Raw genomic sequence first — 113,482 nt, forward strand, 5'->3', positions numbered from 1 at the left:
ATGACCACACCGGCTCGATCTTCGACGAACTGCTGGGCTGGACCGAGGCGGACTACGTGGTTGACGCGGGCTACCGGGCGGCGTCGGCCGCCGGCGTCGACATCGCCGTGCTCGGCAATCACGAGTTCGACCGGGGGGCGGCCCAGCTCAGGCTCGGCATCGAGCGCGACGCCGCCTTCCCGGTGCTCTCGGCCAACGTGGCGGACTCGGCCCACCTCGCGCGCGACCGCGACTATGTGCCTGCCGCCATCATCGAGGCCAACCGCCTGCGCGTCGGCGTGATCGGACTCACCACCAATATCGACATCCGCACCGGCACCAAGGCCGATCCGACCATGCGGGTGGCAAGCCCGGTCGAGGCGGCGACGAACCTCTACAGGGCGGTGGAGGCCGTGTCCGACGTGGTCGTGGTGCTCTCCCATTGCGGCTACGGCAAGGGCATGCACAAGTCGGGCAAGGCCGGCTCCCTGCGCGAGATCGGCGAGGGCGACTTCGCCATCGCCGAGGCGATCGGCCCGCTGGCCACCAAGCCGGTGGTGCTGGTCGGCGGCCACTCGCACACCGAGCTCAACACGGACGGCATCGACCCCAACAACATGGTCTCCGGCGTGCTGCTCACCCAGGCCAAGGCGAATGGCGCCTTCCTCGGCGAGATCGCCATGTCGATCGCCGCCGGCGAGGGGCGCGACAAGTGGTTCTCCAACGTGTCGCTGCACCCGGTGAAGAAGCGCGACGACACGGTGGCGGAAGGGGCGGACGGTTACGCCGCGCTTGAGCACGAGGGCGACTATGACGCGGGGTTCGAGGCCGAGGTGATGGCGCCGATGATCGCGGCCCTCGACGACAAGCTCGCCGAGGTGATCGGCGCGGTTGCCGCCGATGCGCCGGTCTCGACCAAGGAGACCCAGGCGACCCGCTACACGGGCGAGACCGCACTGGCCAACTTCATGAACGACACGCTGGTGCACCAGTCGGCGACCTTCCCCGGCGGGGCGGTCGACTTCGCCCTGTTCAACGCGACCGGGCTGGCGACGGGCATCGCCCCGGGCGAGCCGTTGAGCTTCCGCGCCTGGTTCGACGTCATGCCCTATGCGGACCAGGTCGAGATCGCGACCATGACGGGGGCCGAGATCCGCGACATGCTGATCTCCAACGCCAAGCGCCTGCTACGCCCGGACGAGGTGGCGGCGACGGATCTCTCCACCTTCGTCTCGCGCGGGCTGCTGCATTTCTCCTCCGGCATCCGCTACAAGGTGGAGCTGGGCGCAACGGCGGCCGACGCCCGCGCGGTCGACATCACGCTCGCCGGCAAGCCGGTGGAGGAGGTGCTCGACAAGCCCTTCCGCTTCGCCTTCAACACCTATGTGATGCTCGGCGCCTTCTCGGAGGCCTGGAACGGCAAGCCGATCGGCGGCGGCGTCGCCGGCGGGATCGCGACACCGGACCTGCGCAGGCTGCCCTTCGAGAACACCGGCCTTGTCTACCGCAACGAGCTCATCGCCGCGATCCGCGAGTTGGGCACGGTCACACGGGCAAGCGGCGCCGATCTCGACGGCCGGCTGGTGGTCGTCGGCTGACGGCACGGGCCTGACCGGACGCGCGAAAACCCCGCCGGGATCTCCGGCGGGGCACGTCTAGGAAAAAAATCCTTGACACCGTAACGGTGGTCGGGTAGGGTTCAGGCATGGTCACACAGTTGCGGCCTGGCGATGGCGGCGGACCGAGAGGTTCGGCCGCCATTTGTGTTTCTGGCGGGGGGGGGTGTTGCTCCAACCTACCCTTTGCGTCTTCCCGGACGGCGCGAAAGCGCCGAGCCGGGACCGGGGAGGCAGGGTGTTCGCCTCTTTTGCCTGAGCGCCGCCGCACCGCCCTCGGCTCTCCGATCCCGGCTTTTCGGCCGGGATGACGAGGGGATGGGTTTGCGGTGTTCCCGCCGCCGCTCTGGCAGCCAATAGGCCCCGGATCTCGCAATACTCGTCCGGGGTGACGCGCGGAGGGGATGTGAGGTCACGCCTCTTTCTCAGGCTGTCATCCCGGCCGCAGGCGAAGCCGGAGAGCCGGGACCCATTGGCACCCTCAGCAGGTGTTTTGTTGCTTCGGCCACTCCTCGCGTCTTCCCGGACGGCGCGAAAGCGCCGAGCCGGGACCGGAGAGGCAGGGTGTTCGCCTCTTTTGTCTGAGCGCTGCCGCACCGCCCTCGGCTCTCCGATCCCGGCTCTTCGGCCGGGATGACGAGGGGAGGGACCTGCGTGCGGGAGGATGCGGCGACACCAGGGGGTGACCCGAACCGTATGGGGTTACTGGGTCCAGGTCTTCGGCTTCGCCGAAACCGGGACGACACGCAGGGAGTGGCGCGCGTCGGCGTGTTCCCGCTACCGCTCTGGCAGCCAACAGGCCCCGGATCTCGCAATGCTCGTCCGGGGTGACGCGCGGAGGGGATGCCAAGTGGTGCTTCTTTCTCGGGCCGTCTCCCGATCCTTGCCGAACATGATCCTGACATCAAACAGGGAGGAGCCGATGGCCGGTTCAAAGGCGCCAACGGACGGTGCCGCGCAATCCCCGGAACAGGCCGAAGGCAGGGGCATGCCGGCTGCGGCTGAGACCCTGCCGGCCAATCCCGAGGCGCCGAGCGCCAAAACCAAAAAGCCACATCCGGCGGACGCAGCCGCTCCCGACCGCAAGGCGCCGGTGCATCTGGGCGCGGAGGCCTGGGCGGAGGCGCGGCAGCTCTACGAGAGCGGCGCGCTGGATGTAGACGGGGTGGTGAAGCGGTTCTGCGTCGCCAAGAGCACGGTGCTGCGGCACATCCAGGCCGAGGGCTGGGTGCGCTCGGGTGACGTGCGCGGGCTGATCGCCGCCGGCGACACGCAGGGCCTTGCCTGCCTGGTGGGGCGGCTGGCGGAGGCGTTCGAGCGGCAGGTGGAGGCGATCGAGCTGGAAATCGGCCGCGCCCGCGCCTTGAAGCTCGACCGGGCGGAGGCCTCGCAACTGGCCGAGCGCAACGCCCGCACGCTGGGCAGTCTCGCCCGAACGCTCGACGTCCTGATCGAGCTGCGTGGCGGGGTGAGGGAACTGGACCCGGCGGGGAGGGACGAGGATGCACTCAGGCACGAGCTTGCGCAGCGCCTTGACCGCCTGTGCGGCGAAGGGGCGGTTGCCGGATTTTCTGGCGCGGCTGACGGCGGCGGAGCTGCGCTTCCTGCGCCATGACTGGCCCATCTGGGCGCATGAGCACCAGCTGCCGCCGCGGGGCGACTGGCGGGTGTGGCTGCTGCTCGGCGGGCGCGGCGCCGGCAAGACCCGCGCCGGGGCCGAATGGCTGCGCGCGGCGGTGAACGCGGCAGCGCGTCAAGGGCGGGGCGGCGAGCTGCGCATCGCGCTGGTCGGCGAAACGCAGATGGATGCGCGCGAGGTGATGGTGGAGGGCGTCTCCGGCCTGCTGTCCGTGCACCCGGCATCGGAGCGGCCGCAATGGCTGCCCTCGCGCCGGCGGCTGGAATGGCCGTGCGGGGCGGTGGCGCAGGTGTTTTCCTCCGAGGATCCGGACGCGCTGCGCGGGCCGCAATTCGAGATGGCCTGGTGCGACGAGCTGGCCAAGTGGCGGCATGTGCAGGAGACCTGGGACATGCTACAATTCGGCCTGCGGCTCGGCACCCATCCGCGCCAGCTGGTGACCACGACGCCGCGCCCGATCCCGCTCCTGAAGCGGCTGATCGAGGACGAGGGCACGGTGGTGACCCGCGCGGCGAGCGAGGCCAACGCGGCGCATCTGGCGAAGGGCTTCATCACCGCGATCCGCGCCCGCTATCGCGGCACCCGGCTGGCGCGGCAGGAACTGGACGGCGAGATCGTCGGCGAGCGCGAAGGCGCGATGTGGAGCCGCGACGCGCTGGAGCGCTGCCGCACCGACCGGCGTCCGGAGGAGCTTGCCCGCATCGTCGTCGCGGTCGATCCGCCGGCGGGCTCGTCCCGCCGCTCGGACGCCTGCGGCATCGTTGCCGCCGGCATCGACGCGGCGGGCATCGTCCATGTGCTGGCGGATGCGAGCGTGCGGGCGGCAAAGCCGGCGCGCTGGGCCCGAGCGGCGGTGGAGCTGTGGCGGACGCTCGGGGCCGACTGCCTGGTCGCCGAGGTGAACCAGGGCGGCGAGATGGTGGGCGCGGTGATCAACGGCGTCGATCCCGGCGTGCCTGTCGCCGAGGTGCGGGCGCGGCGGGGCAAGTGGCTGCGCGCCGAGCCGGTCGCCATGCTCTACGAGCAGGGCCGGGTGCGGCATGTCGGCGCCTTTCCCGAACTCGAAGACGAGATGGCGGAATTCACCCCCGACGGGCTGTCGGCCGGCCACTCGCCCGACCGGCTCGACGCGCTGGTCTATGCGCTGCACGAGCTGGCGTTGAAGCCGCTCGCCAGCCCGCGCCTGCGCAGCCTGTAAGACCCGCCGCACCGCGTTGAATCACGATGCGAGGCATCTCGATCGATCTGTTTGAATCGATGTCTCAGGCAGCGGAATCACTTTCTCAAGTCGATCGGAAAAAGGATGCGCGATCATGGGGTTGCGAGGCCTGCTTGATTCTGTTCTTCGACCCGCGACCGAGGCCAAGGCCTCGCGCGCCGGGCCCTTGCTGGCGCTTTCGGGCGGCGGGCGGGCGGTATGGACGCCGCGCGATTATGCGGCGCTCGCCCGCGAGGGATATGCGCGAAACCCGGTGGTGCACCGGGCCGTGCGCATGGTGGCGGAGGCGGCGGCCAGCGTGCCGCTGGTGCTCTATGAGGGCGCGCGCGAGCTCGACACGCATCCGCTGCTGGACCTGCTGGCGCGGCCCTCGCCGGGCCAGTCGGGGCAGGGGCTGCTGGAGGAGATCCACGGCTACCTGCAGGTCGCCGGCAATGCCTATCTGGAGCGGGTCGACATCGATGGCAACCCGCGCGAACTCCATGCGCTGCGGCCCGACCGGGTGCGCGTGGTGCCGGGGCGCGACGGCTGGCCGGAGGCGTTCGACTATACGGTCGCCGGGCGCACGGTGCGCTTTCCCGCCGACCCGCGCGACGGGCATCCGTCGGTGCTGCATCTGAAGGTGTTCCACCCGCTCAACGACCACTATGGCTTTGCCCCGCTGGAGGCGGCGCAGGTGAGCCTCGACTTGCACAACGCGGCCGGGGCCTGGAACAAGGCGCTGCTCGACAATGCGGCGCGCCCCTCCGGCGCGCTGGTCTATGGCGGGGCGGATGCGGCGAACCTGACCGACGAGCAGTTCGACCGGCTGAAGGGTGAGCTGGAGGCCGGCTACCAGGGGCCGGCCAATGCCGGGCGGCCCTTGCTGCTGGAAGGCGGGCTCGACTGGAAGCCGATGGGCTTCACCCCGCGCGACATGGATTTCATCGAGGCGAAGAACCAGGCGGCACGCGAGATCGCGCTCGCCTTCGGCGTGCCGCCGATGCTGCTGGCGATCCCCGGCGACAACACCTTCGCCAACTACCAGGAGGCCAACCGCGCCTTCTGGCGCCAGACCGTGCTGCCGCTGGCCGCGCGTGTCGGCGAGGCGCTGGCGCGGTGGCTGTCCCCCCGCGAGGGGGCTGACCTGCGGCTGGTGCCCGATGCCGATGCCATCGAGGCGCTGTCGGCGGAGCGCGCCGCCCTGTGGGAGCGGGTCGAGCGGGCCTCGTTCCTGACGCGAGCCGAGAAGCGGCAGGCGGTCGGCTACGGCGCGGAAGAGGGCGGCTCCGTGGCTTCGGGGGCGGGCGAGGGCGCATGATGGAGCCGGCGCTGCGCGAGGTGGCGGCTCGCGGGGACCTTGCCCATCTGGTGCTGCTGCTGTGGGCGGGCTCCTCGTCGAGCCTGCTGGTTTGGAGCTTGCGCGAGATGGTGCGCTCCAACCGCCGCTTCGACGATTTCGTCGAGGCCATCGCCCGGCTCAACCGGATGATCGGCGACGAGTAGGGGGGCTTACTGCCTCTCTGTTCGTCATCCTTGGCACTTTCCTCTCCTCGCGTCTTCCCGGACGAGGCCGAAGGCCGAAGATCCGGGATCGGGGAGGCACGGCGTCCGGGGGGCGTTCCGGAGCGCTCCTCATACGCCCTCGGCTCTCCGGTCCCGGGTCGCGCTTCGCTTGCCCGGGATGACGATGGCAGGGGCGGAGCGGGGGAGCGTGGGGCGGGCGCCGTTCGGTTCTCAACCCCTGCCGAGGGTGCCAATGGGTCCCGGCTCTGCGCTGACGCGCGGCCGGGATGACGGTCTGAGAAAGTGGCGCGACCTCGCATCCCCTCCGCGCGTCACCCCGGGCAAGCGAAGCGCGACCCGGGGCCTATTGGTTGCCAGAGCGGTAGAGGCGGCACCCGGCCATTCGCAGTTCGAATTCACCAAAGGGAGATCCAGATCATGACGCACCGTGTTGGGGCGGGCGCGGTCGCGCGCGTGCCCGGTTTCCAGACATCAGGTTCTCAGATGTCCGCATCGGAGGCGATCCGCTGCGCGCCGCATGTGAAGCGGGCGCACCGGGCCGTGTTCGCCCGCTTCGTGCTGGTGCTGCGTGCCGCCGTCGAAAGAAGCGCGGTGAGCGCCGGGGCCCGCGCATGAGCCGGGCGCAGACCGAAAGCCCGGTGAAGCGGGACGGCGCCGCACTGGCGATGCGGGCGCTGGCGGCAGGGCGCTTCGGCCGCGACGGCGGCGGGGCGGAGCCGAAGGGCGGTCGGGCTCTCGTCCGGCCGACGCGGATCTCCGGCTATGCCAGCGTCTTCGGCGCGCCGGACGATGCGCTCGACATGGTGATGCGCGGCGCGTTCCGCCGCAGCCTCGCCGAACGCGGGGCGCAGGGCATCCGCTTCCTGTGGCAGCACGATCCGGCACGGCCCATCGGCGTGTGGGAGAGCGCCAGGGAAGACGCCCACGGGCTCTATCTCAGCGGCCGGCTGGTGACCGACACGCGCACTGGCCGCGATGCCGCCGCGCTGGTTGCGGCCGGTGCGCTGGACGGGCTCTCCATCGGCTTTCGCACCCGCTCCGCCCGCCGCGATCCGCAGAGTGGGCTGCGGCGGATCTTCGACATCGACCTGTGGGAGGTGTCGCTCGTGACCTTCCCGCTGCACCCGATGGCCCGGCTCGATGCCGGGTCCAACCCCACGGGACGCGCGCAAGGCGCGCTCGACTCGTGAGGCGGCCGCAGGGCCGTCCGACCGGCGCGGGCAGCGCCGGGCCTCTCAACCAGGGCAATGGAGTTTCGCAGATCATGACCAGCAGCAATCCCCGTCCTGCCGAGCAGCCGGCGCTGACGCGCCACGCCCCCGAAACCAAGGCGGTGACCGGACGCGGCGCCGCGCCTGCCGCCGGCGCCGGACTGGAGCGCGAGCTCGACGAGATGCGCGCCGCCTTCACCGCGTTTCGCGAGGTGAACGACGAGCGCCTGTCGGAGATCGAGCAGCGCGGCAGCACCGACGTGCTGACCGGCGACAAGCTCGCCCGCATCGAGGCGGAGATCGACCGACAGCAGCAGCGCCTCGACGCGCTGGCTCTGAAGGCGGCCCGTCCCCCGCGCGAGGGCGAAGCGACCGGCACCCGGACCCGCGAGAGCGCGGCGGCCGGCGAGCACCGGGCGGGCTTCCTCGCCTATATGCGCAAGGGCCAGGAGGAGGGCTTGCGCTCCCTCGAGCAGAAGGCGCTGTCGACCGGCTCCGATCCGGACGGCGGCTATCTGGTGCCGGAGGAGACCGAGGCCGGCATCCTGCGCCGGATGACGTCGGTCTCGCCGATCCGCGCCATCGCCGGCTCGCGCCAGGTCTCGTCGAGCGTCTTCAAGAAGCCGTTCTCGATCTCCGGCCCGCAGTCGGGCTGGGTGGCGGAGACGGCGGCGCGGCCCGAGACCGGCTCGCCGACGCTGGCCGAACTCGCCTTCCCGACGATGGAGCTCTACGCCATGCCGGCGGCGACGGCCTCGCTGCTCGACGATGCGGCGGTCGATATCGACGCCTGGATCGCCGAGGAGGTGGAACAGGCCTTCGCCGAGCAGGAGGGCGCGGCTTTTGTGGCCGGCAACGGCGTCAACCGGCCGCGCGGCTTCCTCGACTATCCGCAGGTGGCAGAAAACGCCTGGAGCTGGGGCAATGTCGGCACGCTGTCGACCGGCGTCGATGCGGCCTTTCCGGCGAGCGAGCCGGGCGACGTGCTGATCGACCTCGTCTATGCGCTGAAGGCCGGCTACCGCCAGAACGCCCGCTTCGTGATGAACCGGCGCACGCAGGGCGTGCTGCGCAAGATGAAGGACGGCGACGGCAACTACCTGTGGCAGCCGCCGGCGAGCCTCGGAGCTCCGGCAACGCTGATGAGCTTCCCCGTCACCGAGGCCGAGGACATGCCGGACATCGCCGCGGGCGCGCCGGCCATCGCCTTCGGCGACTTCCGCCGGGGCTATCTGGTGGTCGACCGGGCCGGGGTGCGCATCCTGCGCGATCCCTATTCGGCCAAGCCCTACGTGCTGTTCTACACGACCAAGCGCGTGGGCGGCGGCATGCAGGACTTCGACGCGATCAAGCTGCTGGTCTTCGCCGCGTAACGGCGGCGGGGAACGCGCCGGGCGGGGACAGCTTCCCGCCCGGCGATGCGGAACGGACAGCGGATGGGGATGCGATGACCGCGATCGTGACGACGCCGCCGGCGCTGGAGCCGGTGACGCTGGAGGAGGCGCGCGCCCAGCTGCGCGTGACAACCAGCGAGGAAGACGCGCTGCTCGGCCGGCTGATCGCCGCCGCGCGCGGGCAGATCGAGCTGGCAACGCGCCGGGCGCTGATCACGCAGGGCTGGCGGCTCTATCTGGACGCCTGGCCGCCCGGCCGGGTGGTGCGGCTGCCGGTCGCCCCGGTCGCCTTGGTGGAGGCGGTCACCGTCTATGACGGAGACGGGCTGCCGGTGGCGCTGGATCCCGGCGACTACCGCCTGGAGGCGGCAACCAGCCCGCCGCGGCTGAAGGTCAAGACGAGCGCACCGGCCGGGCTCAAAGGCTTCAACGGCATCGAGATCGACTTCACCGCCGGATACGGGGCGGATACGAGCGCGGTGCCGGGGCCGCTGCGCCAGGCGGTGCTGCTGCTGGTCGCGCACTGGTTCGAGCATCGCGAGCCGGGACTGGATCCGGCTGCGCTCGGGCTGCCGCCGGCGGTCGCAAGCCTTGCCGGCAGCTACCGGATGCTGCGGCTGTGAGGGCGGCGGCAGGAGCGGGCCCGCTCGACCGCGCGATGCGGCTGGAGCGGCCCGAGCGGATCGAGGCGGGGGACGGCGAGGCCGAGACGATCTTCACCGATACCGGCCTCGTCTTCGTGGCACTGGCGCCGGCGAGCCTTGCCGAACGGCAGGCGGGCGGGCGGCACGACGGCATCGCCACCCATGTGGCGCGGCTGCGGACCGGCACGGGTATCGCCGGCGGCTGGCGGCTGAGCGAGGGCGCGCGGCGCTTCCGCGTGCTCGCCGTCGACGACACGGCGCGGCGGAGCGGGTTTGTCGCCTGCCTCATCGAGGAGGAGGGGCGATGAGCGCGCAAGTCGCCTTGCGTGCGGCGCTGGTGAAGGCCTTGCGCGCCGATGCGCAGCTGACCGCGCTGACGGGCGGCGAGCGGGTGCATGACGGGGCACCGCGTGGGAGCGCGCACCCCTTCATCGAGCTCGGCGCCCTCGTCTCGCGGCCGCTGCTTTCGAGCGCGGAGGAGGGCGAGGAGCACGAGGCGGAGATCCTGGTGCATTCGCGAAAAGACGCGCGCGGCGAGGTTGCCGCGCTGATGGCGGCGGCCCGCGAGGCGGTGCTGAGCGGGGCGGGCGGATTTCTCGACGGGCATGTGCTGGTCAATGCCGGGACGCTGGACGAGCGCAGCGAGCGGCTGGCCGACGGGCGCAGCTGGCGCGGCCGGTTGCGGTTGCGGCTGGTGAGCGAGCCGGCGGAATAGGTCGATACAGGAACGGAGGCGGAGATGGCCGCACAGGCAGGCAGGAACCTTTTGCTGAAATGCGATGCGACCGGAAGCGGGAGCTTCGTCACCATGGCCGGGCTGAAGGCGCGGCGCATCGCGCTCAATGCCGGCAGCGTGGACGTCACCGACGCGGACAGTTTCGGACGCTGGCGCGAGCTGCTGTCGGGCGCCGGCACCCGCTCGGCCAGCATCTCGGGCGGCGGCATCTTCCGCGACAAGACGGCGGACGAGACCGTGCGGGCGATGTTCTTCGACGGGACCATCCGCTTCTGGCAGGTGGTGGTGCCGGATTTCGGCACGATCAGCGGGCCGTTCCAGGTGAGCGCGCTCGACTATGCCGGCACCCATGACGGCGAGGTGACCTACGAGCTGGCGCTGGAATCGGCCGGCGAAATCAGCTTCACGGCGGCCTGACCATGGCAGGTGACAAGGGACTGGCGGCGAACCGCCACCGCGGCGAGGTGGCGGCACGGCTCGGCGGGCGGAACCGCCGGCTGGTGCTGACGCTGGGCGCGCTGGCGGAGCTGGAGGCGGTCTATGGGGCGCAGGACATGGCGACGCTGGCCGAGCGCTTCGCCGAGGCGCGGCTGTCGGCGCGCGACGTGATCCGCATCCTCGGGGCGGGCCTGCGCGGTGCCGGCGAGGACATCACCGACGAGGAGGTCGCCCGGCTCGACCACGCGGACGGCGTCGCCGGGCTGGCGCTGCTGTCGGCGGAGCTGCTGCGCGCGACCTTTGCCGGCAGCGCGGACGGGCCGCAGGGCGAGACGCCGCCGGACCCTTGAGCGCCGCGTCCGCCGGGCCGCAGGCGGGCGCGGAGGAAGCGCGGCCCTTTCCCTGGAACGAGGCGATGGGCCTGTGCATGGGCCGGCTCGGCTGGCCGCCGGACAGCTTCTGGCGGGCAACGCCGCGCGAGCTTGCGGCGGTGCTGGCCGGCCTTGGTGGCGGCAGGGCGCGCGATTTGCGCCCGCTGGCGCGCGCCGGACTGGAGGCCTTGATGCGGCGCTTCCCCGATGCGGCGGCGGGCGGCGACACGGTACGGCAGGAGGGCGGCGATGAGCGCTGAGGGACTGGAACTGGACGAGGCGGAGCGGCTGCGCGCCGCCATGGAGGATGTGCGCAGCGCCTCGCGCGATGCGGCCGGAGTGCTGTCGCGCGGGCTGCGCCAGGCGCTGGTCGACGGCCGCTCGCTGGAACAGGTGCTGCGGTCGGCGGCGCTGTCGCTGTCGAACCGGGCCTTGAGCGCGGCGCTCGCCCCGTTGGAGCAGGGGATCTCAAGCGGGATCTCGGGGCTTGCCGGGCAGCTGTTCTCGGGGCTGGCGTCCGGGTTTTCCGGCGGCGGCATTCTGCCCTTCGCCAAGGGCGGCGTCGTTGCCGCGCCCGGCTATTTCCCGCTGCCGGGAGGCGGCGCGGGCGCGCTGGGGCTGATGGGCGAGGCGGGCGCGGAGGCGGTTCTGCCGCTGTCGCGCGATGCGAGCGGCCGGCTGGGCGTTGCCGCGGGCGCAGCAGGCGGCGGACAGGCCATGCCGCAGATCGTCTTCAATGTGGAGGCGAGGGATGCGGAGAGCTTCGCGCGCTCGGAAGCGCAGATCGCAACAATGGTTGCCCGCGCCGTCGGACGGGGACGGCGCGGGCTTTGACGTCGGGCCTGAAGAGGAGGGGCTCAGGCACCGGCGTTTCAGGTGGCGGCGAGCATCGCCGCGATTTCGTCCTTCAGGTGAAGGCGCTGCTTCTTGAGGTTTTCCAGGGCCTCGTCAGAGGCCGGGGCCACATCGGTTTCGACCCGGTGAATCTCCCGGTTGACGTCGTGGTAGCTGTCGGCAAGCCGCGCGAAATGGCCGTTGGAAACCTTCAGCTCGTGCAAGGCAGCAACCTTGTCCGGGAATTCCTCGTGCAACTCGTGGGGAACATGACTCATGTCCGGTAGACCTCCTGTGACGCGAAGAGACTGCCCCGCCGCGGCGGGCCGAACCTTGAGCAAGATCAAACTCGGGGCATTTCTTTCAAAAATTCGCAACAGGGGGGCGGAGCGATGACGCCCGGCTTCATCGAGGAACGCTTTCCGCTCGGCGTCGCCTTCGGCGCCAGCGGCGGGCCGCAATGGCGCACGGACGTGGTGACGCTGGCCTCCGGCGCCGAGATGCGCAACGCGCGCTGGGCCGGGTCGAGACGGCGCTACGATGCCGGTAGCGGCGTGCGCTCGCTCGCCGACCTGCAGGAAGTGGCCGGCTTCTTCGAGCGGATGCGCGGGCGGCTGATCGGCTTCCGCTTCCGCGATCCCTTCGACAACCTGTCGGCGGCGACCGGCAATACGGTCGGCCCGCTTGATTGCCGGCTCGGCACGGGCGACGGGGCGCGGGTAGAGTTTCCGCTCGCCAAGAGCTACGGCGCCGGCGAGGGCGCGGCGCTGCGGCGGATCGAAAAGCCGGTGGCCGGCTCCGTACGGGTCGCCGTCGGCGGCTCTGAGCTCGCCGAGGGGACGGGCTTCACCTGCGATCCGGCGACCGGGCTGGTGACGCTCAGCGAGGCGCCAGCGCCGGGCGCGGCGGTGACGGCGGGCTTTCGCTTCGACGTGCCGGTGCGCTTCGACACTGACCGGCTGGAGCTGAGCCTGACCCATTTCGAGGCCGGGCGCGTGCCGACGATCCCGCTCGTGGAGATAACGCCGGACGGGGGAGAGGCGCCATGAGGACGGTTCCGCCGGAACTCGCGGCGCGCGCGGGCGCACAGGCGACGACGCTTGCCACCTGCTGGCGGCTGACACGGGCCGACGGCACCGTGCTGGGCTTCACCGACCACGACCGGGTGCTCACCTTCGAGGGGACGCAGTTCCGCCCCGAACTCGGCTTCGAGGCGAGCGCCACGGACATGGCACCTGATTTTGCCACCGGCACCAGCGAGGCGGCCGGCATCCTCGCCTCCGACCGGATCGCCGAAGCGGATCTTGCCGCCGGATTGTGGGATGGCGGGCGCGTCGAGATCTTCCTGGTCGACTGGCAGGCGCCGGAGCACCGGATGCTGCTGCGCCGCGCCGTCATCGGCGAGGTGACGCGGGCGGGCAATGCCTTTCGCGCCGAGCTGCGCGGGCTGGCGCATCTGCTCGACATCCCGCAGGGGCGGGTGTTCTCGCATCTGTGCGATGCGGACCTCGGCGACGGACGCTGCCGTCTGGATCTGGTTGCCGGCGGTTTCCGGCTGGAGGGCACGGTGGCGGCGGGCTCGACCGCCGGGCGCATCAAGGTGGACGGCATTGCCGGGCCGCCGCGCGACTGGTTTGCCGGAGGGCGGTTGGAAGCCGGCGGGCTCGTCGGCGAGGTGGTCTCCGATCGGGTGGAGGAGGGGCTGCGCATCGTCGAGCTGATGACGCCGCTCGTCCGGCAAGTGGCCGAGGGCGCGCCCGTGCGGCTGACCGCCGGCTGCGACAAGCGCTTCGCCAGCTGCCGCGAGAAATTCTCCAACGCGCTCAACTTCCAGGGCTTTCCGCACATGCCGGGCTCCGAACGGGTGCTGGCCTATCCGAGCCGCGGCGCGGCGGAGAACGACGGCGGCGCGCTGGTGCGCTGACACTTTCACGAAGCCTGCGACACTACGGGAGGCACGTCATGGTGCTGCGAAGCGACATCCTTTGCGAGGCGCGGCGCTGGATCGGCACGCCCTATCGCCATCAGGGCAGCTGTCGGGGCGCGGGCTGCGATTGCCTGGGCCTGGTGCGCGGGGTGTGGCGGGCGATCCACGGCACGGAGCCGGAGGCGCCGCCCCCCTACAGCCGCGACTGGGCCGAGGCGGATGTGCGCGAGACGCTGCTCGCCGCCGCGCGCCGCCACATGGAAGAGCTCAGCCTCGCCGAGGCGCAGCCGGGCGACGTGCTGCTGTTCCGCTGGCGCGACGGGGCGCCGGTGAAGCATGCGGGCTTCCTCTCGACGGACCTCACCGGCACGGCGCCTGCGATGATCCACGCCTATGAGGGGTTGTCGGTCTCCGAAAGTCCGCTGGTGCCGGCCTGGCGGCGGCGGATCGCCGCCGTCTTCGCCTTTCCGGGAGCACGCTGATGGCAACGCTCGTTCTGGCGGCCGCCGGCCAGGCGCTGGGCGCGGCCTTTCTCGGCAGTACCGGCGCGATCCTCGGCCAGGCGGCCGGCGCGCTGGCGGGCCATGCGCTCGACCAGCGGCTGTTCGGTCAGACGCGGACCATCGAGGGGCGGCGGCTGTCGGATCTTTCCGTCCAGTCCTCGGCGGAAGGTGCGCCGCTGCCGCTGGTCTATGGCCGGGTGCGGCTGGCCGGACAGGTGATCTGGGCGACCCGCTTCGAGGAGGAGGTGCGCGAGGAAACCACCGGCGGCAAGGGCGGCGGCAGCAGCACGCGGGTGCGCAGCTACCGCTATCACGCAAGCTTCGCCGTGGCGCTGTGCCAGGGGCCGATCTCCCACGTTGGGGCGATCTGGGCGGACGGCAAGCCGATGGAGCTGACCGGCGCGACCTGGCGGCTCTACAAGGGCGAGGCGGACCAGCCGCCGGACCCGCTGATCGCGGCGCTGCAGGAGGCGACGCCCGCCTATCGCGGCACCGCCTATGCGGTGTTCGAGCGGCTGCCGCTGGAGGAGTTCGGCGACCGGCTGCCGCAGCTGACCTTCGAGGTGGTGCGCGCTGTCGAGCCGCTGGAAGAGATGGTGCGGGCGGTGACGATCATCCCCGGCGCGGGCGAATTCGTCTACGAGCCGGCGGAAGTGACCTGGACGGTGCGTCCGGGTGTCTCCGAACGCGCCAACCGCCACGTCTCTCACGCGCCGAGCAACTGGACCGCCTCCATCGACGAATTGCAGGCGCTGTGCCCGAACCTGGAGCAGGTGGCGCTGGTGACGGCATGGTTCGGCGACGACCTGCGCGCCGGTCACTGCACGATCCGCCCCAAGGTGGAAACGCGCGGCCGTCAGACGCGCGGCGCCACATGGCGGGTCGCCGGCCTCTCCGGCGCGGTCGCCGAGGAGGTGAGCCGGCACGAGGGGCTGCCTGCCTATGGCGGCACGCCGTCGGATGCGAGCGTGGTGCGGGCGATCCGCGACCTGAAGGCGCGCGGGCTGAAGGTGGCGCTCTACCCCTTCCTGCTGATGGACGTGCCGCCCGGCAATGCTCTCCCCGATCCTTACGGCGGGGGCGAACAGGCGCCGCATCCCTGGCGCGGGCGCATCACCGGCGCGCTGGCGCCCGGCCTTGCCGGCTCGCCGGACGGCACGGCGGCGGCGGGCGCCGAGATCGCGGCCTTTGCCGGGACGGCGCATGCGGGGCAGTTTGCGCCGTCAGGCGACGGTGTGTCGTATCTCGGCCCCAGCGAGTGGAGCTACCGCCGCTTCGTGCTGCATCACGCCGCGCTCGCCAAGGCGGCCGGCGGGGTCGATGCCTTCCTGATCGGCTCGGAAATGCGCGGCCTGACGCGGCTTTGCGACGCGCCCGGCAGCTTCCCCTTCGTCGAGGTGCTGCGCCAGCTGGCCGGCGAGGTGCGCGCGCTGCTGCCCGAAGCTGCGATCACCTATGCGGCGGACTGGAGCGAATATGGCGGCTACCAGCGCGGGAGTGGCGAGCTGCGCTTTCCGCTCGATCCGCTGTGGGCCGATCCGCAGATCGATGCGGTGGGCATCGATGCCTATTTTCCGCTCGCCGACCAGCGCGAGGACGGCGACCCGGACGGCACTGTCGACCCCTACGACATCGCCGCGCTGGCGGGCGCGGTGGCGGGCGGCGAGGATTACGACTGGTACTATGCGAGCGAGGCGGACCGGCGCGCAGGCCTCCGCTCTCCGATCAGCGACGGGGCGCATGGCAAGCCGTGGGTGTACCGCGCCAAGGACCTGAAGGGCTGGTGGTTGAACCCGCATGTGGAGCGGGTCGGCGGCGTGGAGATCGGGGGGGCGACGGCCTGGGTGCCGCAGTCCAAGCCGATCTGGCTGACGGAGCTGGGCGTGCCGGCGATCAGCCGCGGCGCCAACCAGCCGAATGTCTTCTTCGACGCGAAATCCTCCGAATCCGCCTGGCCGCGCTTTTCCGACGGCGGGCGCGACGACCTGATCCAGCGCCGGGCGCTGGAGGCGGTGATCGGCCGCTGGTCGGGATGGCATCCGCAGCTCGGCGCCGGCGACAACCCGGTCTCGCCGCTATATGGCGGGCCGATGGTCGATCCGGCGCGCATCCACCTGTGGGCCTGGGACGCGCGGCCCTTTCCCGCCTTCCCGACGGCAACGGACCTGTGGGCCGACGGCAGCAACTGGCGCGCCGGCCACTGGCTGAACGGCCGGCTGGGCGGGCTGTCGCTGGCCGGGCTGGTGCGGGCGATCGCCGCCGATTTCGGCCTGCCGGACGATCTGATCCGGCTCGGAGGCCTCTCCGGGACGCTGGATGGGATCGCGCTGGCAGGACCCGTGGCGCCGCGCGACGTTCTGGCGCCGCTGATCGAGGCGCATGGCGCGGTCGCCGTCGATCGGGGCGAGGCGCTGGCGCTGCTGCCGGCCTGGTCGCCGGCCATCACTGAGCTGGACGCGGGCGGGATCCTGGCCGGCGATGCCGACCGTCCGGCGCTGTCGCTGCGGCGGAGCGAGACGGCGGACCTGCCGGCGGAGGTGCGGCTCGCTGCGCGCGATGCGACCCGCGAGCACCGGCGCTTCGTCGTGTCCTCGCGCCGGATCGAGGGACATGGCGCGCGGGTGGAGGAACTGGATCTCGGCGCGGCGCTCGACCCGGCGCTGGCGGCGGGACTTGCCGACCGGCTGCTGATGCGGCGCTGGAACGAGCGGGAGGAAGCGCAGCTGGCGCTGCCGCCGGGGCGGCTGGAACCGGAGGCCGGCGACGTGGTGCGCCTTGCGGCCGATCCGCTGCTGGGGCGCGAGGAGGCGCTCGACATCCGCATCGACGGTGTGGAGGAGGCGGAGGGACGCCGGCTGACCGGCAGGGTGGTGCGCCGCCCGCCGCCGAGCGCGGCCCGCGCCATCGGCGGCGAGGCGCGTCCGCGCAGCATCACCGCGACGGCCGGCGGGGTGGAGGCGGTGATCCTCGACCTGCCGCCGCTGCCCGGCGACAGCGCGGCGCAGGCTCCGCGTCTGGCCGTGTTCAGCGCGCCCTGGCCGGGAGCGGTCGACGTCTATCGCTGGCGCGACGGCCTGTCGCCGGTGCGCCATGCACGGGCCGAGAGCCCGGCGCTGATCGGCACGCTGGTGACCGAGTTGCCGCCGGGGCCGGTGGCGATCTGGGACCGGGGCAGCCGGCCCGTGGTGGAGATTTCCGGCGGCACCCTGTCCTCGGCGAGCGAGGAGGCGGTGCTGTCGGGGGCAAATGCGCTGGCGGTGCTGGGTGGGGCCGGCGGGCTGGAGGTGCTGCAATTCGCCGGCGCCGAACTGGTCGGCCCGCGCCGCTACCGCCTGTCGATGCTGCTGCGCGGCCAGCAGGGCACGGAAGAGGCGGCGCGCGCGCCGACGCCGGCCGGCAGCCGGGTGGTGCTGATCGACGACGCGCTGCTGCCGCTGCCGCTGACCCTCGACGAGATCGGCATCGGCTTTTCCTATGCGGTGCTGCCGGCCGGACACGCACTCGACAGTCTCGCCCGCGTCGATCTTGCCCATACAGCGATGGCGCGCGGGCTGATGCCCTTCGCGCCGGTGCATGGGCGCGCGAAACGGCTCGCCGGGGGCGAGGTGCAATTCACCTGGATCCGCCGCACGCGCATCGGCGGCGACGGCTGGCGCGAGGGCGAGGTGCCGCTCGGTGAGGAGCGCGAGGAGTATCTCGCCGAACTGCTGGACGAAGGAGGTATCGCCCGCTGGTCGGCGAGCGTGGCGAGCCCTGAGGCGATGCTGACGGCAGCTCAGGAAACGGCTGCCTTCGGCGGGCCGCAGGCGCAGTTCCGCTTAAGGGTGCGGCAGGTCTCGGCGAGCGTTGGCCCGGGGCTCGCGGGCCTCTTCGAGCTCCATCCCTGATTATCATCCACGCAAGGAAGAGACCCATGAAGGTAAGCGAAAGGGGCCTGGCGTTCGTCGCCAGGCACGAGGGCTTCGTCGCGAGTGCGTACCGCGATCCGGTCGGCGTGCTGACCATCGGCTACGGCTTCACCATGGGCAGCCGCCTCTTCGCGGAAAGCTGGCGCAAGGCGCATGGCCGCGCGCTCGCCCCCGGCGACCGGATCTCGCGCGCCGAGGCGGACCGGTTGCTGCGCCGACTGATCGACGAGGAATACGGGCGCGAGGTGACGAAGGCGCTGGGCGAGCTGCCGCAGCACCGGCACGACGCGGCCTGCTCGGTCGCCTTCAATCTCGGCCCGCGCGCGCTGCAGTGGCGCTGGGCGACCGCGCTCAAGGCCGGCGACGTCGAAGGCGCGGCCGATATCCTTGGTGCCAACTACAACACCGCCGGCGGGCGCAAGCTTGCCGGGCTGGTGCGGCGGCGCCAGGAAGAGGCGCGGCTGCTGCTGACCGGCGATTACGGAGACGGCGTCGCGGCCGCAGTGCCGCCCGGCAAGTTGCCCGAGGTGCCTGGCGGTCTGCTGGCACGCCTTGCGGACCTGATGCGGGCGCTGTTCGCCCTGCTGCGCCGGCGCTGATCCCTTTCATCCGACACCTTGCGAGAAGGAGACCGCGATGCGCGGCTGGAGAACCCTTGCCCTCAATCTTGCGACCGGCCTTGCGGTGGTCGCCGCCGAGATGGCCGGCTTTCTCGCTGGCGTCGACTGGGCGGCCGCACTCGGCCCGCGCGAGGCGCTGTGGCTGGTGGTTGCGGTCAACCTCGCCAATATCGCGCTGCGCCACCTGACGCGCGGACCGGCCGGCTGGTGCGGCCGGGAGGGCAAGTGCGACGAGCCGGACGTGGAGGGACGGCGATGAGCGGGCTGCTCGCCTTTCTCGCCGGCCCGCTGTTGAGTGCGCTGGTCTCCCTGATGGAGCGGCGCCTGTCGGCGAAGGAGCGGCAGGGGGACCTTGCCGCGGAACTGGCGGCGCAGGAGATCCGCGCCGAAATCGAGGCCCGGGCCGAGGCCCGCAAGGTGCTGATCGCCGAGCAGGGAACCCTGCTGTCGGCCGGGCGGATCGGCCGGCTGGTCTTCGTGCTGCCGCTCGGGCTGTGGTGGACGGCGGTGATTGTCGATTCGATCTTCGGTTTTTCTTGGAATGTCGCAGCGCTGCCGCCGCCGCTGGACGAATGGGCCGGCGGCATCGTGCTGTCGCTGTTCCTGGTCGACGGCGCGAAAGGCATCGCGCGCAACCTGCGGGCAAGCCGGAAGGCGGGCTGAGCGGCGTTTCCCGTGCAGTACCTGCACCTTGCGTTCATGTGCTATTCAGGCGGTACACGGTATGGATCGCGCATGGTCAGGCAGCTACACATTCGCAAGACGTCCCGACGCGCCGCATTGGTGCTGGCGACGGTGCTTGCGCTCCTCGCTCCGGCGCTGGCGCAGGCTCAATGCCTGAGCCAGTCCCAGGCCCGTCAGGCCGTGCAGGCAGGCGAAGCGCGCCCGCTCGGCAGCATCGCCGGCCGTGCCGGCGGCGAGATCGTGCGCGCCGAACTGTGCATGCAGGGCGGGCAGCTCGTCTACATCCTGTCGGTGCTCGACGGGGGACGGGTGAAGGAGCGCGTCATCGATGCCCGCTCGGGACAGGTGCTGCGCTGAAGACGGCGCTGCGACACGACACGTAAGGAACAGGCCCGACCATGAGACTGCTCGTTGTTGAAGACGACAAGGACCTCAACCGCCAGCTCTCCGAGGCGCTGGGCGAAGCGGGCTATGTGGTCGACACCGCCTTCGACGGCGAGGAAGGCCACTTCCTCGGCGACACGGAACCCTATGACGCGGTGGTGCTGGATCTCGGCCTGCCGGTGCTCGACGGGCTGTCGGTGCTGGAGCGCTGGCGCCGCGACGGGCGCCTCATGCCGGTGCTGATCCTCACCGCCCGCGATCGCTGGTCGGACAAGGTGGCCGGCATCGACGCGGGCGCCGACGACTATGTCGCCAAACCTTTCCACATGGAGGAAGTGGTGGCGCGGCTGCGGGCGCTGCTGCGCCGGGCGGCGGGCCATGCCAGCAACGAGATCAGCGTCGGTCCCTTCCGCCTCGACATCCGCGCCGGCAAGGTGACCAAGGACGGGGCGACGATCAAGCTGACTTCGCACGAGTTCCGTCTGATCTCCTACCTGATGCATCACAAGGGGCGCGTGGTCTCGCGTACCGAGCTGATCGAGCACCTCTACGACCAGGATTTCGACCGGGATTCCAACACGATCGAGGTGTTCGTCGGGCGGCTGCGCAAGAAGCTGGACAGCGACCTGATCGAGACCGTGCGCGGTCTCGGCTACAGGATCGGCGAGCCGGATGCCTGAGAGCGGGCAAGGCACCGAGGACGATGCCGGGCAGGAGGCCGGCGAGACGGCAGCGGCAACGGTCGCCCGTCCTGCACGCCAGCGCTCCATCGCCACACGGCTCATCCTGGTGGCGTCCCTGTGGTCGCTGGTCGCGCTGCTGGTAACCGGCACCGTGCTGGTCGCACTGTACCGGGAGGCGAGCGAGCGCGAGTTCGACGCCCGCCTAGACGTCTATCTCAAGGCGATCATCGGCGAGATGGCCGCCGGCACTCCCAGCGAACCGGCCGAGCCGGGCAATCTCGGCGACCCGCGCTTCGATCTGCCGGCCTCCGGCTGGTACTGGCTGGTGATGAACGCGGACAGCGGCGAGGTGCTGTTTTCGTCCATGTCGCTGCTCGGCGACCGCTTGCCGCTGGACGAGCCGCAGCCGGGCGTCATCCTGCGCTCGGTGATCTCCGGCCCGCAAGGGGCGGAGCTGCGCGTGCTGCAGCAGACCATCATCTTCGGCGAGGCGGCGGCCTACCGGATTGCGGTTGCCGGCGAGACGGCGGAGCTGCGCGAACGCGAATACGATTTCGCGGGCCAGGTGGCGCTGACGCTGCTGGTGCTGGGCCTTGGCCTCATCGGCGCGATCTTCCTGCAGGTGCGTGTCGGCCTGCGTCCGCTGGTGGCGCTCAGCGCCTCGCTGGCGGCGGTGCGACGGGGCGATGCCCAGACGGTGGACGAGAACCTGCCGCCGGAACTGAAGCCGGTGGCGGTGGAGCTCAACGCGCTGGTGCGGTCCAACCGCGAGGTGGTGGAGCGCGCGCGTACCCATGTCGGCAATCTCGCCCATGCGCTGAAGACGCCGCTCAGCGTCATCCTCAACGAGGTGCGCGGCCAGGACGCTCCCTTCGCCCCGAAGGTGGCGGAACAGGCGGAGGTGATGCGCTCGCAGGTGCATCACTATCTCGAGCGCGCACGCATGGCGGCGCAGCGACGGGTGATCGGCGTCTCCTGCGACGTGGAACCGGCCCTCTCGCGCCTGATCCGGGCAATGACGCGCATCCATCGCGACCGCGGCATCGAGATCTCCCTCGACATGAAGACGCGCCTGCGCTTTCGCGGCGAGGAGCAGGACCTGGAGGAGATGACCGGCAACCTCATCGACAACGCCTGCAAGTGGGCCGCCTCGCGCGTGCGCGTCAGCGTGGCGGCGGTGGGCGCAGGCGAGGGGGGCGAGCGGATCGTCATCACAATTGTGGACGACGGGCCGGGGCTGGGCGAGAGCGAAATGGCCGAGGCGCTGAAGCGCGGCCGGCGCCTCGACGAGACGGTTCCCGGTACGGGCCTCGGCCTGTCCATCGTCGTCGATCTGGCGGGGCTGTATGGCGGCGACCTGGCGCTGGCGCGCGATCGCGGGCCGGGCGGCGGCGGACTGGCGGCGCGCCTGACGCTGCCGGCGATCTGAGGACGCGCGAAGGCGGTGGAAGCCCCTTGCACCGACGCAGTTCGGCCACAAATGCGTGTAACGTCTGGCGCTTGAATTCGGGCCGACCCTTCCTCCCGGTTGGCGAACCCAGCCCGGACGTTTAGGCTTATGGCGGTGCTTGTGCGCCGCCGCTTCGACTCCTGTGCCTTGCACGGGAACCGGACCCAGAGGGATGACACGAGGGCAAGAGCGGATGAACGCCTTGAAACTCGCCATTGCTGTGACCCTGGCCGCCGTGGCTGGCGCCTGCAACACCGGCGGCAGCGTCGGTGCGGGGCCCGTCGTCGTCGGCGGCAGCCTGTTCGGCAGCGCTTTCAGCGCGCCGACCGTCCAGCAATCGGAAGCCGATGTCGTCCTTGCAGACCTGCTGCGCTCGGAAGCCGGACAGGGCCTGGAAAGCTCCGACCGCAGGGCCGCGGCGACCGCGCTGCGCGGCGCGCTGGGCACCAACCGCACCGGCGAGACCGTGCAGTGGCAGAACCGCAGCTCGGGCACCAGCGGCCGGGTCGTGACCGGTCCGAGCTACCAGGTGAACAACATCCTGTGCCGCGACTACACCCATGTGGTGACGGTGGAAGGCGTCGAGCGCTCCATGCGCGGTGCGGCGTGCCGCAGCGGCGATGGCGGCTGGCTGCCGATCACCTGACCGGGGTTTCGGGCAGAACGGCTGAAACCGCCCGCAAACGCTGGGTTTTTCGCCGTTTCCCGGGCGATCCGCAAAGCCGGGTATGGACCATCGCCAAGATTCAATTAATCATTTTCTGAAAACATCCGCCAACGATCCCAGAACTCGTTCGAGCGCGGACTGATGCCTAACCGGCACCTTTTGACGGAAAAGATCCGATCCTATCTGCAGGCCCTGTCGCCCCGCGCAGTGCAGACCCTTTTGCGTGGCCTAGAAGGAGCGCGTGCGCGCGGATCCGACGACCCTCATCTCGACCTGATTCTCGACGCCTGCCTGAGCGCGGTGCGTCCCGAGACCGGCATCGTGCTCAATGCCGAACCGCGCGAGAACTGGCTGCAGCGCCTGTTCTTCGCACCGGTGGAGGACATGCTGGTGACCGAGATGCTGCCGAGCAAGGAGCGCGGCCGGATCACCCGCTCGAGCCTGCCGCAGATCTGGACCTGGATCGCCCGCGACATCGCGCCCGACCGGGTGAGCGTGGCGCTCGAAATCAGCCGCCGCCTGGAGACCGAGCCCGACGAGGTGATCGAGCAGGCCGTCTCGCTTCGCCGCAACGTGCTGGCACCGATGGAAAAGGCGCTGGCCGAGGCGCATGCGGACGACCGCTTGCACCAGAAGATCAGCATGCTGGTGGGGGGCGAGCGGGCGCTGCGCGACGTGGAGGACCTCGTCGCCGCCTTCCGGGAAGGGGCCTGGCTGGAAGCCCTGCGCGAAAGCCTTCCCCAGCGGCTGACGGAATGGGACTTCAAGCCGGGCAGCCCGTCGCTGACCCGCATCAAGGCCGTGACCGACCGGCACAACGAGGAGCGTGCGCTGATCGCCGCCATCGTGCTGAGCCGGGTGGAGGCCCCCGAATCGATGCTGTCGCTGGCAGCGGCGCTCTCCGGCTCGATGTCGATCCGCAAGATCGCCGAGAGCAGCTATTCGGTCTTCGCGGAAATGGCCCTGTCGGAAGTCGAGCGCTATGCCGGCATCGCCTGCGGCGACTGCACCAATCTCAAGCTGTCCGGCGCCATCGACGCCTATACCCGCATCGTCAAGGTGCTGGACCGCCAGTTCGACCTGATGGAAAAGCCGGCCTGGCACAAGCGGGTGGCCGAGACGCGGCGCGTCATGTCGGCGCTGGTCGCCCGGGAACTGGAAGTGGCGACAGGCAGCATCCGCCGGCTGCTGGTGGTGCCGAAAGCTGCGCCCGGCACGGAGCCGGAGGTCGACGTGGTGCTGCTGGAAGAGGCGCATCGTGGCATCATGCTGGTCAACAAGATGCGCGATGCAGCGGAAAACCTGGCGGTCAACGAGATCACCGCCCGCACCCGCCACGCGCTGGACCAGTCGCTCGACATCAAGACACGCTCGCTGCTGGCCGCGCTCGCTGCCTCGCGCGAGGAGGATCGCCCGGCGCATCTGTTGGCCGTCGACATCGCCATCGACCTGTGCGAGGCGTTTTACGGCAAGGATTATGCCGATCAGCTGCGGCGCAGCCGCAAGGCGGCGCTGACGCCCAAGCCCAAGCAGGAAGCCCGGCAGGCCGCGTCCTGACGAAATTACCGAGGCCGGCGCGGATCTGACCTTTTCGTGAAGGGGAAAGGGGCGGCGCGACCGCCTGTCACAGGCCGCTAATACTTGCGGAAACGCGCAAGGCGCGGTCTATATCCCCCTCATGACGCTCTGGATCGCCTTCTCTCTGCTCACCGTGCTGGCGGCGCTGGCCGTGCTTGTACCGCTCGCCCGCGCCGGACGCGGTGTCGCGACGGCTGCCGCCCTGCATGACGCCGAGGTCTACAAGTCGCAGCTTGCCGAGGTGGAGCGCGATCTCGACCGCGGCTTGATCTCGCAGGAAGCGGCGCAGGCCGCGCGCACCGAAATCGCCCGCCGGCTGATCGCGGCCGACCGGGAAGCGCAGCGCGGCGGCGGGACGGAGCCTGCAGCCACGGACGGAAGGGCGGGGGGCGCCGCGCGCCTGCGCATGGTGCAGGTCGCCGCGTTGCTTCTCGTGCCGCTCGCAGCCGTGGCCGCCTATATCGCCTTCGGCTCGCCCGACATTCCCGATCAGCCGCTGTCCGCCCGCATCGAGGCTCCGGCCCAAGGCCGCTCGTTGCCCGACCTGGTGGCGCGCGTCGAGCGGCATCTGGCCGACAATCCCGAGGACGGTCGGGGCTGGGACGTGCTGGCGCCGGTCTACATGCGCATGGGCCGGCCGCAGGACGCGGCCTCCGCCTATGCAAGGGCCATCCGTCTGCTGGGATCCGACGTGCGGCGCGAGACCGACCGTGGCGAGGCATTGGTCGTCGCCAACAACGGTATCGTCAGCGCAGATGCGCGCGCGGCCTTCGAACGGGCCGTCACAATGGACGCGCAGGCGGTCAAGCCGCGCTTCTTCCTGGCGCTGGCGATGACCCAGGAAAACCGCAAGGACGAGGCGATCGCCGCCTGGCAGTCGCTGCTGGCCGATGCCGAGGGCGGCGAGGCCTGGGCCGAGGCTGTGCGCATGGAACTGGCCAAGCTCGGCGTCGAGGCGCCCGCCGTGGCTGGTCCTTCCCGCGAACAGATCGAGGCGGCCGGGAGCCTGAGCAACGACGAACGCCAGCAGATGATCCGGTCGATGGTCGACGGGCTGGACTCGCGTCTTGCCGCAGACGGCGGCAGCGCCGAGGAATGGATGCAGCTGATGCGCGCGCTGAACGTACTGGGCGACCGCGAGCGTTTGCGCCAGGTCATAGCGCGCGCCGGCGAGGCGCTGAAGGATGATCCGGCGGCACTCGCGGGCATCCGGCAACTGGCCCGCGAACTGGGCGAGGGCTCGTGAGCCACCGGGAACAGACGAGCTACGGAAACGGACGACGCAAGATGACCCGCAAGCAAAGACGCATGACGATGATCGCAGCCGCCGGCGGCGTGCTCGCCGTCGCGATCGGGCTGATCCTGGTGGCGCTGAACGACCAGATCGTCTTCTTCCAGAGCCCCAGCGACATCGTCGGAAAGCAGCTGCCGGACGGCCAGCGCATCCGCCTCGGCGGTCTCGTCGAGGAGGGCAGCGTCGAGCGCGGCGCCAATGCCGAAGTGCGTTTTGCCGTGACCGACACGGTGGAAAGCGTCAAGGTCGTCTATGTCGGCCTGCTGCCGGACCTGTTTCGCGAGGGGCAGGGCGTGGTCACCGAAGGCGTGATGAAGGGCGATGGCTGGTTCCACGCCGACAACGTGCTGGCCAAGCACGACGAGAACTACATGCCCAAGGAAGTCGCCGAAGCCCTCAAGGGCAAGGGCGTCTGGAAGGGCGAGGAATAGCCGGGAAGACCCCGGCCGCGCGCGGGCCATCCGGCTTGCCGATTTGAGGGAGACGATCCGGTATGATCATCGAGATCGGCCATTTCGCACTGATCCTGGCCTTCATCCTGTCGGTGCTGCAGAGCGTCGTGCCGGTCTGGGGCGCGGTCAAGGGCGACCGCCGGCTGATGGCGGTGGCACCGCCCGTCGCCGGCATGCAGTTCCTGCTCGTCGGCATCGCCTTCGCGGCCCTGATGCAGGCCTACATGGTCTCGGACTTCTCGGTGCTGAACGTCGTCGAGAATTCCCATTCGGCCAAGCCGGACCTCTACAAGATCACCGGCGTGTGGGGCAATCACGAGGGCTCGCTGCTCCTGTGGGTGCTCATCCTGGTACTGTTCGGCGCGCTGGTCGCTGCCTTCGGCCGCAACATCCCCGTTGAGCTCAAGGCCGCGACGCTGGGCGTGCAGGGCTGGGTGACGGCCGCCTTCCTGCTGTTCATGCTGTCGACCTCGAACCCGTTCGTGCGCGTGTCTCCGGCGCCGATGGAGGGAGCCGACCTCAACCCGATCCTGCAGGATGTCGGCCTCGCGGTTCATCCGCCGCTTCTGTATGTCGGCTATGTCGGCTTCTCCATCGTCTTCTCCTTCGCCATCGCCGCGCTGATCCTCGGCCGTGTCGATGCGGCCTGGGCGCGCTGGGTGCGGCCGTGGACGCTGCTTGCCTGGATGTTCCTGACGCTCGGCATCGCCATGGGCTCCTATTGGGCCTATTACGAGCTCGGTTGGGGCGGCTACTGGTTCTGGGATCCGGTCGAGAACGCCTCCTTCATGCCCTGGCTCGCCGGTACGGCGCTGCTGCACTCCGCCATCGTCATGGAAAAGCGTGGGGCGCTGAAGGTCTGGACGGTGCTGCTCGCCATCCTGACCTTCTCGCTGTCGCTGCTGGGCACGTTCCTGGTGCGCTCCGGCGTGCTGACCAGCGTGCATGCCTTCGCCACCGATCCGGCGCGCGGCATGTTCATCCTCGCCATCCTTGTGCTGTTCATCGGCGGTTCGCTGGCGCTCTACGCCTGGCGCGCGCCGATGCTCAAGCAGGGCGGCCTGTTCGCTCCGGTCAGCCGGGAAGGCGCCTTGGTGCTGAACAACCTGCTGTTGACGGTGGCGACCGCCTCCGTGCTGGTCGGCACGCTCTATCCGCTGGTGCTGGAAGTGCTGACGCAGGAGAAGATCTCCGTCGGTCCGCCCTTCTTCAACCTGACCTTCGGGCCGCTGATGATCCCGCTGCTGATGGCGATCCCCTTCGGTCCCTTCCTGGCCTGGAAGCGCGGTGACCTTGCCGCCGTCGGCCAGCGGCTCTACGCGGTCGCCGGCCTTGCCCTGGTCGCGATCCTGGTCAGCGCCTGGTGGCACGGCACGCAGCAGATCCTGGCCGCGCTCGGCGTCGGCCTTGCCGTGTGGGTGATCTGCGGCGCGGCGGCCGAGATCCTGTCGCGCGCCCGGTTCCGCGATGTCGGCCTGTCGACCGGCCTTGCCCGCCTTGCCGGTCTGCCCGGATCGGCCTGGGGCACGGCCTTCGGCCATGCCGGCATCGGTCTGACACTGCTCGGCATCGTCGCCGTCTCCGCCTTCCAGCAAGAGAAGGTGCTGACCATCCGGCCGGGCGAGAGCGTGGAGATCGCCGACTACACGCTGAAATTCGCCGGGCTGGCCCGTCGCACCGGTCCCAACTATGTCGACGATGTCGGCCATTTCGATATCTACCGGGCAGGGCAGCAGGTCGCCGTGGCCGATCCGGCCAAGCGGCTCTACACCGCGCGGCAGATGCCGACCACCGAGGCGGGTATCGTCACCTTCGGCCTGTCGCAGGTCTATGTCTCCATCGGCGAGGTGCATGCCGATGGCGGCGCCGACATCCGTCTCTACCACAAGCCGCTGGTGACCCTGATCTGGATCGGCTGCCTGGTGATGAGCTTCGGCGCCGTGCTGTCGCTGTTCGACCGCAGGCTGCGGGTCGGCGCGCCGAAGCCGGCCCGCCGCAAGATGGCGGCCGCTGGGCAGGGGGGCGATTGATGCGTCTCCTGCGACAGCTGCTCCTGGCTCTGGCGATGCTGGTTGCCGCACTGCCGGCAGCCCATGCGGTCGCCCCGGACGAGGTGCTGGAAGATCCGGTGCTGGAAAGCCGTGCCCGCGAACTTTCCGCCGAGCTGCGCTGCATGGTCTGCCAGAACCAGTCCATCGACGACAGCGACGCACCGCTGGCCAAGGACTTGCGCATCCTGGTGCGCGAGCGGCTGGTGGCCGGCGACACGAACGAGCAGGTCGTCGACTTCCTCGTCGCGCGCTATGGCGAGTTCGTGCTGCTGAAGCCGCGCCTGTCGGTGCAGACCATTGTGCTGTGGGGGCTGGCGCCGCTTGCGCTGCTCATCGGCATCGTGGTGCTGTATCGCGGTGCCCGGAGGCGGCGCGGGGCAGCACCGGTCGCCGCCAGCGGCGCGACCCGGCTGAGCGAGGACGAACAGGCCGAGCTCGACCGGATCCTGACCCGCGACAAGGAGGCGTGATCGGCTCCCGGTTTCGTGTTCTCCTGTCCGCTGGCGCAAGCCTTGCTCGCTTCCTACGTTGCTGCGGGACGACAGACACGACCGAAAAACGGAGAGCCCGATGCCCGCACAGCCTGTCCGCCTGACCTTCGAGGGCCATAACGGCGCCGAGCTTGCCGCCCGGCTGGACCTGCCCGACGGACCGGCGCGCGCCTATGCGCTGTTCGCGCATTGCTTCACCTGTTCCAAGGACGGGGCTGCCGGCCGGCGTATCGCCGAGGCGCTGACCCGCGAGGGCATCGCTGTCCTGCGGTTCGATTTTACCGGGCTCGGCGGTTCGGGCGGCGACTTCTCCTCCACCAACTTCTCGTCGAACGTGGCCGACCTCCTGAAAGCGGCGGCGTTCCTGCGCGAGGCGCACGAGGCGCCGAAACTGCTGATCGGCCATTCGCTCGGCGGCGCCGCTATGCTGGCGGCCGCGCATGAAATCCCCGAGGCCGTGGCGGTCGCGACCATCGCAGCGCCCGCCGATGCCGAACACGTGCTGCACAATTTCCACGCCGACCTGGAGCGTATCCGCTCGCAAGGGCGCGCCGAGGTCGAACTGGCCGGCCGGCGGTTCACCATCGAGAAGCAGTTCCTCGACGACATCGCCGAGCAGAATGTGCACGAGCGGGTCTCCCACCTGCACAAGGCGTTGCTGGTGCTGCACGCGCCGCTCGACGACACGGTCGGCATCGACAACGCCACGCGCATCTTCGTGGCGGCGAAGCACCCCAAGAGCTTCGTCTCGCTGGACAGCGCCGACCATCTGCTGAACGACCCGGCGGATGCGGCCTATGCGGCCGGCGTCATCGCCGCCTGGGCGCTGCGCTATATCGGCAAGGCAGCCGAGACCGCGTCGGCTCCGGAGCCGGACGAGACTGACGGCGTCAGGGTGAGCGAGACCGGCAACGGCAAGTTCCAGGTGAGCGTGGAGAGCGGACGGCATCGCCTCATTGCGGATGAGCCGGAAGCGGTCGGCGGCCTCGACAGCGGTCCCTCTCCCTATGATTTCCTGTCGGCGGCGCTCGGCGCCTGCACGGTGATGACGCTGCGCATGTATGCAGAGCGCAAGGGGCTGGCGGTCGAGCGCATCTCCGCCACGGTGACCCACGGCAAGGTTCATGCGGCGGACTGCCTGGACTGCACGGAAGAACTGCGCACGAGGGAAGGGCGCATCGACCGGTTCGAGCGGCGGATTGCCATCGAGGGCGATCTGGACGCGGAAACCCGCGCGCGGCTTCTGGAAATCGCCGACCGGTGCCCGGTGCATCGCACCCTGGAGGCCGGCGCGGCCATTGTCACCCGCGAGGTCTGAGCGGGGACGCGGCATCTTATCCCGCAACATTACGAAAGCTTAATCCCGCCGACAGGCGGCTGTAAGGCGACGTGTTCCATATCAGTCAGGACAGCCGGTGACCGCTTCCCCGCGAATGGCCCGCCGGCTCGAGATTTCCTGATTATCCGGACAGGTGTCCGGGTCCTGACGTGGAGAGCAAGACATGTCGAACAAGTACATCCCCTCGGCCCTTCGTCGCCTGCCGCGCGGCCGCACCAGCCTGGCTGCCGGTGCGCTGGCGCTTGGCCTTGCTGGCGCGATGAGCCTGCAGACGGTGGTGCCGGGCCAGTTCGCCTTCGCCGATCCGGTGCGGGTCGAGAGCGCCGCGCCGCAGAACTTCGCGAGCGTCGTCTCCGCAGTGAAGCCGGCGGTGGTCAGCGTGCGTGTGCGCACCGACGAGACGCCGAAGATGATGTCGAACCGCCAAGGCGTTCCGGGCTTCGAGGACCTGCCGCAGGATCACCCGCTGCAGCGCTTCTTCCGCCGGTTCGGCGGTGAGCAGTTCGGCGGCGACCAGCGCCGCGAGCGGCAGCCGCGCCGTCATGGCATGAGCCAGGGCTCCGGCTTCTTCATCACCGGCGATGGCTACCTGGTCACCAACGAGCACGTCGTGTCGAACGGCAGCGAGTTCACCGTCATCATGGATGATGGCCAGGAATACGAGGCGAAGCTGATCGGCGCCGACAAGCGCACCGACCTCGCCCTGCTCAAGGTCGACGGCGAGGGCCGCGAGTTCACCTATGTGGAATTCGCGCCCGAGGCGCCGCAGGTCGGCGAGTGGGTCGTGGCCGTGGGCAATCCGTTCGGCCTCGGCGGCTCGGTGACCGCCGGCATCGTCTCGGCGCGCGGCCGCGACATCGGCGCAGGCCCCTATGACGACTTCATCCAGATCGACGCGCCCGTGAACCGCGGCAATTCCGGCGGCCCGGCCTTCAACGTCAAGGGGCAGGTGATCGGCGTCAATGCCGCGATCTTCTCTCCCTCGGGCGGCAATGTCGGCATCGCCTTCGCCATTCCCGCCTCCACCGCGACGGCTATCGTCAAGGACCTGAGGGACGATGGTACGGTGGTCCGCGGTTGGCTGGGTGTGCAGATCCAGCCGGTGTCCAAGGACATCGCCGAAAGCGTCGGCCTGAAGGACGCCAAGGGCGCAATCGTGGCCGATGCCCAGGGCGACAGCCCCGCCCGCAAGGCCGGCATCCGCTCGGGCGACACGATCCTCAGCGTCGACGGCCAGACGATCGACGGTCCGCGCGATCTTGCCCGGATGATCGCTGCCTATCCGCCGGAGACCGAGGTGACCCTCGATGTGTGGCGCGATGGCCGCGAGGAGGAAGTGAAGGTCATTCTCGGCCGGCTGCAGGACGACGGACCGGTGACGGCCGCGGTCGAGCCGACCGGCAAGGACACGGCCTTCGTCGACAGCCTCGGCGTGGAGCTGGCTGCGGCCAGCGTGGTCGGCGCCGGCGAGCGCGGCGTGGTCATCACGGAAGTGCCGAGCGACAGTGCGGCGGCCGAGAAGGGCCTGCAGCGCGGCGATGTCATCCTCGAGGTGGCCGGCCAGGCCGTGAACAACCCCGGCGAGGTCGCCAATGCGGTGCAGGGCGCCAGCGAGAACGGCCGCAAGTCGGTTCTGCTGCGGGTCGAGCGCAACGATGCCTCGCGCTTCGTCGCGGTGCCGGTCGAGCAGAACAAGGGCTGATCGCCAACATCCACCGATCCCGCGCCGGCCAAGGCCGGCGCGGGGCGATGATTGCGACGGCGCCCCGCAACGAGCGCCTGTTGCAAGCCGAACCGGATGGGGCCATCCGACGACAAGCCCCCGGACGGGAGGTCTGTCATCCGGAAGGTCACCGGCATGCGTGGGGCAGGTTCGCAACCGCCACGAGGCGCATGCCAAGGGGCCGGAGCCCCGGACCGTCCTGCGGTCCGGGGTTTTTTCGTCGCGTTCGACGGGAGCTCTTGCCGATGCTAAACCCAGCAAACAGAACCAGCCTGATACCCGAGACCGGAGACACGGAAGAGGTCATGCGGATCCTGATTGTCGAGGACGACAAGGAAGCGGCGAGCTATCTGGCCAAGGCCTTTCGCGAAGCCGGCCATGTGGTCGACCATGCGGCCGATGGCGAGGAAGGCTACGACCTGGCGACCAGCGCACCGTATGACGTGCTTGTGGTCGACAGGATGCTGCCCCGGCGCGACGGCCTGTCGCTGATCTCCGGACTGCGCTCGCAGGGCTTTCACACGCCGGTGCTGGTGCTCTCCGCGCTCGGCCAGGTCGACGACCGGGTAACGGGCCTGCGTGCCGGCGGCGACGATTATCTGCCCAAGCCCTACGCCTTTTCCGAGCTTCTGGCTCGGGTGGAGGCGCTCGGCCGGCGGCCGCGCCAGCAGGAAGTCGAGACCAGCTACACTGTCGGCGACCTGACGCTCGACCGGCTCAGCCACACGGTGACGCGCTCGGGACAGGAGATTCCCCTGCAGCCGCGCGAATTCCGCCTGCTGGAATACCTGATGCAGCATGCCGGCCAGGTGGTGACCCGCACCATGCTGCTGGAGCATGTGTGGGAGTATCATTTCGACCCGCAGACCAACGTGATCGACGTCCATATCTCGCGGCTGCGCGCCAAGATCGACAAGGACTTCGACCGGCCCCTGCTGCATACGGTGCGCGGCGCCGGCTATACGATCCGCGACGCCGGCCGCGCATGAGCGACACGACCGCGACCGTCCGGCTGTTTCGAACGACAGCGATCAAGCTCGCGCTGATCTATCTGGCGGCGCTGACGCTCGCTTCCGGCGCGGTGCTGGTCTACCTGTCGCAGAACACCGCCACGGTGCTGCGCGAGCAGGTGGTGGACACGGTCGATGCGGAGATTTCGGGTCTTGCCGACCAGTATCGCATCGGCGGCATCCGGGCGCTCGTCGCCACCGTAGATGCACGTTCGCGCCGGCCCGGCGCCAGCCTCTATCTCGTCACCGACTTTGCCGCGAACCAGCTGGTAGGCAATATCGAGCAGCTCGACGACCGGGTGCTGGCCGGCGAGAGCGGCGAGCTGCAGCGCGTGATCTACACGCCCATCGGCGGTGGCCCCCGCCGCGAGGCGCTGGCCCGCGTGTTCCAGCTTTCCGGCGGTTTTCGCCTGCTGGTCGGCCGCGACCTGCAGGAGCAGCAGTATTTCCGCTCGCTCCTGGCCGAGGCCATGCGCTTCTGGCTGTTCGTGCTGGCCGCGCTCGGGCTCATCACCTGGGTGTTCGTCAGCCGCCGGGTGCTCAAGCGCATCGATGCGATGACCGCGACGAGCCGGCGGATCATGTCGGGCGATCTCAGCGAGCGATTGCCGGTCGAGGGAAGCGGCGACGAGTTCGACCGCCTGGCGATCGGTCTCAACGCGATGCTGACCCGCATCGAGGCCCTGATGCAGGGCCTCAAGGACGTCTCCGACAACATTGCGCATGACCTGAAGACGCCGCTGACGCGCATGCGCAACCGGCTGGAGGAGGCGCTGCGCAGCGATCTGTCCGGCGACAGCAAGGCGCGGGAGGTGCTGGAGACCACCATCGAGGACTGCGACGTGCTGATCCGCACGTTCAACGCCCTCTTGCGGATCGCAAGGGTCGAGGCGGGTTCTTCCGACGCGAGTTTCGACGAGATCGACGTCTCGGAACTGGTGCGCGAGGTGGCCGAACTCTATGCCCCGGTCGCCGAGGACGAGGGCGGCGGTATGGAACTGCGCGTGACCGATGGACTGCGGGTGTCGGGAAATCGCGAGCTGCTGGTCCAGGCGCTGATAAACCTTGTCGAAAACGCACTGAAATACGCTCGGCAGGAAGAGGGCGAGGGCGCTAGGGTGGAACTGGAAGCGCGCGCCGAGAGCGGCGAGGTGCTGCTGGGCGTGCGCGATCACGGACCGGGCATCGCCGATGCCGACAAGGAGCGGGTGCTGCACCGGTTCGTGCGGCTGGAAGCCAGCCGCAGCGCGCCGGGCTCCGGTCTCGGCCTCAGCCTGGTTTCGGCGGTGGCGCGGCTGCATCATGGACGGCTGGAGCTTGCCGATGCGCAGCCCGGCCTGATGGCGCGGTTGCGGCTGCCGGAGGCCGGCAATGCGGACGCTGCCGCGACGGCCGGCGGAGATTGAATCATACAGCCTCTTGCAAGAGGCGGATCGGGAGGTCGGATTGAACGAGAGTGTCGCAGCGAAGGGCGCCGCAAACCATGGTGGCCGACATGGAGACGACAAGGGGGCAGGCCCTAGCGAAGCGTCCCTGATGGCCGGGATCTCGCTCCTTCCGGCCCCCGAAAGCGAGCCTGCGGCCGAGGCGTTGTTGCAGGACCTTGCCGATGTCGTCGGCGGACTGGATGCGGATGCCGAGCAACGCGACCGCGTCGGCGCCTTCCTTTCGGGCGCACTGACGAATGCACCCTATCTGCGCGACCTTGCCCTTGCCGACCATGACCGCCTTTCGGCCCTGCTTCAGGAGAGCCCGCAGGCGCGCGTCGACCGGCTTGTTGCCGAGGCGCGGGAACTGACCGGTGAGGAAGAGGGCGCGGTGATGGCCGGCCTGCGCCGGCTCAAGCAGGACCTCGCGCTGACGCTGGCGCTTGCCGACATTGCCGGCGCGCTGGATCTCGATGCGGTGACCGGCGGGCTCAGCCGGTTCGCGGATGCGGCCCTGACGGCGGCGATCCGCTTTTGCCTGCGCGACCTTGCCCGGCGCGGCAAGTTCGAAATCCGCGACGAGGCAGCCCCGGAGAAGGGCTGCGGCTTCGTCGTCCTCGCCATGGGCAAGTATGGCGCGCTGGAGCTGAACTACTCCTCCGACATCGACCTCATCGTGATGTACGAGCCGGAGCTGGCGCCGGTGACGGGCGGGGCGGAGGCGCCGGTCGAGTTCGTGCGCATGACCAAGCGGCTCGTCAAGATGATGGGCGACCGCACGGCGGACGGCTACGTCTTCCGGACCGACCTGCGGCTGCGTCCCGATCCCGGCGCAACGCCCCTTGCCATGTCGATCCCGGCCGCGCTGGTCTATTACGAGAGCCTCGGTCAGAACTGGGAGCGCGCGGCATTGATCAAGGCGCGCGCCTGTGCGGGCGACGTGGCGTGCGGGGAGAGCTTTCTCAAGGAGATCGCCCCCTTCATCTGGCGCAAGTATCTCGACTATGCGGCGATTGCCGATGTGCACTCGATCAAGCGCCAGATCCATGTCCACAAGGGCCATGGCCGGATCGCGGTGGCGGGCCACAACGTCAAGCTCGGACGCGGCGGCATCCGCGAGGTGGAGTTCTTCGCGCAGACCCAGCAGCTGATCGCCGGCGGGCGCATCACCGAGCTGCGGGGGCGGAGGACCCTCGACACGCTGGCAACGCTCGCCGAGCTCGACTGGATCGCGGCAGACGCGCGCGACGAGCTGACCGAGGCCTACCGTTTCCTGCGGGCCGTGGAGCACCGCATCCAGATGGTCAACGACGAGCAGACGCATATCCTGCCGGCGGAACCCGAGGCACGGGCGCGCGTCTCCCGGTTGATGGGCTTTGCCGAACTGGAGCCCTTCGAGGAAGAGCTGCGCACGCGGCTGAAACGGGTGCAGAAGCACTATTCGGCCCTGTTCGAGAACGAGCCGGAACTGGCCTCCGACCTCGGCAATCTGGTCTTCACCGGCGACGACGACGACCCGGAGACGCTGGAGACCCTGACACGGCTCGGCTACAAGCGGCCGAAAGAGGCTGGCAAGATCATCCGTGCCTGGCATTTCGGCCGGTATCCGGCGGTGCGCTCCTCAAAGGCGCGAGAGCGGCTGACCGAGCTGCACCCGGTGCTGATCTCGGCGCTGGCCAGCACCGACAATGCCGATCAGGCCCTGATCGCCTTCGACGGCTTCCTGTCGAAGCTTCCCGCCGGCGTGCAGTTGTTCTCGCTGCTGCGCTCCAATCCGCAGCTTCTGAAGCTCCTGGCGACCGTGATGGGGGCAGCTCCCCGGATGGGCGAGGTGGTGTCCAAGCGGGTGCATGTGCTCGATGCGGTGATGGACCCGGCCTTCTTCGGTGCCATGCCGACATCCGCCGAGTTCCGCGCCGGCCTTGCCCGCACGCTCGACCTTGCCCGCTTCTACGAGGATGCGCTCGACAGGGCGCGCATCTTTGCGCAGGAGCAGCAGTTTCTGATCGGCCTGCGGCTGCTTTCCGACACGCTGAACGCCCATCAGGTGGGAGAGGCGCTGGCGCGTCTGGCCGAGACCGTTGTCGCCGGTCTGATGCCTTTCGTGATCGACCAGGTGGCTGAGAGCCATGGCCGGCTGCCCGGTGCCGAATGGGCTGTGGTCGCCATGGGCAAGCTCGGCGGGCGCGAGATGACTGCGGCCTCCGATCTCGACCTGATCCTGCTTTACGACCACCCGGAAGACGAGGCGGAGACCGATGGCAAGCGGCCGCTCGCGGCCAGCCAGTATTTCATCCGCCTGACCCAGCGGCTGGTCGCGGCTCTGTCCGCGCCAACAGCGGAGGGGCGCCTCTACGAGGTGGACTTTCGCCTGCGCCCGTCGGGCAATGCCGGGCCGCTGGCAACACGCCTTGCCGCATTCGAGGCCTATCAGGCCAAGGAGGCCTGGACCTGGGAGCATATGGCGCTGACCCGGGCGCGGGTGATCGCCCGGTCCTCCGACGCCTTTGCCGAGCGCATCGATGCCAATATCCGCGAGACGCTGGCGCGGCCTCGCGAGGCGGACAAGATCGCTACCGAAGTCGCCTCGATGCGCGGCCGGATCGAGGCGGAAAAGGGGACCTCGGATATCTGGGACCTGAAACAGGTCGCGGGCGGTATGGTCGATGTCGAGTTCGTCGCCCAGTACCTGCAGCTCGTCAACGCGCAGGCGCATCCCGAAATCCTGTCGCAGACGACCGAGACCGTGCTGGAAAGGGCGCGCGACGCCGGTTTGCTGTCCGCCGGAGACGCCGAGGTCTTGTTGCCCGCGATACGCCTGTACCACGCGCTGACGCAGGTGCAGCGTCTTACGCTGGAGGGGACCTTCAAGGCCGAGGCCGTGCCGAAGGGCGTGCGCGAGCTGCTTGTTCATGCCGGCGAGGCGCCGGACTTTTCTCATCTCGAGGCGATGCTCGCCGACCGGCAGAAGCAGGTGCGCGAGACGTTCGAGAAGCTGGTGGGCAAGGTCACCGCCAAGGCCGAGTGAGCGGCGCAGCGGCCGACAAGACGGGGCGACGCGCCTGGGCGCGTCGCCTCTGCCGGGCAGTGGGCAGGGTCTATCGCGACTTCAACAGCTCAAGCGCATAGGCGTCTAGCTGTTCCGATACCGTGCCCCAGCCGTCGTGGAAGCCCATGTCCTCGTGGGTCTTGCGGGCGTCGGTCGAGCGGTGCCGGGCGATTGCGGTGTAGGTCGTGCCGCCATTGCCATCATCCTCCAGCAGCAGGATGGCCGTCATGAACGGATCCGGGGCGGGCTTCCAGTCCTCGGTGTAGGCATCGGTGAAAACCAGCTTCTCCTCCGGGACCACCTCGAGGAACACGCCCTCGTTCGCCATCTCGTTGCCTTCCACCTCGAAGGTGGTGTTGAAGCGGCCGCCGACCCGCAGGTCGATCTCGCAGGCAGTGACCTTGTGGGGCCGTGGCACGAAGAAGTGCTTGATGTGCTCGGGTGTCGTCCAGCATTCCCACAGGATCGAACGCGGCGCCTTGAGCGTGCGCTTCAGGATGAGATCGGTTTCCGGATCAAGTTTCATCGTTTCTCTCTTTCACGATCTTGGCGACATAGGCGTCGAACTGGTCCATGCGGGACGTCCAGAGCGACTGCTGTTCCACCAGCCAATGAGTGACGGGCGCTATCCCGTCCGCCGCAAGCCGGCAGTATCTCACGCGTCCCTTCTTCGTCGTCTCGATCAGCCCGGCCGCTTCCAGCCTGGACAGGTGACCCATGAACGAAGGGAGGGCCATGGCGTGAGCCGAGGCCAGTTCACTCACCGATGCAGGACCTCGTGCGAGGCGGGAGACCACCGCCCTGCGGGTTTCGTCGCCAAGAGCGGCGAACTTGAGGTTCAGGTCCGGATCATGCTTAGCCATTCGCCTAACTATCCATTCGTCGTGAAGAGGTCAATTGAAATTTAGGTCATTGCCTAAGTTTCAAAAAGGTGCGAGCTCGGCGGCGTGATGTCGCAGGGGGGCAGCCGCGCAAAAGAGAAAGGGCCCGCTATGCGGACCCTTCGTGTCGGATGGGAGTGGATAGAGCGGGAGAGGAAGGGGAGTGCCTCCGCCTCGTCACGCTGCCTTGATGGCCGGGCGCGCTTCCACCGGCAGGGTGACGGTCACCGTGGTTCCCTTGCCGACGCTGGAACGAATTTCCATCGTGCCGCCATGCATCTTCACCAGCGACTGGGCAATGGCGAGGCCCAAGCCCGATCCCTTGTGCGTCTTGGTGAACTGGTTCTCCACCTGGACGAAGGGCTTGGCCAAGCGGGCGATGTCGCTTTCCCGAATGCCGATGCCGGTGTCGGAGATGGCGATGACCACGGCGTCGGCGGCATCCATCCGGCCATGGGTCGCGGCCAGCGTCACCGAACCGTTGTCGGGCGTGAACTTGACCGCATTGGCGAGCAGGTTGAGCAGCACCTGCTTGACCGCGCGCCGGTCGGCGGAGAGCGTCAGGCCTTCCTCGGTCTCGCTGGTGACGGTGATGGCCTTTTCGGCGGCGGCGGCGGAGATGATGCGCGTGACGTCGGTGACGATCGCGCCGAGGTTGACCGCCTCGCGCTTCAGCTCCATGCGTCCGGCTTCGATCTTCGACATGTCGAGAATGTCGTTGATGACGTTCAGCAGGTAGCGGCCGCTGTCGTGGATGTCCGTGCAGTATTCGCGGTACTTGTCGGAGCCGAGCGGGCCGAACATGCCCTGGTCCATGATCTCCGAGAAGCCGATGATCGCGTTGAGCGGCGTGCGCAGCTCGTGGGAGATGTTGGCCAGGAACTCGGACTTGGCCTGGTTGGCCTCTTCCGCCTTGGTCTTCTCTTCCGAGTACTTCTCGGCGAGTTCCACCAGCTGCTGGGCCTGCACTTCCAGCTTCTGGCGCGACTGGCGCAGGTCGGCGACCGTGGCCATCAGCCGGCGCTCGCTCTCCATCAGCTTTTCCTCGTGGCGCTTCAGCGCCGTGATGTCCGTGCCGACGGAGACGAAGCCGCCATCCTTGGTCCGGCGCTCGGAAATCTGCAACCAGCGGCCGTCGGCCAACTGCGCCTCATAGGAGGAGGAGGGGTCGGACGCGTCGCTGCCGATGGTCGGGCTCGCCGACACAACGGTCTGGCGGGCTGCGGCCATCACCTGTGCATAGGGCGTGCCGGCCTTGATCGCGGAATTCGGCAGGTTGTGCAGCGTCTGGTAGTTCGAGTTGCACATCACCAGGCGGTTCTCGGTGTCCCACAGTACGAAGGCTTCCGAGATCGTTTCGATGGCATCGCGCAGGCGCAGGTCCGCGGTGCGGCTCTGCTCGGCAAGCTGCTTCTGCTCGGTGACGTCGATGCAGATGCCGATCAGGTGCGGCTCGGCGATGCCCGGCTCGCTCTGGACTTCGGCGCGGGCGCGCAGCCACACCCAGTCGCCATTGGCATGGCGCATGCGGAACATGCGGTCGACGGTGGTCTCGCCGGTCTCGAGCAGCGACTCCGCCAGCTCGTAGAGATCGATGTCGTCCGGATGGGCGAGGGCGGAAATCTCCGCAAAGCCGAGAATGTCGTCGCGCGGCTGCAGGCCCAGCATCTCGTAGAGCGAGGCGGACCAGAAGATGCGGCCGCGGGAAAGATCCCAGTCGAACAGGCCGCAGCGGCCGCGATTGAGCGCCAGGTCGATCCGTGCACGGGTGGCGGCATAGATCTGGTCGGCCTGCTCGGCGCGGGTTGCCTGGGCGAAGAAGGCGTAGATGAGGACCAGAAGAACCGACGCGGTGCCGACGAACAGCGTGACGTTGGCCGAAACACTGGCCCGCCAATCGGCGAAGATCATGTCCTTCGACTGGATGAGGGCGACCATGCCGAGGCGGCCATCGAGGTGATGGACAGTGGCGTAGGATTCATCCGGCTCTCCAGCGGAGACGGTCAGAACGCCGGCACGGGCCCCGAAGACGGTCAGCGGCTGTCCGGCGCCGAGCAGGTCGGCGAGCGGGCGCCCCTCGAGATCGGAGCGGATCGGCGCGGTGGCCATGATCACGCCGTCCGGGTCGGCGACGAGGATGCGGCGGCCGTCGCCGGTGGCGCGCGGCGGGAGGCTGTCGGCGAGGGCGGCCTGAAGAGCCGTGCTGAAACCTTGCTGCGGCAGTGCTGCCTCGGCGGTCGACAGGCGCGCGGCCAGCGTGGTTGCGATCATCGTCAGGTCGTCGCGGGCCCGCAGATCGGTTTCCTCATGCTCATAGGAGAGCGTGAGGGCGCGATAGGTGGCAAGGGTCGCGATGAAGACGACGCAAAGGATGGGAATGGCGCGACGGAAGAACGGTTCCGCAGTCAGCAGACGCTGATAGGCGGGCTGCGCCAGCAGGCGGATGTGCCCGGTCAGCGACTGCGAGTCACGCTGTCTTTTCAACATGTCCGCGAATCGACGCGCGGACGCAGCCCCTGCAAAGGCACGCGCCATCGTAATGGCCCCCGATGTGTCGATTTTGCCGCAAACAGAACGCAACCGGCGCTCGAATCATTTTCATTTGAATCGCATTCGACGGTTTTGTCCAGAGTCCCCCAAGAAAAATATAGTTAATGGAAGCTTAACGCGATTTGCAGAGTGCACAACTCTTACGAGTCCCGCGCGGCCAACATGAAACGGGCCGCCGGGGCGGTCTGGGATGACTGCCCGGGCGGCCCGAAAGCCTGATTCGAACGGGTATTGCGCCTTACTGCAGGCAGCGCTCGACGATGTCGCGCATGTCGACGGAAAGATCCGTTTCCGCCGCAAGACCCCGAAGGGCGGCCTCGGCCTGGGCACGTCGTCCGGGCTCCAGCGCCCGCCAGGAGCGGAAGGCCGACATCATCCGCGCAGCTGCTTGCGGGTTGCGCCGGTCGAGATCGCGAGCGAAGTCCGCCACGAAGGCAAAGCCGGCACCGTCCGGGCGGTTGAACTGGCTCTGGTTGCCGCTGGCGAAAGCTCCGACCAGTGCGCGGACGCGGTTCGGGTTGCCGGGCGAGAAGGCCGGATGCCCGGTGAGGTCGCGAACCCGGTCGAGGGTCGAGGCATTGGGCGCGGTTGCCTGCACCATGAACCACTTGTCCATGGCAAGCGGTACCGCGCGGTAGCGCTCCTCATAGGCGGCAAGCGCCGCGTCCCGGCCCGGCAGAGCGGCATGGGTAAGCACCGACAGCGCGGCGAAGCGGTCCGTCATGTTGTCGCTTGCCTCGAAATGGGTCTGCACGAGGGCGCTGCCGACCGGATCCGAGCCGTGGCCCAGGTAGTCGAGCAGCGTGTTGCGCAGGGCCCGGCGACCGGCCGAGCGGGCATCGGGGGAGAACTCCGCCTCGTCCCGCATCGCCTCGTAGGTGGCCCGGATCGTCGGAGCGATGCCGTCGGCGATGGCGCGGCGGAAGGCGGCACGCGCCGCATGAATGGCATCGGGATCCACGTCGTGACCGATCTCGCGCGCAATGTCGGCCTCGCCCGGAAGTTGCAGACACAGGGCCCGGAAGGCCGGCTCGAGGCTGTCGTCGGCGACATTGGCGGCGAAGGCTTCGATCAGCGCCGGGCTGACCGCCACGGCTTCCTGCCGGGCGGTGCCGGCCGTTGCTGCGATCAGGGCCGTCATCACGACGCTTTGCAGGGCCTCCCAGCGATTGAAGGGATCCTTGTCGTTTGCCGCAAGGAACAGGAGATCGCTCTCGCCGAGATCGCTCTTGAGCGAGACCGGCGCCGAGAAACCGCGCAGCAGCGAGGGAATGGGGCGCTCGGTGAGACCGGTGAAGACCACGGTCTGCACCGGGTTGCGGATGTGCAGCACATCTCCTGTCTGGTCCGCGCCGGTGATTGCTGCCGGCACGAGTTCCTCGCCGTCCGATCCCATAAGGCCGACGCGCACGGGAATGTGCATCGGCTTCTTGTCAGGCTGCTTGGGCGAGGGGGGGAGCTGTTGCCTGAAAGTGAGCGTGAGGCGTCCGGCTTCGGTCTCGTATGTGCTGTCGACCTTGAGCACAGGCGTTCCGGCCTGTTCGTACCACAGGGAGAACTGGTCGAGATCGAGCCCGCTTGCCTCCTGGAAACAGGCAAGGAACGCCTCGATCGTGGTCGCCTCGCCATCATGGCGGCGGAAGTAGAGGTCCATGCCCGCCCGAAATGCCTCGTCGCCGATGAGGCATTTCAGCATGCGGACGACTTCCGCGCCCTTCTCGTAGACGGTGGCCGTGTAGAAGTTGTTGATCTCGTGATAGAGGCGCGGGCGCACCGGATGGGCGAGGGGGCCGGCATCTTCCGGGAATTGGTGCGACTTCAGCAGACGGACGTCAGCGATGCGCTTGACCGCGCGCGAGCGCATGTCGGCCGAGAATTCCTGGTCGCGAAAGACGGTCAGGCCTTCCTTCAGGCAGAGCTGGAACCAGTCACGGCAGGTGATGCGATTGCCCGTCCAGTTGTGGAAGTACTCGTGGGCGATGACGGTCTCGATGCCCGCATAATCCTGGTCGGTTGCCGTCTCCGGGCGGGCCAGCACGTATTTGTCGTTGAAGATGTTGAGGCCCTTGTTCTCCATCGCCCCCATGTTGAAGTCCGACACGGCGACGATGTTGAACACGTCGAGATCATAGGCCCGGCCGAAGACCTCCTCGTCCCAGCGCATGGAGCGCTTCAGGCTGTCCATCGCCCAGTCGCAGGCGCCCTCGTTGCCGTGCTCGACATAGATGTTGAGCGCAACGTCGCGGCCCTCGCAGGTCCGGAAGCTGTCGCTGACGCAGGCAAGGTCTCCCGCGACCATGGCAAAGAGGTAGGCGGGCTTGGGGTGCGGGTCGTGCCAGATCGCATAATGGCGGTCGGTTCCCGGTATGGTGCCGCTTTCCACGGGATTGCCGTTGCCCAGCAGCACCGGCGCCTCGCCGAGCCGCGCCTCGATCCTGGTGGTGTAGACGGCCAGGCAGTCGGGCCGGTCGAGGAAATAGGTGATCCGCCGGAAGCCTTCCGCCTCGCACTGGGTGCAATAGGTGCCGTTCGAGCGATAGAGACCCATCAGCTTGGTGTTGGCATCGGGATCAAGCGTCGTCTCGATCTCCAGCGTGAAGGGCCTTGAGGGGGGCGATGTGATTTCCAGCCGGTTCGGAGTGACGGCGAAGTCGGCATCCGCCAGAACCCGGCCATCAAGCGATAGGGCGGTCAGACGGAGCTCGTCGCCATCGAGAACCAGGGGCGTCCCTGCTGCCGTGTCGTCCGCCCGCTCCACCGCCAGCCGAGCCCGCACCTTCGCCGAGCGAGGTGCCAGGCGAATGTCGAGATGAACAGTGGAAATGCGATAGGCCGGTGCCCGGTAGTCTTCCAGGCGAACGGGAGCGGGGGATTCGGGGCGCATGAAGGCTCCTTCCTGCGGCGCTGTGGTCTACGGCCACCGAGATTGCGGGAGGGCCGGACCGGGCGCATTGACAAGGGTCATCGGGCGGCCGGCGTCGCGACAACCGACGCGGCCCAGGGGGTCAGCAGATCGACCGCGCCATCTCGGCGAGACGCAGGGTCAGGTCGCTGTCCGGGTCGGCCAGCGGTGCAATGACGGTGAAATGGTTGTCCTGGCCTCGGATGTCGAGCTCGGTAGCCACGCCGCCGCGCTGCCAGATGTCCGCGATCACCCGCGACTGGCGAATGAACTCGGACGATTCGCCCCCGCCAACGGCCGCGACAAGGCGCGTGCCCGGCTGGGCGGCGAATGCGATCGGCGAAACATCGATCGCTTCCTTACGGTCGAGGCGCAGCTTTTCGTTCAGCGACGTGCCGATCAGCGGCTGGAGATCGAAGACGCCGGAAATGGCCAGCCCGGCCGGAACGAGGCCGCGCGGCAATCCGCGGCTGCCCCAGTCGGTGGCAAGCAGCGCTGCGGTCAGCTGACCGCCCGCGGAGTGGCCATAGGCCAGCACAGGACGGCGATACCTCTCCCAGAGATGAGCGACGAGCCGCCGGATCTCCTCCACGATGTCGCCGACGCGCACCTGCGGGCAGAGCGAATAGCTGGGAACGGCGACGGGAATGCCATGGGCATTGAGGCCCTTGGCCATGTGGGAGAAGAACGTCCGGTCGAGGCCCTGCCAATAACCGCCGTGGATGAACAGGCCCAGCGGCCCGCGCTCCGGCATGCCGGTCTCGGGGAGAAAGAGGTCGTAGACCGTCCGCTCTCCCAGCTCATAGGCCGTGGCGAGCGTGCAATTGGCCTCGCTGCGATAGTGCGCGGCATCGCGCGCCCAGCCCTCGATGATCGCGGGATGCTCGGGCACCAGTGCCCGGTTGTTGTATTCGGCCTCGTAGTCGATCACGCGTTCGCTCCCGTGTGTAGAGAAGTCTCTTAGCGGCTGTGCCGTGCCGAGTACAGAGACGGCGGGGTGCGCGTCCCGGGGGCGAGGGGAATATCCGTCCGGTTGTTGGCGACCATGAGATCGGTCGTGCAGGGTCGCGTTTCGGTCGCAATCCGCGCTATTGTGCCGGGAAAGGTAACGACCGGCGTATGACGCGAATGCGGGCGGGATATCTGGCGGGCACAGTGCAGGGACGGCGCAGCTACGCATGGACGATCAGCGAGTTGAGCAGGTGGCGCGCAAACGTCGTGTCTATTCGATTACCTGGGTGGTGGGTACGGCTTTCGGTCTGTTGATCGGCGTCTCGATGCTTCTGGTGCTCGGACTTGCCGTCTCCGCCAACATGCGGAACACGTTTTCCCTTCTGAACGACAAGGCGGTGCTGACGACCAACTCGCTTGAGCGTCGGCTGCGCGATCATCTCGACCTTGCTTCGCAGGCCGTCGTCCAGCTCAAGACCGTGTTCGATGAACGCGAACTCGGCGAAAGACTGGAGGACTTGCGCAGCGAACTGATCGCCGCCGTGCATGCCAATCCTTCGCTCGATGCCCTGGTCGTCAACGATGTCGCCGGGGATGGCTTCGGTATTTATCGCTCGCCAACGGGCAAGCTCTGGCCGTTTCGCCGTCAGCAGATTCCTGAAGACGCCAGGCTCTACGCGCTTCCCGAGATGACCGCAAACTCGCCTGCGACCTGGGGGCCGTTGGTGACCTCTAGCGGCATGCTCTACGCCAATGTGACCGTCCCGCTGGTCCGTGGCGGAGCCCTCATCGGCTATCTGACTGCGGCCGTCTCCATCGACGAACTGGGCCGTACCGTGCGCCAGCTTGACGAAGGAGAGCACTCCACCGTCTTCATCATCGCCAACGGCAACGAGGTGATTGCCCACTCCGACATCGAGGACTTTGCCGCGCCGGGCGGCGAGGTGCCGCGCCTTCCGATTACCGTCGAGCAGCTCGGCGATAGGGCGCTGGCCAGCCTCGCGACATCCAAGCCGATGGACAACTTTCAGCAGGCGAGCGCCGCAGGTGTCGAGGTCCGGGATCTGGAGAATGACGCAGGCGGCCCCGATTACCTGTCGATGACCAAGGTGATCGCCGGCTATGGGCCGGGCGTCTGGACCGTCGGCCAATACTACGTTGCGTCCACGATCTCGCGGGAAGTACGGCGGCTGTTCGGCTCTGCCATGGTCGGATTGCTGTCGATCGTGGTGGCGATCGGCCTGTCGGTTCTCCTTGTGCGACGCGCGACCCGCCCGCTGGCCGAGATTTCGCGGCAGGCGCGGTTCGTGGGAGAGCTGGATTTCGACAAGGTGCAGCAACTGCCGCACAACATGGTCCGTGAGATCGACCAGGTCTTTCAGGCGTTCAATGCCATGGTGACGGGCCTGCGGGCGATGAACACCTATGTTCCGCGTTCCTTGTTCCGCAAACTGATGCGGCTCGGTGTCGACCAGGCGGCGGTGGCGAGCGAGCGCGACCTGACCTTCATCTTCACCGACATCGTCGGGTTTACCTCCATGTCGGAGAACCTGACGGCGGCGCAGACCGCGGATATCCTCAACGAGCATTTCGCCCTGCTGGTCGCGGCTGTCGAGCGGGAGGGCGGAACGGTCGACAAGTTCATCGGCGACGGCATGCTGGCTTTCTGGGGCGCGCCGGACGAACGGGCGGACCATGCGCTTGCAGCCGCTCGTGCCTGTCTCGGCATTGCTGCCGCGCTGCGGGAGGACAATGCACGGGCGAATGCCAATGGCGGCAAGGTGGTGCGCATGCGCATCGGCTTGCACACCGGCCGTGTCGTCGTCGGCAACGTAGGGGCGCTGGATCGCTGGAACTACACGGTTGTTGGCGATGCGGTGAACCTGTGCGAGAGGCTCCAGTCCTTTGGTCGGGATGTGGGCCCGCAGGACGAGATGGTGATCCTGGCCAGCGATACCGCCGTCAGTCGCATCCAGGCCCAGTCGGGAGGAATGATCGCGGCGGGGGCGGCGCGGAAGGTGGGAACGCACCGACTGCGCGGTCGTAGCGAGGCGATTTCGGTCTGGCGGCTGGATGATACGGTCGAGCCGGATGGACTGTGCATACCCGGGACCGGCATCGATCTGGCCGGCTAATGAGCCTTCTTTGGATTTTCACTACAGTTTTTCAAGGTGACGTCATTAATTTGTGATGCCGGTCACACGAGCCTGCGCTAGCACTGTTAAGAGCGACAAGGGGGCAAGGGGCAACACGCACTTTCGTGCTGGCACTCGTCTCCTATAATGGCGCGACAACGGAAAACACCGAGGGCGCCTGGAGGAGGATAAGCCGCGTGGATGTGTTGACGATCGACGGGCTCAGTGTCGATTTCCTGACCGGCGAGGGCCGCATACGGGCCGTCGACGACGTGTCCTTCTCCGTGCCCCGCAACCGGACCGTTGCCCTTGTGGGAGAGTCCGGCTCCGGCAAGACCGTCATTTCCCAGACCATCATGGGGCTGCTGCCGGAAAAGGCGCAGATCTCCGGCGGCCGTGTGCTGTTCCGGGAGAACGAGACCACCGCACCGGTCGACATCGCAGCCCTCGACCGCAAGGGCGCAGCGATGCGCGCCATCCGCGGCAACCGCATCGCGATCATCTTTCAGGAGCCGATGACCTCGCTGTCGCCGCTCCACACGATCGGCGACCAGATCGGCGAGGCAGCCGAGCTGCACCGGGGCGTGAGCGCGCAGGAAGCCCGCGAGCTGACGCAGGAGATGCTGCGGCTGGTGCGCTTTCCCGATCCGGCGCGGGCGCTCGATTCCTATGCCTTCGAGCTGTCCGGCGGCCTGCGCCAGCGTGCGATGATCGCCATGGCGATGATCTGCCATCCCGCTTTGCTGATCGCCGATGAGCCGACCACGGCGCTCGACGTCACCATCCAGGCCGAGATCCTCAAGCTCATCAAGGATGTCCAGGCCGAGCTGCATATGTCGACGCTGCTGATCACCCATGATTTCGGCGTCGTTGCCAACATGGCGGACGAGGTGGTGGTGATCTATCACGGCCGGATCATGGAGCGTGGCAGTGCGGCCTCGCTCTTTGCAAATCCTCGCCACGACTATCTCAAGGCGCTGCTTAACGCGGTGCCGCGCTTCGGGATGGAAGAGGGCGAAAGACTGGTGCCGATCCGCCCGATCGAGCCGCACGCGGAGGGCTTCCTCAAGAAGCGTCAGTCCGAGCGGGCCTGCGCCGTCGGACAGCCGCTGATGAGCATGACCGATGTCACCAAACGCTTCACGACCCGCAAGGGCGGGTTCCTGGGCGGCGGAACACGAACGGTTCTTGCACTCGACAACATCAACCTGACGGTCAGGCGCGGCGAGTGTCTCGGCCTGGTCGGCGAGAGCGGCTCCGGCAAGACGACGGCCGCCAAGGCGATCCTGCGCGCTCTCGAGATCAACGAGGGCGCAATCCGCTACGACTGCGGCGACGGCCCCGTCGATGTTGCCAGCCTGCGGGGAGCGGACCTGCTGGAATACCGCCGCCGGGTCCAGCTGATCTTCCAGGACCCGTTCTCATCGCTCAACCCGCGCATGACCGTGAACGAGCTGCTGATGGAGCCGCTCGTGATCCACAAGGTTGGAACGCCGGAGGAGAGGGCGGAGCGGGTGCGCGAACTGATGCGTCTCGTCGGCCTCGATCCGCGCTTCCTGCGCCGCTATCCGCACTCGTTCTCCGGCGGGCAGCGCCAGCGCATCGGCATAGCGCGGGCACTCGCGCTCAATCCGGAGTTCATCCTGTGCGACGAGCCGACGTCGGCGCTCGACGTCTCGGTGCAGGCGCAGATCCTCAACCTCTTGCGGGATCTGAAAAAGGAACTCGGGCTCACCTACCTTTTCGTCAGCCACAATCTTGCGGTCGTGGACTACATCGCCGAAAGGCTGGCCGTGATGTGCCGCGGCCGGGTCGTCGAAGTCGGCAGTACCCGCTCCGTTATCGGAAACCCGCTGCATCCCTATACGCGAGCCCTGCTGGCCTCCGTTCCCGAACCCGATCTGAACGCGCCGCTGGACTTTGCGGCGCTGGAAGCAGGGCGAGCCTCTGAACCCGATCTCTGGCCAGAGCCCTACCGTATCGTCGATGGCGTCCGTCCGGTGCTGGTGGAAATGGAGAAGGATCACTTCGTCTGCGCGCCGGGTCTCGCCGGTGACGGGGCGTCTGCCTCCATGGAGGCCGCACAATGACATCCCGCACAGTGCTTCCTGCCGTCGTCCTGTTCTGTGCATCCGCTTTCATGGCATTGCCTGCATCGGCGTTGGTGCTGAAGGAGACGCCGTCGCTGGCGCCGCGCGTCGGCACGGACCTGCCTCCGGTCACGGAGCGGGTGCCTGACGAGCCGCTGATCGTCGATCTGGAGGCGCGCGGCCGCCAGATTGGCACGCCGGGCGGCAAGGTCGACACGCTGATCGGCCGCTCGCGTGATGTGCGCCTCATCAATGTCTGGGGCTATGCCCGTCTCGTTGCCTATAACGAAAAACTCGAACTGGTGCCGGACATCCTCAAGGATTTCTTGGAGGAAGACGGGCGGCGCTTCACTCTTGTGCTGCGCAAGGGGCACAAGTGGTCGGACGGCCACCCGTTCACTTCCGAAGACATCCGTTTCTGGTACGAGGATGTAGCCTCGAACGCCGAGCTCCAGCCCTCCGGCCTGCCGCAGTTCATGCTGACAGGCGGGAAGCCGCCGGTCTTCGAGGTGATCGACGAGACGACGGTGCGCTTCACCTGGGATGCGCCCAATCCGCTGTTCAAGCCGGAGCTGGCCAAGTCGCGCCCGCCCTTCATCTATCGCCCGGCCCACTATCTCAAGCAGTTCCATCACCGCTACGGCGATGCGCAGAAGATCGAGAAGCTCGCCGAACAGCGCAAGCTGCGCAGCTGGGCCGCGCTCTTCAACAAGATGGATGACATGTATGACGCCCGGAACCCGGAGCTGCCGAGCCTGCAGCCCTGGGTGAGGCTGGCCGATGATAGCGAGCGGCGCTTCGTGCTGCACCGGAACCCCTACTATCACCGGGTCGACAAGGCGGGGCAGCAGCTGCCTTATCTCGACAGCGTCGTGATGACGGTGGCCGATGGCAAGATCATCGCTGCCAAGACCCAGGCGGGCGAAGCCGACCTGCAGGCGCGCAATATCGGCTTCTCCGACATCACGATCCTCAAGCAGGGCGAGAAGCTCGGCCGGTTCGAGACTTATCTCTGGCCGATCAGCAAGGGCTCGCAGATTTCCCTGCAGCCCAACCTGACGGTCGCCGATCCGGTTTGGCGCAAGCTGATGCTGGACACGCGCTTCCGCCGTGCGCTGTCCCTCGGCATCGACCGCGAGATGATCAACAAGGTCCTCTATCTCGGGCTTGCAACGCCCGGGAACGACACGGTGCTCGAACAGAGCCCGCTGTATCGGCAGGAGTACCGAGATCTTTACGCGGGGTTCGATCCCGAAGAGGCCAACCGTCTGCTGGACGAGATCGGCCTGACGGAACGCCGGGGCGACGGGGTGCGGCTGATGCCGGACGGCCGTCCGCTCGAGATCATCGTCGAGGCGACCGGCGAGAGCCAGGAAGAGCTCGACGCCCTGGAACTGGTGGGCGAGACTTGGCGCGAGATCGGCGTGAAGCTGTTCGCCAAGCCGAGCCAGCGCGACATCATTCGCGAGCGGGCGTTGTCGGGCTTGCTGGTCATGTCGGTCTGGGCTGGATTCGAGAACGGGATCCCGACCTCGGAAATGCCACCGGAGGACTTCGCGCCGGTGCGCAGCGATTTCCTGTCCTGGTCGCGGTGGGGCAACTGGTATGAAACCGACGGCCAGACCGGCGAGAAGCCGGACTGGGAACCGGCGATCCGTCTGACGAAGCTCTACGACGACTGGCTGCAGTCCAGCTCCGCGGAAGAACGCACAGAGATCTGGCACGAGATCCTGCAGATTCATGCCGAGGAGACCATCCATATCGGTTTGGTGTCGGAAGTCCGCCAGCCGGTGGTGGTGAAGGGCCTCGGCAACGTGCCGAAGGACGGCATCTACGGCTGGGATCCCGGGGCCCAGTTCGGCATTCACCGGATGGACGAATTCTACCGGAAGTGACGTGAGAATGGCGCTGCGGGGCGCTGGGGGAACCGCTTGATGCTCTACTATATCGTGCGCCGGGTGTTGACGATGATCCCGACGCTGTTCGTGATCAGCCTGCTGACATTCGTCATCATCGAGCTTCCGGCCGGTGACTACATTTCCAACCAAATTGCAGCGCTGCGGGCGACCGGCGAGAGCGCGTCTATAGCCAAGCTCGAGTTCCTGCGGGCGGAGTTTGCACTCGATCGGCCGTTCCTGGAGCGCTATCTGATCTGGATCGGCCTGTGGCCGGGCGTCCACGGCTTCGACGGTCTGCTGCAAGGCAATTGGGGCTGGTCCTTCGAATACGAGAAACCGGTTTCGGAAGTGGTCGGGCCGACCCTCCCGCTGACCATCGTGCTGAACACTGCGACGATCCTGTTCGTCTATGTCGTCTCCTTCCCGATCGGTATCTACTCGGCGACCCGCCAGTACTCGTGGGGCGACTACGGTTTCACGTTCATCGGCTATATCGGGCTGGCAACGCCGAACTTCCTGCTCGGTCTGATCATGCTGTACTTCGCCAATCTGTGGTTCGGCCTGTCGGTTGGCGGCCTCATGGCGCCAGAGTATATCGGCCAGCCATGGAGCATGGGGAAGGCGCTGTCGGTGCTGGCGCACCTGATCGTGCCGACGGTTGTGATCGGAACGGCTGGTACGGCGGCGATGATCCGCCGGCTGCGCGCCAACCTGCTGGATGAGCTGCACAAGCAATACGTGACGACGGCGCGCGCCAAGGGCCTGCGCGAATCCCACCTGCTGGTGAAGTATCCGCTGCGGATGGCGCTCAACCCGTTCATTGCCGATATCGGCAACCTGATCCCCTCGCTCGTCTCCGGCTCCGTCATCGTGTCGGTCGTGCTCAACCTGCCGACCGTCGGGCCGGTGCTGCTGAATGCCCTGCAGTCGCAGGACCAGTTTCTGGCCGGCTTCATTCTGCTCTTCGTCGCGGTCCTGACATTGATCGGCATGCTGGTGTCCGATCTGCTTCTGGCGGTGCTGGATCCGCGTATCCGGCTTGGGGGGAAGGCGTGATGAACATGCGCAACGAGCCCGAGCACTACGTCAATCCGGATGCGTTCAACCCGTCTCACGCCGAAACGCTGACCCCGGAGCAGGAACGCTACTACCAGGCCTCGCAGTGGCAGATCATGTGGTGGAAGTTCCGCCGCCACCGCGTTGCCGTGTGGTCGGGTGTGATCCTCATCCTGTTCTATCTGTGTGTGCCGTTCGCGGAGGTCATCGCTCCCTACTCGCCTAACCAGCGCTCCAACGATCACCTGTATGCGCCGCCGCAGACGTTGCGCCTCTTCCACGAGGGCTCGTTCGTCGGACCGTTCGTCTATGGGCTGAAGGCGGAAGTCGATCTGGAGACGGTTCGCTGGGTCTACACCGAAGACCGGGGGGACGTGCAGCCGCTGCGCTTTTTCTGCTTCGGGCCGCAATACAAGTTCTGGGGCTTGTTCGACGCTAGCTTCCACCTGGTGTGCCCTGCGAAGGATGGGACGCTCTACCTGCTCGGCACCGACCGGTTGGGGCGTGATGTGCTGTCCGGTCTCGTATACGGAGCACGCTTGTCGCTGACCGTCGGCTTGATCGGCGTGACCATCTCCATCGTGCTGGGACTGTTCTTCGGCGGGCTTGCCGGCTTTTTCGGCGGAATAATCGACAGCGCGATCCAGCGTGTCATCGAGATCCTGCGGTCCCTGCCGGAGCTGCCTCTTTGGATGGCTCTGTCGGCGGCCCTGCCGGTCACCTGGTCGCCCGTGTGGATCTATCTGGGCATCACGGTGATCCTCGGTCTTCTCGACTGGCCGGGTCTGGCGCGTGCCGTGCGCTCCAAGCTGCTGGCCCTGCGCGAGGAGGAATATGCCAAGGCCGCACTGCTGATGGGCGCGAAACCGTCGCGTGTCATCCGCAAGCATCTGCTGCCGGGCTTCACTAGCCACATCATCGCATCGGCCTCGCTGTCGATACCGGCGATGATTCTCGGCGAAACGGCCCTGTCCTATCTGAATCTCGGTCTGCGCCGTCCTGCGGTGTCCTGGGGCGTCTTGCTCAACGAGGCGCAGGATATCTCCGTTGTGGTCATCTATCCCTGGCTGATGGCGCCGGTTGTTCCCATCATCATCGTGGTGCTTGCATTCAATTTCCTGGGCGACGGTTTGCGCGACGCGGCCGACCCGTATAAGTGATGTCCGGCTGCGGGCGGGCAGATGTCGCGGCATCTGCCTGACAGGGGCGTTGAAAGACCGGCCGCCACGCCGGCGAACAGGAAGACAAGGCATGTCCAAGAACGCATCGACCGCCGACGGCTGGGACGAGGAATATCGGCGCGGGCGCTGGGCCTTCCTTCGCGATCTGCCCGAAAGCGGTCGTTACGGCATCATCGGTATGTGGCTCGCACTGAACGGGTCGCTTGACCGGGTGCTGGACATCGGTTGCGGCGAAGGCCTGCTGTACGAGCGTCTGCAGCCTATGGGCATCGGCCGGTATGTCGGTGTCGATCTGGCACCTGCAGCGCTCGGCATCGCCAATGTGGACCCGGAGATCGCGTCGCTGCGCGCCGGCGACCTGCACACTTTCGCACCCGAGAAGGGCGAGACTTTCTCCGCCATCGTCTTCAACGAGGTGCTGCATTTTTCCGACGATCCGGCCGCGGCCGTGGCGCGTTATGTGCCGTTCCTGGCGCCGGGCGGCGTGATCGCCGTTTCGATGTATTCGCCCAAGCGCCTGGAATCGGGCGCCAACCGTCTGATCGCCCGGCTGTGGGAAGCGACCGACGGACCGGATTGGGAAGTTCTCGACGACTACCGCCTGACCTCCGACAAGAAGAACGTCACCTGGCGGCTGCGGCTGATCAGGCCGTCGGCTGGCTGACCGGAGGCAGGCCGTGCGCCGCGCGCTCGGCGTCCAGCAGCTCCAGGATGCGGGCAAAGCGGGCGCCGGGATGCGCCCGCAAGATGTCGAACGTCCTCTCCAGGAACTCGAAGCAGGCATCGTTTTGCGCGAGGTGATGGGAGAGGACGCCGAGCGGTTCTGCCGGGTTCGTGCGTCGTCGCGCCAGATGGTAGTCGAAGCGCAGGCCGGCCGAATGCCAGCCGATGAAACGTCGCTCCTTCTTCCACTTGATCATGTCCACATGCGTCTGCACCTGCATAAGCGCGCGCGGATGGAACTGCGTGAAGGTCGACAGGCCTGAAAGCCCGGCCTCCGCGAGGCGGGCGGAGATACGCGGCGCGATACGGTTCCACGGCGGCACCATGACCGGCACGAAGCGTGTGCCGAACAGGTTCGTCAGGCGTTTGTGGCCGCAGGCAAGCAGCGCAACCGCTTCGTCGGGATCGCGCCGGCGGCCGAACTCGGCCGCTTTTTCTCCTCGCGACTTGTCCTGAAAGTTGCGGTGCTCGTATCCATGCTGAAGGACAGAGGCAAAGCGCTCGCCTGACAGACGGTCGGCAAGGGCCTCGGTCGCATTCGCGGGTATCACGGCCAGCGCAACTTCGACTTCATAAGTGTTCGCGATCCGAAGCAGCCGCTCGAGCGCCGGGGTCGGCTCGATTGCGTCGTCATCGCGCCACCAGATCGGGACGGCGAGGCCACGTTCGGCGAACCAGTCGAGATGCCGGACGAGACCGCCCCGATAGGCGCGAAACTCTGCCTCGCTCATCGGCGGGCCTCCAGCGCGTCCAGCAGGATTTCGGCGGCCGTTTCCGCTCCACCGAAGCGGACCGGGATATCGCGGCGCGGAAGGACCAATGCGTCATCGGCAGCCTTTGCCAAGGCCTCTGGCGTTAGCCCCTTTTCCGGGACAGTGACGGCGCGCCCATGGCGCACCAGGGCATCGGCGCGCTGCTGTTGCTCCGTTTCCTTGATCTGGGCAAAGGGCACGAGCACGCTGGGAACGCCGGCATGGAGGATGTCGAGCACGGTGTTGTATCCCGCCTGGCTGATCGAAAGGCGTGCCCGTGCCAGCAGCGAGGGAAAGTCCCGCCGTGCCCTCTCGACGATGATCGTGTCCCCGCCCTGTGCGGCAAGCGCTGAAAAGCTCTCCTCGTCGATGTCGTGGCCGGCAAGGAGGCGCCAGCGACAGTCGCCGGCAAGACGGGAGAGGGCAGGGGCCTCGAGAGCCGCTCTGAGCAGCCCGATGCCGACGGCGCCGCCGCCGCAGGAAACGATGACCTCGTCGCGGCCGTCATCGCCGGGGGCGTCTCTACCGCCCGTGCCGGTCTCGGCAAAGCCCGTATAGCGCAGCAGATGCGACACGCGGTCGGCGAAAGGAAAACTGTCCTCCAGCCGTATGAAGGACGGGTCGGAATGAACGAGGACAAGATCGTAGGCGGCCAGCGCCCGCTCGGCCATTTCCTCTTCCTTCCAGATCTCCTGCTTTCGTACCAGGATGTCGCGGATGGAGGAGGCGATGAGCGGCGGACGAGACAAAGCCTTGGCGGCGTCGACCAGGTTTTGCATCTCGAACGCGAATGGGCGTCGCCCGAACGGCCAGGTCTCGGTGAGCAACAGGTCGTAAGGTCGTGCCTGAAAGGCGTTCAGCGTTTCCCTGGTCCGGGCAGCCTTCCACGCTTCGTCGATCTCGCGTCCTTCCTGCGTCAGGAAGGTCTTGAACCGAGCGTCCTGCGCCCTGACCGGCGGCAGCTCGATGACATCGAGGCCCGAGGTGTCGAGCAGCGGCGGCAGGCTGTTTCCGGTCGCCAGGGTCACCGAAACGCCGCGCGCTGCGAGCGCGCGGCCGATAGCGGCAGCACGCAGTGCGTGGCCGGTGCCGAGCAGGTGCTGGACATGGATGAAGGCGGAGCGTGTCATTGCGGCGAAGCGGTAGCGCGCAGCGCGAAGTTGCGCAAGGCTCGCCCCAGCAGCCTGTCGAGGCTGGCAGCCCCGCTGGCTAGCGTGTGGCGCTCGCGGATGTGATTGCGGGCAGCAAGCCCCATGTCCGATGCGCGACCGGGGTTCGAGATGAGCACCGCGAGGTTCTGCGCGAAAGCCACGGCATCTCCCTCCGCAGACAGAAGCCCGGTCGTGCCATGGGCGACGATGTCGGGCACGCCGAACGTGTCGCCTCCCACAATGGCAAGGCCGGCGGCCTGAGCCTCCAGGAAGACCAGGCCGAATGCCTCGCGGATCGCCGGCCAGACGAAGAGGTCGTGCGAGGCGCAAAGGGCCGGGATCTCTTCTCCCGCGACAGCGCCCATGAAGGTGACCGGATGGCGGGCCAGCAGCGCCTCGACCTCTGCCCTGCAAGGCCCGTCGCCAGCAACGGTGAGGGTGAAGCGGGACGAGGCGGGAAGTTGGTCCAGCGCCTCTGTAAGCAGGCGGTAAGAGGCGAGTTTCGCTCCCTCGCGCATCATGCCGATGGCGAGCAGCCGGACGGGCTCACCGTCTCGGCGCGGGATGCGCGGCGCCTGCAGGAACCGGCTTGCATCGAGAAACGGGGCAAGGACGGCAAGGCGTTCCGCTGGAACGACCGCTGCAAGGCACTCCCTGTCAGCCCTGTGCATGGCGGCAACCAGATCGGCGCGGTCGAGAGCTGCGTCGGCCGCAGCAAAGCCATAGGCCCAGTCTCCAGTCCTGCGCTTCGGGGCGCGGCTTGCCTCGACAACCACATAGGGTATGCCCAGCCGTGAAGCGATCGCTGGGCCGATCCAGTCGGGAGCCTTGTGGTAGAGGTGATAGGTCAGGAAGATATCGGGGCGGTAGCCTGACGCCTCCCATGAGGACAGGACACGGCTCGCCTCCGCAAGTGCTGCCTGCTCGACCTCTTGCTGCGCATCGTTGCCGCCAGTCGCCCTCCACGAGCGAAATCGCGTGGCGACCGTCACTTCGTGTCCGGCAGTTTCCAGCGCCTGGACAATCAGCCGTCCCATGGTCCGGTCCCCGGATGGCACCGGATCGTCCAGCGGCTTCATGGGGGCTGTGAAGGCAACACGCATGCCGGTGTCCTGGATACCTCTAAGAGGCTTTTGCCTGGTCCTTCAGAAGGGAAGCGAACCGGACCGCCAGCCGGTCGAGCCCCGGATCCGTCGAAAAGCGCTGGCGAACATCCTTGGAGGCAGCCCGGCCAAGCCGCTCGCGCATCGCCGGATCGGCTATGAGCGAGGCAAGCGCGTCACGCAGGCGCGTGCGGTCTCCAGGCGGGACCAGCAGCCCGGTCTCTCCGCTGCGAATGAGCTCCGGAATTGCCGAGACGTCGGTGGCCAGGCAGCACAGGCCCATCGCCTGGGCCTCCATCAAGACGTTGGGTAGGCCATCGCGATCGCCGGACTTCGCCACCTTCGAGGCGAGGACAAAGAGATCGGCACGCTGTGTGGCTTCGATCACGTCCTCGCGCGGGCGTGCCCCGTGCCATGTGACGTGGTCGGAGATGCCGAGGGAGCCGGCGAGATCCGCCAGGCGGGTCGCCTGCTCTCCGCCGCCGATATGCTCGAAGTGCCAGTCCAGTCCTTCTGGTAAGGCTGCCAGAGCCGCCAGAAGGTCGTCGTAGCCCTTTTTTTCCACGGCCCTGCCCACCGACATGATCCGGACCGGGCCTGCCTGTCCGCCGTCGCCTTTGCCGTAATTCTGACGGCCTGGGAAGGGGGAGAAGTCGAGCCCGTGATAGACCAGCTCCAGCTTGTCCGGCTGGGCGCAGAGCGAGCGGAGATGGTCGAGGTTGACCCGGGTGCAGGTGACACCCCAGGCGGCATCGTCGAGCTTCACCCGCAGATCCCATTCCTCGCTGGTCCAGATGTCCTTGGCATGGGCAGAAAACGACCACCCGCGGCCCGAAAGGTGCGCCGCATACCGCGCGACCGAACAGGGCGTGTGCAGGTAATGGGTATGGATCCAGGCGATATCGCTGGGCAGTTCATGTGCGAAGACGCAGGCCTGAGCCCAGCGTCGCTGGCGATTGGCATTCGATTCCTTCGCGAAATCGGCCATGAACAGAGCATGGGCATCGCGATAAGTCGGTTGACGTTCGGCCCAGCGTTTTGCCCGGGCGACGCGCGCTGCGTCGTCCTTCACATATTCCGGAAGATAGAGCACGTCGGCCGATATCTGCCGGTGCACTTCGTGGATAAAGGGGTCGTAAGGCTGGCGCAGGGCGACGATCAGCTGCCCGATCCCCCGGCGCTCAAGGCCTAGGATTTCCTGCGCGATGAAGGTCTCCGACAGGCGCGGATACCCTTTTACGACGACGGCAATGCGGGACATGCGATGCGAAGGTCCTGAAATCGTGAAGGTCGGTTCCGACCGGTGCGGATGAACGCGGATCGCTCAGGCGCGCACGGACGCGAGTTCCCTGACAGCGCCGCTCCGCTGCGCAAGGATGCGCTCCACCCGGTCGCCGATCACGTCCAGGCCGCCGAGCAGGTTGTCTATGCCGGCGGTGGAGGGGGGCGCGAGCCACGGTAGTTCCGCCAGTGCGTCGATCATCTTGTCGACATCGGGGTAATCATCGATCGGCAGCACCTTCAGCAGACCGATGGTCTCGGCGCGCGTTGCGCGGATCGACTGTTCGCGGCGGGGAACGACACGCGGCACGAGAAGCGTCGGCTTGTCGAAGGACAGAATCTCGCAGAACGTGTTGTAGCCGCCCATTCCCACGATCGCCTTGGCACCGGCCATATAGGGCTCGATGGTCGGAAGGAACCGCAGGATGTGCACGTCGCGAAGCGATTCTGCCCGTGCTTGGAACTCTGCCGCGGCCTGTGCCGGCATGAACGGGCCGAGTACGATCAGAGCGGGAAAGAGCGGTTGCGCGCGCGATTCGTAAGCGCGCATCACCCAGTCGACCATCTCCACACCGTCGCCACCGCCACCCGGCGTGACCAGAATGTACGGTTCGTCGTCGAAGGGCAGGGGCTCGGTGATCCGCGCATCGGCCGGTACGTCACGGCGCAGATAGCCTGTGTTCACTGCCTTCGCGTGAACATTTGCGGACAGGCCCATGCCCGCCAGCGGGTCGTGCAGGTCGGGTGGGCCGTAGACCCAGATCTCGTCGTAGAGGCTCTCCAGGGCCGGGTCGACGTTCTTGCGCGTCCACTCTTCACGCAGCACCGTCGGGTCGTCCATCACGTCGCGCAGGCCCAGGATCAGGCGGGTGTTGCCACGCTCCTTGAGCATCTCCAGCGTGCCGAGGATCTCGCCGCGCAGGCCGAGAGGTTCCTTGTCGACGATCAGGATGTCCGGGTCGAAGACCTTGGCCGTGTGCTCGATGATCGAGGTGCGGATGGCAAGGATGTGCTCGATGTTGAGCGACAGCGACAGCGGCGTGTACTCGCCGTTGCGCAGCTTGATCACACCGGGAATGCGGACGAAGTCGACGCGCGAGCGAAACTCGAAGCTGCCGATGATCGGCGATCCCGACAGGATCAGTACGGACATGTCCGAAAAACGACGGGTCAGCGCATGCGCGATGGTACGGCACCGTCGCAGATGACCGAGCCCGAAGGAATCATGGCTGTAGATCAGCACTTTCGGGGCGCTATTGGTCATGCCTACCCATTCGGTCAGCGCGTCGGTACTGCCGCACGACCACGCGTCCCCATTGTCAGTCTTTCTCTATCTTCCGATTGCCGCCGATGCAAGGGCGAGGGCTATTGTTACTTGTAGCGATTTCGCTGGGCTGCGCTATGATGCGCGTGAGACCTGCCGGATGGTGAACAGGCCCGCGACCCGATAACGCGACCGACGATGGAAAAAAGCCTTTTCAAGTTCATCTGGCGATACAGCGCCCGTCAGCAACTGACGATCCTGCTCATCACGGTGATCGCCTATCCGGTCACCTATGTGCTGCTGGAACTGCCCAAGCTCATCGTCAACGACGCAATTCAGGGCGAGAACTTCCCGCGCGAGGTCTATGGGCTCGAGTTCGACCAGGTGTCCTACCTCGTCGTGCTCTGTCTCGCCTTTCTCGGCCTCGTGATCCTGTCCAACGGCATCAAGCTCGCCTTGAACGTCTACAAGGGGCGGCTGGGCGAGCGCATGTTGCGCCGCCTACGATTCGAGCTGTTCCAACGCGTCCTGCGTTTCCGACTGCCGCATTTCAAGAAGGTCAGCTCCGGCGAGATCATCCCGATGATCACATCGGAGGTGGAAGACGTCGGTGGCTTCATCGGCGAGGCCGTGGCGCTTCCTGCCTACCAGGGCGGCATGCTGGCCGTACAGATCGGCTTCATCTTCATGCAGGACCCCTTGCTCGGGCTGGCGGCCATCTCGTCCTACCCGATGCAGGCCTATGTCATCCCGAAGCTGCAGAAGCGGGTCGTCCTGCTGTCGCGCCAACGGGTGCGCAACGTGCGCGTGATCGCCGACAAGATCGGCGAGAGCATCGGTGGCGTGTCGGAAATTCACGCCAACGATGCGTCCGCCTGGCACTCCGCGGACATCTCCGAGCGCCTCTACACGAATTACCAGATCCGCTTCAAGATCTTCAACTGGAAGTATTTCATCAAGTTTTTGAACAACTTCATGAACCAGTTGACGCCGTTCCTGTTCTATCTGATCGGCGGTTGGCTGGTGATCGAAGGTGATCTTTCGATCGGTGCGCTGCTTGCCGTCATCGCTGCCTACAAGGATCTTGCCGGCCCCTGGAAGGAGCTGCTGGCCTACTATCAGATGGTTGCGGACGTCGAGGTGAAGTACCAGACCGTGGTCGAGAACTTCGATCCTGCCGACATCTATCCGGTCACGCGGCTGACGGACGACAACGCGGACGTAGATCTGTCCGGCGATCTGGTGATGCGCAGCGTCAGCTTCTCCGGCGGCGCTGCGGGGCAGGAAGTCTTCGATGTCTCGTTGACGGTACCATCCGGGGCTCAGGCGGCGGTCGCCGGGCCGGACGGATCCGGTCGGTCCGAAGTCCTGCAGCTCGCAGCCGGCTTGCTGGGAGCGACGAGCGGGCGGGTCGAGATCGGCGGGCACAATCTCGACAATCTGGGCGAGGCGGTGCTGGGCCGTCAGATAGCCTATGTCGGTCCTTCGGTGCATGTGTGGACCGGTACGGTACGAGACAACATTCTCTATGGCCTGCGCCATCGCCCGTTGCGCGTCCCAGAGCGGGAAGGCGAGGACAAGGCCAGATACGCTCGCTGGCTGGCCGAGGCGCGTGCAACGGAGAACCCGGATTACGACATCCAGGCCGAATGGGAGGACTTCCAGGCCGCCGGTGTCGATACGATTGACGACCTGGACTCGCGCGCGCTTGAGCTCATCGAAATGACAGGCCTTGCGGCGGATGTTTTCCGAATGGGATTGCAGTCGCCCATCGACCCGGCGCGCCATCCGGAGTTCGCCGACCGCGTGCTTGCCGTGCGCAGGGCGCTGGCCGACAGGGTTGCCGGAGACGGCCGTCTCGCTGCGATGGTCGAGTTGTGGGATGTCGAGCGGTTCAACAACTCTGCCAGCCTTGCCGAAAACCTGCTCTTCGCAATGCCGGTTGATCCGACGGTCGGCATCTACACCCTGGCATCGGACCCGGATGTTGCTGCTGCGCTCGACGAGACGGGCTTGCGGAGCCGGCTGGTCGAGATCGGCCTGAAGATCGCCGGCACGATGGTCGAGCTGTTCGCAAATGTCAGCGACGATTCCGGACTGCTCGGGGATTACTCCTTCATCACGCTCGACGAACTGCCGGAGTTCGACAGGATCGTGCGCACCTCTCGCCTTGAATCGTCGAAGGGGCAGCTGCGCGATCCCGACCAGGAGCGGCTGATCGGCCTGGCCTTCAAGCTGATTCCTGCCCGTCACCGCCTCGGCGTCCTGGACGATGCCATGCGTGAGGAGATCGTTGCGGCGCGCGCGGCCTTCCACAAGCGGCTGAACGGCGACCAGAGCCGCTTCGTTGTCTTCGACCGCGACAGTTTCATCGCGCCGATGTCCATCGAGGACAATCTGCTGTTCGGGCGCCCACGCGTCGACCGGCGCGATGCGCGCGAGAAGATCGACGGTCTCATCCGGTCCATCGTCGACGAAATGGAACTGCGCCGTCCGATCGTGCGTGCGGGGCTCGACTTCCATGTCGGTGTCGCGGGATCGCGTCTGTCCACGGGGCAGCGGCGGCGCGTTGCGCTGGTGCGGGCGCTGATGAAGAACGCTCCGATCACCATCCTTGACGATACCGCGGGCAGCGGCAGCGACGACGACAAGGCCTTGCGCGCCTCGATCCGCAAGGCGCTCAAGGGCCGCATGTTGCTTTTCGGCGCGCCCAATTTGATCGTGGCGGGCGAATTCGACCATAGTATCGTTATGAACCAGGGACGTGTTGTGGATGAGGAAGGTGCCGGATGAAGCATCTGCTCGCCCCTGTTGACGCCCCTTACCTGACTGCGGATGAGGCCGGTACCGTTCCGGCCGCACTCCCGAAGGAGGACATGTGACCCTTGACGCGGAAGTCGATGCACTGCGGCGCGTACCGCTTTTCCGAGGCATCGACGCCACCAAGCTGAGGCTCCTGGCCTTCATTTCCGACCGGACGAGTTTTACGCCGGGCGAGCACCTTTGCGATCAGGGGGACGAGGGCGATTCCGCGTTCATCATCCTTGCCGGTGAGGCCGAGGTGCGGGTGAGCACGCCGGACGGCGAACGCGCAGTGGCGCGGCTGGGCGAGAATTCGATAGTTGGCGAGATCGCGATCCTGTGCGACGTTCCCCGGACGGCCACTGTCGTAGCTACCAAGGAGATGGACGTCCTCACCGTTTCGAAGGACGATTTCCTCCGTCTCCTCAAGGAGTTCCCGGATATGTCGCTAGAGGTGATGCGTACGCTCGCCAAACGCCTGGATCGTACTACCCAGGATCTCGTCGCACTCCAGTCCTCGGGCGGCAGGGCGTGAAGACGGGGATGGCCTTTCTGTGACCCTTTCGCTGAAGCTGTGGGGCGTGCGCGGATCGACGCCGACGCCCGGTCCATCGACACTGCGCTACGGCGGAGAAACGACGTGTTTCGAAATTCACGCCGGCGATGACATCTTCATGATCGACTGCGGATCGGGTGCGCGCAGTCTCGGTATGGAACTGCACGCCCGCCCGCCGGCGGAATACGATCTCTTCTTCACCCACACCCATCTCGATCATATCTGTGGGTTGCCGTTCTTCACCCCTGCCTATGACGATAGGTTTTCCATCAATGCCTGGGCCGGGCATTTTGCCGACAGTTCCGGGCTGATGGATATCATCTGTCGCATCATGTCTCCGCCGATCTTCCCCGTGGCGGCCAACACGCTGCGCGCCGTGACTTTCCGCAATTTCCGCGCTGGCGGCGAGGTCGAGCGAAAGGGCGCTGCACACCTGACGACGATTGCGCTCAATCATCCGGGCGGCGCGACGGGCTACCGGATCGCGCATGAGGGCAAATCGATCTGCGTGATCACCGATCACGAGCACGGCGATGCCGAAGTGGATCGGGCTGTCCGGCGCTTCGTGGAAGGCGCCGACGTGATGATCTACGATGCCATGTACACGGACCAGGAATACGCCCGCTACGCCGGTTGGGGGCACTCCACCTGGCAGAAGGGTGTGGAATTGGCGCTGGAAGCCGGCGTTTCGCAGATCGTCCTGCATCACCATGACCCTAAGAGGTCCGACGATGCGCTCGACGCCATCGGCGAGGAAGCTGCGCGCCGGCACGCCGGCGCCGTCGTCGGGCGTGAGGGGATGGTTGTCGTTCCCTGACCCGCGGGGCGATGTATCCTTTTGCAAGGGCGTGACGGCGAGGCATTCTATGCAGCAAAACGTCATGCGATGAGGCCGCGAGGGCATCTGGGCTCTTGGGGGCGTTCTGGCGAGGGGAGGGGCGTTGGCACAAGCCGATAACAGGGGCGACCCCGCAGGCGGCGTTCCGGCGCGGGTGCGATCCGAAATCGCTCAGCGTGAAAGCGAGGCAGAGCGCCTGATCGGCTGGATCCAGCTGGCGATGGTGCTGTTCTTTGCAGTGCTTTACACGCTCGCGCCCCGGGCGGAAGGCGGCGGCGGATTCAACTTCGTCCCCCTTGCTCTTGGCGCCTACTTCCTCTTCACGATCCTGCGCCTGGTCCTGTCGTACCGGATGGTCCTGCCGTTTTGGTATCTGGTGATCTCGATCATCGTCGACGTGGCGCTGTTGTGCGGGCTGATCTTCTCTTTCCACATCCAGTACGCCCAGCCGGCAACCTTCTATCTGAAGGCGCCGACGCTGATGTATCTGTTCCTCTTCATATCGTTGCGGGCGCTGCGCTTCGAACCGCGCTTCGTGCTGATCACCGGTCTTGTCGGAGCGCTCGGCTGGGGAGCGCTCGTGCTCTACGCCATCGTCCAGGGCATGGGGACCATGTCCATCACCCGCAACTACGTTGAGTACCTGACCTCCAACGCGATCCTTATCGGCGCGGAACTGGACAAGGTAATCGTCGTGCTCGGTGTCACGATGTGCCTCTCTGTCGCGCTTTACCGCGGTCGCAGGATGTTCTTCGAGGCGGTGCGCGATCATACGGCGGCCGAAGACCTGCGACGGTTCTTCGCGCCAGAGGTCGCCCGGTCGATCACCGGCGCCGAGGAGGAACTGGTGGCCGGGCAGGGCAGCCTGCGCGATGTCGCGGTCATGATGGTCGATATCCGCGGCTTTACCCGTATTGCGGCGAGCCTGCCTCCCGAGACCGTGATGGTGGTCCTCTCCCGATACCAGGAATCTGTGCTCGAGGTGATTGCGCGCCACGGCGGCGAAGTCGATAAGTTTCTCGGCGACGGAGTTCTTGCAACCTTCGGAGCTGCGCGGGCGAGCTCGACGGCGGTTGCGGACGCCCTGCGCGCTGGCATTGAACTGCCGGAGACGTTTGCCGCCCTGGCGCCGGAACTTTCGGCTCTCGGCTGGCCGGAGCCATTGCGGGCAGGCGCGGCCATTGCGTCCGGCCCGGTCACGGTCGGGGTCGTCGGTGCAGCCGGCCGGCTGGAGTTCACCGTTATCGGAGACGCGGTGAACCGGGCGGCAAAGCTGGAAGATGCCAACAAGGGGCAGGGCTCCATCGTGCTTACGGACCGCGCGACGTATGAGGCTGCTCTCAAGCAGGGAACCCCGGATTTCGGGCCGGAAATTCGACCTTGTCAGGTCGTTCCCGGACTGTCCGAACCGCTCGATCTCGTTGTTCTCGCATGACGTTAGGTCATGGATGGCAGGTGCTTGACCGGCCGGTCGCTTCCTGCCACCTCTTGCTCACCGATACGGTCCAAGGGAGTGCGCTGCACTTCGATACAATCAGGGAGTGAACATGAAGCTTGGGGAAGGGATTGCCGCTGTCGTAACGGGCGGTGCGTCGGGCCTTGGTGCTGCTACGGCTCGCCGTCTTGCCGCCGCTGGCGTCAAGGTCACGCTGTTCGACATGAACGCGGAGCAAGGCGAGGCGATTGCCAAGGAAATCGGCGGCGCCTTCGTTGCGGTCGACGTGACCAGCAATGACAGCGTGAAGGCCGGCTTTGCCGTCGCTCGTGAGCATTTCGGCGTCGAGCGTATTCTCGTCAACTGCGCGGGCATCGCGCCGGTCGCCAAGACCACCTCGCGCGGCGAGCCGCATCCGCTGGACATGTTCGAGAAGGTCATTGCGGTCAACCTGGTCGGTACCTTCCGCTGCATCGCGCATTCGTCGACGGCGATGGTGGAACTCGACCCCATCACGGCGGATGGCGAGCGCGGCGTGATCGTCTCCACCGCCTCGGTCGCGGCTTTCGACGGCCAGATCGGACAGGTCGCCTATGCCGCCTCCAAGGGCGGTGTTGCAGCCTCGACGCTGCCGATCGCTCGTGACCTGTCGAAGTCCGGCATTCGCGTCATGACCATCGCTCCGGGCATCTTCGAGACGCCGATGTTGCTCGGCCTGTCGCAGGAAGTGCAGGACTCGCTCGGCCAGCAGGTGCCGTTCCCCTCGCGGCTCGGCCGCCCAGCGGAATATGCGGACCTCGTCGCTGCGATCTGCGAGAACCCGATGCTCAATGGCGAGACGATCCGTCTGGATGGTGCGATCCGCATGGCACCGCGCTGATGCGCAGGTGCCTGCAGAGGCTAGCACCGCGCTGATGCGCAGGTGCCTGCAGAGGCTAGCACCGCGCTGATGCGCAGGTGCCTCAGATGGTTGGCACCGTATTCATGAGCACAAAATGAAACCGGCCGCCCAATGGGCGGCCGGTTTTTTCGTATTCAGCGGCTGGTGGCTCAGTCGACGCGGCGCACAGCACCTTCTGCGGCCGAGGTCGCAAGCAGCGCATAGGCCTTCAGGGCCGTGGAGATCTTGCGCGTGCGCTTCTCACCCGGCTTCCAGGCATCCGCGCCCTTGGCTTCCATCTCCGCGCGGCGACGTGCCATTTCCTCGTCAGAGACGACGAGATGGATCGTGCGGTTCGGGATGTCGATCTCGAGCGTGTCGCCCTCCATCGCAAGGCCGATCTCGCCGCCTTCCGCCGCTTCCGGCGAAACGTGGCCGATGGACAGGCCCGAGGTACCGCCGGAGAAGCGCCCGTCGGTGACGAGGGCGCACTTCTTGCCGAGGCCCTTCGACTTCAGATAGCTCGTCGGGTAGAGCATTTCCTGCATGCCGGGGCCGCCACGCGGACCTTCGTAGCGGATCAGCACCACATCACCTGCTTCGATCTTGCCGGTCAGGATGCCGCTGACGGCGCTGTCCTGGCTTTCGAAGATGCGGACGCGACCGGTGAACTTGAGGATGGACTCGTCGACACCCGCCGTCTTCACGATGCAGCCATCGCGGGCGATGTTGCCGTAGAGAACCGCAAGCCCGCCGTCCTGGGAGTAGGCATGCTCCTTGGCGCGGATCACCCCCTTCTCGCGGTCGGTATCGACGCTGTCATAGCGGCAATCCTGGGAGAATGCGGTCTGGCTGGGGATGCCTGCCGGACCGGCGCGGAAGAAGTCGTGAACGCTCTGGCTGGTCGTACGCTTGACGTCCCAGCGATCCAGCGCATCGGCAACGCTCGGCGAATGGACCATCGGCAGCGACGTGTCCAGCAGGCCGGCACGGTCGAGTTCGCCGAGAATGCCCATGATGCCGCCGGCTCGGTGCACATCTTCCATGTGAACATGCGAGACCGACGGAGCGACCTTGCAGAGCACCGGCACCTTGCGCGACAGCTTGTCGATGTCTGCCATCGTGAAGTCGATCTCGCCTTCGCGCGCCGCGGCCAGCAGATGCAGGACGGTGTTGGTCGAGCCGCCCATGGCAATGTCGAGCGACATGGCGTTGTGGAAGGCTTGGCGGTTGGCAATCGAGCGCGGCAGCACGCTCTCGTCGTCCTGCTCATAGTAGCGGCGGGTGACGTCGACGATCAGGTGGCCGGCCTCGACGAACAGTCGCTTGCGGTCCGCGTGGGTGGCGAGCGTCGAGCCATTGCCCGGCAGCGACAGGCCGAGAGCCTCGGTGAGGCAGTTCATCGAGTTGGCGGTGAACATGCCGGAGCAGGAGCCGCAGGTGGGGCAGGCGGACCGCTCGATGGCCTGAACGTCCTCGTCCGACATGCTGTCGTCGGCAGCGGCGACCATTGCATCGACCAGGTCGAGGTGGCGCTCCTTGCCGTCCGCCAGCTTCACCTTGCCGGCTTCCATCGGACCGCCCGAGACGAACACGACCGGGATATTGAGGCGCATCGCGGCCATCAGCATGCCGGGGGTGATCTTGTCGCAGTTGGAGATGCAGACCATGGCGTCGGCGCAATGCGCGTTGACCATGTACTCGACGCTGTCGGCGATGATCTCGCGCGAGGGCAGCGAGTAAAGCATGCCGTCATGGCCCATCGCGATGCCGTCGTCGACGGCGATCGTGTTGAACTCCTTGGCGACGCCGCCGGCAGCCTCGATCTCGCGAGCGACCAGCTGGCCGAGGTCCTTGAGGTGCACGTGGCCCGGCACGAACTGGGTGAAGGAATTGACCACGGCGATGATCGGCTTGCCGAAGTCTCCGTCCTTCATGCCTGTGGCACGCCACAGGCCGCGCGCGCCCGCCATGTTGCGTCCGTGGGTGGTGGTTCTGGACCGGTAAGTCGGCATGCTCGCCTCGATCAGTTCGTATGACTATTAGTTTGGAAGGATGGGGTACGAGATCGGAACCGCCGACGCAAGGAAATTGCGGGACGGGCTCGCAATACGGCCATGCATTGCGCGCAAGGGTGCCGGATCGGGGATACCGATCTCTCGCAATGGCTGAAATTAGCGGTTTTTACACGCTGAGATAGCGCTCGCGGATCGTCGGGTCAGCCTTCAACTCGGCGCTGGTACCGCTCCAGGCGACTTGCCCCTTCTCGACCACCACATGCCGGTCGGCCAGAACCTCCAGCGCCTCGACATTCTTGTCGACCACGAGGATCGACTGGCCGTCACCCTTGAGCCTTTCGAGGCAGGCCCAGATCTCCGCGCGGATCAGCGGAGCCAAGCCTTCAGTCGCCTCGTCGAGGATGAGGAGTTTCGGGTTGGTCATCAGCGCCCGGCCGATGGCGAGCATCTGCTGCTCGCCGCCGGAAAGCTGGTTGCCCATATTGGAGCGGCGCTCTTTGAGCCGCGGAAAGAACTCGTAGACCCGCGACAGGGACCAGCCGGGCGTTGCGCCGAACCGGTTCGCGGAGGTGGCGACGAGGTTCTCTTCCACCGATAGGGTCGGGAACACCTGACGGCCCTCCGGCACCAGGCCGATCCCGCATTGTGCGATCCGATAGGAGGGCGCGCCCGTCAGATCCGCTCCTTCGAAGCGGATCCGGCCATTGCTGGCCGTCATCATTCCCATCAGCGTGCGGATGGTCGTGGTCTTGCCCATGCCGTTGCGGCCCATCAGCGTCACGACTTCGCCGGTGCCGACGGTGAAGCTCATGCCGAACAGCACCTGCGCCGCGCCATAGGCGGCCTCGATGCCGTCCAGTTCCAGCAGATGGCTCATCAGGCGGCCTCCTCGCCAAGATAGGCTTCCCGCACCTTGGTGCTGGCGCGGATCTGGTCCGGCGTGCCGGTCTCGATGATCTGTCCGTAGACGAGCACCGAGATCCGGTCGGCGAGCGCGAAAACCGCACTCATGTCGTGTTCGACCAGAAGCATCGCGTAGCGCCCCTTCAATTGGCCGAGGACCTCGACCAGACGGTCGGTCTCCTCGCGGCCAGTACCGGCCATCGGCTCGTCGAGAAGCAGCAGCTTGGGCTCGCAAGCCATGGCGATGGCAAGCTCCAGCGCGCGCTTTTCCCCATGCGACAGGATGCCGGCCGGCAGGTCAGCGCGATGCGAAAGGCCGAGTTCTGCGAGGCAGGCGAGCGCGCGGTCATTGAGGTCGCGGTCGCGCGAGACGTTGCGCAGAAAGCGGAACGAATGGCCCTGTTTCGCCTGCAGCGCCAGAGCGACGTTCTCGCGGGCGGTGAAGGCAGGCAGGATCTCGGTGATCTGGAACGAGCGCGCAAGCCCGGCACGCGCCCTTGCATGCATCGGCAGATGGGTCACGTCCTCCCCGGCGAAGCGGATGCTGCCTCCGTCCGGGCGCAGCGAGCCGGAAATCTGACCGATCAGCGTGGTCTTGCCGGCGCCGTTCGGACCGATGATCGCGTGGATTTCGCCGGGCAGTACGTCGAGAGAGACGTGGTCGGTGACCTTGAGCGCGCCATAGGCCTTGGTGAGGTCCTGAAGCTGCAGGATCGGATCAGCCATTCTTGCGTCCTCCGCCGAGCATTGCGGTCAGGCCGCCCTTGCCGAACAGCACGACCAGGACGAGGAGCGGGCCGAAGATCAGCCGCCAGTGTTCGGTGAAAAGTGCCAGCACCTCTTCCAGTATGAGGAAGCTTGCGGCCCCGACGATGGAGCCTGCGAGCGAACCGAGACCGCCGAGTACCACCATGACGATGAGTTCGCCCGACCGGTGCCAGGACATGTAGGCCGGCGACACGAAGTTTGTGGCATTGGCCAGCAGCGCACCGGCAACACCGGCCATCATTCCCGCGATCACATAGGCGACCAGCCGGTACCAGTAGGGATCGATGCCGACGGCCCGCAGCCGCATCTCGCTCTGCTTGGCGCCCTGCAGAACCCGGCCGAAACGGGAAGCGACGATGACCCGGGCGATGACATAGCTCAGCATCAGCATGCCAAGGACGACATAGTAGAACGTTGTCCGGTCGCCGAGGACGGAAGCGCCGAAGATCTCGGTGCGGCCCCAGATGGTCAGCCCGTCGTCGCCGCCGTAGGCGGAGAGAGACGTGGCCGTATAATAGGCCATCTGACCGAAGGCGAGGGTGATCATGATGAAGTAGACGCCGCGCGTCTTCAGGCTGATCGCGCCGGTAATCGCGGCGAACAGGCCGCAGACGAGCAGGGTGACGGGGAGCGAGATAGTCACGTCCCAGTAGCCGTGCTCGGCCAGGATGCCCACGCTATAGGCGCCAAGGCCCAGATAGGCCGCATGGCCGAAGCTGACGAGAGCGCCGAATCCGAGGATCAGCGACAGGCTGAGGGCCGCGATGGCAAATATCATCACGCGGATGGTGAAGAAGACGAAGAACGTATCTTCCAGCACGATGGCCACCGGCGGCAGCAGGGCAAACAGGAGAAACGCGACGCCAGCGATCAGCGTCTCGCGAGAACGCCCCGGTGCAGGGGGAGCTGCACTCGTTGCGGGCTCTGTCGTGGAGAGGGGACTTGCAGTCATCGGCTCAGCCTCCACGTGCCGGGAAGAGGCCGGTCGGCCGGAAGAACAGGACCGCAGCCATCAGGAGATAGATCAGCATCGAGGCGATGGCCGGGCCGACGCTGTTGGCGGCAGACGGCGACATCACCAGCTTGGCAATGTCGGTGGCAAAGCCTCGGCCGAGCGTGTCGACGAGCCCGACGATCAGCGCAGCGATGAAGGCGCCGCGGATCGAGCCGATGCCGCCGATCACGATGACAACGAAGGCCAGGATCAGGAGGTTGTCGCCCATGCCCGGCTCGACGACCAGGATCGGCGCGGCGAGAATGCCGGCAAAGCCGGCAAGCATGGTGCCGAAGCCGAAGACCAGCATGAAGAGGCGGCGGATGTCGACGCCCAGTGCCGCGACCATCGGCGCGTTGGTGGCGCCGGCGCGCACCAGCATACCGGCGCGGGTGCGGGTGACGAGGATGTAGAGCACGGCCGCAACGACCAGGCCGGCAACGATCAGCGCGATGCGGTAGACCGGATAGAGCAGGCCGTCCATCAGCTCGAAGGAACCGCTCAGCAGGTCCGGCATCGGCAGGGTCAGCGGGGTCGAGCCCCAGACCGTGCGGACCGCCTCGTTGAGAAACAGAATGATGCCGAAGGTCGCGAGCACCTGATCCAGGTGGTCTCGATCGTAGAGGTGTCGGAAGACCAGCAGCTCAAGCACAAGACCAACGACCAGTGCGCCGAGCATGCCGAACAGCAGGGCGCCCCAGAAGGTGCCGGTAAGGCTGTATCCGGTGACGGCGAGATAGGCGCCGAGCATGTACTGGACGCCGTGCGCCAGGTTGATGAAGTCCATGACGCCGAAGACCAGCGTCAGTCCAGCGGCGATCAGGAACAGCAGGATGCCGAGTTGCAGGCCGTTCAGCGTCTGGACGGCAAGAAGGGTGGCGCTCAACGGACCGGCCTCGTCGGTTGCGCAAGCTTTGCGGTGGGATGGGGTCGGGCGAAAGTCCCGCCGGGGCGTGCACATGCCCCGGCGGGGAACTGCATCAGTTCATTCCGCACTCGCCGACATAGGCGTCGATCTTGTCGTCGAACACCATCTCGACGGTCTCTGTGGCATACTTGCCGTCGTCGCGCTTCACGGCCTTCACCACATACACGTCCTGGATCGGGAAGTGGTTGGTGTTGAACTTGAACTCGCCGCGCACGCTTTCGAACGGAGCTTCCTTCATCGCGGCCATCAGCTTGGCCTTGTCGGCCTTGCCGCCGGCCTTCTTCACGGCGCCGTCGATCAGGCGTGCCGCGTCGTAGCCCTGCGAGGCGTAGATGGACGGCACGTAGCCGTATTCAGCTTCGAAGGCGGCGACGAAGGCCTTGTTGGCCTCGTTGTCGAGGTTCGGCGCCCACTGCGCGCCCGACAGCAGGCCGAGTGCGGTGTCCTGGGTTGCCGGCAGTGTCGTCTCGTCGACGGTGAAGGCCGACAGGAACGGCACCTGACCGGACAGGCCGGCCTGGGCATACTGCTTGACGAGGTTGACGCCCATGCCGCCCGGCATGAACACGAACACGGCGTCCGGCTTGGCCGCGGCGATCTTGGTCAGCTCCGAGGAGAAGTCGAGCTGGCCGAGCTGCGTGTACATCTCGTCGACGATTTCGCCCTTGAAGTAGCGCTTGAAGCCGGCGAGCGAGTCCTTACCAGCCTGGTAGTTCGGCGCCATGATGACCATGCGCTTGTAGCCGGCGTCCTCGGCATACTTGCCCATCGCCTCATGGTTCTGGTCGTTCTGGTAGGACGTGGTGAAGAAGTAGGGCGAGCAGGCCTTGCCGGCGATCGGCGAAGGACCGGCATTGCCGCCGACGAAGATCGTCTCGGCATCGATGATCGGCTTGTAGACGGCCATCATCACGTTGGAGAAGACGATGCCGGCCAGCATGTCGACCTGGTCGCGCTCGATCAGGCCGCGCACCTTGGTCAGGGCCGCATCCGGCTTCAACTCGTCGTCGACCACCAGAACCTCGGTGTCGAGACCGCCGAGCTTGCCGCCTGCCTGCTTCACGCCGAGCAGGAAGCCATCGCGCATGTGCTCGCCAAGTGCGGCCGGCGGGCCGGACAAGGTGGCGAGGAATCCGATCTTCAGGCTTTCGGCCTGAGCGGCCATGCCGGTCAGGCCAAGCGCCGCTGCGGCTACTGCCGCCGTGAACATACGCTTCATTCTAGTCTCCCCTCAGGACCGCCCGCATCGAGGCCCCCTGGCCCCTGCGTGCATCTGGATGGCATATGGTCGTTATCGCGGCTGTTTGGCCGCACCCGCTCTCCCGGCGGTCTGGAAATATTTTAAGCCTAAAATATTTCCTCTGTGAAGCCCCGTCATGCACAGACCAGCAAGTTAAGCATGCGGAAAGCGGAAACCGAATAGGCTCCAAGGGTTTTCAGGTGTGCATCGTGCGAGAGCATCTGGGGCAAACGGCCGAAAGGGTGGCAATGAGGGTGGCTTGGCACGGGAAGGGGAGAGCATCTGCGAGTGCTGCGGCACTTGCCGGCGCGCTCGCATGTGTGCTGGCGATGCCGCCGGCCGCACATGCTGATTCCGGCCCGGAGCCGGTTGATCCGGCCATGTCGCAAGCCTGCGCCGACATGGCCGCCGACTTTGCCGACCAGGACACACCGCGAGGCCCGGATGCGGGCGATGTTGCAGCTGCCGGCATCGATGGAGCAATCATCGGAGGCTTGGCCGGGCGCGACCGTTTCGGGACGGGCTGGAGTCCGGGAGGTGCTGCGCGCGGCGCACGTACCGGCGGCGGAATTGCCGCGCTCGAGGGGCTCGGCCGGGTGGACGAGCAGGCTTGGCAGGCCGCCTTCGACAGGGCTTATGCCGCCTGCATGGCGGGCAAGCCGCGCCCGCTGACCCGCCGGGAGCGCTGCCGGTCGACGGGTGTCGTTGTGGGAAGCGGGCAGCAGGGCGGCGTCGGCGTTTCCTCGCGCCGGGATTGCGACTGACGGCCGACCCGCCTCAGGCTTTCCGGTTGCCGTCCATGGGCGCCTGCGGTCCTTGCTGCACCAGCCAGCGCAGAAGCCATTCCAGCGGTCCCTGGCGCCCCGTGCGCTGCCAGGCGAGGGCGAAGAGGATCTGGGCGACGTTGATTGCGAACGCCGCCAACAGAAGCTGATGGTGCTCCATCGATCCGAACAGCCCGAAACCGAAGCCGTAGAACACGATGCCGCAGATCACCGTCTGGCCGATATAGACGGTAAGGGGGATCTTGCCGACCGCTACGAACGGCGCGAGCAGGATCCGCCCTGCGCTCCCGCGCGCCAGGAGGTTGGCCAGACCGATCAGGCCCAGACCGATCAACAGTCGGCGAAGATTGTAGAAATAGGCATCCCATGACCCGAGCGACCAGCTCTCGAAGCCCGGGATCGCGTTGGTGCCGTGCACCAGGAAGCCGAGGAAGATACCGCCCGACAGTCCGACGAGCGCCATCGCGGCATACTGCCCGGTGCTCCAGCTGCCCGAAAAGGCTCCCAGGCGATAGAGGGCCATGCCGAAGAACATCATCGCGCCGACATCGAGGATGTGGTCCGTGAAGAACAGCGTTGTCTGCTCCTGGAAGGTTTCGGGGGCAAGGTTTCGCACCACATCGGTATAGCCGGCGAGGCGTTCGTCCATCTCCGCCAGAGCCATGCGCTCCAGCTCCTCGAACATGGCGGCCTCGTCGTCGCTCTCCTGCTGTTCGGTATCTGGCTGGGTGCTGTCGTCCTGCGGCTGGGCGAGGGGAGGCTGAGTGGCCTCCGCCGGCTGCGTGTCGATTCCGTCGCCCGGTTGCACTTGTTCGCTCTGGGCGGCCTCGAATGCGTCGCTCGAGATCTGGTCCAGCGACAGGCCGGTTCCGTCCTTGAACGAGGAGATGGCGAAGATCACCAGTCCGATCGCCAGTAGCTTGCGGCCCGACAGGTTGCGAAAGACGAACAGGAACATGCCGAGGAGGCCGTAGACGTAGAGCACGTCATGCGGCCACAGCAGCAGGTATCCGTGGACGATGCCGAACACGATCAGCCACATCAGCCGGCGGAAGTAGAGGTCCGCCGCAGCCAGGCCGCCCGGGTTTCGGGCGTGCCGTTCCATCAGCAGGATCGCGGTCGCGCCGAAGATCAGCGAGAACAGCCCGCGCATCGTGCCATCTACGAAGATGACCACGAACAGCCAGGAGGCGACGTTCGAGACGACGGCCTCGCCCCATTCCTCAGGGAGGGAGAACGCGACCGCCGGCATGCCGAAGACGAAGATGTTGCGCCACAGGATGCCGAGGGCCGCAAGGCCGCGCAGGGCGTCCAGCACGACCAGGCGGCTCGACCCGTTCGCGCTGGCGAGCGAGTCGGCGCTGGTCCGACGGATGCTTTGATCCACGTTCTGATGTCCGGAAAAGGTGAAAACTCGCGCGAATGCTTACTCTCGAGCGTCGAGTCGCACAAGCGCGATTGCAAAGGGCGCGGCCTGCTGCCGCAGGTCGCGCCCCTTGCCGTTTCGCCGGTTTTCCGGGTCTATTCCGCGGCTTCGCGGTAGGCCGGGTTGTGCGTCTTCGGCTTGGCCTTGAGCTTCAGCTCCTTCAATTCCTCGCGAGCGCGCTCGGCATTGCGCAGCAGTTGGAACTTGCCCGGCTGGTACTGCTTCGGCGCGAAAATATCGCCGGCGCCGTAGTCGCCGGCCGCGCGGAGCGTGAAAGCCGGATCCGCCAGATGCGGACGCCCCAGCGCGATCAGGTCGGCGCGTCCTGCCGCCAGGATCGTGTTGGCCTGGTCCGCCGAGGTGATGGCGCCGACTGCCATCGTGGCAATATCGGCCTCGTTGCGGATCTGGTCTGCAAAGGAGGTCTGGAACATGCGGCCGTAGACCGGCGAACTGGCCGGGCTGGTTTGTCCGGTGGAGACGTCGATGAGGTCTGCCCCGGCCTGCGCGAAGGCGCGGGCGATCACCACGCTGTCGTCGCCGGTGATGCCGCCCTCGATCCAGTCCGTCGCTGAAACGCGGACCGACATCGGCTTGTCCTTCGGCCAAGCCGCCCGCATCGCCTCGAACACCTCCAGCGGATAGCGCAGGCGGTTCTCGATGGAGCCGCCATACTCGTCGTCACGCTGGTTTGTGACCGGCGACAGGAAGCTGGCCAGCAGGTAGCCGTGGGCGCAGTGCAGCTCGATCATGTCGAAGCCGCAGGCGATCGCCCGTTCGACGGCGGCGACGAAATCCGCCTTCACCGCATCCATGTCCGCCCGGTCCATCGCCTTTGGCGTCTGGCTCTCCGGATAGTAGGGCAGGGCGGACGCCGACAGGATCGGCCATGCCTCGGCTTCGGGAAGCGGACGGTCCATGCCCTCCCACATCAGCTTCGAGGCGCCCTTGCGTCCGGCATGGCCGAGCTGCAGACAGATCTTTGCCTCGGACTGTCCGTGGACGAAATCGACGATGCGCGTCCAGGCTGCCTGCTGCTCGTCGGTCCATAGGCCTGCGCAGCCCGGGGTGATGCGGGCGGTCGGCGAAACGCAGGTCATCTCCGTGAAGACCAGACCTGCGCCGCCCATGGCGCGCGAGCCATAGTGGACAAGGTGGAAGTCCTGCGGCATGCCGTCGACGGCGGAATACATGCACATCGGCGAGACGACGAAGCGGTTCGAGACCTGCATCTCACGCAGCCGCAGCGGCTGGAAGGCGGGCACCGTCGGGTCCTGCGTGTCGACGTCGAGACCGGACGCCTTGACCTTCTCGGCAAAGGCGCGGGTCGCGGCTGCCACGAAGTCGGGCGCGCGCAGCTCCAGATTGTCGTAGGTGATCGCCTTGGAACGGGTCATCACGCCGAAGGCGAAGGTGACCGGATCCATGTGCCAGTAGCGCTTCACGTGCTCGAACCACACCAGCGACACGTCCGCCGCGTGCTGGGTCTTCTCCACCTCTTCGCGGCGCGTTTCCTCGAAATCGGCAAGAGCGTCGGCAATGCTCGGCTTGCGCATGACGCTCTCGTAGAGCGCGATGGCGTCCTCCATGGCCAGCTTGGTGCCGGACCCGATGGAGAAGTGGGCCGTCGACTTGGCGTCGCCCAGCAGCACCACATTGCCCATCGTCGTGCGGGCGTTGCGGATCATCGGGAAGTTGCGCCACATCGAGCGGTTGATCAGCAGCTTGTGGCCGTCGAGCTCCTCCGCGAACACGCCTTCCAGGAAGTCGGCGGATTCCTGCTCCGACATCGCACCGATGCCGGCCTTCTCGAAGGTCTCCGGATCGGTCTCCAGGACCCAGGTCGAGCGGCCCGGCTCATACTGGTAGGTGTGAGCGATGAAGATGCCGTGCTCGGTTTCCTTGAAGTAGAAGGTGAAGGCGTCGAGCGGCTTGGTGGAGCCCATCCATGTGAACTTGTTCGGGCGCATGTCGACGGACGGGCGGAAGTGGTCCCGATGCGCCTCGCGCACCGCCGAATTGATGCCGTCGGCTGCGACGATCAGGTCGGCGTCGGGGAACTGTTCGATACCCGGCACGTCCGCCTGGAAGTGCATCTCCACACCCAGTTCGCGGGCGCGCTCCTGCAGGAGCAGCAGCAGCGTACGGCGGGAGCAGCCGCAGAAACCGTTGCCGCCGACACGGAAGCTCGCGTCCTTGTAGTGGATCGCGATGTCGTCCCAATAGGCGAAGTTCTCGGTGATGGCGCGATAGCTCTCGCGGTCGTATTTCTCGAAGGTTTCCAGCGTCTGGTCGGAAAACACCACGCCGAAGCCGAACGTGTCGTCCGCCCGGTTGCGTTCATGCACGGTGATGCGGGCCGACGGGCGCGCCTTCTTCATGAGGATCGCGAAATAGAGCCCTGCCGGGCCGCCGCCGATGACCTCGATACGCATGACCAGATCCTTCCCTGTCCGTTCTCGGTTTGCGGGACATCGCCGCCGGCTGGATCTCCGCTGGCCTCCCGTCGGGCCAGCGTGCTGCCGGTATCGGGTCGCCGCATGGATGCGCTTGCGTCCCCCTCGCAGATATTTTAAGCTTAAAATAATTCGGGACGCAACGTCGTTCTGGTGGTGCGGCAACGACCGGAAAATTTCGGGGAGAGGCATGGCGAAAGAGGCTCCGTTTCACGGCCGTCACGCCCTGGTAACCGGGGGAACGCGCGGTATCGGGCTTGCCATCGCCCGCCGGCTGATCGCTGGCGGAGCGACCGTCACCATCCTCGGTCGGAACGCCGAGCGGGCGGCAGAGACCGCGCGCGAGATCGGGGCAGCGGGCTTTGCTGCCGCAGATGTCACCGACCGCGACGCCCTGACCGAGGTGCTCCGCAAGGCCGCCGCCGAGCACGGCCGGATTGCCATCCTCGTCAACAATGCCGGCCAGGCCGAGAGCGCGCCCTTTCTCAAGACGTCGCCCGAGCGCTTCGAACGGATGTTCTCCGTCAATCTGATGAGCATCGTGAACGCCTGCCATGCCGTGCTTCCGGACATGATCGAGGCTGGCGAGGGGCGCATCGTCAACGTCGCCTCCACCGCCGGGCTCAAGGGCTACCGCTATGTTTCGGCCTATGTGGCCGCCAAGCATGCGGTGATCGGCCTGACGCGCTCTCTGGCACTCGAAACAGCCGAGACCGGCGTGACCGTCAATGCGGTCTGTCCCGGGTTCGCCGATACCGATCTGGTGCGCGAGAGCGTTGCGAAGATCCGCGAGAAGACGGGCCGCGAAGAGGCGGACATCATCGCGGACATGGTGCGCGATAACCCGCAGAAGCGGCTGATCGATCCCGATGAGGTGGCAGATACGGTCGCCTGGCTTGCGGGAGACGCCGCCCGCTCGGTGACGGGGCAGGCGATTGCGGTCGCCGGCGGTGAGGTGATGTGAGGGCGGGCCGATGGATGAGACCGGAAATGGCGGCATGACGGGCGGTGAAGCGAACACTGCCGCGATCCTGCTCGACGCGGAAACTCGCGTGCATGGCGACGATCATCGCGCGGAGCTGCGGCTCTGGCTGCGCCTGCTGACCCTGACGAACCTGATCGAAAGCGAGATCCGCTCGCGGTTGCGCGGCGAGTTCGATGTGACGCTGCCGCGTTTCGACCTGATGGCGCAGCTGGAAAAGGCGCCCGGCGGGCTGACCCTCGGCGACCTGTCCCGGCGCATGATGGTCTCGGCCGGCAATGTCACCGGCCTTGTCGAGCGTCTCGTCCAGGATGGGCTTGTCGAGCGGCGCCCCGCGCCGGGCGACCGACGCTCGGCCCTCGTCAGTCTTACGCCGGAAGGGCGCTCCGGCTTCGAGGCGATGGCGCATGCCCATGGCGACTGGATCGGCGATCTTTTCGCGGACCTTTCCGATGCCGACATCGACGACCTGATGCGCCTGTTGGGACGGGCGAAGACATCGGCACGCACCGCTGCCGACCCGACACGCACAACGACTTCCACCGACAAGGAGCCGTCCAATGGCTGATGCCGCCGTTTCCGCCCCGCCCGCTGGCGCGCAGGAGACCTATTCGATCACGCTACCCGTGCGGGAGTATCGGCCGACCCATTTCCGTCTGGACGTGGACGGCAAGACGGCGGTGATCACGCTGAACCGGCCGGAGCGCAAGAACCCGCTCACCTTCCATTCCTATGCGGAGCTGCGCGACCTGTTCCGCGCCCTGCAGTTCGACGAGGAAGTGAAGACGGTGGTCGTGACCGGCGCCGGCGGCAATTTCTGCTCGGGCGGCGACGTCTTCGAGATCATCGAGCCGCTCCTTTCGCGCGACATGCCGGGGCTGCTGCAGTTCACCCGCATGACCGGCGAACTGGTCAAGGCGATGCGTGCGTGCCCGCAGCCGATCGTTGCGGCCATCGACGGCATCTGCGTCGGCGCTGGGGCCATCGTTGCCATGGCATCGGACCTGCGCGTCGGCACGGCGGGTGCCAAGGTCGCGTTCCTGTTCAACCGCGTGGGCCTTGCCGGCTGCGACATGGGCGCCTGCGCCATCCTGCCGAGGATCATCGGGCAGGGACGTGCCTCGGAGCTTCTTTACACCGGTCGCGTCATGAGCGGCGAGGAGGCCGAACGCTGGGGCTTCTTCAACCGACTGGCGGCGCCCGAAGCCGTGCTCGAGGAGGCAAAGACGCTGGCCGACAGCCTGTCCGCCGGCCCGACGTTCGCCAACGCCATGACCAAGCGCATGCTTCACATGGAGTGGGACATGTCGGTCGACCAGGCCATCGAGGCCGAGGCGCTGGCACAGGCGGTCTGCATGAAGACCGAGGACTACCGCCGCGCCTTCGAGGCCTTTGCCGCGAAGCAGAAGCCTGTCTTCGAGGGTAATTGACGCGCCGTCGTTGAGGAGGAGGATCCGATGACCGACCTGAGCTTTCTCGACTGGCCGTTTTTCGACGATGGGCATCGGGCCTTCGCCGCACGTGTGGAGGCCTTCGCCGCGGCTGAGGTTGCCGGCCTTGCCGATCACCACGACGTCGACGGATCCTGCCGCCGGCTGGTCGCCGCGCTCGGAAGAGCCGGTCTGCTGCGCGCCGCGGTGCCAGCGTCCCATGGCGGCCTGCATGAGCGGCTGGACGTCCGCAGCCTGTGCATCGCCCGGGAAACGCTGGCCCGCTACAACGGCCTCGCCGATTTCGCCTTCGCCATGCAGGGGCTCGGTACGGGTTCGATCACGCTTGCCGGCTCCGACGAGCTGAAGGACCGCTACCTGCCGCCGGTCATGCGCGGCGAGAAGATCGCGGCATTTGCCCTGTCCGAACCCGAGGCCGGGTCGGATGTGGCGGCCCTCGCCACCGTCGTGGAGGCCGACGGGCCGGATCATGTCCGCATCACCGGCGAGAAGACATGGATCTCGAACGGCGGCATCGCCGATCACTATGTGGTTTTCGCCCGCACCGGCGAGGCGCCGGGCGCCCGTGGACTGTCGGCCTTCGTGGTGGATGCCGATGCGGCCGGGTTCTCGGTCAAGGAGCGCATCGACACCGTGGCGCCGCATCCGCTGGCGACCCTGTCCTTCGATGGCGTTCGCGTGCCGCTTTCGGCGCGTCTCGGCCGGCCGGGCGAGGGTTTCAAGGTCGCGATGGCCACGCTCGACATCTTCCGCTCGACCGTTGGCGCAGCCGCGCTCGGCTTTGCGCGACGGGCACTGGCCGACACGCTGGAGCACACCACCAGCCGTCAGCTCTTCGGGGCGCCGCTGGCCGATCTGCAGCTGACCCAAGGCGCGCTCGCCGACATGGTCGCCGACGTCGATGCCGCCGCGCTGCTGGTCTATCGCGCCGCCTGGACCAAGGATATGGGCGCGCCGCGTGTGACCCGCGAAGCGGCGCTGGCCAAGATGGTGGCGACCGAGAATGCCCAGAAGGTGGTGGACCGCGCGGTCCAGCTCCATGGCGGCCACGGCGTGCGCGTCGGCTGCAAGATGGAAGAACTCTACCGCGATGTCCGCGCATTGCGCATCTACGAGGGTGCAACCGAAATCCAGAAGATCGTGATCGCGCGTCAGGCGATCGCCGACCATGCCGCTCGCCGCTCCTCCGCGGCAGCGGCCGAATGACGACCATAAAACGCGCCGGAAACCGGCCGCCCCAACCTTCCACAGGAGTGCCGAATGGCCCGCTCAGCCCACACCGACACCTTCGCGGCGGACAATCTGCCACCGCGTGAGCTCTGGCCCGATTTCATCAATCTGGAGAAGCTCGGCTATCCCGAGCGGATGAACTGTGCAGTCGAGCTGATCGACAAGAACGTTGCGGAAGGCCGCGGCGACAAGCTGGCGCTTGTTTCCCCGACCGAGCGCTGGACCTACGGCGAACTCGCCGAAAAGGTGAACCGGATCGCCAATGTGCTGGTGGCCGATTTCGGCCTGCAGCCGGGCAACCGCGTGCTCCTGCGCTTTCCCAATACGCCGATGATGACGGCGGTCTACTTCGCGATCCTGAAGGCTGGCGGCATTGTCGTCGCCACCATGCCGCTGCTGCGCGCCAAGGAGCTGGCGGTCATCGTGGACAAGGCCGAGCTGTCGTTCGCCGTCTGCGACCATCGCCTTGCCGAAGAGATGGAGCTGACCCGCGGCCGCACCGACCGGCTGACGACGATCCTTTATGCCGGCAGCGGCGACGAAGGCTCGCTGGAGCGCCGCATGGAAGCCGCCTCGCCGGACTTCACGGCCTGCGACACTGCCTCGGATGATGTCTGCCTGCTCGGCTTCACCTCCGGCACGACCGGCGTCCCGAAGGCGACGATGCACTTCCACCGCGACATGCTGGCGATCTGCGACTGCTATTCGCGCGAAGTGCTGCGCCCGCAGGAAAGCGACGTGTTCATCGGCTCGCCGCCGCTCGCCTTCACCTTCGGCCTCGGCGGCCTGGTCCTGTTTCCCTTCCGCGTCGGCGCGACGGCCATCCTGCTGGAGCGGGCCGGCCCCGACGATCTGCTGAAGGCGATCCCGGAGATGCGTCCGACGGTGATGTTCACCGCACCGACCGCCTATCGCGCGATCCTTGCCAAGAAGGGCGATGCGGATCTTTCCTCCTTGCGCAAATGCGTGTCGGCCGGAGAGGCGCTCCCCAAGGCGACCTGGGACGACTGGCAGGCGGCGACCGGCATCCGCATTCTCGATGGCATCGGCGCGACTGAGATGCTGCACATCTTCATTGCCGCGCGCGAGGACGAGGTGCGCCCAGGAGCAACCGGCAAGCCCGTGCCCGGCTATGAGGCGAAAGTCATCGGTGCCGACGGCAAGGAGGTGTCGGACGGCATGCCCGGGCGGCTCGCCGTGCGCGGGCCTACCGGTTGCCGCTATCTCGCCGACGACCGCCAGACCGCCTATGTGATCGACGGCTGGAACGTGACGGGCGATACCTACATCCGCGATGCCGACGGCTACTTCTGGTACCAGGCCCGCTCCGACGACATGATCGTATCGGCAGGCTACAACATCGCCGGCCCGGAGGTGGAAGGCACGATGCTCGCCCACCCGGCAGTTGCCGAATGCGGTGTCGTGGGCGCCCCGGACCCGGATCGTGGCCGTATCGTCAAGGCCTATGTGGTGCTGAAGCCGGGCGTCACCGGTGATGCAGCCCTGGTCAAGACGCTGCAGGACTACATCAAGGCGGAGCTCGCTCCGTACAAGTATCCGCGCGCCATCGAATTCGTCACTGCGCTGCCGCGGACCGAAACCGGCAAGCTGCAGCGTTTCGCGCTGCGCGAGCTGGCGGCTGGAGAGGGCGAACCGCCGGCCGCAAGATCCGCCGCGTCGTGAACGCGAACAATTGAAGATCGGGACCTGGAAGACCCAATGAGCAAGACAGCCGACACCGCCGCCGCGATGCCTGCGCGTGCCTCCGTTCCTTCGCCGCTCGCGGCCCTGCAGCCGGAAGGTTGGCCGACCCCGAGAGGCTATGCCAACGGCATGGCCGGCGAGGGGCGGATGGTGCTGACCGGCGGCCAGATTGGCTGGACACCGGATGGCGTCTTCCCACCCGACTTCCTCGGCCAGATCCGCCAGACGCTTGAAAACGTCGTAGCGGTCGTGGGCGCGGCGGGCGGTGGTCCGGAGCACATCGCCCGGCTGACCTGGTACGTCACGGACATCGATGCCTACCGGGAATGCCTGAAGGAACTCGGCCCGGTCTACCGCGCGGTCATGGGTCGCAACTATCCGGCCATGGCCGTGGTGCAGGTGGTCGCGCTGGTAGAGCCGGAGGCGAAGGTCGAGATCGAGGGAACGGCGATCGTACCGGTGTGAGCGGCCCCGCCGTTCCGCAAGACCTCTTGATTGCATCGTACGGCAAGGGCAGGGTGGCCCTCCTTCGCCACCCTGCCGCCGGACGCACCTTGCGATGAATGTTCTCGACGCGCTCGACAGCCGCTATTCCTGCCGTGCCTTCCGCCCCGATCCGGTGCCGGAGGGTACCGTTCGGGAGATCCTTGTTGCCGCCGGACGCGCGCCGTCGGGCGGCAATCTTCAGCCCTGGCATATCCATGCGCTGACCGGTGCTCCCCTGGCCGAGCTTCTGGCCGACGTCGAGGCGACGATGCAGGAGATGCCGCGCGGCGAGACGCCGGAGTATCGCATCTATCCGGCGGACCTGAAGGAACCCTACGCTTCCCGCAGGTTCGGTGCAGGGGAAGCGCTCTATGCGGCGCTCGGCGTGTCCCGCGAGGACAAGGCGGGCCGCGGCCGCCAGTTCCGCCAGAATTTCCGCCTCTTCGGTGCACCTGTCGGTCTTTTCGTCTATCTCGACCGCTCGATGGGCCCGCCGCAATGGGCCGACTGCGGCATGTTCCTGCAGTCGGTGATGCTGGCCGCTCGCGCGCACGGGCTGCATACCTGTGCCCAGGAAGCCTGGGCACAGTGGCACGGGCTGTTGGCGCGCCATCTGCGGCCCGACCCGGAACACATGTTGTTCTGCGCTATCGCGCTTGGGCATGCGGATGCGGATGCGCCGGTCAACCGTTGGAGGAGCGAGCGCGTTCCGCTCTATGACATCGCAAGCTTCAGGGGATTCTGAGCGCGTGCTTGTGCTGTCTTGCTCCATGTGAAATAGACAGCCGGACCAACGAACGGGACGCGTCCGCCGCCGTGACACCTGCTGCCTACCGACCGGATATTGATGGCCTTCGCGCCGTGGCCGTCCTGTCGGTGGTGGTGTTCCACCTCAATGCGGACTGGCTGCCCGGCGGCTTTGCCGGCGTCGATATCTTCTTCGTCATCTCGGGTTACCTGATCACCGGCATCGTCTGGTCGGAACTTGCTGCCGGACGTTTCACGCTCAAGACCTTCTACCAGCGACGTATTCTGCGCATCGTGCCGGCCTATTATCTGGTGCTTGCCGCAAGCTTTCTCGTTGGGGCTGTCGTGCTGATGCCGGTGGAGTTCGACGCCTTCTCCATGTCGGCGCGGGCATCCGTGCTCTTTGCAGCTAACTTCTGGTTCGCTCAGCGGATCGACTATTTCGACCAGGCCTCTGAGCAGGATCACCTGCTGCATCTCTGGTCGCTGGCGGTCGAGGAACAGTTTTACGTCGTCTTCCCGCTGCTTCTGATGCTGCTCGTGCGCTTTGCCGGTGCGTCCGCACGCAAGGCTCTGTTGCTGGTTCTGGTGCTGGGCGCCGTTTCGCTCGCCGCCAGCATCGCCATGGCCGTACTGGCGCCGCGGGCGGGCTTCTTCATGCCTCACACGCGCGCCTTCGAGCTGATGATCGGCGCGCTGCTCGCGGTATCGGGGGCAGGTGCCGGGCTTTCACCCGCCGCTCGAGAAGTCGCCGGAGGCCTTGGGCTTGCGCTGATCGCTGCCTCCTTCGTTCTTCTGTCGGACGGATTGGCGTATCCCGGCGGCTGGGCGCTATTGCCGTGTGTCGGGGCCGGGCTGGTCATCCTGTCTGGAAAGGGCGCCGAGCCGCGCATCACCTCCGTCCTGCGCTGGCCGGTCTGCATTGGTATCGGCCTTGTCTCCTATTCCCTCTACCTCTGGCACTGGCCGGTGATCGCCTTCGCCCGCACTCTGGGCTTTGACCCCGCTGCGCCGGCAACAACGGTCTCCCTTGTCCTGTTGATGGCGGCTCTTTCGGCAGCGACCTGGCGCTTTGTCGAACAGCCTGTCCGGGGCTGGCGGCACAAGGGGGCGCTACGCGCCTTCGGACTTTTCGCCGGCCTCTCGCTGTCAACGCTGGCGATCACAGCGGTGGTGGAGGCGACCGACGGTTTGCCGCAGCGCATCCCGCCGCATGTGGCCGGGCTGATGGCGGTGAACGAGGAATGGCGCGCCAGCGACCGCCTCGTCTGCATGAGCCGCTGGCGCGAGGAGGACTTTACTCTTGCCGAGCGCGGCCAGCCTGACAGCGTCTGTCGCCTGGGGTCGGATGAGGGGAGAGCCCAGGTGGTGCTTTGGGGCGATTCCCACGCCGCCGCCCTGGCGCCGGGCGTTGATGCCGCACTGACAGAACTCGGCACAGGCGGACTTCTGGTCGCCAAGGCCGGCTGCCCGCCGCTGGTGGATCCGCGTATCGTGGGCTCCGAGCTGGACGGGACATGCCAGCAATTCACGGCACGGGTACTGGACGAGATCGTGACCGCCCGTCCCGATGCCGTGATCCTTGCCGCTCGCTGGACGCTCATCGCCGAGGGCGGTACGGGCGTGGACCTTCGCTTTGCACCGCCCCTTTCGGAATCACAGCGCCTTGCGCGTTTGAACGCGCTTGAGGAAGCGGCCGAGGCTCTCGCAGCTCGGTTCGCTCAGGCAGCAATTCAGGTGATCCTGGTTCACACGGTACCTGAGCCGGGCATCAATGTGCCCTCGGCAATCGCCGTGTCGGATCGTTTCGGCTTTGCAGAGCCTGTCGGGCCTAAGCGTGGCGCTGCACTGGTTCGCCAGCAGTCTACGCGCGCCGCGCTGGAACATACTGCAACGCGCCACAACTGGCGTGTGGTCGATCCGATCGACCCGCTATGCGGCGCCGGTGAGGGTTGCCGGATCGCCGCGGAGGGCGAGCCGCTCTACTTCGATTCCAATCATCTGACGGTGCGCGGCGCCGAAACGCTTTCGCCGGCCCTGGTCGAGGCGCTGGCACCGCTGCTCGGCCGCTACTAGCGGCGCGAGCTGTCGTCACTGCTCCGCGGCAGCTTTCTTGCGGGCGCGGAAGACATCCGTCTGCACGCCGGCGATCCCCCAATTCTCCAGCTCGACCTCGTCGATCACGACGAAGGTGGTCGCAGGATCCTTGTCGAGCACCTCAACCAGAAGGTCGCTGACACCGGCGATCAACCGGGCTTTCTGCTCGCGGGTAACACCTTCGCGAGTCACCTTGATGTTCACGTAGGGCATGGGAACCTCGTTGGTGTCAGGCCGCCGCGTCGCGCGACCGGGTGGTGTAGTCGAACACCTTGGCGGCGATCAGCCAGCGGCCATCGATCTTCACCAGCGACAGGAAGTCGGTGAAAAAGCGCTCGCCGATGGAGCTGCGCACCTGAGCCAGTGCCGCATGGCGGCCGGCGAAGGTGACCGATACGACTTCCCCGTCCGCAGGCTCGCCGCGCGAGGCGGGTGAGGGGCGGTCGGCAACGATCGGCAGATAGTGGTCCATGGTCCAGAAGCGGATATCGCCGTCGGTCGTCGTCGCATAGAGGGCATTGTCGTGGAACAGGCTACCCAGCAGCTCCGCATCGCTGCGATGCAGGGCATCGTGATAGTGCCCGCATAGATCTAGGATCGCGGCGAAGTCCGCCGTTTCGCTGGATGTCATTTGAAGGCTCCGGTTGCGACCTTGCCGGAAGCGGCGGACGGACTGCCCGCCCGCCGTTTCCGTATCTCACGCAGGAAGCAGCTTCTTCAGGCCGCCTTGAGCAGGCCTTCGCGCTCCAGCGCGTGGCGGGTGGCCGCGCGGGCTCCGGCACGGGCATGGAAGGCCTTCACGTTCGGGAATTCATCCAGCGAGATGCCGACGAAGCCGGTCCAGTTCAGCACGGTGAAGAGATAGGCGTCAGCCACCGAGAACGTCTCGCCCATGAGGTAGGAGCGGCCATCAGCAAAGATCGGCTCGAAATGTGCAATCCGCTTGAGTGCCTTCTCGACCGCCGCCTCGCGCGCAGCACCTTCCGCTCCCTGGAACAGCGGTCCGAAGGACTTGTGCAGCTCGGCGGAGATGAAATTCAGGTGCTGGTGCAACTGCGTGCGCTCCCAGGAACCGGGTGCCGGCGCCAGCTCGGATGCCGGGTGCTGGTCCGCCAGGTACTGCAGGATCGCGGCGCCTTCGGTCAGCACGTTGCCATTGTCCAGCTCCAGCGCGGGCACATAACCGTCCGGGTTGATCTCGAGGAAGTCGCGCCCGCCGGCGGTCTTCTTTGCAGCCGTGTCGACGCTCTCGACGTCGAACGAGAGGCCCAGCTCGTTGAGGACGATATGCGTGGCGAGCGAGCAGGCGCCCGGCTTGTAGTAGAGCTTCATACTGTCAGTGCTCCCGTATGTCCGACCGTCCGGTTGCATCCGGATCGGGACGAGTTGTTGCGGTCGTTTTCCGCGTCACCGGCATCTAGGAAGCTTTGGTTACCTTTGTAAACCTGCAAACCTTGTGTTACGGGAAAATGAGATTTCCGACCGGTAACCCGTTTGGTCCGCACTCCGGTGTGTCGAGGGCGAGGGAAGGTCGGAACTTATTTATCCGGGAAGGCAGACATGGCCCTTAAGATCCGAAAGAACCAAAGCCCGCCGCCGCCGGAAGGGTGCCCGCTCAGTCATTGCATGGAGATCCTGAAGGGCGCCTGGACACCGAACGTCATCTGGTGCCTGGCCGCAGGGCCGCGCCGGTTCTCCGAGCTGCGGCTGGACATTCCGGCCGTCTCGGCAAAGGTGCTGACCGTCCGTCTCAGGGATCTGGAGAAGAAGGGCGTGGTCGCGCGCACCGTCCGTCCGACATCGCCGCCGTCGGTGGAATATTCGCTGACCGATCTGGGGGCGGAGCTTCTGCCTGCGATCCGGGCCATTGTCGAGGTGTCGCACAAGCTGAAGGTGCGCAACCGGCAGACCTGTCTCGGCAAGCAGGCGGAGGTCGAGGCCGCCGAATAAAGGCGACGGGCGCGGTGATGCCGCGCCCGCTTGAAGGTCTCTGCCGCCGGTCAGCTGGCGGCGGCCATCGCTTGCGGCGTCTGCCGGGCAAGGCGTGTCACCACATTCTGGATGATGCGGTGACCGGCATCCTGATCGAGCGACATGATCGACTCGGGATGGAATTGCACCGCCGCGACCGGCTCGCTCTCATGCTCGATGGCCATGATCACCCCGTCCTCGGTTTCCGATGTGATCCGGAAGCCGGCCGGCAACATCTCCCGCTGCGCGTGCAGCGAGTGATAGCGCCCGACCGTCACCGGGGAGGCCAGCCCGTCGAAGAGCATCGAACCTTCGGTGAAGGAGACCGGCGAGGGCTTGCCGTGCATGGGGACGGCAAGCTGGGCGAGTTCGCCGCCATAGGCCTCCGTCAGCGCCTGCAGGCCGAGGCAGACGCCGAAGATCGGTAGCCCGCGTGCTCGTGCCCGGCCGATGGTCGCCGCGCAGTCGAAGTCCTTCGGGCTGCCGGGACCGGGCGACAGCACCACCAGGTCCGGCGCGACATCGTGAAACACGCTGTCAGCCACGGGAGAACGGTAGGTCGCAACCTCCGCGCCTGTCTGGCGGAAGTAGTTGGCGAGCGTGTGGACGAAGCTGTCCTCGTGGTCGACGAGCAGGATCTTCAGTCCCTTGCCAGGCTGGGCGGCCATCGGATCGAGCTTGCGCTCGCGGGCAAGCCCGGCCTCGCGCACGGCGGCGCGCATCGCCTCCGCCTTCAGCTCCGTCTCGGCCTCTTCCTCCTCCGGCACGCTGTCGTAGAGCAGCGTCGCACCGGCACGGATCTGCGCGACGCCGTCCTTGATCCGCACGGTGCGCAGCGTCAGGCCGGTGTTCATGTCGCCGTTGAACAGGATCGCGCCGATGGCGCCGCCATACCAGGCGCGCGGGCTCTTCTCGTGACGCTCGATGAACTCCATCGCCCACCGCTTCGGCGCGCCGGTCACCGTCACCGCCCATGTGTGCGACAGGAATGCGTCGAGTGCGTCCAGATCGTCGCGCAGGATGCCCTCGATATGGTCGACCGTATGGATCAGGCGGGAATACATCTCGATCTGGCGCCGTCCGATCACCCGGACGGAGCCCGGCACGCATATGCGGCTCTTGTCGTTACGGTCGACATCCGAGCACATGGTCAGTTCGGCCTCGTCCTTGGCCGAGTTCAGTAGCTTGCGGATCTGTGCCTCGTCCTCGATGGCATTGCGGCCGCGCCGGATGGTGCCGGAGATCGGGCATGTCTCCACGCGCCGTCCGCCGGACACGCGCACATACATCTCCGGGCTTGCGCCGACGAGATACTCGGCATTGCCCAGGTTGATGAAGAAGCCGTACGGGGACGGGTTGATCTCCGTCAGTCGGCGGCTGACGGCGGAGGGAGCCGCCGGGCAGGCCTCGTAGAACACCTGGCCGGGAACCGTCTCGAACAGGTCGCCGCGCCGGAAGTAGTCCTTGGCGGCATCCACCAGCTTTGCATATTCGCCGGGAACATGGTCGCCGCGTCCGGGATCCTCGTTGGCCGGACTATAGGCCTCCTTCTTGCCGCCGCGCGGCAGGTCGGCGGTGCTGACCCCATCCACCTCGAAGTCGTAGCAGCGCACATGCGCCTTGCGGCCGTAGTGGTCGACCAAGAGGATTTCGTCGGGCAGATAAAGCACCACGTCGCGCTGGTCGTCGGGGCGGGCTAGCACCAGTTCGATGGGCTCGAACTGAAAGGCGAGGTCGTAGCCGAAGGCGCCGTAGAGGCCGAGATGGCCATCGTCGCAGGCAAACAACGCGTTGATCGCCCGGATCACCGAAAACACGGAAGGTTGGCGCGAGCGCTCTTCCTCGGAAAATGCACGGGTTGCCGGGCGCACCCTCAAGGTGAGCATCCCGCCGTCGCGCACGAGCCCCTCTACGTCCTCGTGCGCGGCAAGGCTGCGCTCGATGGCCGGCAGCAGCAGCTGCCCGCGCTCGTTCAGCGCTTCGATACGCACGTCGGACCCGCGCGATTCCAGCACCAGCGGCGGGTTGACCAGCGCCATGTCCCAGCGGGTATAGCGGCCGGGATATTCGTAGGAAGACGAGAAGACCGCACCGCGCTCGGCGTCCAGCCGGTCGATCCAGGGCGAGGTGCCCTGCTCGTAGTCGGCTGCCCGCGTCACGACGCTGATGCCGATGCTTCCCTTCGTCACGAAGGTCTCTTCGCGTCCTGTCTGCATGTCCGTCTTCCCTGCCTCCGCTGGCCGCGATCCTCCCGGCCGGACATGACAAAGCCGCCGGCGGGACCCCGCGGCGGCTTTGTGAAACTCCTCGAGTGACGTTACGTCACGCGCTGTCGTTCGCCGCCTGTTACCAGGAGCGCCACCACCAGCCGTTGATCGTCGTCATCATCGTCATGCTCTTGTCAGTAGCGCATGCGCGGTTCCGCCGCAACGGCGAAAGTCACCTGGCCGGCTCCTCACGTGCCGGCAACGAAGCGCCCCAGACGAACAGCTGTCTGGCCCTTCACCGGTCGCCGGTTCGGCATGATCAGCACCGTGCGGTCTTCCGGCACGGTCACGGGCGTGTCGCCGTCATGGGCAATCACCGTACCGGCTTTCTCGATCACCTCCTGACCGACATAGTCCTCCACGAAGCGGAAGGCGTCGGTCATGATCGTCACCGGCTCGATGATCTCGATGAAGCTCTGGGGCGCGGGGGCGGGGAAGCGCGCAAGTTCGTCGGCAAAGGCGTTTTCGGCCACTGCACCGGTCACCTGCAGGAAGCGGAGAGTGGTCTCCAGTGCCACATCGGCGCTTGCGTCCTCCCAGTGCTGGCCGCATTCCACCAGCAGCGCGTTCTTGTCGCTGGCCGGATCTCCGAAGCCGGCATAGTCGCGCATCCGCTTTCCGGCCGCGTGGCCCTCGTCGCTGACCACCAGTGCCGGCGTTCCGACGGCACGGGCAAGCGCGCGCCCCTTGGCCAGCGGGCCGGCGATGTAGAGCGGCGCGGTTGCACTCTGCATCGAGTGGATGTCGAGTAAGAGGTCGACGTCGTCGATGAAGGGGCGCAGTTCCTTGGCACGCTTGCGCTCCAGGGTCTCGCCCCCGCCCAGCGTTTCCGGCTGCCACAGGCGGTTCATGTCCTCGTCCGCCCAGCGCGAGGAGAAGGGATCGGCCGGGTCGAAGCGGTCGTAGGCATCCAGGTTGATGAAGGCGAGGGACAGCTTGCCCCGCACGGGGCGGACATCCATGCGGAACAACCAGTCCAGCGCGATCGGACCGCACAATTCGTTGCCATGCACCACGGCCGTCACGGCCACATGCGGGCCGGCGACGCCGCTGTCGAAGGTGGTGACGCCCTCGATGCCGGTGTTCCCGGCACGGTAGGGGGTGATGTCGGTTTTCGACAGTTCGACGGGCGGAGTTGTTGCGGTCATGGCGTTTCTCTCAGGGAAGGTGGAGACAGAAGACTGCGGTTCAGCGAGCGGCTTCCTCGATCAGCCGGTCAAGGAAGGCCTCGCACTTGACGAGTTCCGAGACGGCGATGAACTCGTCCGCCTTGTGGGCCTGTTCGATGGAGCCGGGACCGATCACCACGGTCGGGATCGCGGCGATCTCGACGAACCGGCCGCCTTCGGTGCCGTAGGCCACCTTGGCGTGGTCGTTTCGCTCGGCCAGCCGCTTGGCGAGGCGGGTTACGTCCGCATCGGCTGCGGTGTCGAGACCGGGGAAGCTGGAGATCTGTTCGAAGGCGATCCCGGTTTCGGGCGCACGCGCCTTCATCTCGGGCTCGATCTCCTCGCGGGCAAAGCGCATCACCTCGTCGACCAGCGCGTCGGCATCCTCGCCGGGCAGGACCCGGAATTCGAAGGCGAATTCGCAATGGTCCGGCACGATGTTGAGCGCCGTGCCACCCGAAACCGTGCCGGTGTGGGCCGTCGTCACCGGCACGTCGTAGAGCGGATCGCTCGGCCCATCCGCAAGCTCCATGCCCATCTCTCGGACCTTGAGGATCAGCCGCGCGGCGTGATCGATGGCGTTGACGCCCTGCGGGGCCAGCGAGGAGTGGCAGGTGCGACCCGTCACGATGGCCCGGTACGAGCGCTTGGCCTTGTGGCCGATGATCACCTGCATTTCCGTCGGCTCGCCGACGAAGCAGGCCTCCGGCAGGGCGACGGTCTCGACAAGCCGCTCGATGAGGCTCGGCACGCCCTTGCAGCCCACTTCCTCGTCATAGGAGAAGGCGAAGTGGATCGGCTTGGCGAGATCGCGGGCCAGCATGTCGTCGACCTTGGCCAGGCAGCAGGCAAGAAAGCCCTTCATGTCGCAGGAGCCGCGCCCGTAGAGCAGTCCGTCGCGTTCGGTCAGCGTGAAGGCGTCGCTGGTCCAGTTCTGGCCGTCGACCGGCACGACGTCCGTGTGACCGGACAACACGTAGCCCGGAACATCCTTCGGTCCGATGGTGGCGATCAGGTTCGCCTTCTCGCCGGTCTCGTCCAGCACGCGCGTCGTGGCGATCCCGCGTGCGGCAAAGAACGCCTCCACATGGGCAATCAGCGCGAGGTTGGAGTTGCGGCTCGTCGTGTCGAAGCCGACGAGGTCCTTCAGGATGCCGGCCGAACGCGGGGCAGCAAGCTGGAGCATGCGGTGTCCTTTCCTTGCGGCCTGGTCAGGCCGGATGCGAGTAGGCGTCGACCGGGACGGTGCGGCGCGCGTGTTCGATGAAACGCTGGGCGATCGGCGAGGCGCGCCCGGCAGGGACGAAAAACTGGGTGAGGTAGTCGACCCGCGGCGAGAAGCGGCGGAAGACGACGCCTTCCAGGGGGCGCAGGCTGACCGGGAACGGGTTCACCAGCCCGATTCCCATTCCCTCGCGCACCAGTTCGCAAATGGCGATGCTGGTTGCCGTTTCCGCCCGGATCTTCCGCTCGATGCCTCGCTCGGCGAAGATCCGGTCGTAGACGTTGCGCTGGTGAAAGCGGCGGGTCAGCGCGATGAAGGATTCGCCGGCCAGATCCTCGGGGACAATTTCGTCCTTGCCCGCAAGCCGGTGATCGGCCGGGATCGCCGCATGGGCGATCGCCTGCCGGAACGGATACATCCTCAGCCCGTCGTGCCGCACCCGCCCGTCGCTGATGCCCAGGTCGGCGTTCTCGTCGGCGACGGCGGCCGTCACATAGGTCGACATGCCGATTTCCAGATGGACGGAGGCTTCCGGGTTCTCCGCCAGGAAGCCCGGAAGCAGCTTGGTGATCAGCCTGTGGGCATGGGTCGGCGGCGCCGCGATGCGCAGCCGCTTGGCATTGAGATCTTCCGTTTCCGCCGCATCGAGACGCGCGAGCGTGGCGAAGATCGGCTCGATCTGCTCGTTGAACGCGAGCCCTTCCGAGGTCGGCAGGATCTTGTTGCCGTTGCGGTGGAAGAGCTGACGGTTGAGCCGCGCCTCGAGCTGGGCGATGGCGCGGCTGACCGCCGGCTGGGAGATCCCGAGCCGATGCGCCGCCGCCGTCGTCTTGCCTTCGGAGATGACCGCCCGCAGCACTTCCAGCTCCCGAAGCGTCAGGCCGCTGCGGTTGAGGCCGTTTGCGGCTTGTCGGGCAGGGGGCTCGTCCGTAACCTCTGTATTTGTCATGGGAATAGAATTATGCGTCTAGGTTATCGTTTTTCGATTGTCGATCATATAAACGCATAATAGCCTTTCCCACAAGCCAGCGGGACGTTCGATCCCGACACAAGGCAGCAGACGGGGACCAGTCGATCCCGCCCCGTCCGTAAAAATCCAGAGGGGATCCAGAGGGGAGTTACCTGATGAAACCTGCAAGGACGCCGCTCGCGCGCGCGCTCATGGGGGCGGCATGTGCCATTGTCGCCTTCTCCGCGCCCGCGGCCGCCGAGGATCTCGTGATCGGGCTCGATTCCGAGGCGACCTCGATCGATCCGCATTTCCACAATCTGGGACCGAACAACCAGCTCGGCTTCATGATGTTCGACCGCCTGGCCAATCCGGACGAGCGGCAGAACTTCAAGCCGGGTCTTGCCGTTTCGTGGAAGCCGATCGACAGCACGACATGGGAGTTCAAGCTGCGTGAGGGTGTGAAGTTCCATGACGGATCGGATTTCAATGCCGATGACGTCATCTGCACCTTCGAGCGCGCGCCCAACGTGCCGAACTCGCCGGCCGGCTTCGACACCTACACCAAGGGAAAGACCTTCGAGAAGATCGACGACTTCACGGTGCACGTGAAGACGGAAGCTCCCTATCCGGTCATGGTCAACGATCTCGGCAACGTCGCCATCGTCTCCAACGAGACCGGTTGCAAGGGTACGACCGAAGCCTTCAACTCGGGCGAGGCGGCCGCCGGCACCGGTCCTTACAAGTTTGCCGAATACGTACCGGGCGACCGGATCGTGCTGGAAGCCAATCCGGACTACTGGGGCGAAAAGCCGATTTGGGACAAGGTCACGCTGAAGCCGATCAAGTCCGGTCCCTCGCGCGTCGCCGCCCTGCTGGCCGGCGATGTCGACATCATCAACGGCGTGCCGACCACGGACATCGAGACGCTGAAGGGCCGCGACAGCGTGGTTCTCTCGCAAGGCGTTTCCAACCGCGTCATCTATCTCCATCTCGACCACTTCCGCGAGAATTCGCCCTTCGTGAAGGCGAATGGAGGCGGCGAGATCAAGAACCCGCTCCAGGACCTGCGCGTCCGTAAGGCGATTTCCAAGGCGATCTCGCGCGAGCTGATCCGCGACCGTGTCATGGAAGGGCTCGCCATTCCCGCCGGCCAGCTGCTGCCGGAAGGCTTCTTCGGCGTTTCGGAGAACCTGAAGGCCGAAGCCTACGACGTGGAGGGTGCGAAGGCGCTTCTCGCCGAGGCAGGATTGCCGGATGGCTTCGAACTGACCATCCACGGGCCGAACGACCGCTATCTGAACGATGCCAAGATCGCCGAGGCCATCGCGCAGATGCTGACGCGGGCCGGCATCAAGACGGCAGTCGAGACGATGCCTCGGTCGGTCTACTTCACCCGTGCCTCCACGGGTGCGGACGGCCTGCCCGAGTTCTCGCTTATCCTTGTCGGCTGGGGCGCCGGTTCCGGCGAGGCCTCTTCGCCGCTGCGCGCTCTCATCGCCACGTTCGACAATGACAAGGGTATGGGTACGGCCAACCGTGGCCGCTACTCCAACCCGGAAGTCGACAAGCTGATCGAGGATGCGCTGTCCGAGGTGGACGACGAGAAGCGTGCAGGCTTGCTGGCCAAGGCGACGGAAGTGGCCATCGGTGATCTCGCGATCATTCCGATCCACTACCAGGTCAACACCTGGGCGAGCCGCAAGGGCCTCAAGTACATCCCGCGCACGGACGAGTACACGGTCGCCTATGGCGTGCTGAAGGACTGACCGGGCCATGCCCCTGTTTCCGGCCTCGTGCCGGGGGCAGGGGCTCCCTCGGTTTTCCGTCGCGATGAACTGGCCGGAAATGGCGGTGTCCCGCCATTTCCGGTCATTGACATCGCTTTTCCAGTTCATGCCGCAACGCCGGGAGACCGCTTGATGAGCGTCTTCATTCTTCGCCGCCTCCTGCAGAGCGCGCTGGTCATGGTTGCCATGGCCATGATCGTTTTCTTCGGCGTCCATCTCGTCGGCGATCCCGTCTACATGTTCGTCACGCCGGACATGGACCAGCAGGACATCGAGAACGTCACACGGGCACTCGGTCTCGACAGGCCGATCTGGGAACAGTTCTGGCTGTTCATCGTCAATGCCCTCAGCGGCAATCTCGGCCAGTCCTTCATCTTCGGTGAGCCGGCTCTCGGCCTCATCATCCAGCGCATGCCCGCGACGCTGGAGCTCGCCTTCGCTGCGCTTCTGCTGGCGGTGGTGATCGGCATTCCGCTCGGCCTTTATGCCGGGCTCTATCCCGACAGTTTTTCCTCACGGGCCATCATGGCCGGCTCGATCGTCGGCTTCTCGCTGCCCACCTTCTGGGTCGGGATCATGATGATCATGGTCTTCGCCGTGATGCTCGGCTGGCTTCCCTCGACCGGGCGGGGCGATACCGTGCAGGTCTTCGGCATCCACCTGTCGTTCCTCACCCTGGACGGATTGCGGCATCTGGCGCTTCCAGCGCTCAATCTTGCGCTGCTGAAGATCTCGCTGGTGATCCGCCTGACCCGGGCCGGCACGCGCGAGGCGATGCTGCAGGACTACATCAAGTTCGCCCGCGCCAAGGGTCTTTCGCGCTCGCGCATCGTCGGCGTGCACCTGCTGAAGAACATCATGATCCCGGTCGTCACCGTTCTCGGCCTGGAGTTCGGCTCGCTGATCGCCTTCTCGGTGGTGACGGAGACGATCTTCGCATGGCCAGGCATGGGCAAGCTGCTGATCGAGTCGATCCAGCAACTCGACCGGCCGATCATCGTCGCCTACCTGATGATGATCGTCTTCCTGTTCGTCGTCATCAACCTGGTGGTCGACATCCTCTATTCGGTCCTCGATCCGCGGGTGCGGCTCGGCGACCGCGGCCAGTGAAGGCGGACCCCATGGCATCCACGCACACTCCGGCCGGCGGCGCGCCTCCCGCCCGACGCGCGGCCGATACGCCGTTCCGCCGCTTCCTGTCGGACTTCACCGACAGCCGGCTTGCGGTTCTCGCGGCCGTCCTGCTCGTGATCATCATTTTTCTCGCGGTCTTCGCACCCTGGATCGCACCGCAGGACCCCTATGATCTCGCCGTCGTCTCGATCTTCGACGCCCGCCTGCCGCCGGGTTCGCAGAGCATGGACGGCGTCACCTTCTGGCTGGGCACGGACGGGGCCGGTCGCGACCTGCTCTCCGCCATCATCTACGGATTGCGCATCTCGCTGTCGGTCGGTGTCGCCTCGGCCATCATCGCGCTCACGGTCGGCATGATCGTCGGTCTGCTTGCGGCCTATGCCGGTGGCCGGACCGAGGGGCTGATCATGCGCATCGTCGACATTCAGCTGTCGCTGCCGGCCGTGCTGATCGCGCTGATCCTTCTCGCCATCCTCGGCAAGGGCATAGACAAGATCATCATCGCGCTCGTGATCGCGCAGTGGGCCTATTACGCGCGCACCGTGCGGGCCTCGGCGCTGGTCGAGCGTCGGCGCGAATATGTCGAGGCGGCGGCCTGTCTCGGCCTGTCCCATGCGCGCATCGTCTTCCGGCATATCCTGCCGAACTGCATCGCTCCGCTGATCGTCGTCGGCACCGTGCAGACCGCCCACGCCATCGCGCTGGAGGCGACGCTCTCCTTCCTCGGCGTCGGCCTGCCGCAGACCGAGCCTTCCCTTGGTCTTCTGATCTCCAACGGCTTCGAATACATGCTGTCCGGCAAGTACTGGATCGCCGTGTTCCCAGGCGTTGCACTTCTGATCACCATCGTCACCATCAACATTGTCGGCGACCAGCTCCGCGACGTGCTGAACCCGCGGCTGCAGAAGTGAGGGCCGCATGACCCGTGAAACCATTCTCGAGGTCCAGGATCTACGGACCCATTTCTTCACCAAGGCAGGCGTCGCTCGCGCCGTCGATGGTGTCTCGTTCTCGCTTGCCCGCGGCGAGGTGCTCGGCCTCGTCGGCGAAAGCGGCTCGGGCAAGACTGTCACCGGCTTCTCGCTGATGGGCCTTGTCGATCCCCCGGGACGCTTGGTCTCGGGCTCGATCCGCCTGGGCGGAGAGGAACTGGCCGGCCTGCCGGAAGAGGGGTGGCGACGGCTCCGGGGCCGGCGGATCGCCATGATCTTCCAGGACCCGATGATGACGCTCAATCCGGTCCTGCGCATCGATACGCAGATGATCGAGGCGATCCGCGCTCATGCCGGTGTGTCGCACGAGGCGGCCCGCGAGCGGGCCCGTGAGGCGCTTGCCCGTGTCGGCATTCCCTCGCCGGACGAGCGGCTCGCCGCCTATCCGCACCAGTTCTCCGGCGGCATGCGCCAGCGCGTCGCCATCGCCATTGCCCTCCTCAACGAACCGGAGGTGATCGTTGCCGACGAGCCGACCACGGCGCTCGACGTCACCATTCAGGCGCAGATCCTCTATGAGGTGCAGAAGCTGTGCGCCGACACGGGGCTTGCGATGATCTGGATCACCCATGATCTCGCCGTCGTCGGCGGCCTCGCGGACCGGGTGGCGGTGATGTATGCCGGCCGGATCGTCGAGCAGGGGCCGGTCGATGCCGTTCTCGATGCGCCCTTCCATCCCTATACGCACGGGCTGATCGGGTCCGTGCCCAGTCAGAACCGGCGCGGCGCGCGCCTGACCCAGATCCCCGGCATGGCGCCGTCGCTGTTGTCCCTGCCTGAGGGCTGCAGCTTTGCCGCCCGCTGTCCGCGCGCCGATACCGCCTGCACGGTCATGCCGGATCTGGCCGAGCTGGAGGCCGGCCGGTTCTCGCGCTGCCACCATCCGCACCGAACTCTCGAAACCGCCAGGGGAGGTGCCGCATGAGCGCCGCGCCGCTTCTTGCCCTCGATGCCGTGTCGAAGCGCTTCGTGCGCCGTCTCGACGCCGCCGAGAAGATCGTCAACCTGTTCGGCGGCAACCGGCAGGAGGAGGTCGTCCACGCCGTCGACAATGTCTCCCTGCAGATCGCCGAAGGCGAGGTGGTCGGCCTTGTCGGCGAGAGCGGTTGCGGCAAGTCCACGCTCGGGCGCGTGGTTGCCGGGGTTCATGCCCCCAGTGCCGGCCGCGTCCTGTGGCGCGGGCAGGATATCGAAAGCCTGTCCGGGGCCGAGCGCCGCGATGCGGCGCTGAAAATCCAGATGATCTTCCAGGACCCCATGTCCTCGCTCAATCCGCGCATGCGCGTGCGCGACATCGTCGGCGAGGCGCCGAGGGTGCATGGTCTGGTGTCGGGCGGCGAGGTCGCCGACTATGTCGACCGCATGTTGCTGCGGGTGGGCCTCGACCCCAGCTACAAGAGCCGCTATCCGCACCAGTTTTCCGGCGGTCAGCGCCAGCGCATCGGCATCGCCCGGGCCCTTGCCGTGCAGCCCGACTTCCTGGTCTGCGATGAAAGCATCGCCGCGCTCGACGTCTCGATCCAGGCGCAGGTGCTCAATCTCTTCATGGACCTGCGCGAGGATCTGGGGCTCACCTACCTTTTCATCTCCCACGACCTCGGCGTGGTCGAGCATCTCGCCGACCGGGTGGTGATCATGTATCTCGGCCGCGTGGTGGAAAGCGCGCCGGCGGCGGAGCTCTTCGCCGACCCCAATCATCCCTACGCCAGGGCGCTGCTGGAAGAGGTGCCGCGGATCGATACGCGCAAGCGGGTGTTCCAGCCGGTGAAGGGCGAGATCCCGTCGCCGCTCGCCCCGCCGACCGGTTGCCATTTCCACCCGCGATGCCCGCATGCAAAGCCGCGCTGCCGCGAGGAAGCGCCGGCCCTGCGCGAGATTGCGCCGGGTCGCATCTCCGCCTGTCACCTCAACGAGGCATAGGGCATGTGCGCGGTGCCGAAGGGCGGGGAGGGGGAGGTGTTCGACATCCTGCGACCTGCCGGCTCGGCGGTGCCGCTAGTCCTCGACAGCCCGCACTCCGGCACGCTCTATCCGCCGGACTTTAGGCCGGCCCAGCCGCCCGAGCGCTATCGCCGGGCGGAGGACATGTATGTCGACGAGCTCTTTTCCTCCGCTCCCACCCTGAGCCTGCAGCTTCTGACGGCACGGTTCGGGCGTATTTACTGCGACGTCAATCGGGCCTTCGACGATCTCGATCCGGCTTCGCTGGATGATGCCGAGGGTCTGGAGCTTGCCCCTTCGGCCAAGGCGCGCCTCGGCAAGGGCGTCGTGTGGACGGCAACGCCGCCCGACGGAGCGCCGCTTCTCGCCGGCCCGGTACGCCGGGCAGAATATCTCGGCCGGCTGGAGCGCTGCTGGCGTCCCTATCATGCGGCGCTTGGCGAACTGCTGGAGAGTGCTCGCGCGGTGCATGGCCGCGTCTTCCATCTCGACCTGCACTCCATGCAGCCGGTGGCGAATGCCATGCACGAGGACGCAACCGGATCGTTGCGGCCCGATATCGTGCTGTCCGATCGCGAGGGCACGAGTGCCGGTGCCGGCTATCTGGAGGCCGCGCGCGCCCTGTTGATCGAACTCGGCTTCTCGGTGACGGTCAACGATCCTTTCAAGGGAGCAGAGATTCTGCGTCGCCACGGCAATCCGGCACGAGGCGTCCACTCCCTGCAGATCGAGGTCAATCGCGCGCTCTACATGGATGTTGAGACCTATGGCAAAACCGCGCGCTTTCGCGACACGCGAGCGCGGTTTTCCGCCTTCCTGGCCTCGCTGCGTGACTGGGCTGCAAAAAGCGGCAGTTGAATTTTTACGGCAGACAGGGCACCAGAGCGCAGCGGCGGCAATCGCCGCCCCTCCCTTGCACCGCATACGGAACGCCGTTTCATGAAGACCGGTCTGTCGCGCCCGAAGCACCAAATCCGCTGGCTCCTGCTGGAAGGCATCAGCCCGACCGCCCCCGTCCTGCTGGAGCAGGCGGGCTACACCAATGTCACCCAGCTCAAGACGGCACTTGACCGCGATGCGCTGATCGAGGCGCTGCAGGGCGTCCACATCGTCGGTATCCGCTCGCGCACGCAGATCGACGAGGAGATCCTCAAGGCCGCCGGCACCCTTGTGGCGATCGGCTGTTTCTCCGTCGGCACCAACCAGGTCGATCTCGTCGGCTCGAACCGGCGCGGCGTCCCGGTCTTCAACGCGCCGTTCTCCAACACCCGCAGCGTCGCCGAGCTGACCATCGCTGAAATCGTCATGCTGATGCGCGGCGCCTTCACCAAGTCGATGGCCGCCCATAACGGGCGCTGGCTGAAGACGGCCGCGGGCAGCAACGAGGTTCGCGGCAAGACGCTCGGCATCGTCGGTTACGGCAATATCGGCTCCCAGCTCGCGGTGCTCGCCGAAGCGATGGGCATGCGGGTGGTCTATTTCGATCACACCGACAAGCTCCGCCACGGCAATGTCGAGCCGGTTTCCTCGCTCGGCGAACTTCTCGCCGTTGCCGATGTTGTCTCGTTGCACCTGCCGCAGACGCCGGAGACCCGCGGCATGATCGGCGCTGCCGAAATCGCGTCGATGAAGAAGGGCGCCTACCTGATCAACAACGCGCGCGGCACGGTGCTCGACATCGATGCCCTGGCGCAGGCGCTTCGCTCCGGTCACCTTGCCGGTGCCGCCGTCGACGTCTTCCCCAGCGAGCCGAAGTCCAACGACGAGGAATTCGTCTCGGCCCTGCGCGGGCTCGACAACGTCATCCTGACCCCGCATGTCGGCGGTTCGACGGAAGAGGCCCAAGAGCGGATCGGCGAGGAAGTCGCCCGCCGCCTGATCGAGTATTCGGACGTCGGCTCCACCATCGGTGCGGTGAATTTCCCCCAGGTGCAGCTCCCCAAGGGCACCAACAACACCCGCTTCATCCAGGTCCAGCGCAACCTGCCGGGCGAGCTCGGCAAGCTCAACGACCTCTTCGCCCGCTACAAGATCAACATCGCGGCGCAGCATTACCAGACCGATGGCGAGATCGGTTATGTCGTTCTCGACGCCGATGGGCCGGTGGCGAATGCGGTGGAGATCCTGGAGGAGATCCGCCTCCTGTCGGGCACAATCCGGGCTCGCCTGCTGAACCGGGTCTGATCGGGCAACGTCGCCCGATCCGGTCGGGGGCGGTTGTTCTTGAACGGGAATTTGTTAGGCTTCGCGTCAGGTGCCGGCTGCTTCGTGCGGCCGGCCTTTCGCCGCCGCCTGCCTCAATTCCGACGCAGGCCCGCAAGATAGGTTGGGCGAAGGCCTCACAGCCCCGCCCTCCTGCGATTGCAGGCACTCCCGTTCGCCAGCCAAACGGCCCGCATGACCCAGATACTTCCCATCGCTGCCCTTCTCGTCGGTTCCGCGTTGCTGTTGCTCGCGGGCGGTCTTCAGGGGCTGCTGCTGCCGCTCAGGGGCTCGTTCGAGGGCTTTTCCGACGGCTCCCTTGGTCTTCTGGGTACCGGCTGGGCCATCGGCTATATCGGCGGCTGCCTGCTGACGCCGGTGATCGTGAGTCGCGTCGGCCACATCCGCTCCTTCGGCGTGTTCTGCTCGCTCGCCTCCATCGTCGTGCTGCTGAACCTCGTCTTCATGACGCCCTGGGCCTGGATCCCGCTGCGTGCGCTCTCCGGCTTCTGCTTCGCCGGTGCGGCCATGGTGGTGGAGAGCTGGCTCAACGAGCGGGCCAATCCGGAAACGCGCGGCCGCATTTTCGGCATCTACACGATGATCAATCTCGGTGCGACGACCGCCGGGCAGATGCTGCTCACCTTGGGGGATCCCGCCGGCTTCCTGTTTTTCGTGGTCGGTGCGATGGTCTATTCCTGCGCGCTGCTTCCCACCGCCTTGTCGACCGCCGCAGCTCCCCAGCCGCTGTCCCAGGTGCGTCTGGATATCCGCTCGCTCTGGCGCAATTCTCCGGTTGCCGTGATCGGCGTCTTTCTCGTGGGCATCTCCAACAGCGCCTTCGGCACGCTCGGGGCCGTCTATGGCCGCCAAGTGGGGCTATCCGTCTCGTCCATCGCCACCATGATGTCGGTAGCGCTGCTTGCCGGTGCCCTGATCCAGATCCCGATCGGCGTCCTGTCCGACCGCATCGACCGGCGCATGGTGCTGATCGGCATCGCGGTGGTCGGCTGTCTGCTCGGGGCCGGGCTGACGTTCGGCGGCGCCTTGTCGCCCATCGCCATCATTGCGTTGGTCGGGGCCTTCGGCGGCATGATCTATTCGATGTATCCGGTCATCGTCGCCCACGCGAACGACCACTCGCCGCCGGGCGAATTCCTAAAGACCAGCGGCGGTCTGCTGCTGCTGTTCGGTGTCGGTTCAGTGGTCGGCCCGCTGCTTGCGGCCGTGATGATGACGATGACGCGCCCGCAAGGGCTGTTCGCTGTCACTTCCGCCGCTCACGCCCTCATCATCGCCTTCGCGATTTGGCGGATGACCCAGCGTGCACCGGTCGCGCAGGGCGAGAAGGAGGACTTCGTCGCAATGGCCTCGGGGGTTCGCTTCTCCACGCCGGAGACCCTCGCGCTCGACCCGCGCGCCGAGGAAGAAGAAGAGACGTCGCGCGACGCTGCCTGACCCTGGCAAAGGGCGGGCGGTCTTGCCGCTTGCGCCTTGCCACTTGTACCGGGCCACTTGCACTGGCGCGTGCCCCGTGGCATAGATCGCTCGTCATCAAGAGAAGGGCTGGCGCCCTCGCCAACCTGCCCGACCGGGCAAGGTGGTCTCCCTGACACAAAGGACCGGATCAACCGGTTTGCGTTTTGGGGATGTGGCCGCAGAATAGCGGCAACGAAACGGTCGTTTGATCCGCGCCAGTCCTCCTCGGGAAACCGATGGAGGATTTTTTATGTCCAGAGCCGCGTCCGCCGCGCCGACGAGCCTTGACCCCGCAGCCGCGCCCCTCGAAGCGCGGTGTGCCTTTGCAGCCTCAGCACCGCTGCGTCTTTCCGAAATTCGTGTTCTGGCTGCCGGCCTGCGGATGCGTGCCACCTGTATCGGCCTTGGCCGGGGCGGGGAGCAGGCTGTTCTCGACGATGCCGAGCGCGCGCGGCGCCTTGCCGATCTCGAGCACCTGTGGACCGGCGGGTGCCGCAGGGCGGTCGACGAAGTGCTGTTTCGCGACATCGCCGCCCGCCATCCGCAGCTCGCCGTGGCGCTGCGTGCCCGCCTGCGTCGGCGTCAGTCCTCGTCTTCCGCCGGGACCGGGATCGGGCGCCCCTGATCGTCGACCGCGACGAAGGTGAAGGTCGCATCGGTCACCTTCTCGCGCTGGCCGTGCCGATGGCGCAGGGCCCAGGCCTCGATGCCGATCTTCATCGAGGTCCGGCCGACGCCCGTCACCCGGCAATAGACGCAAAGCACATCGCCCACATGCACGGGGCGGATGAAGGTCATCCGCTCGACGGAGATTGTCACCACGCGCCGGCGCGCCCGCTGGCCTGCCGCGATGCCGCCGGCAAGGTCCATCTGCGACAGCACCCAGCCGCCGAAGATGTCTCCGGCCGCGTTGGTGTCGGCGGGCATGGCCATCGTCCGCAGCGTCAGTTCGCCGTTCGGGGTTTCGATGGTCTCCTGGTCGCTCACGGGCGATATCTCCTGTCTCGTTGCGGAATCGCGAGGTTACGGATTCAAACCTAGCCCCGCTTTGCCGCAACGCGAAAGAAAAAGCCCCCGGTTCGTGGCGCGAACCGGGGGCAATTTTTTGCGCAAAGGGAGCGTGCTCCCTGTCTTGGGCCGGATGCTGCGATGTCAGGCCGCCGCGACGTCCTTCAGGAATCGGTCGATTTCACCGCGCAGGGCGTCGGTGTTGCGGCTCATGGCGCCGGAGGCGTCGAGGACGTTGTCGGCGGCTGCCGACGTGCTGTCGACGGTGTGGGCCAGCATCTCCATGTTGCGGGTCACCGAGCCGGTGCCTTCGGCCGCCTGCTGCACCGAGCGGGAGATGTCGTTGGTGGCGGCACCCTGCTGCTCGACGGCGGAGGCGATGGAGGCGGTATAGCCGTTCACTTCCTGCATGATCTGGGCGATCTCGCCGATGGCGGCGACCGCCTCGCCGGTCGAGCCCTGGATCGCGGCGATCTGGGCGCCGATCTCCTCGGTCGCCTTGGAGGTCTGGTTGGCCAGCTCCTTGACCTCGGCGGCGACGACGGCAAAGCCCTTGCCGGCCTCGCCGGCACGGGCCGCCTCGATGGTGGCGTTCAGCGCGAGAAGGTTGGTCTGCTCGGCGATGGCCTGGATCAGCGAGACGACCTCGCCGATCTTGTGGGCGGCGGCGGCAAGGCCCGCGACCTTTTCGTTGGTTGAGTGGGTGCCCTGGGTGGCCTGGTTGACGACCTGGGTGGTCTGGCCGACCTGGCGGGAGATCTCGGCGATGGAGGCGGAGAGCTCCTCGGCGGCGCTGGCCACTGTCTGGACGTTGCCGGTGGCGGCGGAGCTGGCCTGCGAGGTCTCGCTGGCGCGCTCGGCGCTTTCCTGGGCGGAGGCGGACAGGGCGCGGGCGGTTTCGTCCAGCCCGCTGGCCGTTTCGCTCACCGTGCCGATCAGCGACTGCACCTTGTCGCGGAAGTCCGCGATGAGCTGTTCGGTGCGGGCCTGGCGGGCGGCGCGGGCATGCGCGTCCTCCGACTGCGCTTCTTCCAGCCGCTGGCGCTCGATGGCGTTTTCGCGGAAGGTTTCGACTGCGCGGGCCATGTCGCCGATCTCGTCGCGGCGCTCGTCCATGCCGGCATCGACAGAGGTGTCGCCGGCGGCCAGTCGGCCCATCACATCGGTGAGGCGTGCGACCGGGCGGGCGAGCGCGCCTGCGCCGAACCAGACAAGCACCAGCACGGCTCCCAGCAGGCCGAGACCGATGGCCAGCATCGTGTTGCGCGCGGTCACGGCACCGGCGATCATCGCCGAATGGGGCACGTCCAGCACGACGTACCACCGCTCCTGAACGTCCGGGAATGTCACGGGCTGAATGGCGACGTACCGCTCACCGAAGAGGGAGGCGGCGGCTTCCGTTCCCACTTTCTGAAGCACTTCAAGGACGTTCCCATCCTCGACGGTCTTGCCGAGGGTGGCGGTATCGGATGTTGCGACCCAAAGGTTGTCGCCGCCGATCAGCTTAACTTCGCCGGCGCCGAACGGGTGATTGGCGGCCATGCGGTCGGCGATGCCCGAAAGGGCGAGGTCGGACGTGGCGATGCCGATCGGCTTGTTGTCCTTGCGCACGACCCAGCTGATGGTGGTCAGCAGCACGTCCTTGCCGTCGATCGGATAGGCGTAAGGCGGGGTGAGCAGAGACCGGTTTTCGCGCACCGGCATGTCGTACCAGCCTTCGGTGCCGGCCTCCTTGGTCATCACCAGCTGCTCGACAGCGACCTTCTTGTCCTCGCCGAAATAGAAATAGGGGACGAAGCGGCCGTTAGCGTCCGAATACTTGTGATCCTTGAAATCGGCATCGCGGCCGTCGAGCCCGTTCGGCTCGAAGGCCAGCGTCATGCCGACAAGGTGCGGATTGTTCTCCACTGTCTTGATCATCAGGTCGCCGAGCCGGTCGCGATCGGTCATGCCGTTGGCGATCAGCCCTTCCGCGGCAGCGGCAACGCTCTTGGCGACGGTCAGCGAACGCGTGAGGCTGCCGGACACCTCGTTGGCATAGGATGTCAGAAGCGCCTTGGCTTCCCGTTCGGCGGCGCTCTCCGCTGCCGAGGACATGACCATCGAGCCGACAAGGCTCACGCCGATGATGGAAACGGAAAACAGTGCGCCGGCACTGACCAGCAGTTTGTTTCTGATCGACAGATCGGAAAAACGCATTTCGAACCCCCTGAAGGCCAGCCGCGAATATCTCCGTCTAAGTGCCTATAGGGGGCGCGTTACCATCGACTTAATCATCAGGATCTTTGCCGATTTCTTATGGGATCCGATCAGTCGCTGTCGTTTCTCGATGATTGTGATCCGCCATGGCAATTTCCTAAAGTTGTTGCCGGTCGTTGTTGGGGTGCGGGGGAGGTGCCTCTATGGCAGCGGCTATTGCCGGATCGCTTCCAGGTCGATGCGGATGGAGACCTCGTCGCCGACCAGCCCATCCGCCACGGCATAGGTCATGCCGAAATCGGAGCGTTTCAGCACGGTGCTGGCGCTGATGCCGATCACATAGGTTCCGCCGAACGGGTAGGGGCCGATCTTGTTGAGCGTGACATCAAGCGTTACCGGCCGCGTCACGCCGCGCAGCGTCAGGTCGCCGGTCACGGTCCCGCTCGTGTCCGTTTGCGGGCGTGCATCCGTCATCTGGAAGGTTATGCGAGGATGCGCTTCCGCACTCAGGAAGTCGCCCGAGCGCAGGTGTCCGTCGCGACGCTCGTCGTTGGAAAAGACGCTCCCGGCCTCGATGGCGACGGAGAGATCGGAGAGTTCACGCGTTTCCTCGTCATAGGTGAAGCTGCCTTCGCCCTTCAGGAACAGGCCCCAAGTGGGGGCGTAGCCGATATGCATGGCGTTGAAGACGACGGAAAAGTGGCTGGGATCGATCCGATAGGCACGCGGCTCGGCCTGCGCGGGCAGGGCAGCGACCGTGAGGACCGCAACAAGAGCGCTGCAGGCGGCGATACGGACAGGCTTGAGTGAAACCATGTGAGACCCTCCTCCCTGGTGATCCTCAAGAACCATATAGGCAGGCTGACCGAGACTGGGAGGGGGCGAACCGGCGTGTGCAGTTGCGACGAGCTGCCCGGCTCAGTCGTTCCACAGCCAGGCGGCGCCCCGCACGCCGGAACTGTCGCCGTGCACCGCCTTGCGGATCGGCACGTCATACTGGTCCGAGAAGACATGCCGGCCGATTTCCCGGGGCAGCAGGTCGTAGAGCTCCGCGATGTTCGACATTCCGCCGCCCAGCACGAAGACATCCGGGTCGAGGATGTTGGCAACCATTGCCATGGCGCGTGCCAGTCGGGAGACGTAGCGCTCCAGATTGGCGAGCGCGTCCGCCTCTCCCGACCGGGCGCGCTCCATGATCTCGTGGCCGGAGAGCGAGCGTCCGGTCGCCTGCTTGTAGTCCCACTGAAAGCCCGTCCCCGAGCACCAGCGGTCGATGGTGCCGCGCTTGCCCGTCCAGCAGTCGGGGCCGGGAAACTCCTCATCCGTCATCCACGGTACGGAAATGTTGCCCCATTCGCCGCCGATGCCGTTGCGGCCGCGATGCGCCCGTCCATCGATTGCGATCCCTGAACCGCAGCCCGTGCCGATGATGATCGCATGCACCACATGCGCGCCCTTGCCGGCACCGTCCGTCGCCTCCGAGACCGCAAGGCAGTTGGCGTCGTTCTCGATGCGGACCGGCCGTGCAAGCGCGGCCTCCAGGTCGCGGTCGAGCGGCATGCCGTTCATCCAGGTGGAATTGGCGTTCTTGACGAGACCGGTTGCCGGCGACAGCGAACCGGGGATGCCGAAGCCCACGGTGCCGCGCTGGCCGGTCGCGCTCTCGGCAGCCTCCACGAGACCGACAACAGCGCGGATGCAGCCCTGATAATCGTCGCGCGGCGTCGGCACCCGCAGGCGAAATCGCTCGGTGCCGTCGCGCTCCAGCGCGATGATCTCCATCTTGGTGCCGCCCCAGTCGATGCCGAGGCGCAGCGGGTCGCTTGCTGTCGTGCTCATCTCAGTTCGTGCTCGCCTCCTCGATCTGGCGCCGGGCCGCCAGCGCCGTGTCGAGGCGCGGTGCGGCGGCGACCAAGAGCCGCGTGTAGGGGTGCCGGGGATGGTCGAACACCCGGGCCGTGCGCCCGCGTTCGACGATCTGGCCGCCGTTCATCACCATCACCTCGTCGGTGATGGCACGCACCACGCTGAGGTCGTGCGAGATGAACAGATAGGCAAGGCCGTGCCGGGCCCGGAGATCAGCGAAGAGGTCGAGGATCTGCGCGCGGATCGACACGTCGAGCGCGGACACCGGCTCGTCGGCGATGATCAGCTTCGGCCGCGTGACCAGCGCCCTGGCGATGGCGATGCGCTGGCGCTGCCCGCCGGAGAACTCGTGCGGATATTTCGCCATGTCGGCTTCCGACAGGCCGACTTCGGTCAGGGCGCCGGCAACCCGGTCCCTGGCCTCTCGCCCGTCGATCTCGCCGCGCAGCAGATAGAGCGGTTCGGCCACCACGCGGCCGATGCGGTGGCGCGGGTTGAAGCTGCCATACGGATCCTGGAACACCACCTGCACGGCCCGGTGCACTGCCTCGCGCGTTGCTCCGCGCGCCGAATGCGGATCCTGGCCCAGCACGGAGATGGCTCCCCCGTCCGGCGCCTCCAGCCCCAGCAGGGCGCGGGCAAGGGTCGATTTTCCGCAGCCCGATTCCCCGACAAGGCCGACGCTCTGACCGGGGCGGATGTCGAAACTGACGCGATTGACGGCGACCACCGGCGGGCTTTTCCGGAACAGGCCCGCGCGCGGCTGCGGATAGGCGCGCACCAGCTCGCGGACTGAGAGGATCGGCTGCATGCCGTGATTGGCCGGGCTATGCGCGGGGCCCTTGCTGCGCTTCGGCACATGGTTCGAGGCCGCCATCAGCGCCTTCGAATAGGGATGGCGCAGGTTTGCGAACAGCGCGGCCGTGCGCCCGCTCTCGACGATCTCGCCGTCCTTCATGATCGCCACCCGATCGGCCATCTCCGCCACTACGGCAAGGTCGTGGCTGATCAGCAGGCAGCCCATCTTCTCCGCCGCGACGATCTCGCGCACCAGGGCGAGGATCTGCGCCTGGATGGTGACGTCGAGCGCGGTCGTCGGCTCGTCGGCGATCAGCAGGTCCGGTTGGCAGGCGATCGCCATGGCGATCACGACCCGCTGCCGCTGCCCGCCGGACAGCTGATGGGGAAAGCGCTCGGGCGTCACCCGGGCGCGCGCCAGACCCACCCGGTCGAGCAACACCCGGACCCGCTCCATCGCCGTAGCCCGCGTCATCCGCATGTGCAGGACCAGCCCTTCGGCGATCTGCTCGCCGATGGTCTTCACCGGGTTGAGCGCGGTCATCGGCTCCTGGAACACCATGCCGATCCGCCGTCCGCGCAGCCGGCACATCGCCGCCTCGCTCACCGACAGCACGTCGGCCCCGTCCAGCAGGATGCGCCCGCGCGCCTCTGCCCCGTGCGGCAGCAGCTGCATGGCGGCCAGTGCGGTCATCGACTTGCCGGAACCGGATTCGCCCACCAGGCCGAAGGTCTCGCCGCGGCCGATCTCCAGCGAGACACCCTTGAGGATCCGCTTGCCGTGAATGTCGACGTCCAGCCCCTCGACCGCGAAGAAGCCGCTCATGTCGTGCGCCTCTTCAGTCGCGGGTCGAGCAGGTCGCGCAATCCATCGCCCAGAAGGTTGAGACCGAGCACGGTGACGACAATGGCAAGACCCGGATAGAGGGCAAGGCTCGGCGCCAGTGCCATCATCGTCTGCGCCTCGTTCAGCATGCGTCCCCAGGAGGCCAGCGGCGGCTGCGCGCCGAGGCCGACATAGGACAGGCCCGCTTCGGCCAGGATGCCGAGCGAGAACTGGATCGTGCCCTGCACGATCAGCAGGTTGGCGATGTTCGGCAGCACATGCTCGGCGATGATCCGTACCTCGCCCTTGCCGGAGACGCGCGCGGCGAGCACGAATTCGCGCGATTTCAGCGACAGCGCACCGCCGCGCGCCACCCGTGCGAAGACGGGAATGTTGAAGATGCCGATGGCCAGGATCGCGTTGATCGCGCCGGGGCCGAGGATCGCGGTGATCATCACCGCCGACAGAAGCGCGGGGAAGGCGAAGACGAGATCGTTCGCCCGCATCAAGGTCTCGTCCAGCCAGCCGCCGCGCGCGGCCGCCAGCAGTCCCAGCGGCACGCCGACGAGGATGCCGATCCCAACCGCCACCAGGGCGACGGCAATGGACGTGCGCGCGCCCACCATCAGCATCGACACCATGTCGCGGCCGAACTGGTCGGTGCCAAGAAGATGCGTCAGCGAGGGGGGCTTGAGCCGGTTGGCGACCGACAGAACGTCGATCGGATAGGGCGTCCAGACCAACGAGATCAGCGCCGCTACCAGGACGAACGCGACGATGGCCGCACCGGCGACCAGTGTCTTGTGCTGCGCGGCCATGCGCAGTGCTCCTGACCCTGCCATCGCTCAGCGCCTCCTCAGCCGGGGGTCGACCAGCGCATAGGCGAGATCGACGAGGAAAGTCACCAGGATCACGCAGGCGACCAGCAGCACGACGACGCTTTTCACCACGATCAGGTCGCGCTGGGTGATCGCCTGGAAGATCAGCCGCCCGAGACCGGGCAGGTAGAACACGTTTTCGATGATGATCGTGCCGGCGATGAGGAACGAGAACTGCAGGCCGAGGATCGTCAGAACCGGGATCAGCGCGTTGCGCACCGCGTGCTTCCACAGAACCGCGCGCCGGGTCAGGCCCTTAGCGCGCGCCGTGCGCACATAGTCCTCGTGCAGCGCGTCGATCAGGGATGACCGCATGACGCGGGCAAGGATCGCCGCCTGCGGCAGCGCCAGCGCGATGGCCGGCAGCAGCAGTGCCTTCAGCGCAGGCCACAGCCCGGCCTCCCAACCGGGAAAGCCGCCGGAGGGGACCAGCCGCAGCGTCACCGCGAAGACGAAGACCAGCAGCATCGCGAACCAGAAGTTCGGAACGGCGATGCCGACCTGCGTCAGCGCCATGATACCGCCGTCCTGCCAGCGGCCGCGCTTGGAGGCGGCATAGACGCCGACGGGGATCGCGATCACCGTGGACAGCGCCAGCGCCAGCAGTGCCAGCGGCAGCGAGACGGTAATGCGCGCGGCGACCAGATCGGCCACTGGTACGGAATAGGTGTAGCTGGTGCCGAGATCGCCGGTGGCAAAGCCTGTGACCCAGCTCAAGTAGCGCTCCCACGCCGGGCGGTCGAGGCCGAGCTGGCCGCGCAGCGCGGCGAGCGTGTCGTCCTGCGCGTTGATGCCCAGCATCACCTGCGCCGGGTCGCCCGGCACCACCTCCAGCACCAGGAACACGACCACGGTCGCGACGATCAACGTCGCGAACAGTCCGGCAAAGCGTTTGGCGGCGTGGACCAGCATCGGGCGAGGCGGCTCCGGGCGAGAATCTGTCGACGTGCCAACGCTATAGGGGAAGAGCCCGGCGGAAAAGGGCTTAGAGTTCCTCTATCAAAATAACTAAATTTCGACATCTCGCGGCCTAGATGCTTCTAGCATCAAATTGACCCCGGTAAATTGAACTAAAAAAGTCGCCCTGATGTAAACGATTATGACAGAGGCTTACCCCCCTCCCTTCTCCTTATTGGTTGGAGCTTGTATAAGGAACGGGCCACGCAATCCGAGTGGACGGCCGCTTAATGACTTTGCAGCCAAATGAAGGCTCTCTTGTAATTGAGGAGAGTGCTGTTTCTTATCAGAGAGGGGCATCGCTACTAAGGTCTGATTCTGTCGCATAGTTCAAATCCTCCCACCATTTGCATAATGGGCGATTCATTTTTTATCGCAAGCTTGTGAGCGAGCTTATAAGTGAAATGTGATCGAGCGGATAAAAATCAGATGAAGGTTCAAACGGAATTTCCTGAATTGGTTTTTGGGTTGGTGGGCCCGATAGGGGTCGATATGGATGCAGTTGAGCGCAAGCTGCACGACGCGCTGATATCGGTTGGATATAAGACAACGACAATTCGACTGACAGATTTGATGCGTCAAGTCGCAGTTGATGGGCCTGAAATTTCTGATGATGGTAATCAGGTCGAGCAGTATAAATCTCGTATTAGTTATGCGAATTCGGTACGGGAGCGATGTGATAACGATGCTGCGCTAGCTGGGTTGGCAATAGCTGATATCAAAAGAAAACGGAGCGCAGGACAAAATTCCGGCTCTTCAAGTGCACCTGAAGAGTTGACGCCACCGATTGAGAGGATGGCCTACATACTCAGGCAATTGAAGAGATCCGAAGAAGTTGAGCTTCTTCGAAAGGTTTATGGTCGAAAATTTATTCAGATTTCAGTTCATGCCGCTGAGGACTTCCGTCGAACTAATCTAATAAATTTATTTTCGCGCGGAAATTCCATCTTGTCTCGAGAAGAGTGCGAGGTAGCGGCTGATGAACTTATCGAGATAGACATGAATGAGCGTACAGATCTTCATGGACAAAGGATTGAGGAGGTATTTCATCTTGGGGATGCATTCATTGATGGGCGGAGAGAGGATTATATAGAAAGGTCTATCAGGCGATTCATTGAGGCGTTTTTCGGTAAGAACTCAATAAGTCCTACGCGTGATGAGTATGGTGCGTATATTGCGGCTTCCGCTGCATTGAGATCTATTGACCTTTCTCGTCAGGTGGGAGCTGCGATATTTTCTTCGGAAGGGGAAATTATTTCGTTGGGTTGTAACGAGGTCCCTAAATACAAAGGCGGGACATACTGGGAGGATTCTGAAGAAAAACATCGCGATTTTGATGATAGGACAGATTCTAATCGCGTAGAGAAGAATCGGATTATTTTCGATTTCTTGAAAAAGTTGGAGGCTATTGGAGTCTTGGGGGAGGACTCGGAGAGGATATTTGAAGGTGAAGATTTTAAGTTGGCTGTGAAATCCGCGTTGATTTCGGATATCACAGAATTTGGGCGAATGACACATGCTGAGATGACAGCATTGTGTGATGCAGCGCGATTAGGACGCGCGACGAAAGACGCGACTATATTTGTAACGACTTTTCCGTGCCACAATTGTGCAAAGCACATTATAGCGTCGGGCATCAGCCGTGTCGTTTTTATTGAGCCTTATCCCAAAAGCAAGGCGTTGTCTTTGCACCAAGATTCGATAATTCTCGACTCGCGAGAAGGGGAGAGGGTTTGTTTTACGCATTTTGTGGGCATTTCTCCTCGGAGATATAGAGATATCTTCGAAAAGAAGTCGAGAAAGCAGTCCGATGGTAAGATAATAGAATGGTACTGGGGGGTGCCGTCGCCAATGATTGAGGATAAGAGTTCATCTTATTTATATAATGAGGATTCTGCAGTATTTTCTTCTCTATCGTTGGTGGCGGAGGAGATGAATATTATTGTTTATTGAGATTTGTTGCGTTTTTTGTGGGTCGGTGCTGCATTTTCGAGTCATTCTCCACCCTCGTCATTTTCCGCGATTTCAGGGGTGCATGGTGCGCGCGCGCGGACTAATCTCGGCCTCCCGAACCGCTTGCCGGCCCGGTCGTCCTGCTTGCGGGCGGCCCGCCCGAGAACAATGCAACGAACGATCCCTGGGAGGATACATGACGATCTGGAGCAAACTCGCCATCGCCGGCCTTGCCGCGCTCGTGCCTCTGTCCGCATCCGCCGAGACGCGCGTGACCTACAAGTCGGCCTCCGCCGGCACCTCCTATTACCAGATGGGCGTGCAGATCGCCGAGGCGATCAAGGCCGGCACCGACGGCGGCATCATCGTCACGCTGGAAGAGAGCCAGGGCTCGGTTCAGAACGTGA

General features: G+C 66.5%; 101 protein-coding genes and 1 riboswitch (2 of these 102 cut by a window edge). Of the genes, 67 read left to right on the top strand and 34 right to left on the bottom strand.

Going from position 1 to position 113,482, the window contains the following annotated elements:
• From H7H34_RS07285 to H7H34_RS07355, 15 genes are all read left to right on the top strand, one after another.
• A protein-coding gene (locus tag H7H34_RS07285; RefSeq protein WP_185924743.1) for a bifunctional metallophosphatase/5'-nucleotidase crosses the window boundary here: on the top strand, positions 1-1,577 show its 3' portion. It extends 427 nt beyond the left edge of the window; the window shows 1,577 of its 2,004 coding nt (coding positions 428-2,004); the start codon falls outside the window, past its left edge; its stop codon occupies positions 1,575-1,577.
• A 1,006-nt stretch (positions 1,578-2,583) separates the two neighbouring features.
• Complete coding sequence (locus tag H7H34_RS07290; protein WP_185924744.1) at positions 2,584-3,210, top strand: hypothetical protein; 627 nt, start codon at positions 2,584-2,586, stop codon at positions 3,208-3,210.
• On the top strand, positions 3,176-4,432 hold the full coding sequence (locus tag H7H34_RS07295; protein WP_245165293.1) for a DNA-packaging protein: 1,257 nt from the start codon (positions 3,176-3,178) through the stop codon (positions 4,430-4,432). Before H7H34_RS07290 ends, H7H34_RS07295 begins: the two co-directional genes overlap by 35 nt.
• Positions 4,433-4,547: 115 nt before the next feature.
• A complete protein-coding gene (locus tag H7H34_RS07300; protein WP_185924746.1) occupies positions 4,548-5,753 on the top strand; it encodes a phage portal protein in 1,206 nt (401 codons plus the stop codon).
• On the top strand, positions 5,750-5,938 hold the full coding sequence (locus H7H34_RS07305; protein ID WP_199270398.1) for a hypothetical protein: 189 nt from the start codon (positions 5,750-5,752) through the stop codon (positions 5,936-5,938). Before H7H34_RS07300 ends, H7H34_RS07305 begins: the two co-directional genes overlap by 4 nt.
• Before the next feature lie 438 nt (positions 5,939-6,376).
• Positions 6,377-6,574 carry a hypothetical protein gene (locus H7H34_RS07310; RefSeq protein ID WP_185924747.1) on the top strand — a complete coding sequence of 66 codons (198 nt, stop codon included), beginning with the start codon at positions 6,377-6,379 and terminating at the stop codon, positions 6,572-6,574.
• Entirely contained in the window at positions 6,571-7,149 is a 579-nt protein-coding gene (locus H7H34_RS07315) for an HK97 family phage prohead protease (RefSeq protein ID WP_245165001.1), read from the top strand. The genes H7H34_RS07310 and H7H34_RS07315 overlap by 4 nt, the downstream gene beginning before the upstream one ends.
• 74 nt (positions 7,150-7,223) lie before the next feature.
• Positions 7,224-8,543 carry a phage major capsid protein gene (locus H7H34_RS07320; protein WP_185924748.1) on the top strand — a complete coding sequence of 440 codons (1,320 nt, stop codon included), beginning with the start codon at positions 7,224-7,226 and terminating at the stop codon, positions 8,541-8,543.
• 74 nt (positions 8,544-8,617) lie between these two features.
• Positions 8,618-9,187 carry a head-tail connector protein gene (locus H7H34_RS07325; protein WP_185924749.1) on the top strand — a complete coding sequence of 190 codons (570 nt, stop codon included), beginning with the start codon at positions 8,618-8,620 and terminating at the stop codon, positions 9,185-9,187.
• Positions 9,184-9,516 carry a head-tail adaptor protein gene (locus tag H7H34_RS07330; protein WP_185924750.1) on the top strand — a complete coding sequence of 111 codons (333 nt, stop codon included), beginning with the start codon at positions 9,184-9,186 and terminating at the stop codon, positions 9,514-9,516. Before H7H34_RS07325 ends, H7H34_RS07330 begins: the two co-directional genes overlap by 4 nt.
• Positions 9,513-9,923, top strand: a complete 411-nt coding sequence (locus H7H34_RS07335) for a DUF3168 domain-containing protein (protein WP_185924751.1) — start codon at positions 9,513-9,515, stop codon at positions 9,921-9,923. Before H7H34_RS07330 ends, H7H34_RS07335 begins: the two co-directional genes overlap by 4 nt.
• A gap of 24 nt (positions 9,924-9,947) precedes the next feature.
• Entirely contained in the window at positions 9,948-10,361 is a 414-nt protein-coding gene (locus H7H34_RS07340; protein WP_158195623.1) for a phage major tail protein, TP901-1 family, read from the top strand.
• A gap of 2 nt (positions 10,362-10,363) precedes the next feature.
• Positions 10,364-10,732, top strand: coding sequence for a gene transfer agent family protein (locus H7H34_RS07345; RefSeq protein WP_185924752.1), 369 nt, complete (start codon positions 10,364-10,366; stop codon positions 10,730-10,732).
• Positions 10,729-11,013, top strand: coding sequence for a rcc01693 family protein (locus H7H34_RS07350; protein WP_256431528.1), 285 nt, complete (start codon positions 10,729-10,731; stop codon positions 11,011-11,013). Before H7H34_RS07345 ends, H7H34_RS07350 begins: the two co-directional genes overlap by 4 nt.
• Entirely contained in the window at positions 11,003-11,587 is a 585-nt protein-coding gene (locus H7H34_RS07355) for a phage tail tape measure protein (protein WP_158195625.1), read from the top strand. The genes H7H34_RS07350 and H7H34_RS07355 overlap by 11 nt, the downstream gene beginning before the upstream one ends.
• A gap of 38 nt (positions 11,588-11,625) precedes the next feature.
• Here the strand turns inward: H7H34_RS07355 and H7H34_RS07360 are convergent, their stop codons facing one another.
• Positions 11,626-11,865 carry an HP1242/YdcH family protein gene (locus H7H34_RS07360; protein ID WP_158195626.1) on the bottom strand — a complete coding sequence of 80 codons (240 nt, stop codon included), beginning with the start codon at positions 11,863-11,865 and terminating at the stop codon, positions 11,626-11,628.
• Positions 11,866-11,979: 114 nt separating this feature from the next.
• Here H7H34_RS07360 and H7H34_RS07365 point away from each other — a divergent pair, with 114 nt between their 5' ends.
• The 21 genes from H7H34_RS07365 (at position 11,980) to H7H34_RS07465 (ending at position 36,806) form a co-directional block, all read left to right on the top strand.
• Complete coding sequence (locus tag H7H34_RS07365) at positions 11,980-12,636, top strand: DUF2460 domain-containing protein (RefSeq protein ID WP_185924753.1); 657 nt, start codon at positions 11,980-11,982, stop codon at positions 12,634-12,636.
• Positions 12,633-13,511 carry a DUF2163 domain-containing protein gene (locus tag H7H34_RS07370; RefSeq protein WP_185924754.1) on the top strand — a complete coding sequence of 293 codons (879 nt, stop codon included), beginning with the start codon at positions 12,633-12,635 and terminating at the stop codon, positions 13,509-13,511. The genes H7H34_RS07365 and H7H34_RS07370 overlap by 4 nt, the downstream gene beginning before the upstream one ends.
• A 38-nt stretch (positions 13,512-13,549) precedes the next feature.
• A complete protein-coding gene (locus H7H34_RS07375; RefSeq protein WP_185924755.1) occupies positions 13,550-13,996 on the top strand; it encodes an NlpC/P60 family protein in 447 nt (148 codons plus the stop codon).
• Positions 13,996-17,904, top strand: coding sequence for a baseplate multidomain protein megatron (locus H7H34_RS07380; protein ID WP_185924756.1), 3,909 nt, complete (start codon positions 13,996-13,998; stop codon positions 17,902-17,904). Before H7H34_RS07375 ends, H7H34_RS07380 begins: the two co-directional genes overlap by 1 nt.
• A gap of 26 nt (positions 17,905-17,930) precedes the next feature.
• On the top strand, positions 17,931-18,524 hold the full coding sequence (locus tag H7H34_RS07385) for a lysozyme (RefSeq protein WP_185924757.1): 594 nt from the start codon (positions 17,931-17,933) through the stop codon (positions 18,522-18,524).
• Between the two features lie 37 nt (positions 18,525-18,561).
• A complete protein-coding gene (locus H7H34_RS07390; RefSeq protein WP_185924758.1) occupies positions 18,562-18,804 on the top strand; it encodes a hypothetical protein in 243 nt (80 codons plus the stop codon).
• Positions 18,801-19,208: a hypothetical protein gene (locus tag H7H34_RS07395; RefSeq protein ID WP_185924759.1), complete on the top strand. Its 408-nt coding sequence runs from the start codon at positions 18,801-18,803 to the stop codon at positions 19,206-19,208. The genes H7H34_RS07390 and H7H34_RS07395 overlap by 4 nt, the downstream gene beginning before the upstream one ends.
• A 72-nt stretch (positions 19,209-19,280) precedes the next feature.
• Positions 19,281-19,586, top strand: coding sequence for a PepSY domain-containing protein (locus H7H34_RS07400; protein ID WP_185924760.1), 306 nt, complete (start codon positions 19,281-19,283; stop codon positions 19,584-19,586).
• 41 nt (positions 19,587-19,627) lie between these two features.
• Positions 19,628-20,293: a response regulator transcription factor gene (locus H7H34_RS07405; protein ID WP_185924761.1), complete on the top strand. Its 666-nt coding sequence runs from the start codon at positions 19,628-19,630 to the stop codon at positions 20,291-20,293.
• On the top strand, positions 20,286-21,725 hold the full coding sequence (locus H7H34_RS07410) for an ATP-binding protein (RefSeq protein ID WP_185924762.1): 1,440 nt from the start codon (positions 20,286-20,288) through the stop codon (positions 21,723-21,725). The genes H7H34_RS07405 and H7H34_RS07410 overlap by 8 nt, the downstream gene beginning before the upstream one ends.
• 193 nt (positions 21,726-21,918) lie before the next feature.
• Complete coding sequence (locus tag H7H34_RS07415; RefSeq protein ID WP_120269139.1) at positions 21,919-22,392, top strand: RT0821/Lpp0805 family surface protein; 474 nt, start codon at positions 21,919-21,921, stop codon at positions 22,390-22,392.
• A gap of 240 nt (positions 22,393-22,632) precedes the next feature.
• Positions 22,633-23,970 carry a hypothetical protein gene (locus H7H34_RS07420; RefSeq protein WP_185924763.1) on the top strand — a complete coding sequence of 446 codons (1,338 nt, stop codon included), beginning with the start codon at positions 22,633-22,635 and terminating at the stop codon, positions 23,968-23,970.
• A gap of 121 nt (positions 23,971-24,091) precedes the next feature.
• Entirely contained in the window at positions 24,092-25,237 is a 1,146-nt protein-coding gene (gene ccmI / locus H7H34_RS07425; protein WP_185924764.1) for a c-type cytochrome biogenesis protein CcmI, read from the top strand.
• Between the two features lie 41 nt (positions 25,238-25,278).
• Positions 25,279-25,716, top strand: coding sequence for a cytochrome c maturation protein CcmE (gene ccmE / locus H7H34_RS07430; protein WP_120269142.1), 438 nt, complete (start codon positions 25,279-25,281; stop codon positions 25,714-25,716).
• 62 nt (positions 25,717-25,778) lie between these two features.
• Positions 25,779-27,767, top strand: coding sequence for a heme lyase CcmF/NrfE family subunit (locus tag H7H34_RS07435; protein ID WP_185924765.1), 1,989 nt, complete (start codon positions 25,779-25,781; stop codon positions 27,765-27,767).
• Positions 27,767-28,258 (top strand): cytochrome c-type biogenesis protein, encoded by a 492-nt coding sequence (locus H7H34_RS07440; RefSeq protein ID WP_185924766.1) that lies wholly within the window; start codon positions 27,767-27,769, stop codon positions 28,256-28,258. Before H7H34_RS07435 ends, H7H34_RS07440 begins: the two co-directional genes overlap by 1 nt.
• 100 nt (positions 28,259-28,358) lie before the next feature.
• On the top strand, positions 28,359-29,597 hold the full coding sequence (locus tag H7H34_RS07445; RefSeq protein WP_185924767.1) for a bifunctional alpha/beta hydrolase/OsmC family protein: 1,239 nt from the start codon (positions 28,359-28,361) through the stop codon (positions 29,595-29,597).
• Between the two features lie 184 nt (positions 29,598-29,781).
• Complete coding sequence (locus H7H34_RS07450; protein WP_120269146.1) at positions 29,782-31,320, top strand: Do family serine endopeptidase; 1,539 nt, start codon at positions 29,782-29,784, stop codon at positions 31,318-31,320.
• Positions 31,321-31,646: 326 nt separating this feature from the next.
• On the top strand, positions 31,647-32,330 hold the full coding sequence (locus H7H34_RS07455) for a response regulator transcription factor (protein WP_120269147.1): 684 nt from the start codon (positions 31,647-31,649) through the stop codon (positions 32,328-32,330).
• Positions 32,327-33,757: a HAMP domain-containing sensor histidine kinase gene (locus H7H34_RS07460; protein WP_185924768.1), complete on the top strand. Its 1,431-nt coding sequence runs from the start codon at positions 32,327-32,329 to the stop codon at positions 33,755-33,757. The genes H7H34_RS07455 and H7H34_RS07460 overlap by 4 nt, the downstream gene beginning before the upstream one ends.
• A 130-nt stretch (positions 33,758-33,887) precedes the next feature.
• A complete protein-coding gene (locus H7H34_RS07465) occupies positions 33,888-36,806 on the top strand; it encodes a bifunctional [glutamine synthetase] adenylyltransferase/[glutamine synthetase]-adenylyl-L-tyrosine phosphorylase (RefSeq protein WP_185924769.1) in 2,919 nt (972 codons plus the stop codon).
• A 70-nt stretch (positions 36,807-36,876) separates the two neighbouring features.
• Here the strand turns inward: H7H34_RS07465 and H7H34_RS07470 are convergent, their stop codons facing one another.
• From H7H34_RS07470 to H7H34_RS07490, 5 genes are all read right to left on the bottom strand, one after another.
• Positions 36,877-37,353: an SRPBCC family protein gene (locus H7H34_RS07470; RefSeq protein ID WP_185924770.1), complete on the bottom strand. Its 477-nt coding sequence runs from the start codon at positions 37,351-37,353 to the stop codon at positions 36,877-36,879.
• Entirely contained in the window at positions 37,343-37,690 is a 348-nt protein-coding gene (locus H7H34_RS07475) for an ArsR/SmtB family transcription factor (RefSeq protein WP_185924771.1), read from the bottom strand. Before H7H34_RS07475 ends, H7H34_RS07470 begins: the two co-directional genes overlap by 11 nt.
• 195 nt (positions 37,691-37,885) lie before the next feature.
• Positions 37,886-40,195 (bottom strand): PAS domain-containing sensor histidine kinase, encoded by a 2,310-nt coding sequence (locus H7H34_RS07480; protein ID WP_245165003.1) that lies wholly within the window; start codon positions 40,193-40,195, stop codon positions 37,886-37,888.
• A gap of 301 nt (positions 40,196-40,496) precedes the next feature.
• On the bottom strand, positions 40,497-43,142 hold the full coding sequence (pepN, locus tag H7H34_RS07485) for an aminopeptidase N (protein ID WP_185924772.1): 2,646 nt from the start codon (positions 43,140-43,142) through the stop codon (positions 40,497-40,499).
• Positions 43,143-43,263: 121 nt separating this feature from the next.
• Positions 43,264-44,091 carry an alpha/beta hydrolase gene (locus H7H34_RS07490; RefSeq protein ID WP_371811366.1) on the bottom strand — a complete coding sequence of 276 codons (828 nt, stop codon included), beginning with the start codon at positions 44,089-44,091 and terminating at the stop codon, positions 43,264-43,266.
• A 247-nt stretch (positions 44,092-44,338) separates the two neighbouring features.
• Between H7H34_RS07490 and H7H34_RS07495 the strand changes: the two genes are divergently transcribed.
• The 6 genes from H7H34_RS07495 to H7H34_RS07520 all read left to right on the top strand — a co-directional run bounded on the left by H7H34_RS07495 (position 44,339) and on the right by H7H34_RS07520 (position 53,135).
• Positions 44,339-46,246: an adenylate/guanylate cyclase domain-containing protein gene (locus H7H34_RS07495; protein WP_185924774.1), complete on the top strand. Its 1,908-nt coding sequence runs from the start codon at positions 44,339-44,341 to the stop codon at positions 46,244-46,246.
• 197 nt (positions 46,247-46,443) lie between these two features.
• On the top strand, positions 46,444-48,336 hold the full coding sequence (locus tag H7H34_RS07500) for an ABC transporter ATP-binding protein (protein ID WP_185924775.1): 1,893 nt from the start codon (positions 46,444-46,446) through the stop codon (positions 48,334-48,336).
• Positions 48,333-50,231: an ABC transporter substrate-binding protein gene (locus H7H34_RS07505; protein WP_185924776.1), complete on the top strand. Its 1,899-nt coding sequence runs from the start codon at positions 48,333-48,335 to the stop codon at positions 50,229-50,231. The genes H7H34_RS07500 and H7H34_RS07505 overlap by 4 nt, the downstream gene beginning before the upstream one ends.
• Positions 50,232-50,270: 39 nt before the next feature.
• Positions 50,271-51,290, top strand: a complete 1,020-nt coding sequence (locus H7H34_RS07510) for an ABC transporter permease (RefSeq protein ID WP_120269158.1) — start codon at positions 50,271-50,273, stop codon at positions 51,288-51,290.
• Positions 51,290-52,450, top strand: a complete 1,161-nt coding sequence (locus H7H34_RS07515) for an ABC transporter permease (RefSeq protein ID WP_120269159.1) — start codon at positions 51,290-51,292, stop codon at positions 52,448-52,450. The genes H7H34_RS07510 and H7H34_RS07515 overlap by 1 nt, the downstream gene beginning before the upstream one ends.
• A 91-nt stretch (positions 52,451-52,541) precedes the next feature.
• Entirely contained in the window at positions 52,542-53,135 is a 594-nt protein-coding gene (locus H7H34_RS07520) for a class I SAM-dependent methyltransferase (RefSeq protein WP_120269160.1), read from the top strand.
• On the opposite strand, the gene H7H34_RS07525 is transcribed toward H7H34_RS07520, so the two are convergent.
• The 5 genes from H7H34_RS07525 to H7H34_RS07545 all read right to left on the bottom strand — a co-directional run bounded on the left by H7H34_RS07525 (position 53,116) and on the right by H7H34_RS07545 (position 58,745).
• A complete protein-coding gene (locus H7H34_RS07525) occupies positions 53,116-53,925 on the bottom strand; it encodes a polysaccharide deacetylase family protein (protein WP_185924777.1) in 810 nt (269 codons plus the stop codon). The two genes, H7H34_RS07520 and H7H34_RS07525, sit on opposite strands and share 20 nt — an antisense overlap.
• Complete coding sequence (locus tag H7H34_RS07530; RefSeq protein ID WP_185924778.1) at positions 53,922-55,076, bottom strand: glycosyltransferase family protein; 1,155 nt, start codon at positions 55,074-55,076, stop codon at positions 53,922-53,924. The genes H7H34_RS07525 and H7H34_RS07530 overlap by 4 nt, the downstream gene beginning before the upstream one ends.
• The gene (locus tag H7H34_RS07535) at positions 55,073-56,200 is read right to left on the bottom strand and encodes a glycosyltransferase family 4 protein (RefSeq protein ID WP_185924779.1); all 1,128 of its coding nucleotides are present in this window, start codon (positions 56,198-56,200) and stop codon (positions 55,073-55,075) included. Before H7H34_RS07535 ends, H7H34_RS07530 begins: the two co-directional genes overlap by 4 nt.
• A 19-nt stretch (positions 56,201-56,219) precedes the next feature.
• Positions 56,220-57,461: a glycosyltransferase family 4 protein gene (locus tag H7H34_RS07540; protein ID WP_185924780.1), complete on the bottom strand. Its 1,242-nt coding sequence runs from the start codon at positions 57,459-57,461 to the stop codon at positions 56,220-56,222.
• 63 nt (positions 57,462-57,524) lie between these two features.
• On the bottom strand, positions 57,525-58,745 hold the full coding sequence (locus H7H34_RS07545; protein WP_185924781.1) for a glycosyltransferase family protein: 1,221 nt from the start codon (positions 58,743-58,745) through the stop codon (positions 57,525-57,527).
• Between the two features lie 198 nt (positions 58,746-58,943).
• On the opposite strand from H7H34_RS07545, the gene H7H34_RS07550 reads away from it, so the two are divergent.
• From H7H34_RS07550 to H7H34_RS07570, 5 genes are all read left to right on the top strand, one after another.
• Entirely contained in the window at positions 58,944-61,538 is a 2,595-nt protein-coding gene (locus H7H34_RS07550; RefSeq protein WP_185924782.1) for an ABC transporter ATP-binding protein, read from the top strand.
• An 85-nt stretch (positions 61,539-61,623) separates the two neighbouring features.
• Positions 61,624-62,082, top strand: a complete 459-nt coding sequence (locus tag H7H34_RS07555; protein ID WP_120269167.1) for a cyclic nucleotide-binding domain-containing protein — start codon at positions 61,624-61,626, stop codon at positions 62,080-62,082.
• Positions 62,083-62,101: 19 nt separating this feature from the next.
• The gene (locus H7H34_RS07560; protein WP_371811367.1) at positions 62,102-62,920 is read left to right on the top strand and encodes an MBL fold metallo-hydrolase; all 819 of its coding nucleotides are present in this window, start codon (positions 62,102-62,104) and stop codon (positions 62,918-62,920) included.
• Between the two features lie 241 nt (positions 62,921-63,161).
• Positions 63,162-64,376, top strand: a complete 1,215-nt coding sequence (locus H7H34_RS07565; protein WP_185924783.1) for an adenylate/guanylate cyclase domain-containing protein — start codon at positions 63,162-63,164, stop codon at positions 64,374-64,376.
• A 112-nt stretch (positions 64,377-64,488) separates the two neighbouring features.
• Positions 64,489-65,256, top strand: coding sequence for an SDR family NAD(P)-dependent oxidoreductase (locus H7H34_RS07570; protein ID WP_185924784.1), 768 nt, complete (start codon positions 64,489-64,491; stop codon positions 65,254-65,256).
• Between the two features lie 170 nt (positions 65,257-65,426).
• On the opposite strand, the gene ilvD is transcribed toward H7H34_RS07570, so the two are convergent.
• The 6 genes from ilvD to H7H34_RS07600 all read right to left on the bottom strand — a co-directional run bounded on the left by ilvD (position 65,427) and on the right by H7H34_RS07600 (position 72,086).
• Positions 65,427-67,271: a dihydroxy-acid dehydratase gene (gene ilvD / locus H7H34_RS07575; RefSeq protein ID WP_120269170.1), complete on the bottom strand. Its 1,845-nt coding sequence runs from the start codon at positions 67,269-67,271 to the stop codon at positions 65,427-65,429.
• A 169-nt stretch (positions 67,272-67,440) separates the two neighbouring features.
• Positions 67,441-68,151 (bottom strand): ABC transporter ATP-binding protein, encoded by a 711-nt coding sequence (locus H7H34_RS07580; protein WP_120269171.1) that lies wholly within the window; start codon positions 68,149-68,151, stop codon positions 67,441-67,443.
• Positions 68,151-68,903, bottom strand: coding sequence for an ABC transporter ATP-binding protein (locus H7H34_RS07585; protein ID WP_120269172.1), 753 nt, complete (start codon positions 68,901-68,903; stop codon positions 68,151-68,153). The genes H7H34_RS07580 and H7H34_RS07585 overlap by 1 nt, the downstream gene beginning before the upstream one ends.
• On the bottom strand, positions 68,896-69,897 hold the full coding sequence (locus tag H7H34_RS07590) for a branched-chain amino acid ABC transporter permease (RefSeq protein WP_185924785.1): 1,002 nt from the start codon (positions 69,895-69,897) through the stop codon (positions 68,896-68,898). The genes H7H34_RS07585 and H7H34_RS07590 overlap by 8 nt, the downstream gene beginning before the upstream one ends.
• Positions 69,898-69,901: 4 nt before the next feature.
• Complete coding sequence (locus H7H34_RS07595) at positions 69,902-70,825, bottom strand: branched-chain amino acid ABC transporter permease (RefSeq protein WP_199681188.1); 924 nt, start codon at positions 70,823-70,825, stop codon at positions 69,902-69,904.
• 94 nt (positions 70,826-70,919) lie between these two features.
• Complete coding sequence (locus H7H34_RS07600) at positions 70,920-72,086, bottom strand: ABC transporter substrate-binding protein (protein WP_120269175.1); 1,167 nt, start codon at positions 72,084-72,086, stop codon at positions 70,920-70,922.
• A gap of 401 nt (positions 72,087-72,487) precedes the next feature.
• Between H7H34_RS07600 and H7H34_RS07605 the strand changes: the two genes are divergently transcribed.
• The gene (locus tag H7H34_RS07605) at positions 72,488-72,871 is read left to right on the top strand and encodes a hypothetical protein (protein ID WP_147421874.1); all 384 of its coding nucleotides are present in this window, start codon (positions 72,488-72,490) and stop codon (positions 72,869-72,871) included.
• 13 nt (positions 72,872-72,884) lie between these two features.
• Here the strand turns inward: H7H34_RS07605 and H7H34_RS23715 are convergent, their stop codons facing one another.
• Both H7H34_RS23715 and H7H34_RS07615 read right to left on the bottom strand, forming a co-directional pair.
• Positions 72,885-74,279 carry a DUF418 domain-containing protein gene (locus H7H34_RS23715; protein WP_185924786.1) on the bottom strand — a complete coding sequence of 465 codons (1,395 nt, stop codon included), beginning with the start codon at positions 74,277-74,279 and terminating at the stop codon, positions 72,885-72,887.
• Between the two features lie 134 nt (positions 74,280-74,413).
• On the bottom strand, positions 74,414-76,753 hold the full coding sequence (locus H7H34_RS07615; protein WP_185924787.1) for a bifunctional salicylyl-CoA 5-hydroxylase/oxidoreductase: 2,340 nt from the start codon (positions 76,751-76,753) through the stop codon (positions 74,414-74,416).
• Between the two features lie 211 nt (positions 76,754-76,964).
• Here H7H34_RS07615 and H7H34_RS07620 point away from each other — a divergent pair, with 211 nt between their 5' ends.
• The 8 genes from H7H34_RS07620 (at position 76,965) to H7H34_RS07655 (ending at position 85,450) form a co-directional block, all read left to right on the top strand.
• On the top strand, positions 76,965-77,738 hold the full coding sequence (locus H7H34_RS07620) for an SDR family NAD(P)-dependent oxidoreductase (protein WP_185924788.1): 774 nt from the start codon (positions 76,965-76,967) through the stop codon (positions 77,736-77,738).
• Positions 77,739-77,748: 10 nt separating this feature from the next.
• A complete protein-coding gene (locus H7H34_RS07625) occupies positions 77,749-78,324 on the top strand; it encodes a MarR family winged helix-turn-helix transcriptional regulator (protein WP_245165005.1) in 576 nt (191 codons plus the stop codon).
• Complete coding sequence (locus H7H34_RS07630) at positions 78,317-79,186, top strand: enoyl-CoA hydratase family protein (RefSeq protein WP_067222028.1); 870 nt, start codon at positions 78,317-78,319, stop codon at positions 79,184-79,186. The genes H7H34_RS07625 and H7H34_RS07630 overlap by 8 nt, the downstream gene beginning before the upstream one ends.
• A 27-nt stretch (positions 79,187-79,213) precedes the next feature.
• Positions 79,214-80,413 carry an acyl-CoA dehydrogenase family protein gene (locus tag H7H34_RS07635; RefSeq protein WP_185924789.1) on the top strand — a complete coding sequence of 400 codons (1,200 nt, stop codon included), beginning with the start codon at positions 79,214-79,216 and terminating at the stop codon, positions 80,411-80,413.
• 54 nt (positions 80,414-80,467) lie between these two features.
• Entirely contained in the window at positions 80,468-82,120 is a 1,653-nt protein-coding gene (locus tag H7H34_RS07640) for a benzoate-CoA ligase family protein (protein WP_185924790.1), read from the top strand.
• 36 nt (positions 82,121-82,156) lie between these two features.
• Complete coding sequence (locus H7H34_RS07645; protein WP_083206363.1) at positions 82,157-82,606, top strand: RidA family protein; 450 nt, start codon at positions 82,157-82,159, stop codon at positions 82,604-82,606.
• A gap of 94 nt (positions 82,607-82,700) precedes the next feature.
• The gene (locus tag H7H34_RS07650) at positions 82,701-83,372 is read left to right on the top strand and encodes a nitroreductase (protein WP_120269184.1); all 672 of its coding nucleotides are present in this window, start codon (positions 82,701-82,703) and stop codon (positions 83,370-83,372) included.
• Positions 83,373-83,443: 71 nt separating this feature from the next.
• Entirely contained in the window at positions 83,444-85,450 is a 2,007-nt protein-coding gene (locus H7H34_RS07655) for an acyltransferase family protein (RefSeq protein WP_185924791.1), read from the top strand.
• Positions 85,451-85,465: 15 nt separating this feature from the next.
• On the opposite strand, the gene H7H34_RS07660 is transcribed toward H7H34_RS07655, so the two are convergent.
• From H7H34_RS07660 to gstA, 3 genes are all read right to left on the bottom strand, one after another.
• Positions 85,466-85,684: a tautomerase family protein gene (locus H7H34_RS07660; RefSeq protein ID WP_185924792.1), complete on the bottom strand. Its 219-nt coding sequence runs from the start codon at positions 85,682-85,684 to the stop codon at positions 85,466-85,468.
• A 16-nt stretch (positions 85,685-85,700) separates the two neighbouring features.
• Complete coding sequence (locus tag H7H34_RS07665) at positions 85,701-86,102, bottom strand: nuclear transport factor 2 family protein (protein ID WP_185924793.1); 402 nt, start codon at positions 86,100-86,102, stop codon at positions 85,701-85,703.
• Positions 86,103-86,188: 86 nt separating this feature from the next.
• Positions 86,189-86,803, bottom strand: coding sequence for a glutathione transferase GstA (gene gstA / locus H7H34_RS07670; RefSeq protein ID WP_120269188.1), 615 nt, complete (start codon positions 86,801-86,803; stop codon positions 86,189-86,191).
• A 228-nt stretch (positions 86,804-87,031) separates the two neighbouring features.
• Here gstA and H7H34_RS07675 point away from each other — a divergent pair, with 228 nt between their 5' ends.
• The gene (locus H7H34_RS07675) at positions 87,032-87,421 is read left to right on the top strand and encodes a winged helix-turn-helix transcriptional regulator (protein WP_185924794.1); all 390 of its coding nucleotides are present in this window, start codon (positions 87,032-87,034) and stop codon (positions 87,419-87,421) included.
• A 50-nt stretch (positions 87,422-87,471) separates the two neighbouring features.
• Here H7H34_RS07675 and H7H34_RS07680 read toward each other — a convergent pair whose 3' ends face one another.
• The 4 genes from H7H34_RS07680 to H7H34_RS07695 form a co-directional block, all read right to left on the bottom strand.
• Complete coding sequence (locus tag H7H34_RS07680) at positions 87,472-89,658, bottom strand: anthranilate synthase component I (RefSeq protein WP_185924795.1); 2,187 nt, start codon at positions 89,656-89,658, stop codon at positions 87,472-87,474.
• 239 nt (positions 89,659-89,897) lie between these two features.
• On the bottom strand, positions 89,898-90,857 hold the full coding sequence (locus H7H34_RS07685; protein ID WP_185924796.1) for a M14 family metallopeptidase: 960 nt from the start codon (positions 90,855-90,857) through the stop codon (positions 89,898-89,900).
• A 40-nt stretch (positions 90,858-90,897) separates the two neighbouring features.
• Positions 90,898-92,064 carry an acetylornithine deacetylase gene (gene argE, locus H7H34_RS07690; protein ID WP_120269192.1) on the bottom strand — a complete coding sequence of 389 codons (1,167 nt, stop codon included), beginning with the start codon at positions 92,062-92,064 and terminating at the stop codon, positions 90,898-90,900.
• A 25-nt stretch (positions 92,065-92,089) separates the two neighbouring features.
• Positions 92,090-93,052 carry a LysR family transcriptional regulator gene (locus H7H34_RS07695; RefSeq protein WP_185924797.1) on the bottom strand — a complete coding sequence of 321 codons (963 nt, stop codon included), beginning with the start codon at positions 93,050-93,052 and terminating at the stop codon, positions 92,090-92,092.
• 176 nt (positions 93,053-93,228) lie between these two features.
• Between H7H34_RS07695 and H7H34_RS07700 the strand changes: the two genes are divergently transcribed.
• The 8 genes from H7H34_RS07700 to H7H34_RS07735 all read left to right on the top strand — a co-directional run bounded on the left by H7H34_RS07700 (position 93,229) and on the right by H7H34_RS07735 (position 102,569).
• On the top strand, positions 93,229-94,821 hold the full coding sequence (locus H7H34_RS07700) for an ABC transporter substrate-binding protein (protein ID WP_209006173.1): 1,593 nt from the start codon (positions 93,229-93,231) through the stop codon (positions 94,819-94,821).
• A 153-nt stretch (positions 94,822-94,974) separates the two neighbouring features.
• Positions 94,975-95,952, top strand: a complete 978-nt coding sequence (locus tag H7H34_RS07705) for an ABC transporter permease (RefSeq protein ID WP_120269195.1) — start codon at positions 94,975-94,977, stop codon at positions 95,950-95,952.
• An 11-nt stretch (positions 95,953-95,963) separates the two neighbouring features.
• The gene (locus H7H34_RS07710) at positions 95,964-96,887 is read left to right on the top strand and encodes an ABC transporter permease (protein WP_120269196.1); all 924 of its coding nucleotides are present in this window, start codon (positions 95,964-95,966) and stop codon (positions 96,885-96,887) included.
• A 7-nt stretch (positions 96,888-96,894) separates the two neighbouring features.
• The gene (locus H7H34_RS07715; RefSeq protein WP_185924798.1) at positions 96,895-97,893 is read left to right on the top strand and encodes an ABC transporter ATP-binding protein; all 999 of its coding nucleotides are present in this window, start codon (positions 96,895-96,897) and stop codon (positions 97,891-97,893) included.
• On the top strand, positions 97,890-98,888 hold the full coding sequence (locus H7H34_RS07720) for an ABC transporter ATP-binding protein (protein WP_120269198.1): 999 nt from the start codon (positions 97,890-97,892) through the stop codon (positions 98,886-98,888). Before H7H34_RS07715 ends, H7H34_RS07720 begins: the two co-directional genes overlap by 4 nt.
• Before the next feature lie 3 nt (positions 98,889-98,891).
• Positions 98,892-99,767: an N-formylglutamate amidohydrolase gene (locus H7H34_RS07725; protein WP_185924799.1), complete on the top strand. Its 876-nt coding sequence runs from the start codon at positions 98,892-98,894 to the stop codon at positions 99,765-99,767.
• An 81-nt stretch (positions 99,768-99,848) separates the two neighbouring features.
• The gene (gene serA, locus H7H34_RS07730) at positions 99,849-101,093 is read left to right on the top strand and encodes a phosphoglycerate dehydrogenase (protein WP_185924800.1); all 1,245 of its coding nucleotides are present in this window, start codon (positions 99,849-99,851) and stop codon (positions 101,091-101,093) included.
• 213 nt (positions 101,094-101,306) lie between these two features.
• Positions 101,307-102,569, top strand: coding sequence for an MFS transporter (locus tag H7H34_RS07735; RefSeq protein ID WP_185924801.1), 1,263 nt, complete (start codon positions 101,307-101,309; stop codon positions 102,567-102,569).
• An 88-nt stretch (positions 102,570-102,657) separates the two neighbouring features.
• A riboswitch (SAM-I-IV-variant riboswitch) is annotated at positions 102,658-102,797 on the top strand.
• A 124-nt stretch (positions 102,798-102,921) separates the two neighbouring features.
• On the opposite strand, the gene H7H34_RS07740 is transcribed toward H7H34_RS07735, so the two are convergent.
• The 8 genes from H7H34_RS07740 to H7H34_RS07775 form a co-directional block, all read right to left on the bottom strand.
• Positions 102,922-103,131, bottom strand: a complete 210-nt coding sequence (locus H7H34_RS07740) for a hypothetical protein (RefSeq protein ID WP_185924802.1) — start codon at positions 103,129-103,131, stop codon at positions 102,922-102,924.
• Positions 103,132-103,172: 41 nt separating this feature from the next.
• The gene (locus H7H34_RS07745) at positions 103,173-103,523 is read right to left on the bottom strand and encodes an acyl-CoA thioesterase (protein WP_067222700.1); all 351 of its coding nucleotides are present in this window, start codon (positions 103,521-103,523) and stop codon (positions 103,173-103,175) included.
• 219 nt (positions 103,524-103,742) lie between these two features.
• Positions 103,743-105,797, bottom strand: a complete 2,055-nt coding sequence (locus H7H34_RS07750) for a methyl-accepting chemotaxis protein (RefSeq protein WP_185924803.1) — start codon at positions 105,795-105,797, stop codon at positions 103,743-103,745.
• A 213-nt stretch (positions 105,798-106,010) separates the two neighbouring features.
• A complete protein-coding gene (locus H7H34_RS07755) occupies positions 106,011-106,613 on the bottom strand; it encodes a YceI family protein (RefSeq protein ID WP_185924804.1) in 603 nt (200 codons plus the stop codon).
• A gap of 102 nt (positions 106,614-106,715) precedes the next feature.
• Entirely contained in the window at positions 106,716-107,612 is an 897-nt protein-coding gene (locus H7H34_RS07760; protein WP_185926474.1) for an ROK family protein, read from the bottom strand.
• A 25-nt stretch (positions 107,613-107,637) separates the two neighbouring features.
• Positions 107,638-109,287, bottom strand: a complete 1,650-nt coding sequence (locus tag H7H34_RS07765) for an ABC transporter ATP-binding protein (protein ID WP_185924805.1) — start codon at positions 109,285-109,287, stop codon at positions 107,638-107,640.
• Positions 109,284-110,105, bottom strand: coding sequence for an ABC transporter permease (locus H7H34_RS07770; protein WP_185924806.1), 822 nt, complete (start codon positions 110,103-110,105; stop codon positions 109,284-109,286). The genes H7H34_RS07765 and H7H34_RS07770 overlap by 4 nt, the downstream gene beginning before the upstream one ends.
• Positions 110,106-110,132: 27 nt before the next feature.
• Positions 110,133-111,077 (bottom strand): ABC transporter permease, encoded by a 945-nt coding sequence (locus tag H7H34_RS07775; protein ID WP_185924807.1) that lies wholly within the window; start codon positions 111,075-111,077, stop codon positions 110,133-110,135.
• 474 nt (positions 111,078-111,551) lie between these two features.
• Here H7H34_RS07775 and H7H34_RS07780 point away from each other — a divergent pair, with 474 nt between their 5' ends.
• Positions 111,552-113,075 (top strand): anti-phage dCTP deaminase, encoded by a 1,524-nt coding sequence (locus H7H34_RS07780; protein WP_185924808.1) that lies wholly within the window; start codon positions 111,552-111,554, stop codon positions 113,073-113,075.
• A 196-nt stretch (positions 113,076-113,271) separates the two neighbouring features.
• On the top strand, positions 113,272-113,482 hold the beginning of the coding sequence (locus H7H34_RS07785; RefSeq protein ID WP_185924809.1) for a TAXI family TRAP transporter solute-binding subunit. Its footprint extends 743 nt past the window's final position; the window shows 211 of its 954 coding nt (coding positions 1-211); the start codon lies at positions 113,272-113,274; its stop codon lies beyond the right edge, outside the window.

This window comes from Stappia sp. 28M-7, assembly GCF_014252955.1.
Lineage (GTDB): Bacteria > Pseudomonadota > Alphaproteobacteria > Rhizobiales > Stappiaceae > Stappia.

What these genes read in the sequence shown, in the direction of transcription:
- H7H34_RS07290 (WP_185924744.1), top strand. Translation starts at nt 2,584, where the DNA reads ATGCCGGCTGCGGCTGAGACCCTGCCGGCCAATCCCGAGGCGCCGAGC.
- H7H34_RS07300 (WP_185924746.1), top strand. Translation starts at nt 4,548, where the DNA reads ATGGGGTTGCGAGGCCTGCTTGATTCTGTTCTTCGACCCGCGACCGAG.
- H7H34_RS07305 (WP_199270398.1), top strand. Translation starts at nt 5,750, where the DNA reads ATGATGGAGCCGGCGCTGCGCGAGGTGGCGGCTCGCGGGGACCTTGCC.
- H7H34_RS07310 (WP_185924747.1), top strand. Translation starts at nt 6,377, where the DNA reads ATGACGCACCGTGTTGGGGCGGGCGCGGTCGCGCGCGTGCCCGGTTTC.
- H7H34_RS07315 (WP_245165001.1), top strand. Translation starts at nt 6,571, where the DNA reads ATGAGCCGGGCGCAGACCGAAAGCCCGGTGAAGCGGGACGGCGCCGCA.
- H7H34_RS07320 (WP_185924748.1), top strand. Translation starts at nt 7,224, where the DNA reads ATGACCAGCAGCAATCCCCGTCCTGCCGAGCAGCCGGCGCTGACGCGC.
- H7H34_RS07325 (WP_185924749.1), top strand. Translation starts at nt 8,618, where the DNA reads ATGACCGCGATCGTGACGACGCCGCCGGCGCTGGAGCCGGTGACGCTG.
- H7H34_RS07335 (WP_185924751.1), top strand. Translation starts at nt 9,513, where the DNA reads ATGAGCGCGCAAGTCGCCTTGCGTGCGGCGCTGGTGAAGGCCTTGCGC.
- H7H34_RS07340 (WP_158195623.1), top strand. Translation starts at nt 9,948, where the DNA reads ATGGCCGCACAGGCAGGCAGGAACCTTTTGCTGAAATGCGATGCGACC.
- H7H34_RS07345 (WP_185924752.1), top strand. Translation starts at nt 10,364, where the DNA reads ATGGCAGGTGACAAGGGACTGGCGGCGAACCGCCACCGCGGCGAGGTG.
- H7H34_RS07355 (WP_158195625.1), top strand. Translation starts at nt 11,003, where the DNA reads ATGAGCGCTGAGGGACTGGAACTGGACGAGGCGGAGCGGCTGCGCGCC.
- H7H34_RS07360 (WP_158195626.1), bottom strand. Translation starts at nt 11,865, where the DNA reads ATGAGTCATGTTCCCCACGAGTTGCACGAGGAATTCCCGGACAAGGTT.
- H7H34_RS07365 (WP_185924753.1), top strand. Translation starts at nt 11,980, where the DNA reads ATGACGCCCGGCTTCATCGAGGAACGCTTTCCGCTCGGCGTCGCCTTC.
- H7H34_RS07370 (WP_185924754.1), top strand. Translation starts at nt 12,633, where the DNA reads ATGAGGACGGTTCCGCCGGAACTCGCGGCGCGCGCGGGCGCACAGGCG.
- H7H34_RS07375 (WP_185924755.1), top strand. Translation starts at nt 13,550, where the DNA reads ATGGTGCTGCGAAGCGACATCCTTTGCGAGGCGCGGCGCTGGATCGGC.
- H7H34_RS07380 (WP_185924756.1), top strand. Translation starts at nt 13,996, where the DNA reads ATGGCAACGCTCGTTCTGGCGGCCGCCGGCCAGGCGCTGGGCGCGGCC.
- H7H34_RS07385 (WP_185924757.1), top strand. Translation starts at nt 17,931, where the DNA reads ATGAAGGTAAGCGAAAGGGGCCTGGCGTTCGTCGCCAGGCACGAGGGC.
- H7H34_RS07390 (WP_185924758.1), top strand. Translation starts at nt 18,562, where the DNA reads ATGCGCGGCTGGAGAACCCTTGCCCTCAATCTTGCGACCGGCCTTGCG.
- H7H34_RS07395 (WP_185924759.1), top strand. Translation starts at nt 18,801, where the DNA reads ATGAGCGGGCTGCTCGCCTTTCTCGCCGGCCCGCTGTTGAGTGCGCTG.
- H7H34_RS07400 (WP_185924760.1), top strand. Translation starts at nt 19,281, where the DNA reads ATGGTCAGGCAGCTACACATTCGCAAGACGTCCCGACGCGCCGCATTG.
- H7H34_RS07405 (WP_185924761.1), top strand. Translation starts at nt 19,628, where the DNA reads ATGAGACTGCTCGTTGTTGAAGACGACAAGGACCTCAACCGCCAGCTC.
- H7H34_RS07410 (WP_185924762.1), top strand. Translation starts at nt 20,286, where the DNA reads ATGCCTGAGAGCGGGCAAGGCACCGAGGACGATGCCGGGCAGGAGGCC.
- H7H34_RS07415 (WP_120269139.1), top strand. Translation starts at nt 21,919, where the DNA reads ATGACACGAGGGCAAGAGCGGATGAACGCCTTGAAACTCGCCATTGCT.
- ccmI (WP_185924764.1), top strand. Translation starts at nt 24,092, where the DNA reads ATGACGCTCTGGATCGCCTTCTCTCTGCTCACCGTGCTGGCGGCGCTG.
- ccmE (WP_120269142.1), top strand. Translation starts at nt 25,279, where the DNA reads ATGACCCGCAAGCAAAGACGCATGACGATGATCGCAGCCGCCGGCGGC.
- H7H34_RS07435 (WP_185924765.1), top strand. Translation starts at nt 25,779, where the DNA reads ATGATCATCGAGATCGGCCATTTCGCACTGATCCTGGCCTTCATCCTG.
- H7H34_RS07440 (WP_185924766.1), top strand. Translation starts at nt 27,767, where the DNA reads ATGCGTCTCCTGCGACAGCTGCTCCTGGCTCTGGCGATGCTGGTTGCC.
- H7H34_RS07445 (WP_185924767.1), top strand. Translation starts at nt 28,359, where the DNA reads ATGCCCGCACAGCCTGTCCGCCTGACCTTCGAGGGCCATAACGGCGCC.
- H7H34_RS07450 (WP_120269146.1), top strand. Translation starts at nt 29,782, where the DNA reads ATGTCGAACAAGTACATCCCCTCGGCCCTTCGTCGCCTGCCGCGCGGC.
- H7H34_RS07455 (WP_120269147.1), top strand. Translation starts at nt 31,647, where the DNA reads ATGCGGATCCTGATTGTCGAGGACGACAAGGAAGCGGCGAGCTATCTG.
- H7H34_RS07460 (WP_185924768.1), top strand. Translation starts at nt 32,327, where the DNA reads ATGAGCGACACGACCGCGACCGTCCGGCTGTTTCGAACGACAGCGATC.
- H7H34_RS07465 (WP_185924769.1), top strand. Translation starts at nt 33,888, where the DNA reads ATGGCCGGGATCTCGCTCCTTCCGGCCCCCGAAAGCGAGCCTGCGGCC.
- H7H34_RS07470 (WP_185924770.1), bottom strand. Translation starts at nt 37,353, where the DNA reads ATGAAACTTGATCCGGAAACCGATCTCATCCTGAAGCGCACGCTCAAG.
- H7H34_RS07475 (WP_185924771.1), bottom strand. Translation starts at nt 37,690, where the DNA reads ATGGCTAAGCATGATCCGGACCTGAACCTCAAGTTCGCCGCTCTTGGC.
- H7H34_RS07480 (WP_245165003.1), bottom strand. Translation starts at nt 40,195, where the DNA reads ATGTTGAAAAGACAGCGTGACTCGCAGTCGCTGACCGGGCACATCCGC.
- pepN (WP_185924772.1), bottom strand. Translation starts at nt 43,142, where the DNA reads ATGCGCCCCGAATCCCCCGCTCCCGTTCGCCTGGAAGACTACCGGGCA.
- H7H34_RS07495 (WP_185924774.1), top strand. Translation starts at nt 44,339, where the DNA reads ATGGACGATCAGCGAGTTGAGCAGGTGGCGCGCAAACGTCGTGTCTAT.
- H7H34_RS07505 (WP_185924776.1), top strand. Translation starts at nt 48,333, where the DNA reads ATGACATCCCGCACAGTGCTTCCTGCCGTCGTCCTGTTCTGTGCATCC.
- H7H34_RS07510 (WP_120269158.1), top strand. Translation starts at nt 50,271, where the DNA reads ATGCTCTACTATATCGTGCGCCGGGTGTTGACGATGATCCCGACGCTG.
- H7H34_RS07515 (WP_120269159.1), top strand. Translation starts at nt 51,290, where the DNA reads ATGAACATGCGCAACGAGCCCGAGCACTACGTCAATCCGGATGCGTTC.
- H7H34_RS07520 (WP_120269160.1), top strand. Translation starts at nt 52,542, where the DNA reads ATGTCCAAGAACGCATCGACCGCCGACGGCTGGGACGAGGAATATCGG.
- H7H34_RS07525 (WP_185924777.1), bottom strand. Translation starts at nt 53,925, where the DNA reads ATGAGCGAGGCAGAGTTTCGCGCCTATCGGGGCGGTCTCGTCCGGCAT.
- H7H34_RS07530 (WP_185924778.1), bottom strand. Translation starts at nt 55,076, where the DNA reads ATGACACGCTCCGCCTTCATCCATGTCCAGCACCTGCTCGGCACCGGC.
- H7H34_RS07535 (WP_185924779.1), bottom strand. Translation starts at nt 56,200, where the DNA reads ATGCGTGTTGCCTTCACAGCCCCCATGAAGCCGCTGGACGATCCGGTG.
- H7H34_RS07540 (WP_185924780.1), bottom strand. Translation starts at nt 57,461, where the DNA reads ATGTCCCGCATTGCCGTCGTCGTAAAAGGGTATCCGCGCCTGTCGGAG.
- H7H34_RS07545 (WP_185924781.1), bottom strand. Translation starts at nt 58,745, where the DNA reads ATGACCAATAGCGCCCCGAAAGTGCTGATCTACAGCCATGATTCCTTC.
- H7H34_RS07550 (WP_185924782.1), top strand. Translation starts at nt 58,944, where the DNA reads ATGGAAAAAAGCCTTTTCAAGTTCATCTGGCGATACAGCGCCCGTCAG.
- H7H34_RS07565 (WP_185924783.1), top strand. Translation starts at nt 63,162, where the DNA reads ATGGTGCTGTTCTTTGCAGTGCTTTACACGCTCGCGCCCCGGGCGGAA.
- H7H34_RS07570 (WP_185924784.1), top strand. Translation starts at nt 64,489, where the DNA reads ATGAAGCTTGGGGAAGGGATTGCCGCTGTCGTAACGGGCGGTGCGTCG.
- ilvD (WP_120269170.1), bottom strand. Translation starts at nt 67,271, where the DNA reads ATGCCGACTTACCGGTCCAGAACCACCACCCACGGACGCAACATGGCG.
- H7H34_RS07580 (WP_120269171.1), bottom strand. Translation starts at nt 68,151, where the DNA reads ATGAGCCATCTGCTGGAACTGGACGGCATCGAGGCCGCCTATGGCGCG.
- H7H34_RS07585 (WP_120269172.1), bottom strand. Translation starts at nt 68,903, where the DNA reads ATGGCTGATCCGATCCTGCAGCTTCAGGACCTCACCAAGGCCTATGGC.
- H7H34_RS07590 (WP_185924785.1), bottom strand. Translation starts at nt 69,897, where the DNA reads ATGACTGCAAGTCCCCTCTCCACGACAGAGCCCGCAACGAGTGCAGCT.
- H7H34_RS07600 (WP_120269175.1), bottom strand. Translation starts at nt 72,086, where the DNA reads ATGAAGCGTATGTTCACGGCGGCAGTAGCCGCAGCGGCGCTTGGCCTG.
- H7H34_RS07605 (WP_147421874.1), top strand. Translation starts at nt 72,488, where the DNA reads ATGTCGCAAGCCTGCGCCGACATGGCCGCCGACTTTGCCGACCAGGAC.
- H7H34_RS07615 (WP_185924787.1), bottom strand. Translation starts at nt 76,753, where the DNA reads ATGCGTATCGAGGTCATCGGCGGCGGCCCGGCAGGGCTCTATTTCGCG.
- H7H34_RS07620 (WP_185924788.1), top strand. Translation starts at nt 76,965, where the DNA reads ATGGCGAAAGAGGCTCCGTTTCACGGCCGTCACGCCCTGGTAACCGGG.
- H7H34_RS07625 (WP_245165005.1), top strand. Translation starts at nt 77,749, where the DNA reads ATGGATGAGACCGGAAATGGCGGCATGACGGGCGGTGAAGCGAACACT.
- H7H34_RS07630 (WP_067222028.1), top strand. Translation starts at nt 78,317, where the DNA reads ATGGCTGATGCCGCCGTTTCCGCCCCGCCCGCTGGCGCGCAGGAGACC.
- H7H34_RS07635 (WP_185924789.1), top strand. Translation starts at nt 79,214, where the DNA reads ATGACCGACCTGAGCTTTCTCGACTGGCCGTTTTTCGACGATGGGCAT.
- H7H34_RS07640 (WP_185924790.1), top strand. Translation starts at nt 80,468, where the DNA reads ATGGCCCGCTCAGCCCACACCGACACCTTCGCGGCGGACAATCTGCCA.
- H7H34_RS07645 (WP_083206363.1), top strand. Translation starts at nt 82,157, where the DNA reads ATGAGCAAGACAGCCGACACCGCCGCCGCGATGCCTGCGCGTGCCTCC.
- H7H34_RS07650 (WP_120269184.1), top strand. Translation starts at nt 82,701, where the DNA reads ATGAATGTTCTCGACGCGCTCGACAGCCGCTATTCCTGCCGTGCCTTC.
- H7H34_RS07660 (WP_185924792.1), bottom strand. Translation starts at nt 85,684, where the DNA reads ATGCCCTACGTGAACATCAAGGTGACTCGCGAAGGTGTTACCCGCGAG.
- H7H34_RS07665 (WP_185924793.1), bottom strand. Translation starts at nt 86,102, where the DNA reads ATGACATCCAGCGAAACGGCGGACTTCGCCGCGATCCTAGATCTATGC.
- gstA (WP_120269188.1), bottom strand. Translation starts at nt 86,803, where the DNA reads ATGAAGCTCTACTACAAGCCGGGCGCCTGCTCGCTCGCCACGCATATC.
- H7H34_RS07675 (WP_185924794.1), top strand. Translation starts at nt 87,032, where the DNA reads ATGGCCCTTAAGATCCGAAAGAACCAAAGCCCGCCGCCGCCGGAAGGG.
- H7H34_RS07680 (WP_185924795.1), bottom strand. Translation starts at nt 89,658, where the DNA reads ATGCAGACAGGACGCGAAGAGACCTTCGTGACGAAGGGAAGCATCGGC.
- H7H34_RS07685 (WP_185924796.1), bottom strand. Translation starts at nt 90,857, where the DNA reads ATGACCGCAACAACTCCGCCCGTCGAACTGTCGAAAACCGACATCACC.
- argE (WP_120269192.1), bottom strand. Translation starts at nt 92,064, where the DNA reads ATGCTCCAGCTTGCTGCCCCGCGTTCGGCCGGCATCCTGAAGGACCTC.
- H7H34_RS07695 (WP_185924797.1), bottom strand. Translation starts at nt 93,052, where the DNA reads ATGACAAATACAGAGGTTACGGACGAGCCCCCTGCCCGACAAGCCGCA.
- H7H34_RS07700 (WP_209006173.1), top strand. Translation starts at nt 93,229, where the DNA reads ATGAAACCTGCAAGGACGCCGCTCGCGCGCGCGCTCATGGGGGCGGCA.
- H7H34_RS07705 (WP_120269195.1), top strand. Translation starts at nt 94,975, where the DNA reads ATGAGCGTCTTCATTCTTCGCCGCCTCCTGCAGAGCGCGCTGGTCATG.
- H7H34_RS07710 (WP_120269196.1), top strand. Translation starts at nt 95,964, where the DNA reads ATGGCATCCACGCACACTCCGGCCGGCGGCGCGCCTCCCGCCCGACGC.
- H7H34_RS07715 (WP_185924798.1), top strand. Translation starts at nt 96,895, where the DNA reads ATGACCCGTGAAACCATTCTCGAGGTCCAGGATCTACGGACCCATTTC.
- H7H34_RS07720 (WP_120269198.1), top strand. Translation starts at nt 97,890, where the DNA reads ATGAGCGCCGCGCCGCTTCTTGCCCTCGATGCCGTGTCGAAGCGCTTC.
- H7H34_RS07725 (WP_185924799.1), top strand. Translation starts at nt 98,892, where the DNA reads ATGTGCGCGGTGCCGAAGGGCGGGGAGGGGGAGGTGTTCGACATCCTG.
- serA (WP_185924800.1), top strand. Translation starts at nt 99,849, where the DNA reads ATGAAGACCGGTCTGTCGCGCCCGAAGCACCAAATCCGCTGGCTCCTG.
- H7H34_RS07735 (WP_185924801.1), top strand. Translation starts at nt 101,307, where the DNA reads ATGACCCAGATACTTCCCATCGCTGCCCTTCTCGTCGGTTCCGCGTTG.
- H7H34_RS07740 (WP_185924802.1), bottom strand. Translation starts at nt 103,131, where the DNA reads ATGGCGGGCGGCGATGTCGCGAAACAGCACTTCGTCGACCGCCCTGCG.
- H7H34_RS07745 (WP_067222700.1), bottom strand. Translation starts at nt 103,523, where the DNA reads ATGGCCATGCCCGCCGACACCAACGCGGCCGGAGACATCTTCGGCGGC.
- H7H34_RS07750 (WP_185924803.1), bottom strand. Translation starts at nt 105,797, where the DNA reads ATGCGTTTTTCCGATCTGTCGATCAGAAACAAACTGCTGGTCAGTGCC.
- H7H34_RS07755 (WP_185924804.1), bottom strand. Translation starts at nt 106,613, where the DNA reads ATGGTTTCACTCAAGCCTGTCCGTATCGCCGCCTGCAGCGCTCTTGTT.
- H7H34_RS07765 (WP_185924805.1), bottom strand. Translation starts at nt 109,287, where the DNA reads ATGAGCGGCTTCTTCGCGGTCGAGGGGCTGGACGTCGACATTCACGGC.
- H7H34_RS07770 (WP_185924806.1), bottom strand. Translation starts at nt 110,105, where the DNA reads ATGGCCGCGCAGCACAAGACACTGGTCGCCGGTGCGGCCATCGTCGCG.
- H7H34_RS07775 (WP_185924807.1), bottom strand. Translation starts at nt 111,077, where the DNA reads ATGCTGGTCCACGCCGCCAAACGCTTTGCCGGACTGTTCGCGACGTTG.
- H7H34_RS07780 (WP_185924808.1), top strand. Translation starts at nt 111,552, where the DNA reads ATGAAGGTTCAAACGGAATTTCCTGAATTGGTTTTTGGGTTGGTGGGC.